General features: G+C 64.6%; 114 protein-coding genes and 4 tRNA genes (1 of these 118 only partly in view). 73 read left to right on the forward strand and 45 right to left on the reverse strand.

Annotated features, from left to right (window positions below):
• The coding region (locus MH112_RS14965; protein ID WP_365786865.1) for a MarR family transcriptional regulator at window positions 1–449 on the reverse strand (449 nt) is incomplete at its 3' end.
• Between the two features lie 152 nt (window positions 450–601).
• Between MH112_RS14965 and MH112_RS09035 the strand changes: the two genes are divergently transcribed.
• Both MH112_RS09035 and mtnP read left to right on the forward strand, forming a co-directional pair.
• Window positions 602–955, forward strand: coding sequence for a DUF1428 domain-containing protein (locus MH112_RS09035; RefSeq protein ID WP_296566773.1), 354 nt, complete (start codon window positions 602–604; stop codon window positions 953–955).
• A gap of 122 nt (window positions 956–1,077) precedes the next feature.
• Window positions 1,078–1,959 carry an S-methyl-5'-thioadenosine phosphorylase gene (mtnP, locus tag MH112_RS09040; protein WP_296566776.1) on the forward strand — a complete coding sequence of 294 codons (882 nt, stop codon included), beginning with the start codon at window positions 1,078–1,080 and terminating at the stop codon, window positions 1,957–1,959.
• Here mtnP and MH112_RS09045 read toward each other — a convergent pair.
• From MH112_RS09045 to MH112_RS09055, 3 genes are read right to left on the reverse strand one after another with little or no spacing between them, the layout of a single operon-like run.
• Window positions 1,937–2,539 (reverse strand): TIGR04282 family arsenosugar biosynthesis glycosyltransferase, encoded by a 603-nt coding sequence (locus MH112_RS09045; protein ID WP_296566778.1) that lies wholly within the window; start codon window positions 2,537–2,539, stop codon window positions 1,937–1,939. The two genes, mtnP and MH112_RS09045, sit on opposite strands and share 23 nt — an antisense overlap.
• Window positions 2,529–3,209: a TIGR04283 family arsenosugar biosynthesis glycosyltransferase gene (locus MH112_RS09050; RefSeq protein ID WP_296567173.1), complete on the reverse strand. Its 681-nt coding sequence runs from the start codon at window positions 3,207–3,209 to the stop codon at window positions 2,529–2,531. The genes MH112_RS09045 and MH112_RS09050 overlap by 11 nt, the downstream gene beginning before the upstream one ends.
• Window positions 3,206–4,174: a radical SAM protein gene (locus tag MH112_RS09055; protein ID WP_296566780.1), complete on the reverse strand. Its 969-nt coding sequence runs from the start codon at window positions 4,172–4,174 to the stop codon at window positions 3,206–3,208. Before MH112_RS09055 ends, MH112_RS09050 begins: the two co-directional genes overlap by 4 nt.
• Window positions 4,175–4,366: 192 nt before the next feature.
• Between MH112_RS09055 and MH112_RS09060 the strand changes: the two genes are divergently transcribed.
• Both MH112_RS09060 and MH112_RS09065 read left to right on the forward strand, forming a co-directional pair.
• Complete coding sequence (locus MH112_RS09060; RefSeq protein WP_296566783.1) at window positions 4,367–5,179, forward strand: DUF1499 domain-containing protein; 813 nt, start codon at window positions 4,367–4,369, stop codon at window positions 5,177–5,179.
• A gap of 22 nt (window positions 5,180–5,201) precedes the next feature.
• The gene (locus MH112_RS09065; protein ID WP_296566786.1) at window positions 5,202–6,317 is read left to right on the forward strand and encodes an FAD-dependent oxidoreductase; all 1,116 of its coding nucleotides are present in this window, start codon (window positions 5,202–5,204) and stop codon (window positions 6,315–6,317) included.
• Here the strand turns inward: MH112_RS09065 and MH112_RS09070 are convergent.
• The 3 genes from MH112_RS09070 to MH112_RS09080 all read right to left on the reverse strand — a co-directional run bounded on the left by MH112_RS09070 (window position 6,301) and on the right by MH112_RS09080 (window position 11,431).
• Complete coding sequence (locus MH112_RS09070) at window positions 6,301–7,722, reverse strand: FAD-dependent oxidoreductase (RefSeq protein WP_296566788.1); 1,422 nt, start codon at window positions 7,720–7,722, stop codon at window positions 6,301–6,303. The two genes, MH112_RS09065 and MH112_RS09070, sit on opposite strands and share 17 nt — an antisense overlap.
• Window positions 7,719–8,435: a TVP38/TMEM64 family protein gene (locus tag MH112_RS09075; protein ID WP_296566791.1), complete on the reverse strand. Its 717-nt coding sequence runs from the start codon at window positions 8,433–8,435 to the stop codon at window positions 7,719–7,721. The genes MH112_RS09070 and MH112_RS09075 overlap by 4 nt, the downstream gene beginning before the upstream one ends.
• A 173-nt stretch (window positions 8,436–8,608) precedes the next feature.
• The gene (locus tag MH112_RS09080) at window positions 8,609–11,431 is read right to left on the reverse strand and encodes a TonB-dependent receptor (protein WP_296566793.1); all 2,823 of its coding nucleotides are present in this window, start codon (window positions 11,429–11,431) and stop codon (window positions 8,609–8,611) included.
• Window positions 11,432–11,977: 546 nt separating this feature from the next.
• Here MH112_RS09080 and MH112_RS09085 point away from each other — a divergent pair.
• Window positions 11,978–12,481, forward strand: coding sequence for an Lrp/AsnC family transcriptional regulator (locus tag MH112_RS09085; protein ID WP_296566795.1), 504 nt, complete (start codon window positions 11,978–11,980; stop codon window positions 12,479–12,481).
• A gap of 124 nt (window positions 12,482–12,605) precedes the next feature.
• Here the strand turns inward: MH112_RS09085 and MH112_RS09090 are convergent, their stop codons facing one another.
• Window positions 12,606–14,201, reverse strand: coding sequence for an amidohydrolase (locus MH112_RS09090; RefSeq protein ID WP_296566798.1), 1,596 nt, complete (start codon window positions 14,199–14,201; stop codon window positions 12,606–12,608).
• A gap of 305 nt (window positions 14,202–14,506) precedes the next feature.
• Here MH112_RS09090 and MH112_RS09095 point away from each other — a divergent pair, with 305 nt between their 5' ends.
• From MH112_RS09095 to der, 7 genes are all read left to right on the forward strand, one after another.
• On the forward strand, window positions 14,507–15,049 hold the full coding sequence (locus MH112_RS09095) for a DUF6249 domain-containing protein (protein WP_296566799.1): 543 nt from the start codon (window positions 14,507–14,509) through the stop codon (window positions 15,047–15,049).
• Between the two features lie 21 nt (window positions 15,050–15,070).
• Complete coding sequence (locus tag MH112_RS09100; RefSeq protein WP_296566802.1) at window positions 15,071–15,649, forward strand: RNA polymerase sigma factor; 579 nt, start codon at window positions 15,071–15,073, stop codon at window positions 15,647–15,649.
• Window positions 15,636–16,022: a hypothetical protein gene (locus MH112_RS09105; RefSeq protein ID WP_296566806.1), complete on the forward strand. Its 387-nt coding sequence runs from the start codon at window positions 15,636–15,638 to the stop codon at window positions 16,020–16,022. The genes MH112_RS09100 and MH112_RS09105 overlap by 14 nt, the downstream gene beginning before the upstream one ends.
• A 2-nt stretch (window positions 16,023–16,024) precedes the next feature.
• Entirely contained in the window at window positions 16,025–16,852 is an 828-nt protein-coding gene (gene panB / locus MH112_RS09110; protein WP_296567175.1) for a 3-methyl-2-oxobutanoate hydroxymethyltransferase, read from the forward strand.
• A gap of 113 nt (window positions 16,853–16,965) precedes the next feature.
• Entirely contained in the window at window positions 16,966–17,718 is a 753-nt protein-coding gene (locus MH112_RS09115) for a tetratricopeptide repeat protein (protein WP_296566809.1), read from the forward strand.
• The gene (locus tag MH112_RS09120) at window positions 17,715–19,100 is read left to right on the forward strand and encodes a PQQ-binding-like beta-propeller repeat protein (RefSeq protein WP_296566811.1); all 1,386 of its coding nucleotides are present in this window, start codon (window positions 17,715–17,717) and stop codon (window positions 19,098–19,100) included. Before MH112_RS09115 ends, MH112_RS09120 begins: the two co-directional genes overlap by 4 nt.
• Before the next feature lie 239 nt (window positions 19,101–19,339).
• Window positions 19,340–20,914, forward strand: coding sequence for a ribosome biogenesis GTPase Der (gene der, locus MH112_RS09125; protein ID WP_365786774.1), 1,575 nt, complete (start codon window positions 19,340–19,342; stop codon window positions 20,912–20,914).
• Here der and MH112_RS09130 read toward each other — a convergent pair.
• The 10 genes from MH112_RS09130 to rpsF form a co-directional block, all read right to left on the reverse strand.
• The gene (locus tag MH112_RS09130) at window positions 20,868–21,623 is read right to left on the reverse strand and encodes an SDR family NAD(P)-dependent oxidoreductase (RefSeq protein ID WP_296566814.1); all 756 of its coding nucleotides are present in this window, start codon (window positions 21,621–21,623) and stop codon (window positions 20,868–20,870) included. The genes der and MH112_RS09130 overlap by 47 nt on opposite strands.
• Before the next feature lie 9 nt (window positions 21,624–21,632).
• Entirely contained in the window at window positions 21,633–22,631 is a 999-nt protein-coding gene (locus MH112_RS09135; RefSeq protein WP_365786778.1) for a bile acid:sodium symporter family protein, read from the reverse strand.
• On the reverse strand, window positions 22,628–24,118 hold the full coding sequence (gene purF, locus MH112_RS09140) for an amidophosphoribosyltransferase (RefSeq protein ID WP_296566817.1): 1,491 nt from the start codon (window positions 24,116–24,118) through the stop codon (window positions 22,628–22,630). The genes MH112_RS09135 and purF overlap by 4 nt, the downstream gene beginning before the upstream one ends.
• Window positions 24,115–24,723, reverse strand: a complete 609-nt coding sequence (locus MH112_RS09145; protein WP_296566819.1) for a CvpA family protein — start codon at window positions 24,721–24,723, stop codon at window positions 24,115–24,117. The genes purF and MH112_RS09145 overlap by 4 nt, the downstream gene beginning before the upstream one ends.
• Entirely contained in the window at window positions 24,720–26,099 is a 1,380-nt protein-coding gene (radA, locus tag MH112_RS09150; RefSeq protein WP_296566842.1) for a DNA repair protein RadA, read from the reverse strand. The genes MH112_RS09145 and radA overlap by 4 nt, the downstream gene beginning before the upstream one ends.
• Before the next feature lie 79 nt (window positions 26,100–26,178).
• Window positions 26,179–27,261 (reverse strand): alanine racemase, encoded by a 1,083-nt coding sequence (alr, locus tag MH112_RS09155; RefSeq protein WP_296566846.1) that lies wholly within the window; start codon window positions 27,259–27,261, stop codon window positions 26,179–26,181.
• Window positions 27,262–27,307: 46 nt separating this feature from the next.
• Complete coding sequence (locus MH112_RS09160) at window positions 27,308–28,798, reverse strand: replicative DNA helicase (RefSeq protein ID WP_296566847.1); 1,491 nt, start codon at window positions 28,796–28,798, stop codon at window positions 27,308–27,310.
• A gap of 235 nt (window positions 28,799–29,033) precedes the next feature.
• Window positions 29,034–29,618, reverse strand: coding sequence for a 50S ribosomal protein L9 (rplI, locus tag MH112_RS09165; protein ID WP_296566851.1), 585 nt, complete (start codon window positions 29,616–29,618; stop codon window positions 29,034–29,036).
• 13 nt (window positions 29,619–29,631) lie between these two features.
• Entirely contained in the window at window positions 29,632–29,901 is a 270-nt protein-coding gene (gene rpsR, locus MH112_RS09170) for a 30S ribosomal protein S18 (protein ID WP_296566853.1), read from the reverse strand.
• A gap of 17 nt (window positions 29,902–29,918) precedes the next feature.
• The gene (rpsF, locus tag MH112_RS09175; protein WP_296566856.1) at window positions 29,919–30,329 is read right to left on the reverse strand and encodes a 30S ribosomal protein S6; all 411 of its coding nucleotides are present in this window, start codon (window positions 30,327–30,329) and stop codon (window positions 29,919–29,921) included.
• A gap of 358 nt (window positions 30,330–30,687) precedes the next feature.
• Between rpsF and MH112_RS09180 the strand changes: the two genes are divergently transcribed.
• On the forward strand, window positions 30,688–31,089 hold the full coding sequence (locus tag MH112_RS09180; protein ID WP_296566858.1) for a hypothetical protein: 402 nt from the start codon (window positions 30,688–30,690) through the stop codon (window positions 31,087–31,089).
• 25 nt (window positions 31,090–31,114) lie between these two features.
• Here MH112_RS09180 and MH112_RS09185 read toward each other — a convergent pair whose 3' ends face one another.
• Complete coding sequence (locus MH112_RS09185) at window positions 31,115–31,759, reverse strand: DsbA family protein (protein ID WP_296566860.1); 645 nt, start codon at window positions 31,757–31,759, stop codon at window positions 31,115–31,117.
• Window positions 31,760–31,960: 201 nt separating this feature from the next.
• Here MH112_RS09185 and fabD point away from each other — a divergent pair, with 201 nt between their 5' ends.
• The 7 genes from fabD (at window position 31,961) to gmk (ending at window position 38,222) form a co-directional block, all read left to right on the forward strand.
• The gene (gene fabD, locus MH112_RS09190) at window positions 31,961–32,905 is read left to right on the forward strand and encodes an ACP S-malonyltransferase (protein ID WP_296566863.1); all 945 of its coding nucleotides are present in this window, start codon (window positions 31,961–31,963) and stop codon (window positions 32,903–32,905) included.
• 27 nt (window positions 32,906–32,932) lie between these two features.
• Window positions 32,933–33,673, forward strand: a complete 741-nt coding sequence (fabG, locus tag MH112_RS09195; protein WP_296566866.1) for a 3-oxoacyl-[acyl-carrier-protein] reductase — start codon at window positions 32,933–32,935, stop codon at window positions 33,671–33,673.
• 174 nt (window positions 33,674–33,847) lie between these two features.
• The gene (locus tag MH112_RS09200) at window positions 33,848–34,087 is read left to right on the forward strand and encodes an acyl carrier protein (RefSeq protein WP_293318447.1); all 240 of its coding nucleotides are present in this window, start codon (window positions 33,848–33,850) and stop codon (window positions 34,085–34,087) included.
• Window positions 34,088–34,201: 114 nt separating this feature from the next.
• A complete protein-coding gene (fabF, locus tag MH112_RS09205) occupies window positions 34,202–35,497 on the forward strand; it encodes a beta-ketoacyl-ACP synthase II (protein WP_296566870.1) in 1,296 nt (431 codons plus the stop codon).
• Window positions 35,498–35,566: 69 nt separating this feature from the next.
• Entirely contained in the window at window positions 35,567–36,592 is a 1,026-nt protein-coding gene (gene mltG / locus MH112_RS09210; RefSeq protein ID WP_296566874.1) for an endolytic transglycosylase MltG, read from the forward strand.
• Window positions 36,593–36,656: 64 nt separating this feature from the next.
• Window positions 36,657–37,541, forward strand: a complete 885-nt coding sequence (locus MH112_RS09215; protein ID WP_296566876.1) for a YicC/YloC family endoribonuclease — start codon at window positions 36,657–36,659, stop codon at window positions 37,539–37,541.
• 39 nt (window positions 37,542–37,580) lie between these two features.
• Window positions 37,581–38,222 (forward strand): guanylate kinase, encoded by a 642-nt coding sequence (gene gmk / locus MH112_RS09220; RefSeq protein ID WP_296566878.1) that lies wholly within the window; start codon window positions 37,581–37,583, stop codon window positions 38,220–38,222.
• A 2-nt stretch (window positions 38,223–38,224) separates the two neighbouring features.
• Here gmk and MH112_RS09225 read toward each other — a convergent pair whose 3' ends face one another.
• From MH112_RS09225 to lptF, 7 genes are all read right to left on the reverse strand, one after another.
• Window positions 38,225–39,490: a mechanosensitive ion channel family protein gene (locus tag MH112_RS09225; RefSeq protein ID WP_296566880.1), complete on the reverse strand. Its 1,266-nt coding sequence runs from the start codon at window positions 39,488–39,490 to the stop codon at window positions 38,225–38,227.
• A 104-nt stretch (window positions 39,491–39,594) separates the two neighbouring features.
• Window positions 39,595–40,434 (reverse strand): 16S rRNA (adenine(1518)-N(6)/adenine(1519)-N(6))-dimethyltransferase RsmA, encoded by an 840-nt coding sequence (gene rsmA / locus MH112_RS09230; RefSeq protein ID WP_296566885.1) that lies wholly within the window; start codon window positions 40,432–40,434, stop codon window positions 39,595–39,597.
• A complete protein-coding gene (gene pdxA, locus MH112_RS09235) occupies window positions 40,431–41,435 on the reverse strand; it encodes a 4-hydroxythreonine-4-phosphate dehydrogenase PdxA (protein WP_296566889.1) in 1,005 nt (334 codons plus the stop codon). The genes rsmA and pdxA overlap by 4 nt, the downstream gene beginning before the upstream one ends.
• Complete coding sequence (locus tag MH112_RS09240; protein WP_296566892.1) at window positions 41,432–42,757, reverse strand: peptidylprolyl isomerase; 1,326 nt, start codon at window positions 42,755–42,757, stop codon at window positions 41,432–41,434. The genes pdxA and MH112_RS09240 overlap by 4 nt, the downstream gene beginning before the upstream one ends.
• Window positions 42,758–42,800: 43 nt before the next feature.
• Window positions 42,801–45,095 carry an LPS assembly protein LptD gene (gene lptD, locus MH112_RS09245; protein WP_296566895.1) on the reverse strand — a complete coding sequence of 765 codons (2,295 nt, stop codon included), beginning with the start codon at window positions 45,093–45,095 and terminating at the stop codon, window positions 42,801–42,803.
• A 58-nt stretch (window positions 45,096–45,153) separates the two neighbouring features.
• A complete protein-coding gene (gene lptG, locus MH112_RS09250; RefSeq protein WP_296566898.1) occupies window positions 45,154–46,254 on the reverse strand; it encodes an LPS export ABC transporter permease LptG in 1,101 nt (366 codons plus the stop codon).
• A complete protein-coding gene (lptF, locus tag MH112_RS09255) occupies window positions 46,251–47,393 on the reverse strand; it encodes an LPS export ABC transporter permease LptF (protein WP_296566900.1) in 1,143 nt (380 codons plus the stop codon). The genes lptG and lptF overlap by 4 nt, the downstream gene beginning before the upstream one ends.
• Window positions 47,394–47,546: 153 nt before the next feature.
• Between lptF and MH112_RS09260 the strand changes: the two genes are divergently transcribed.
• The 4 genes from MH112_RS09260 to MH112_RS09275 are packed head-to-tail and all read left to right on the forward strand — an operon-like array spanning window position 47,547 to window position 50,530.
• Window positions 47,547–49,031 carry a leucyl aminopeptidase gene (locus MH112_RS09260; RefSeq protein WP_296566904.1) on the forward strand — a complete coding sequence of 495 codons (1,485 nt, stop codon included), beginning with the start codon at window positions 47,547–47,549 and terminating at the stop codon, window positions 49,029–49,031.
• A 29-nt stretch (window positions 49,032–49,060) separates the two neighbouring features.
• A complete protein-coding gene (locus MH112_RS09265) occupies window positions 49,061–49,762 on the forward strand; it encodes a hypothetical protein (protein ID WP_296566907.1) in 702 nt (233 codons plus the stop codon).
• Window positions 49,755–50,213: a DNA polymerase III subunit chi gene (locus MH112_RS09270; protein ID WP_296566909.1), complete on the forward strand. Its 459-nt coding sequence runs from the start codon at window positions 49,755–49,757 to the stop codon at window positions 50,211–50,213. The genes MH112_RS09265 and MH112_RS09270 overlap by 8 nt, the downstream gene beginning before the upstream one ends.
• Window positions 50,210–50,530, forward strand: a complete 321-nt coding sequence (locus tag MH112_RS09275) for a peptidase inhibitor I78 (RefSeq protein ID WP_296566911.1) — start codon at window positions 50,210–50,212, stop codon at window positions 50,528–50,530. Before MH112_RS09270 ends, MH112_RS09275 begins: the two co-directional genes overlap by 4 nt.
• Window positions 50,531–50,679: 149 nt before the next feature.
• Here MH112_RS09275 and MH112_RS09280 read toward each other — a convergent pair whose 3' ends face one another.
• On the reverse strand, window positions 50,680–53,043 hold the full coding sequence (locus MH112_RS09280; RefSeq protein WP_296566913.1) for an ATP-binding protein: 2,364 nt from the start codon (window positions 53,041–53,043) through the stop codon (window positions 50,680–50,682).
• Between the two features lie 90 nt (window positions 53,044–53,133).
• Window positions 53,134–55,017 carry an ABC-F family ATP-binding cassette domain-containing protein gene (locus MH112_RS09285; RefSeq protein WP_296566916.1) on the reverse strand — a complete coding sequence of 628 codons (1,884 nt, stop codon included), beginning with the start codon at window positions 55,015–55,017 and terminating at the stop codon, window positions 53,134–53,136.
• A 266-nt stretch (window positions 55,018–55,283) separates the two neighbouring features.
• Between MH112_RS09285 and ndk the strand changes: the two genes are divergently transcribed.
• Window positions 55,284–55,703, forward strand: a complete 420-nt coding sequence (gene ndk / locus MH112_RS09290; RefSeq protein WP_293318429.1) for a nucleoside-diphosphate kinase — start codon at window positions 55,284–55,286, stop codon at window positions 55,701–55,703.
• A gap of 80 nt (window positions 55,704–55,783) precedes the next feature.
• Here ndk and purM read toward each other — a convergent pair whose 3' ends face one another.
• A complete protein-coding gene (gene purM, locus MH112_RS09295; RefSeq protein WP_296566920.1) occupies window positions 55,784–56,809 on the reverse strand; it encodes a phosphoribosylformylglycinamidine cyclo-ligase in 1,026 nt (341 codons plus the stop codon).
• A 95-nt stretch (window positions 56,810–56,904) separates the two neighbouring features.
• On the opposite strand from purM, the gene rnd reads away from it, so the two are divergent.
• Window positions 56,905–58,077, forward strand: coding sequence for a ribonuclease D (gene rnd, locus MH112_RS09300; RefSeq protein ID WP_296566922.1), 1,173 nt, complete (start codon window positions 56,905–56,907; stop codon window positions 58,075–58,077).
• Between the two features lie 3 nt (window positions 58,078–58,080).
• Here the strand turns inward: rnd and MH112_RS09305 are convergent, their stop codons facing one another.
• The 3 genes from MH112_RS09305 to MH112_RS09315 are packed head-to-tail and all read right to left on the reverse strand — an operon-like array spanning window position 58,081 to window position 62,491.
• The gene (locus MH112_RS09305) at window positions 58,081–59,577 is read right to left on the reverse strand and encodes a Ppx/GppA phosphatase family protein (protein ID WP_296566924.1); all 1,497 of its coding nucleotides are present in this window, start codon (window positions 59,575–59,577) and stop codon (window positions 58,081–58,083) included.
• A complete protein-coding gene (locus MH112_RS09310) occupies window positions 59,558–61,771 on the reverse strand; it encodes an RNA degradosome polyphosphate kinase (protein WP_296566927.1) in 2,214 nt (737 codons plus the stop codon). The genes MH112_RS09305 and MH112_RS09310 overlap by 20 nt, the downstream gene beginning before the upstream one ends.
• A gap of 54 nt (window positions 61,772–61,825) precedes the next feature.
• Window positions 61,826–62,491 (reverse strand): chromosomal replication initiator DnaA, encoded by a 666-nt coding sequence (locus tag MH112_RS09315; RefSeq protein ID WP_296566929.1) that lies wholly within the window; start codon window positions 62,489–62,491, stop codon window positions 61,826–61,828.
• A gap of 183 nt (window positions 62,492–62,674) precedes the next feature.
• On the opposite strand from MH112_RS09315, the gene MH112_RS09320 reads away from it, so the two are divergent.
• Window positions 62,675–62,893, forward strand: coding sequence for a dodecin (locus MH112_RS09320; RefSeq protein WP_296566930.1), 219 nt, complete (start codon window positions 62,675–62,677; stop codon window positions 62,891–62,893).
• Window positions 62,894–62,902: 9 nt separating this feature from the next.
• Here the strand turns inward: MH112_RS09320 and MH112_RS09325 are convergent, their stop codons facing one another.
• Both MH112_RS09325 and MH112_RS09330 read right to left on the reverse strand, forming a co-directional pair.
• On the reverse strand, window positions 62,903–63,667 hold the full coding sequence (locus MH112_RS09325) for an arginyltransferase (protein ID WP_296566931.1): 765 nt from the start codon (window positions 63,665–63,667) through the stop codon (window positions 62,903–62,905).
• A gap of 117 nt (window positions 63,668–63,784) precedes the next feature.
• Window positions 63,785–64,690 carry a flagellar motor protein MotB gene (locus tag MH112_RS09330; RefSeq protein WP_296566935.1) on the reverse strand — a complete coding sequence of 302 codons (906 nt, stop codon included), beginning with the start codon at window positions 64,688–64,690 and terminating at the stop codon, window positions 63,785–63,787.
• A gap of 89 nt (window positions 64,691–64,779) precedes the next feature.
• Between MH112_RS09330 and MH112_RS09335 the strand changes: the two genes are divergently transcribed.
• Together MH112_RS09335 and MH112_RS09340 are read left to right on the forward strand one after the other, a co-directional pair.
• Window positions 64,780–65,646: an NAD(P)-dependent oxidoreductase gene (locus tag MH112_RS09335; RefSeq protein ID WP_296566937.1), complete on the forward strand. Its 867-nt coding sequence runs from the start codon at window positions 64,780–64,782 to the stop codon at window positions 65,644–65,646.
• Complete coding sequence (locus tag MH112_RS09340) at window positions 65,643–66,506, forward strand: alpha/beta hydrolase (RefSeq protein WP_296566939.1); 864 nt, start codon at window positions 65,643–65,645, stop codon at window positions 66,504–66,506. The genes MH112_RS09335 and MH112_RS09340 overlap by 4 nt, the downstream gene beginning before the upstream one ends.
• On the opposite strand, the gene hemB is transcribed toward MH112_RS09340, so the two are convergent.
• Both hemB and MH112_RS09350 read right to left on the reverse strand, forming a co-directional pair.
• The gene (gene hemB, locus MH112_RS09345) at window positions 66,503–67,519 is read right to left on the reverse strand and encodes a porphobilinogen synthase (RefSeq protein ID WP_296566942.1); all 1,017 of its coding nucleotides are present in this window, start codon (window positions 67,517–67,519) and stop codon (window positions 66,503–66,505) included. The two genes, MH112_RS09340 and hemB, sit on opposite strands and share 4 nt — an antisense overlap.
• On the reverse strand, window positions 67,516–67,995 hold the full coding sequence (locus tag MH112_RS09350) for a hypothetical protein (protein ID WP_296566944.1): 480 nt from the start codon (window positions 67,993–67,995) through the stop codon (window positions 67,516–67,518). Before MH112_RS09350 ends, hemB begins: the two co-directional genes overlap by 4 nt.
• Window positions 67,996–68,066: 71 nt before the next feature.
• Here MH112_RS09350 and MH112_RS09355 point away from each other — a divergent pair, with 71 nt between their 5' ends.
• The 4 genes from MH112_RS09355 to hemA all read left to right on the forward strand — a co-directional run bounded on the left by MH112_RS09355 (window position 68,067) and on the right by hemA (window position 72,606).
• Window positions 68,067–69,203 (forward strand): acyl-CoA dehydrogenase family protein, encoded by a 1,137-nt coding sequence (locus MH112_RS09355; RefSeq protein ID WP_296566947.1) that lies wholly within the window; start codon window positions 68,067–68,069, stop codon window positions 69,201–69,203.
• Complete coding sequence (locus tag MH112_RS09360) at window positions 69,200–70,258, forward strand: enoyl-CoA hydratase/isomerase family protein (RefSeq protein WP_296566949.1); 1,059 nt, start codon at window positions 69,200–69,202, stop codon at window positions 70,256–70,258. The genes MH112_RS09355 and MH112_RS09360 overlap by 4 nt, the downstream gene beginning before the upstream one ends.
• Complete coding sequence (mmsB, locus tag MH112_RS09365) at window positions 70,234–71,220, forward strand: 3-hydroxyisobutyrate dehydrogenase (protein WP_296567180.1); 987 nt, start codon at window positions 70,234–70,236, stop codon at window positions 71,218–71,220. Before MH112_RS09360 ends, mmsB begins: the two co-directional genes overlap by 25 nt.
• A gap of 156 nt (window positions 71,221–71,376) precedes the next feature.
• Complete coding sequence (gene hemA / locus MH112_RS09370; protein WP_296566951.1) at window positions 71,377–72,606, forward strand: 5-aminolevulinate synthase; 1,230 nt, start codon at window positions 71,377–71,379, stop codon at window positions 72,604–72,606.
• Window positions 72,607–72,615: 9 nt separating this feature from the next.
• Here hemA and MH112_RS09375 read toward each other — a convergent pair whose 3' ends face one another.
• Window positions 72,616–73,044: a MucR family transcriptional regulator gene (locus MH112_RS09375; protein ID WP_296566954.1), complete on the reverse strand. Its 429-nt coding sequence runs from the start codon at window positions 73,042–73,044 to the stop codon at window positions 72,616–72,618.
• A gap of 179 nt (window positions 73,045–73,223) precedes the next feature.
• Here MH112_RS09375 and glyA point away from each other — a divergent pair, with 179 nt between their 5' ends.
• From glyA to MH112_RS09420, 9 genes are all read left to right on the forward strand, one after another.
• Window positions 73,224–74,519: a serine hydroxymethyltransferase gene (gene glyA, locus MH112_RS09380; RefSeq protein ID WP_296566956.1), complete on the forward strand. Its 1,296-nt coding sequence runs from the start codon at window positions 73,224–73,226 to the stop codon at window positions 74,517–74,519.
• Window positions 74,520–74,552: 33 nt separating this feature from the next.
• On the forward strand, window positions 74,553–75,026 hold the full coding sequence (gene nrdR / locus MH112_RS09385; RefSeq protein ID WP_296566958.1) for a transcriptional regulator NrdR: 474 nt from the start codon (window positions 74,553–74,555) through the stop codon (window positions 75,024–75,026).
• Between the two features lie 29 nt (window positions 75,027–75,055).
• Window positions 75,056–75,697 (forward strand): RibD family protein, encoded by a 642-nt coding sequence (locus tag MH112_RS09390; RefSeq protein ID WP_296566962.1) that lies wholly within the window; start codon window positions 75,056–75,058, stop codon window positions 75,695–75,697.
• The gene (locus tag MH112_RS09395) at window positions 75,698–76,288 is read left to right on the forward strand and encodes a riboflavin synthase (protein ID WP_296566963.1); all 591 of its coding nucleotides are present in this window, start codon (window positions 75,698–75,700) and stop codon (window positions 76,286–76,288) included.
• Between the two features lie 42 nt (window positions 76,289–76,330).
• Window positions 76,331–76,792 carry a 6,7-dimethyl-8-ribityllumazine synthase gene (locus MH112_RS09400; RefSeq protein ID WP_296566966.1) on the forward strand — a complete coding sequence of 154 codons (462 nt, stop codon included), beginning with the start codon at window positions 76,331–76,333 and terminating at the stop codon, window positions 76,790–76,792.
• Complete coding sequence (nusB, locus tag MH112_RS09405; protein WP_296566969.1) at window positions 76,789–77,259, forward strand: transcription antitermination factor NusB; 471 nt, start codon at window positions 76,789–76,791, stop codon at window positions 77,257–77,259. Before MH112_RS09400 ends, nusB begins: the two co-directional genes overlap by 4 nt.
• Window positions 77,246–78,214, forward strand: coding sequence for a thiamine-phosphate kinase (gene thiL / locus MH112_RS09410; protein ID WP_296566972.1), 969 nt, complete (start codon window positions 77,246–77,248; stop codon window positions 78,212–78,214). The genes nusB and thiL overlap by 14 nt, the downstream gene beginning before the upstream one ends.
• A 41-nt stretch (window positions 78,215–78,255) precedes the next feature.
• Window positions 78,256–78,687: a hypothetical protein gene (locus MH112_RS09415; RefSeq protein WP_296566974.1), complete on the forward strand. Its 432-nt coding sequence runs from the start codon at window positions 78,256–78,258 to the stop codon at window positions 78,685–78,687.
• Between the two features lie 189 nt (window positions 78,688–78,876).
• A complete protein-coding gene (locus MH112_RS09420) occupies window positions 78,877–81,003 on the forward strand; it encodes a sodium-translocating pyrophosphatase (RefSeq protein ID WP_296566977.1) in 2,127 nt (708 codons plus the stop codon).
• Window positions 81,004–81,095: 92 nt separating this feature from the next.
• Here the strand turns inward: MH112_RS09420 and bamE are convergent, their stop codons facing one another.
• Window positions 81,096–81,581, reverse strand: coding sequence for an outer membrane protein assembly factor BamE (bamE, locus tag MH112_RS09425; RefSeq protein WP_296566980.1), 486 nt, complete (start codon window positions 81,579–81,581; stop codon window positions 81,096–81,098).
• Between the two features lie 106 nt (window positions 81,582–81,687).
• Between bamE and MH112_RS09430 the strand changes: the two genes are divergently transcribed.
• From MH112_RS09430 to MH112_RS09460, 7 genes are all read left to right on the forward strand, one after another.
• Complete coding sequence (locus MH112_RS09430; RefSeq protein WP_296566983.1) at window positions 81,688–82,218, forward strand: ubiquinol-cytochrome C chaperone family protein; 531 nt, start codon at window positions 81,688–81,690, stop codon at window positions 82,216–82,218.
• Window positions 82,215–82,739 (forward strand): DUF177 domain-containing protein, encoded by a 525-nt coding sequence (locus MH112_RS09435; RefSeq protein WP_296566986.1) that lies wholly within the window; start codon window positions 82,215–82,217, stop codon window positions 82,737–82,739. The genes MH112_RS09430 and MH112_RS09435 overlap by 4 nt, the downstream gene beginning before the upstream one ends.
• 63 nt (window positions 82,740–82,802) lie before the next feature.
• Window positions 82,803–83,858, forward strand: coding sequence for a phosphate acyltransferase PlsX (plsX, locus tag MH112_RS09440; protein WP_296566988.1), 1,056 nt, complete (start codon window positions 82,803–82,805; stop codon window positions 83,856–83,858).
• Between the two features lies 1 nt (window position 83,859).
• A complete protein-coding gene (locus tag MH112_RS09445; RefSeq protein WP_296566991.1) occupies window positions 83,860–84,840 on the forward strand; it encodes a beta-ketoacyl-ACP synthase III in 981 nt (326 codons plus the stop codon).
• Between the two features lie 90 nt (window positions 84,841–84,930).
• Window positions 84,931–85,239, forward strand: coding sequence for an integration host factor subunit alpha (locus MH112_RS09450; protein WP_296566993.1), 309 nt, complete (start codon window positions 84,931–84,933; stop codon window positions 85,237–85,239).
• Between the two features lie 3 nt (window positions 85,240–85,242).
• Window positions 85,243–85,650 carry a MerR family transcriptional regulator gene (locus MH112_RS09455; protein WP_296566995.1) on the forward strand — a complete coding sequence of 136 codons (408 nt, stop codon included), beginning with the start codon at window positions 85,243–85,245 and terminating at the stop codon, window positions 85,648–85,650.
• 59 nt (window positions 85,651–85,709) lie between these two features.
• Window positions 85,710–85,786, forward strand: a tRNA-Pro gene (locus MH112_RS09460).
• Window positions 85,787–85,847: 61 nt separating this feature from the next.
• Here MH112_RS09460 and MH112_RS09465 read toward each other — a convergent pair.
• Both MH112_RS09465 and MH112_RS09470 read right to left on the reverse strand, forming a co-directional pair.
• The gene (locus tag MH112_RS09465; RefSeq protein ID WP_296566997.1) at window positions 85,848–86,045 is read right to left on the reverse strand and encodes a DUF2842 domain-containing protein; all 198 of its coding nucleotides are present in this window, start codon (window positions 86,043–86,045) and stop codon (window positions 85,848–85,850) included.
• Window positions 86,046–86,111: 66 nt separating this feature from the next.
• A complete protein-coding gene (locus tag MH112_RS09470) occupies window positions 86,112–86,360 on the reverse strand; it encodes a GlsB/YeaQ/YmgE family stress response membrane protein (protein ID WP_296566999.1) in 249 nt (82 codons plus the stop codon).
• Window positions 86,361–86,526: 166 nt separating this feature from the next.
• Between MH112_RS09470 and MH112_RS09475 the strand changes: the two genes are divergently transcribed.
• Window positions 86,527–87,558 carry a COX15/CtaA family protein gene (locus MH112_RS09475; RefSeq protein ID WP_296567001.1) on the forward strand — a complete coding sequence of 344 codons (1,032 nt, stop codon included), beginning with the start codon at window positions 86,527–86,529 and terminating at the stop codon, window positions 87,556–87,558.
• 23 nt (window positions 87,559–87,581) lie between these two features.
• Here MH112_RS09475 and MH112_RS09480 read toward each other — a convergent pair whose 3' ends face one another.
• Window positions 87,582–88,991: an alkaline phosphatase PhoX gene (locus tag MH112_RS09480; RefSeq protein WP_296567002.1), complete on the reverse strand. Its 1,410-nt coding sequence runs from the start codon at window positions 88,989–88,991 to the stop codon at window positions 87,582–87,584.
• 162 nt (window positions 88,992–89,153) lie between these two features.
• Here MH112_RS09480 and MH112_RS09485 point away from each other — a divergent pair, with 162 nt between their 5' ends.
• From MH112_RS09485 to MH112_RS09520, 8 genes are all read left to right on the forward strand, one after another.
• The gene (locus tag MH112_RS09485) at window positions 89,154–89,810 is read left to right on the forward strand and encodes a DsbA family protein (protein WP_296567004.1); all 657 of its coding nucleotides are present in this window, start codon (window positions 89,154–89,156) and stop codon (window positions 89,808–89,810) included.
• A 108-nt stretch (window positions 89,811–89,918) separates the two neighbouring features.
• Window positions 89,919–90,632: a GTP cyclohydrolase I gene (gene folE, locus MH112_RS09490; RefSeq protein ID WP_296567005.1), complete on the forward strand. Its 714-nt coding sequence runs from the start codon at window positions 89,919–89,921 to the stop codon at window positions 90,630–90,632.
• A gap of 10 nt (window positions 90,633–90,642) precedes the next feature.
• Window positions 90,643–91,071 carry a BLUF domain-containing protein gene (locus MH112_RS09495; protein ID WP_296567007.1) on the forward strand — a complete coding sequence of 143 codons (429 nt, stop codon included), beginning with the start codon at window positions 90,643–90,645 and terminating at the stop codon, window positions 91,069–91,071.
• A 153-nt stretch (window positions 91,072–91,224) separates the two neighbouring features.
• Window positions 91,225–91,698, forward strand: a complete 474-nt coding sequence (gene rplM / locus MH112_RS09500) for a 50S ribosomal protein L13 (RefSeq protein WP_296567009.1) — start codon at window positions 91,225–91,227, stop codon at window positions 91,696–91,698.
• A gap of 5 nt (window positions 91,699–91,703) precedes the next feature.
• Window positions 91,704–92,174 carry a 30S ribosomal protein S9 gene (gene rpsI / locus MH112_RS09505; protein WP_296567010.1) on the forward strand — a complete coding sequence of 157 codons (471 nt, stop codon included), beginning with the start codon at window positions 91,704–91,706 and terminating at the stop codon, window positions 92,172–92,174.
• A 105-nt stretch (window positions 92,175–92,279) separates the two neighbouring features.
• Window positions 92,280–93,269, forward strand: a complete 990-nt coding sequence (gene argC, locus MH112_RS09510) for an N-acetyl-gamma-glutamyl-phosphate reductase (RefSeq protein ID WP_296567012.1) — start codon at window positions 92,280–92,282, stop codon at window positions 93,267–93,269.
• Between the two features lie 84 nt (window positions 93,270–93,353).
• Window positions 93,354–93,851, forward strand: a complete 498-nt coding sequence (gene msrB / locus MH112_RS09515; protein WP_296567015.1) for a peptide-methionine (R)-S-oxide reductase MsrB — start codon at window positions 93,354–93,356, stop codon at window positions 93,849–93,851.
• A gap of 88 nt (window positions 93,852–93,939) precedes the next feature.
• Window positions 93,940–95,196 (forward strand): serine hydrolase domain-containing protein, encoded by a 1,257-nt coding sequence (locus tag MH112_RS09520; RefSeq protein ID WP_296567016.1) that lies wholly within the window; start codon window positions 93,940–93,942, stop codon window positions 95,194–95,196.
• Window positions 95,197–95,217: 21 nt separating this feature from the next.
• Here MH112_RS09520 and MH112_RS09525 read toward each other — a convergent pair whose 3' ends face one another.
• Complete coding sequence (locus MH112_RS09525; RefSeq protein ID WP_296567018.1) at window positions 95,218–95,916, reverse strand: hypothetical protein; 699 nt, start codon at window positions 95,914–95,916, stop codon at window positions 95,218–95,220.
• A gap of 62 nt (window positions 95,917–95,978) precedes the next feature.
• Window positions 95,979–98,009: a class I poly(R)-hydroxyalkanoic acid synthase gene (gene phaC / locus MH112_RS09530; RefSeq protein WP_296567019.1), complete on the reverse strand. Its 2,031-nt coding sequence runs from the start codon at window positions 98,007–98,009 to the stop codon at window positions 95,979–95,981.
• A 156-nt stretch (window positions 98,010–98,165) separates the two neighbouring features.
• Between phaC and MH112_RS09535 the strand changes: the two genes are divergently transcribed.
• The 14 genes from MH112_RS09535 (at window position 98,166) to MH112_RS09600 (ending at window position 108,383) form a co-directional block, all read left to right on the forward strand.
• On the forward strand, window positions 98,166–98,543 hold the full coding sequence (locus tag MH112_RS09535; RefSeq protein WP_296567021.1) for a hypothetical protein: 378 nt from the start codon (window positions 98,166–98,168) through the stop codon (window positions 98,541–98,543).
• A gap of 112 nt (window positions 98,544–98,655) precedes the next feature.
• Window positions 98,656–99,873, forward strand: a complete 1,218-nt coding sequence (locus tag MH112_RS09540) for an LL-diaminopimelate aminotransferase (protein ID WP_296567181.1) — start codon at window positions 98,656–98,658, stop codon at window positions 99,871–99,873.
• Window positions 99,873–101,162, forward strand: coding sequence for a homoserine dehydrogenase (locus MH112_RS09545; protein WP_296567023.1), 1,290 nt, complete (start codon window positions 99,873–99,875; stop codon window positions 101,160–101,162). The genes MH112_RS09540 and MH112_RS09545 overlap by 1 nt, the downstream gene beginning before the upstream one ends.
• A 47-nt stretch (window positions 101,163–101,209) precedes the next feature.
• A complete protein-coding gene (gene glpX, locus MH112_RS09550) occupies window positions 101,210–102,160 on the forward strand; it encodes a class II fructose-bisphosphatase (protein WP_296567026.1) in 951 nt (316 codons plus the stop codon).
• Window positions 102,161–102,162: 2 nt separating this feature from the next.
• Window positions 102,163–103,965 carry a single-stranded-DNA-specific exonuclease RecJ gene (recJ, locus tag MH112_RS09555; RefSeq protein WP_296567183.1) on the forward strand — a complete coding sequence of 601 codons (1,803 nt, stop codon included), beginning with the start codon at window positions 102,163–102,165 and terminating at the stop codon, window positions 103,963–103,965.
• Between the two features lie 56 nt (window positions 103,966–104,021).
• A tRNA-Glu gene (locus tag MH112_RS09560) sits at window positions 104,022–104,096 on the forward strand.
• 351 nt (window positions 104,097–104,447) lie between these two features.
• The gene (locus MH112_RS09565) at window positions 104,448–105,050 is read left to right on the forward strand and encodes a cold-shock protein (RefSeq protein WP_296567027.1); all 603 of its coding nucleotides are present in this window, start codon (window positions 104,448–104,450) and stop codon (window positions 105,048–105,050) included.
• Window positions 105,051–105,125: 75 nt separating this feature from the next.
• Window positions 105,126–105,596: a DUF192 domain-containing protein gene (locus MH112_RS09570; protein WP_296567029.1), complete on the forward strand. Its 471-nt coding sequence runs from the start codon at window positions 105,126–105,128 to the stop codon at window positions 105,594–105,596.
• Window positions 105,589–106,020 carry a PaaI family thioesterase gene (locus MH112_RS09575; protein WP_296567032.1) on the forward strand — a complete coding sequence of 144 codons (432 nt, stop codon included), beginning with the start codon at window positions 105,589–105,591 and terminating at the stop codon, window positions 106,018–106,020. Before MH112_RS09570 ends, MH112_RS09575 begins: the two co-directional genes overlap by 8 nt.
• A gap of 67 nt (window positions 106,021–106,087) precedes the next feature.
• Window positions 106,088–106,164 (forward strand) — tRNA-Pro (locus tag MH112_RS09580).
• A 142-nt stretch (window positions 106,165–106,306) separates the two neighbouring features.
• Window positions 106,307–106,612, forward strand: coding sequence for an ETC complex I subunit (locus MH112_RS09585; RefSeq protein ID WP_296567033.1), 306 nt, complete (start codon window positions 106,307–106,309; stop codon window positions 106,610–106,612).
• A 31-nt stretch (window positions 106,613–106,643) separates the two neighbouring features.
• Window positions 106,644–106,720 (forward strand) — tRNA-Arg (locus MH112_RS09590).
• A gap of 135 nt (window positions 106,721–106,855) precedes the next feature.
• Window positions 106,856–107,488 carry a YdeI/OmpD-associated family protein gene (locus tag MH112_RS09595; protein ID WP_296567035.1) on the forward strand — a complete coding sequence of 211 codons (633 nt, stop codon included), beginning with the start codon at window positions 106,856–106,858 and terminating at the stop codon, window positions 107,486–107,488.
• A gap of 175 nt (window positions 107,489–107,663) precedes the next feature.
• Window positions 107,664–108,383, forward strand: coding sequence for a class I SAM-dependent methyltransferase (locus tag MH112_RS09600; protein WP_296567037.1), 720 nt, complete (start codon window positions 107,664–107,666; stop codon window positions 108,381–108,383).
• A 49-nt stretch (window positions 108,384–108,432) separates the two neighbouring features.
• On the opposite strand, the gene MH112_RS09605 is transcribed toward MH112_RS09600, so the two are convergent.
• Both MH112_RS09605 and metC read right to left on the reverse strand, forming a co-directional pair.
• Entirely contained in the window at window positions 108,433–109,320 is an 888-nt protein-coding gene (locus MH112_RS09605) for a kinase (protein WP_296567039.1), read from the reverse strand.
• The gene (gene metC, locus MH112_RS09610; protein ID WP_296567040.1) at window positions 109,321–110,481 is read right to left on the reverse strand and encodes a cystathionine beta-lyase; all 1,161 of its coding nucleotides are present in this window, start codon (window positions 110,479–110,481) and stop codon (window positions 109,321–109,323) included.
• An 81-nt stretch (window positions 110,482–110,562) separates the two neighbouring features.
• On the opposite strand from metC, the gene MH112_RS09615 reads away from it, so the two are divergent.
• Window positions 110,563–110,928 carry the start of an amino acid ABC transporter substrate-binding protein gene (locus MH112_RS09615; RefSeq protein WP_296567042.1) on the forward strand. The gene runs 732 nt beyond the window's last position, so the window shows 366 of its 1,098 coding nt (coding positions 1–366); the start codon lies at window positions 110,563–110,565; the stop codon falls past the right edge of the window.

Here is a 110,928-nt window from a genome sequence, read left to right on the forward strand (position 1 = left end):
GGCACCCGCCTCAGGTCGGCCCGGAGGCGGGCTGGGACCTCCTGCCCCAAGGCTGCGTCCAGTTGCGCATGGGTTTCGCGCCAGAGGGGCACTGCGGCCTTCAGCAGATTCACACCCTCGACCGTGATCTCGATCTGCCGGCTTCGGCGATCGGTTCTGTCGGTCAGAATTCGCACGAGCCCTCGTCGCTCGAGTGGCTTGAGGGCCGCCGTCAAGGACGTCCGGTCCATGGCGAGAAACGGAGCCAGTTCGCCGATCGAGGGGGGCTGAGGCCGATTGAGCGCCATCAACAGAGAGTACTGACCATTGTTCAGCCCGAGGGGGCGAAGCGCATGGTCGAAAAGGCGCGCCAGGGCACGAGCGGCGCGCTGGGCGTGCAGGCAAAGGCAGGTCTCGGCGACATGGGCGACGGTGGGGGGATCAAGCGTCTTTCGAGTGGACTCGGACATGATAAGTTGATACCAACATAATGGTTTGAGGGCAAGAGTTTGCAATGTCCGACGCGCTGACTTTGGGGCTCAAGGTCCAGGTGCCGGCCGGCCAAAGACCTTTGGCGAAAAGATCGAGATTCAGAATTCAAGCGCGCCCGAGGGAGATGAACATGAGCTATGTTGATGGATTCCTGGCCGCCGTGCCGACCGCCAACAAGGAGGCCTACCGCGAACACGCTCGAGCGGCGGCGGAGATCTTCAAGGAGCACGGCGCCATAAGTCTGGTGGAGTGCTGGGGGGATGATGTGCCGGAGGGCAAAATCAACTCTCTGCATACTGCGGTGCTGCGGAAGCCCGATGAGTCCGTTGTCTTCTCGTGGACGATCTGGCCAGACAAGGCCACCCGCGACGCCGGCTGGCAGAAGATCATGGACGATCCCCGCATGCAGTCGGACGTCAACCCCATGCCCTTCGACGGCAGCCGGATGATCTTCGGCGGGTTTGAGATGATCATGAGTGCGTGAGGGGCCAACGAGGCCGATCTTAGGCGCTCAGGTTGATACCGCCCCGGCAAACGATCAGTCCCCTTCAGGTCCGGCCAGAAGCACTCTAATCCTGGTGCCAGAGTCAGCCAGGGGCGGGGACGATGAAGCAGTGGGTCTTGGGGATCATCGGGGGCTCAGGGCTGTATGAGCTGGACGGTTTGCGGAACCGCCAGACGGTGGCGGTGAACTCCCCGTGGGGGGCGCCGTCCGATGAGCTGATCACCGGGGAGCTGGATGATGTGCGGCTGGTCTTCCTGCCCCGACACGGGCGCGGCCATCGCATCCCCCCCGGTGCCCTGAACGCCCGGGCCAATATCGACGTGCTTAAGCGCGCCGGGTGCACCGATATCCTGTCAGTGTCCGCCGTGGGCTCCCTGCGTGAAGAGCTTCCCCCGGGAACCTTTGTCCTGGTGGATCAGTACATCGATCGAACCGTCTCGCGGCCGGCGTCGTTCTTTGGCGAAGGCCTGGTGGCGCACGTTTCCATGGCCGAGCCGGTCTGTCCGCGCCTGTCTGCTCTGGCAGCGGCGGCGGCCCGGATGGCCGGCGCGCCGACTGTGGAGGGGGGAACCTATCTGGCCATGGAAGGTCCGCAGTTTTCCACCAAGGCCGAGAGCCACCTCTACCGGTCATGGGGGTGCTCGGTAATCGGCATGACCGCCATGCCGGAGGCCCGCCTGGCCCGAGAGGCCGAGTTGCCCTACGCCAATGTCGGCATGGTCACTGACTATGATTGCTGGCGCGAAGCCACCGCCCATGTGGAGGTCTCCAATGTGCTGGAGGTCCTGCAAAGCAATGCCGACACCGCTCGCCAGATGATCGCCGAGCTCGCCAGGGCCCTGCCGCAGGTGCGGGAGGCCTCGCCCATCGATACGGGCCTCGACTATGCCGTGATTACCGATCCGGCCCGATGGGACCCGGTGCTCGCCGCCAAGCTGTCGGGGATCTGCCCGCGCAAGTTCAGCGAAGCTGGCGAGGGGTAAGCGTCCGGCGCAGGGCCGCCCCGTCGTCCACATCCTCGCGGACCTGCAGCAGCGCGGGGGGCGCTTCACCCAGGGCGGCGAGGGTGTCGGCCAGGGTGTGGGCGCTGGACCAGCGGATGTTGTCGAAGGGCAGGATGTCCCAAGGCCTGCGGCGCAGGCCTATCAGCCAATAGCCCCCATCCCGCGCAGGTCCCAGGACGGCGGTCTTGGACCCCAGGGTGGCGAATGCCCTGGCCACATCAGTGCGGGTCACGCCTGGGGTGTCGGCACCGATGATGACGGTGAGGCCGGGGGGCAGCTGTCTGACGACCCGCTTCAGCCGTTGCCCCAGATCGCCAGGCCCCTGCGGCAGGGGCTGCCCTTGCCTCACCCAAGTGGTTGGACGGTCGGGGGAGGTGGCGATCCAGAGGCTCCAGCGCCGGTCGCCCGCCAGCTCCCGCAGCAGGCGGGCCAAGGCCCATCGGGAAAACCGCAGGGCGGCGAGATCGCCCACATCGGCCGCCAGCCGCCGCTTGCCGACCCCGAGTCGGGGCTGGCGGGCGAAAATCACCAGATGTCGGCGGGCGCGATCAGCGGCCATAGAGACGGGCGATCCGTTCTGGGGAAGCGCCCAGGAAATAGAGGGCCAAGCAGCGCAGATTCAGCAGGCTCTGCTGCAGCCAACCGCGCCGGTGCCACCGGGCCGCTGAGGTCAGGGCATGTCCTGGCAGCAGGCGCAGGCGTCGGCGGCCCAGTCGCCGGACCAGGTCCACATCCTCCATCAGGGGCAGGGGGGCAAAGCCGCCGATCTCATCATAGAGCCGGCGATGGATGAGCAGCCCCTGATCCCCATAGGGCAGGGCCAGCAGCGCCACCCGCAGGCGAACCCCGATCTCCAGGAGCCGGGCCTGCCAGGCCCGATCGTCCAGCTTGAAACCGAACACGGCGGCCGTGCCGGTCTGGCCTTCGTCAGCGATGTGAGCCTGCAAGGCGTCCAAGGCGGGGTCATCGAGCCGGGTGTCGGCGTGGAGAAACAGGAGCCAGTTGGCGGTGGCGACGCCAGCGCCAGCCCTAAGCTGGCCGCCGCGTCCAGGGGCCGCCTTCAGGATCTCTACCCCAGCCGCCTTGGCGATCTCCAAGGTCGCGTCGGTGGAGCCGCCGTCTACGACGATAGTCTGCACATCGCTCGGCAAGCCGTTCAGGGTCCCTGAGAGGCCGGCTGCGGCATTGAGCGTCGGAATGATGACCGCCAGGGACGGGAGCGGCGTCACGCGCTGCAACTGGCCCCGCCGAGGACGCAGAACTGGGCGCAGAAGGGGTGGTTGAGGCTGACCGTTCCCAGTGCCTCACCCAGGGTGGCGGCCAGTTCGAACTGCGGGTCATAGGGGGTCAGGGTACAGGCCACGACCGTGGGGCCAGTAGCGCCGCGGCGGCGCACCACCATGCGGCTGGAGGCGCACATCATTTCGTCCGGCGACCGGCTGAGGATTCCCCAGCAAGCCTCAGTGATTTCTGGAACTTCAGCCTGCGGTTCCATCTCGGGGAACAAGACCAGAGTGCCGGGGTCATGGGCGTTCACCGTCAGGTCCCGGGCCTTGAACAGGGCCGCGAAGGCCGCACGGGCCTCGTCTTCGGTCTCCTCGGCCATACGTCGGCCGGCGATGGCGATCTGGGCACCTTGGGCGCGTAGCCAGGCCAGACCTTCCCACGCCTTGTCCCAGGAGCCTGCGCCACGCTCGGCGTCATGAAACTGCTCTGTGTGATGATCGAGGCTAACCCTGAAGGTGAGCTGGGGCCCGGCCTTGCCAATGATCGCCGCCAGCTGGTCCCCCCACCGCAACATCGGTCGCATGGCGTTGGTCAGGACCAGCACCTTGCGGCCACTGGCCAGGGCCTGGTCGAGCATCACCAGCATGTCGGGGTTCATGAAGGGCTCACCGCCGGTGAAGCCGATCTCCCGGGTGGCCAGACCCAGCGCCTTGATCTCAGCCAGATAGGCCGCCACGTCGCCTGCGGTCAGATACACAAGGGCGTCGTTGGTGGGGGAGCTTTCAATGTAGCAGTTGAGGCAGGCGATGTTGCAAAGGCTGCCGGTGTTGAACCAGAGGGTCTCAAGGGCCTTCAGCTCCACCCTGGCTCGGACCGAGCCGTCCGCCGTCATCTTGGGATCAACGAAACGCCCAGGGCTGGCTGGGCCGCGATGTGTGGCGAACGGGGAGAGGGCGGTCTGAGTCATCGGGGCCTTACAACACGGGCAGATGGGGCGAGGTCAACGGCAGGGACGACGGGCGGCCTGCCGGCGGGCTGCAGGACCATCGCTAAGCCTATTCGGCCACCGGCACCGATTGGTTTCAAGCCTGCCCCACTATCCTGACGGACAAGATCGTGAAACGGTCTCGCTTGCTGATATCTGAGGAAGGTTCGCCCCATGCGGCTGCTGCTCGCCCGTTTTGCCTTGGTCTTGTCCCTGTTGCTGCCGGTCTGGTTTATGGCAGCGGCCTTAGGTGTGAAGTTTGATCTCTGGTCCTGGCGCCTGGGTCTTGGGGTGCTGATCATCCAGTGGGGCCCGCGCCTGTTGATCGCGGCCCTGGTGGTGGCGGTGATCGCCCTGGTGGTCACCCTGGTGCGAGCGCCGCGCACAGGTTGGCGGGCGGCCCTGGTGGCCCTGGTGATACCGGCGATGGGCTTTGGGTATCTGGCCTATGTCCGTAGCCAGTCGGCGGAAATCCCGCCGATCCATGATGTGACGACCAATGTCGATGACGCGCCGGTCTATTCGCCGGCCCTGATGGCTTTGCGCGAGGCCGGCGACGCCAATCCGGTGGTGACCTTCTCCACCCCCCTCACCAGCCTGCCAGCCTATCAGGGGGAGCGCTTCGCCGCCCTGGCTGGGCGCACCCTGGGTCAGGTGGGCCAGGGGGCCTATCCCGAGCTGAAGACCCTGACCTCTGGGCGCTCGCCCGCCGAGACGTTTGCGGCGGCTGAGGCCGAGGCACGCGCCCAAGGCTGGACCGTGGTCACGGTCGATGCCGGGACCGGGATCATCGAGGCGACAGCGGAGACCTTCTGGTTTGGCTTCGAAGACGATGTGGTGATCCGCGTGCGTCCGGCGGCACCTGAGGGGGCCAGCGCCATCGATATGCGCTCGACCTCCCGGGTGGGCCTGAGCGACCTTGGGGCCAATGCCGCGCGGATCGAAGCCTATCTGGCGGCCCTGTCGACCCGGCTGGGGGCGGACTGAGCCTTTAGATCGGTCAAAATCCATGAGGCTGGTTCTGGTGGGCGCAGGTCACGCCCATCTGCACCTGCTGGCCCGTGCGCGGTTTCTACGCGCCGCTGGCCTTGACCTGACCCTGATTGCCCCTGAGCGCTTCCACTATTCAGGGCTCGCCACAGGGGTCCTTTCTGGGGCGCTGTCGGTCGAGGCCGCTGAGATTGATGTGGCGGCCCTGGCGGCGGTGAGCGGGGTCCGGCATCTGGCCGCGACGGTGGTTGGCGCCAACCTTCAGGCCCGAGTGCTCCAGCTGAACACAGGGCAGGCCCAGGGCTTCGACCTGTTGTCCCTCAATGTTGGCTCCCAGGTCCGAGACCCGCTGAATCTGGCGTCCGCCCCCGGGGTGTTTCCAGTCAAGCCGCTGGCTGGATTGTTTACGCTCAGGGACCAGCTGGAGGCGGCGATGGCTGAGCCGGGACCTGGCCCACAGGTGGTGGTGGCCGGTGGCGGGCAGACCGGGTTCGAGGTCACCGCCGCCCTGGCCGGGCTCTACACCCGCCACGGTCGCGCGCCCCAGGTGACCCTGGTCGCCGCCCATTCCCCCACTTTTGCGCCGCAAGGGGCCCTGGCGGGCCTGACGGCGCACTTGCAGCGCCGGGGGGTGAGCCTGCTCACGGGGGAGATCGTCGCCCGCCGGGATGGGACCTGCCTGCTCGCCGATGGGCGGGAGCTGCCCTGCGAGAGGCTGGTGCTGGCCACCGGGCTCGTGGCCCCGCCTTGGCTTGGACAGCTGGGCCTGGCCGTGGACGGGGCAGGCCGAGTGCAGTTGACGCCCCAACTCCAGGTCCTGGGCGAGGCGCGGGTCTTTGCCGCCGGCGATTGCGCCGTGATTGCCGAGACCCCGCGACCTGCGGTCGGGGTGTTCGGGGTGCGGGCTGCGCCAGTCCTGCTGAACAATCTGTTGGCCACGGCCACAGGTGCCCAACTGCGATCCTATCGCCCCCAAAGCCATTGGCTATCGATCATGGACCTGGGCGATGAGACCGGTCTGGCCCTCTGGCGAAGCCTCTGGTGGCGCGGCCGTGCAGCGCTTCGGCTCAAGCGGTGGCTTGATCTGTCATTTGTCGCGAAGGCCCGGGGGGGAACGTTCACGCCAAGCGCTTGAGGAGCGACACCACGGCGCGGGTACGCGGTGAGAACAGAGCAGGCGTATACCACTGGCCGGCAAGCCGTTTGCTGATCTCTCCCCGGGTCGGATAGGGCGCGATCATGCCGGTCACCTGGCTGAGCTTGAGCCCGGCCGACAAGACCAGGGCCCAGAGGGCGATGTGATCGCCGGCGTGGCGGCCCACCAGGGTCACCCCCAGCACCTTTCCCTTGGCCGTGGTTACCAGCTTGCCCAGGCCCCGAGTGTCCCCTTCGGCAATGGCTCGATCGTTGCCGGAGAACGGGAAGATCTCCACCCGAACGCCATCGCCGTGACGCTGGCGGGCCTGCGCCTCGCTCAAGCCCACAGCGGCGAGCTCAGGATCGGCATAGGTCACCCTGGGCGTGGCCAGGGCGTCGGCGTTTACTGGCAAGCCAAAGATCGCCCGGCGCACCAGGAGGCTGGCATGGGCCCCGGCCAGATGGGTGAACTGACCCCGTCCGGCGGCGTCGCCCACCGCATAGACTCTGCGGTTGCTGCTGCGCAGGGACTTGTCCGTCACCACGCCGTTTCGATCACGCTCAATGCCACCGACCGGCAGATCGAGCTCGTCCAGGGCGGGCTTGCGACCTACGGCTACCAGCAGGTGTGAGCCCGTGATGCGCCTTTCGCCTGTGGCGTCTTCTACGACCAATGTGGGGCCAGCTTCCACGCGAACGGCCTTGGTGCCGGCCATAAGCTCCACGCCATCGGCCAGCAGCTGATCTACCACCACCTGGGCGGCAGCGGGATCTTCACGCCCCAGGATCTTGTCGGCCTCGACAATCACCACCTCGCTGCCCAGGCGGCGGAAGGCCTGGCCGAGCTCCACGCCGATGGGTCCGCCCCCCAGCACGATCAGCTGCGGGGGGAGTTCAGTCAGCTCAAAGACCGACTCATTGGTCAGGTAAGGGACGCTCTCAAGGCCCGGGATCGGGGGCACCGCAGCCCTTGAGCCCGTGGCAATGACGATCTTGCGGGCACGGACCGTTGTGCTGGCGCTGGCGACGGTGCGTGGGTCAACAAAGCGGGCCGCTTCCCGAATGACCGTGACACCGAGGCCTTCGAACCGCGCCTGGCTGTCATGGGGGGCGATGGCGGCGATGGCACCGTGCACATGGGCCATGACCTTGGCAAAATCGACAGTGACGCCCTCGGCCGCGATGCCCAGGGCTGCCCCGTGCTGCGCCTCATGGGCGGCCGAGGCGGCCGCGATCAGGGCCTTGGACGGGACGCAACCATAGTTCAGGCAGTCCCCCCCCATTTCTCCCTTTTCGAACAGCACCACCTTGAGGCCGAGCTGTGCAGCACCTGCCGCGACCGACAGCCCTCCGGAGCCCGCGCCGATGACCGCCAGATCGGCCTTGATCGCCTTACCGCTCACAGGGTCTCTCCCGTCTTGCCGCGCCGACGCTGATAGAGGGTGACCCCCAGGGACAGCAGCCCCAGGGCCACCAGGGGTCCGAGAATGTTGGGCTGGAAGATGACCCCCAGGTCGGGTGCCTCGTTACGGGCCAGCAGGTCGCCGATACCTGCGCCGATGCCGCTATAGATGAAGGTCGCCGGCATGATGCCGATGAAGGTGGCCAGGGCGTAGGGGCCTAAGGGCGCGTGGGCCAGGGCGGCGGCCACATTGACCAGCCAGAACGGGGCCAGCGGGATGAGTCTGAGGGTCAGGATGTAGCCAAATGCGCCCGCCGCGACTCCGTCAATGATTGCCTTCAGCCGGCCTTGAGAGGCCTCGGCCCGTTGACGGAGCACCGCACCCAGGGAAGTGCGTACGGCATAGAACACCGCGATCGCCCCGAGGGTCGCGCCCACGACGGTGGCGGCACCGCCGACCCAGATTCCGAACAGATAACCCCCGGCTAGCGTCAGGATCACCCCGCCCGGTACGCTGAGCGCCGTCGACAGGGCGTAGACGCCGATAAAGGCGAGCAAGGCCAGGGGCAGGTTGTCGGCGATCAGGCCGCGCAGGGCCGCCTCATGAGTCTGCAATGCCTGCAGATTGAGAAACCGCCCCAGATCACTGGTGAGGACCAGCACCAGGCCAATCCCCAGGACCAGCAGGGGCAGATAGCGTTTGAACTGGGCCATGGGCCTCTCCAAGACAGTCATCAGCGCTTGGACAGGCGCAAGCCTTAGCCCTTCGCCGAACATGCGGTCCTGGTTACAGCCGGGCTAGGGTGCCCGTCCCTCAAAAAAGAGCAAGGGCGCGCCAGTCCTTGGACCGGCGCGCCCTATCCACGGCGCTCTATGGCAGGAGACCTCTAGAAGGCCAGCCGCAGACCCACTCGGAAGGTGCGACCAAGCACGTCATAGAGACTGCGGTTGGTCTGCACATAGCCCACGGTGTTTTCGGCCCCGAGGAGATCAGGGCTTCCGGTCAAGGGCGGGTCGCTGTTGAAGAGGTTCTTGATCGAAACATAGGCCTCGCCGCTGGCGGCGCTTCCCCCAAGTTCAAAAGCGTAGGTCGCTGACATGTCGAAATAGAGCGCCCCATCGATCTGGTTATCGTTGATCGAGTAGAAGGGCGGCCTCAGCGTCGGACAGTTGCTGGTGCACTCGGTATAGGCATTGCTGATCACCCCATCGCTGACCCCCCGCGCGGTAAGATTTAGGGTAATGGGATCAAGGCTGTAGGCTGCGGTCACCCGGTAGGACCAGTCAGGGGTGGAGCTGATATTGGAGCCCGCCAGATCGATGGCGGTAACACCATTGTCAGTGATGTTTTCCAGGTAGTTCGTAGCCATGGCTCGCAGGGTCAGATCGCCCGCCGCGCTGGGGATAAAGGCGTCCAGGGACGTCCGATAGGAGGCCTCAATGTCCAGGCCCTTGGCGCTGAGGCTGTTCAGGTTTTCGAAGAACAGGTCAATAAAGGCGAGCTGGCCGCCCTGGTACCGTAGATTGCTGCAGTAACGCTGGACGTTGTTGAGGAAGCAGAAGTCTGCCGTCTGCTGGGCGGTAACAAAGCTAATCACGCCATCCACTTTGATTTCGTAATAGTCAATGGATGCCGCGAAGCCGGGCAGGAAGCTGGGTTGAAAGACGACACCAATGCCCAGGCCGTCGGCGACCTCTGGCTGCACGTTGATGTTGCCTTGCAGGTTCTGCACAAAGGCGGTGGCGACGCCATTGATGGAGACCGCATTGCTACGGGCGGTGCCCGCGTCAAACAGCTCACTCATGTTAGCTGCTCGGATGTCTCGCGAAGCGGTCGCCCGCAGGGTGAGGTCTGGGATCGGGGTGTAGGTCAGACCCGCCTTCCAGGTGGTGACGCCGCCAGAGGTGCTGTAGCGCGTGTAACGGGCCGCGCCATTGAAATCGAGGCCCTCGATGATTGGGATCAGGGTCTCGATATAGCCTTCGACGACATCGTACTCGCCCTTGGTGACGCGGTAGTTGCCGTATTTCCAGCCAGACTCGTACTGGGCCTCGACCTGGCCCTCCATGGTCTCTTTGCGCCATTCTGCGCCGAAGGCGATGTCGATGGGGCCGGCCCAGCCGGTGAAGTCGGTGGTGAAGTTCACCGCCGCCACGTCCTGGACAAACTCCTGGTTTCGCCGGGGTTGGCCCAGCACGTAGTTGATGGATGCCTGGCTGGCGACGCCGATCCCGAAACGGTTCATGGGCACGCAGCCATTGGTTGGGCTGGTCAGGGTGGATCGACAGAAAATCTGGTTGGTGAGGGGATTGAGCACAGCATCGGTGGCCAGGGCCAGACGGGTATTGTTCCAGGTCGGAGTCAGTTCCTCCAGGGTCTTGGTGACTCCATGCTGGAAATAGGCATCCCAGCCAAAATCACGACCCAGCAGGCTGAAGTCGCCGTCAGCACCGACCACATAGCGGGAGGTCTCTCGGACATTGTTACTGCCTGACCAGGGCAGGTCCGCCGTCCCAGAGCCCATCACGAAAGAGGTGAGGCCCAGGGTCGCCATCTGGGTGCGGACCGAAGCCGGCAGGAAGGCATTGTCCGACCGGATTGTTACCCCGGTGCTGGTGGGCTGGATATAATAGCTCAGGCCCTCATAGCGGGCATATGAAGCCTGGCCGAACACATTGATATTGGGCGTGATTTCGTAGCTGATCCGACCAAAAAAGCTGTCCCGGTCTTCATCAGGCAGTAGGGAGTTGGTGCCATTCAGGCTCGAGGTGTAGCGCCAGTCCCCACCAACCATCCATTGGCCGGACACCTGGCCATAGGCCAGCTGGTTCACTGTCCCATTGACCCCGAAATAGGTGCCCCTGAGAGGGCCGGCGGTGATCAGACCGCCAGGGGTGTAGCTGGAGATGCCGACATTGTCGGTGACCAGGTAGAAGGGCTGACCCGCGGCCGTATTGGGATTTCGGATCGCGAAATGGCCCTTGGTATTCCAGTCCCGGCTCACCCCGTGGATGCCGTCCTGGGCCACGGTCTCAGCGCTGAGCAGGATATGTCCCTTGCCATCCGCAAAGGGCGCACCAGCTGTGAAGTTGTACTTCCAGTTCTCTCCGTCGCCGTAGGTGGTCTCGCCATACTCGGCGGTCATCTTCAGGCCGGTATAGCCCTTGTCGAGGATGAAGTTCACGACCCCGCCAACGGCGTCCGACCCGTAGGCCGACGAGGCCCCCCCGGTCACCACCTCAACTCGGGAGATCAGGGATTGCGGGAAGGTGTTTGTGTCAACCTGACCGGTAGCGGCCGAGACCACCGAGCGCTGTCCATCAAACAGCACCAGGGTGCGGCCAGTGCCCAGGGCGCGAAGGTTCAGGGCGCTGATCCCGGCCTGGCCATTGCTCAAGGAGCCTGAGGAACTGGAGGCCGTCACCGAGCCCGCCACCGAGGGCAGGGTATTGACGAAGTCAGCGATATTGGCCGGCGCCTCGGCGAGGATCTCGGCGGCCCCGAGCACATTAACTGGAGTGGGCGCGTCATAACCGTCGCGGACGATCCGCGAACCGGTGACGACCACCTCCTCGAGGTCTGCGCTGGCGAGCGTCTGGGCAATACCTGGGGTGGCCTGGACCAGCAGTGCCGCGGCGCTGGCCGTCGCCAGGGCGTAACAGCGGAGGCGGCGGGCAGTGCGGGCGGGTGATGGGGACGGAGAGGTCATGAGATTTCTCGACTTTTCTGTAGGTGTCGCCAGGCGCAGGGCGCAGGCGAGCATCCCGCGCGCCCTCCAGAGGCGCGCGCCGGCGAATGGGCCCAAGGGGGCTTGTCTGAACCCCGTCTTGGCGATCTTGCTATTGAGAGGCTGGACGCGGTCGCTGATCGGGGAGGTGATCAACCAGGCGCCAGACTTGGCTCGGCTTTCACAGCCCCTGGCGGTTGCCGCACGGCGACGCGCTGGGCCAAGCGAGTGTGTGTTTAGGGGCTGCCTCGCCAGCTTAGGTCAGGGTCTGCACGACGATGGATGCCGCGCTCAGCAGAATGTAAACACTTGATCAGGTGGACACACATGGAGACTACCCCCGGTTCTATTTGTTCCAATGCGTCAGTTGCTAACGACCCAAGTTGCCTACACCCTCTTGCAACTCATAAGCCGCTAACTCAGCAGGTTCATATTAGGTTGCGGGCGGCAGGGTTCATCTAGATAAACAACAGATATATGCGTAAATCGCCGTTGTGCCGTCGAATTGCGCAATAAAGTAGGAATTGCATGTCGAAAATCGAACAGCCCGGTTTGGATGCGATCGATTTCCAAATTCTACGGGAGCTATCAATTGATGGTCGAGCTTCTGACGTTTGGCTTGGAGAGAAAATAAATCTCTCAAGCACTGCAGTCGCCCGGAGACGAAAGAGTCTTGAGGAGCGACAAGCTGTTGTCGGTTATTCAGCCGATCTCAACATGCCCATGTTGGGTTTTGGAATTGTTGTCTTTGTGGCCATAGAGCTGAGCTCTCAAGCCGAAAAAGCGCTGAATGAGTTTGAGTTGGAGGTCGTGAAGTGTCCGTCGGTATCCTATTGCGGATTTGTATCTGGTGATACGGACTTCCTGATCATGCTCAATGTTGAATCATTTGAGGACTATGATCGTGTGTACCGACGGGAGCTCTCCATGCTTCCCCATGTTTCCCGGATCCGAAGCAGCTTCGTCATCCGGGAGGTCGCGCGCCGATCAACGCCGCCGATTGTTTTCCAGGACCGAACCGAGGGACGATAGGTCGGTCTTCGAGCCGCCTCATTCCGATCGCTTGGAGCCAGGATGACTTTCCTGGCCTATGTGCGATTGCTCAGGTCGTGCGGCGTCCCGTGCCAAGGGGATAACGCGGGACGCCGCCTTGGGACTACTTCTTCGCCGGCAGATTGGGGTAGGCGATCCCAAGTTGTTCCAGATAGGTGTCGTACTTGCTGGGGTCGTAATAGAACGGCTCCATCTTCGGGCGCATCTGCGCCATGATGTTCTCGTTCAGGTGAATGGCGGGCATGTCCGTCGGGGCCAGAACCGGATCGTACTTTTGATCTCTCAACTGAACGTTCTGGAAGTAGTCCTTGGCTTCGGCGACCAGGCTCGGCGTGGTGACAAGATCCAGAATGGTCATGGCCACTGCCTTGGCTCCGACTACGACACCCTTGTGCGCGATTGGCGTGGCCATGCCGATGGCGGCCGTCACGTGGTGACCGATCGTGTTGGGGATGTTCGAGGGGTAGCGGATCGTGATCGTCGGCACGGTCCACATGATGTCGCCAATATCGTCTGACCCACCGCCCATGGACGTGCCGCGGCCATCCGGTGTCGACAGGTCGGCGACAGTGGTGGCCAGGGGTTCCACCTTCAGGTGATTGACCTCCTGAGTTGCGCGGGCGAAGGCCTGGTCGGCTTCGCTCCACTCGGGCATGCCCACAGCCTTGATGTTGGCATAGGCGACTTCTGCCAGGGGCTTATTGCCATAGTTGGGGGCGGCATAGCCGAGCACCCGGCGCTCAACGCGGGTGTCGGTTGCCATCGCGGCCGCCTCTGAGATCTTGTTACCGATCTCGTAGAGCCCTCGGATGGTCTCAAAGTTCTGCTCGCGGAAATAGTACCAGACGCTGGCCTCGCCAGGGACGATGTTCGGCTGCCCGCCACCGTTGGTGATGACGTAATGGGAGCGCTGGGTCACCGGAAGGTGCTCGCGCCGCATGTTCCATGCCGTATTCATCAGTTCCACGCCGTCCAGGGCGCTACGGCCAGCCCAGGGCGCGCCGGCGGCATGGGAGGTCTTGCCGTGGAAGGTGTATTCCACTGAGACCATGCCGTTGTTTCCGGCGGGCCCCCAAGAGGTCGAGAAGTCACGGCTGACGTGGCTGAAGATATTGACATCCACATCGTCGAACAGTCCGGCCCGGACATAGAAGGCCTTGGTCGCCAGCAGTTCTTCTGCAACCCCTGGCCAGATCATCAAGGTGCCGGGCAGGTTGTTGGCCTCCATGATGTCCTTGGCGGCCAGGGCGGCCACCACCATCATCGGCAAGCCGGAGTTATGCCCTTCCCCGTGACCGGGAGCCCCGGGCACTTGGGGTTTCAGTTCGGGGGAACCTGGCACCTGAGACAGGGCCAGAAGGGCATCAATATCGCTGCCAAGGCCGATTTTCGGCCCACCTGAGCCCCAGGTTGCGGTCCAGGCCGTAGGGATACCGGCGACGCCATGCTCGATCTTAAAGCCGTTGTCCTCGAGGATTTTGGTCAGGTAGGCCGAGGTGCGGAACTCCTGGAAACCCGGTTCCGCAAAGCTGTAGACGGAATCGACCATTTCCTGGGCCAGTTTGGCGCGGGATTGAACCCCCTCGGCCGCCGCTGACTTCATCTCTGGAGGAGCTGCCGCCTGGGCTGCCGCCCCTGGCAGGCCCATCGCAGTGGCGAGCAGGAATGCGGTCAAGGATCTGGTGCGGCGTGCAGTCATGTGGTCTTCCCCCAAAATCTGTTCTGGGGCGCGGCGCCGAAAAATGCCGCCCGATCCCCAAAGCATGAACCTACCGTCTGCCTTTCAGTCAGCTACCCAGGATTGATATTCTAGCTACACCTGTGGTGGCTGCGCAGGATATCGAACCAAAGTATCATAATATCGTTGAAAAGCAGCGTCACGAGCTAGGTCGACATAGATATTTAGCGATGTAAACGCTCCGGTTGATCGGGGGAGGGGGAATCTCCCTTGGGCGCAGCTGATGATCATTTTCTGTGCTCAGGGTGTCATTGGTCGCGCAAATCATGGCGATCGATGATCATTCGGCAGCCGCAAACATGACCAAGATTTCATGGCCGAGCCTGCATCTGTGGGCGACGTTGGCGGCCTCTTGTGCTGTGAACGGGTCAGAAGCGCCCGCTTTCGCACAGTCAAGGAAAACGCCCATGGAAGAGGCCATCGCCGGTATCACCAGCATCATCATTACGGGGATCGTATTCAGCGCCATTGTGGCGATCATCGTTGCGCCCCGGGCGATGAAGACCAAGGAGCGTACAGAGCTCCACAAGACCATTCAGGCCGCCTACGAGAAGGGTCAGCAACTGCCGCCGGAGTTGATCCAGGCGCTCACTCAGGACGTAAAGATCAAGCCCAAGGCGTCGCCGCAGCGGGACCTGAGGACCGGGATCATCTGGGTCGGCGTTGCGGTCGGTCTGGCGGCTTTCGGCTATGCCTTGGGGTTTGAAGAGCCTGACGCCACCTATATTTTCTTTGGCATTGCAGCCTTCCCCGGCTTCATTGGTCTGGCCTTCATCCTGATGTCCTTTATTGGTCGGGACAGGTCCTGATCGACGCGGCGGAGAAGCGCCATGTCGCGGGCCGAACGACACCGACTCTCAAGTCTGCATGACGTTGAGCTGGCCAGCCTGGCCGCCGCTGGCGACCGCCAGGCTTTTGGCGAGCTGGTGCGTCGCCATGGATCAGCCGTCCGCGCCCTGCTGCGGCGCATGGGCGTTACGACAAGTGAAGCTGACGACCTGGCGCAGGACGCCTTCATCCTGGCCTTTGAATCCATCGCCGAGTTCCGGGGCGAGGGGACCTTTGGCGCGTGGGTCAAGAAAATCGCCGCCCGCGCCTGTATTCGGCGAGTGCAACGGGATAAGCGGCTTAGGGCCCGGCTGGAGGCCAATGACCCTGTCCGCGATAACGGTGCCCCTGACCACGGACGCCGTATGGACCTGGACGAGGCGTTGAAGGGTTTGGGCGAGGCCGAGCGGCTTTGTATCAGCCTCTGTTATGGTGCAGGCCTGTCTCACGCCGAAGCAGCCGAGGCCTTGAACCTGCCACTCGGAACAGTCAAATCCCACGTCAAGCGTGGGTTGGACAAGCTCAGGGTTCGTCTGGCGCCTGAGGGCGACGCATTGGAGGGACGCCGTGGCGGCAGCTGAAATTGAGGTCGAACGCACCCTGGAGCGATTGTTCGCCCGGGCACCGGAGGCTGCCGATGCGGACGCCTTCATGGAGCGGGTGCTCCGGCGACTGAACCGCAGCTGGGCGGCGAGGCGGATTCTGATCGGAACGGCGGGTCTGGTGGGGGGCGTCATTGGCGCCAGCCAGTTGATCATGTCCAACCTGTTTTCCCGGGCTGAGGCGGCATCCAGTGACTCTGCGCGCGCCTTGACCAATGGCGTCCGCCAGATCGCGCCCCAGGCCGACTGGCTGCTCAATGGACCCGCTGGCATAGAAGCCATCTGGCTGGTGGCCGGATTGGCGGTCGTCGCCATGGCTCTGGTCCTCACCCGCATCATTGAGGAGATCTGATCCTGTCCGCCCAACGCCAGGAGACGGTGCGACGCCTAGCGGCACCCGACATCACCGACCGAAAGGGCAAGACCCCGATTGTCTGCCTGACCGCCTATACCGCGCCCATGGCGGCCCTGCTGGACGAGGCCTGCGACCTGCTGCTGGTCGGAGATTCCGTGGGCATGGTGATCCATGGCTTGCCCAACACGGTGGGGGTCACCATGGAGATGATGATCCTGCATGGCCAGGCCGTCATGCGGGGGTCGCGCCGCGCCATGGTGGTGGTCGACATGCCCTTCGGCTCCTATGAGGGCTCAGCCCAGGAAGCCTATGCCAATGCCGCGCGCCTGATGAAGGAGACGGGGGCCCAGGCTGTGAAGGTCGAGTCTGGCCCCACCGTGGCTGAAACCATCGACTACATGGTCAAGCGGGGTATCCCGGTCATGGGGCATGTGGGCCTGCGTCCCCAGGCCGTGCTTGTGGACGGCGGCTTCCGCGCCAAGGGGCGGGGCGAAGCCGAGCGGACGAGAATTCTGGACGAGGCTCGGGCGACTGCGCAGGCCGGTGCCTTTGCCGTGGTGATCGAAGGCGTGGCTGAGGGCCTTGCTCGGGAAATCACCGAGGCTGTCAATGTGCCGACGATCGGCATCGGCGCCTCGGCCGGCTGCGATGGCCAGATTCTGGTCACCGACGACATGCTGGGTCTGTTCGACTGGACCCCGAAGTTTGTCCGCCGCTATGCCGATCTGCGCGGAGAGATCCTGCGGGCGGTGGAGACCTACGCCGCCGATGTCCAGGCCCGGCGGTTCCCGGGACCTGCGGAAATCTACTTCCCCAAGGCGGGCTAGCTGCCAATCGTTACCGATTGCGTCGCAGCGGCCCGGCGGCGTTGCGGCGCGCCCGCTTGCACTATAGGTTCGCCGCCTCTGTTTTCGTCGCCTGAGCGCGGGGTTTCCAATTCGTGACTGACGTTTTTGAAGAGGTCGAGGAGCAACTCCGCGCCGACCGCTACAAGACGCTTGCCCTTCGCGCCCTGCCTTGGGCACTGGGCGGGCTTGCTGCCATTCTCGTGGTCGCCCTGGGCGTCTGGGGGTGGGGCGCTTGGCAAACGCGCACCATGGCCGAGGCCTCTCAGGCCTATGCCGAAGGGGTGGAAGCCTTTGGCGCGGGCGATATGAACAAGGCCGAGCAGCGCTTTGCCGAAGTTGCTGAGAGCGGTCCAGATGGCTATGCCGCCCTGGCATTGATGCAGCAGGCGGGCCTGCGCGTGAATGATGGCGACATTCCTGGTGCCGTGAAGCTGTTCGATGCCGCGGCTGAAAAGGCACCCGACCCGATCATGGCCGATGCCGCCCGCCTCAAATCCGCCTTCGCCTTGCTCGACACTGCCCCCCTGTCTGAACTGAAGACCCGGCTGGAGCCGCTGACCGAGGAGGGGCGCCCCTATCGCGCCCTGGCTCTCGAAGCTCTGGCTTTTGCGAGGCTCATGGGGGGTGAAATGGACGAGGCGCGTGAGGACTTTGGCGTCTTGACCCTCATGCCGGGGGCTTCAGATGTGGCCCGCCAGCGTGCCCAGGCCGCCCGCGCGATGATCGATTCTGGTACCGCCAAGGCCCTGCCTGCGGCGGTCAAGGCTTCGCTTGCGGTGCCTGCCTCAACTGACGATGCGGCCGCCGCCCAGGTGCCCCAGCAGCAAGGTTCTGCTTCGCAATGATTTTGTCCCGCCCTTCGATGGTCGCCGTGCTGCTGGCCAGCGCCGTTGCGATGTCCGGTTGCTCGACCATCAATCAGCTCAACCCCTTCAGTGGTGACGACGAGCCGCAGGAGATCGCCAGCGGCGGAGAGCGGATCTCAGTCCTGGCCTTTGACGATACGATCGTGCCGTCTGAGACCCTGAGCGGAACGGATTTCTTCCTGCCGACCCCCTACACCCGAACGGCATGGCCGGTTCCGGGGGGCGTGATGGAGCAGTCGCCAGAGCACATTGAGGCCCCGGTCAGTTTCGACATCGCTTGGCGTCGAGATTTCGGCGAAGGCTCCGATCGCGGCCATCATGTCACCTCTCCGCCCGTGGCTGCCGATGGGCGCATCTATGTGATGGATGGCTCCGCCCAGGTTTCGGCGATCGACCTCAAGACGGGTCGGACGGTCTGGAGCGTCGATCTTGGCCCATCCAGGCGGGATGAGCGCGAGGGCTTTGGCGGCGGTATCGCTTTTGCCGACGGCAAACTCTACGTCACGTCGGGCTATCGTTTCGTCACCCGGCTGGACGCCGCCACGGGCGCTGCGGAATGGCGCCGGGCTACAGATCAGCCTATCCACGCGGCCCCTACGGTGACGGCCGGGCGGGTCATGGCCGTGGCGGTAGATAATACGCTGCTGACCTTCGAGACCGCGACGGGGGTCCCCAGTTGGACCTATCAGGCGCTGAGCGAACCAGCGCGTATCCTCGGGGCCTCAAGCCCAGCTGTGTCGGGCGAGACCGTGGTTGTGGCCTTCAGCTCTGGCGAACTGGTCGCCCTGCGGAGTGGAAATGGCAACGACCTTTGGAACGAAGGCCTGTCCCGCAGCAGCCGCACCAACGCCTTGTCGGAAATCCGCGACATTGCCGGACGGCCAGCCATTTATCGCGGCGATGTCTATGCCGTCAGCCACTCGGGGGCTTTTGCCGCCATTGACCTTCGGACCGGCGCGCCGCGGTGGACGCTGCCGGTGACCGCCACCACCACCCCCTGGCCTGCCGGGGACGTGGTCTATGTGGTCTCCAAGGCCGGCGAGGTGATCTGTGTCTCCCGTGAGACCGGTCAAGTCTATTGGATCCGCGATCTCAACGCCGGCGTGACGCCCAAGAAAGTTGGCGGCGTGCTGGGGGTTGGGGCGCAACCTGGAGCCAAGCCGATCTGGACGGGGCCGCTGCTGGCGTCGAACAAGCTGATCGTCGCCTCCACCACGGGCGAGCTTGCGGTGTTGAACCCCAAGACGGGGGTGGTCGATCGCAAGATGAACCTGGGCTCACCGGTGCTGCTTGAGCCCATTGCTGTGGACGGCATGGTCTATGTGGTGACCGACGAGGCACAGCTGATCGCCCTGCGCTAGGACAAGGGTGCCCGTTACTCCCCCCACTTTGCGGGGATGAATTGGGCCCGATTTCCGACGTTTGGAGCATTTCCTGACCCGATAACTGTTTCACACTTGTCGGGAAATGCACTAGACGGCGGGGCCTCGCCCGCCTGCGGGCCGTTCCAGCCTTGGACCGCGCAGGCGGTTTTGCACTAATTTAGGCGGAGTCTGGTCTATGGAGGCCAGGGTCTGTTCCAGCGCGCCAGGGGGCGCCAATGCCGCTCAAAATCGCCATCGTCGGCCGTCCGAATGTGGGTAAATCCACCCTGTTCAACCGGCTGGCCGGGCGGAAGCTCGCTATCGTGGACGACCTTCCCGGTGTGACCCGCGACCGCAAGTTCGCGTCGGGCCGGCTCGGCGACGTTGACCTGGAACTGATCGACACCGCCGGCTTCGAGGACGTTTCCGATGAGAGCCTCGAAGCGCGGATGCGTCAGCAAACCGAGCTGGCGGTCGAAGAGGCGGACTTGATTCTGTTCGTCATGGACTCCCGTGAGGGGGTCGCGCCGATGGACGAGGTGTTCGGCGAACTGCTGCGCAAGTCGAGCAAGCCTGTGATCCTGCTGGCCAATAAGGCCGAGGGCCGACGGGGCGATGACGGCACCCTGGACGCCTTCCGCCTGGGGTTTGGAGAGCCCATCCCGGTGTCGGCCGAGCATGGCGAGGGCATGGCAGATCTGTATGCCGAGGTCGTCCGTCGGTTTCCCGAGGGCGGTGAAGATGAAGACGACGGCGGCGTCAAACCCGTACAACTGGCCATTGTCGGGCGCCCAAATGCCGGCAAGTCGACCCTGGTCAACCGGCTGATCGGCGAAGATCGGCTGCTGACGGGACCTGAGGCGGGCATCACCCGGGACTCGATCCCTGTGGATTGGACCTGGGATGACCGGGCTATTCGGCTCGTGGACACTGCCGGGCTCCGACGCAAGGCCAAGGTTCAGGAAAAGCTGGAGCGGCTGTCCACACAGGACACCATCCGGGCCATCACCTTCGCCGAGGTGGTGCTGCTGGTGATGGATGCCACCCACCCCCTGGAAATTCAGGACCTGCAGATTGCGGACCTGGTGGAGCGCGAAGGCCGTGCCCTGGTCTTTGTGCTGGCTAAGTGGGATCTGGTGGAAGACCCCCAAATCCGCCTGAAGGAGCTTGAGGAAGAGGTCTCCCGCAAGCTGCCACAGGTCCGTGGCGCGCCGATGATCGCCCTGTCAGCAGAAACTGGGCGGAATCTCGATCGGTTGATGCCAGCCGTCTTCAAGGCCCACGATGACTGGTCGACCAAGGTCAAGACCCGCGACCTTAATGACTGGCTGGCCATGGCCGTGCAGCGCCATCCCCCGCCGGCGGTGAACGGCCGCCGCGTTCGCCCTAAATACATCACCCAGACCAAGGCCCGGCCGCCGACCTTCGTGCTGTTTGCCAGTCGCGCCAGCACCTTGCCCGACAGCTATCGCCGCTACCTGATCCACTCGATCCGCGAGAGCTTTGATCTGCCTGGCGTGCCGGTACGACTGACCGTGAAGTCCGGCGCCAACCCCTATGCTGAAGGTGAGGCCCGCTCGCCAGGCCCATCAAGGACCGCCCCCCGTAAGGCCAAGGCGTCCTCTGGCAAGGCCGGGACAAAGAAACCCGCTGGTGCAAAAGCGGCCCGCGTCGTCAAGGGCACCAAAGCCGGCAAGCCCGCTCGCCCCACCAAGGCCTCGGGCTTCGGCGGGGCCAAGGCGCGTCCGACCCGGGCGCGCCCGGTTAGTGGCCGGAAGACGCCTTCGAAGCCTTCCACTCGGAAAAGCTGACCGGCGCATGGGGCTGGCCCAGGTCAGCGCCGGCCAGTTCAACGATCATCGGTCCGATCTCGGCGGGATCAGGAAGATCCTCGGGATCTTCGCCCGGCATGGCCTCGGCGCGCATCTTGGTGCGCATGGCACCTGGATCGATCAGGGCGGCCCGTACGCGGGTGTTCTCAAGCTCATCGGCCCAGGTACGCACCAGATGCTCAGTGGCGGCCTTGGTGGCCCCATAGGCCCCCCAGAAGGCCTTGGGGCGGGCAACCCGGCTGCTGGTTAAGACGAGGGCCCGTCCGGCCGGGGCGGCCTTCAGCAGGCGCTCTGTGCTCCGCAGCAGACGGAAGGTAGCCGTCAGGTTGATCGCCACCGCCTTGTCCCAGGCCGATGGGTCAATATGCGATACAGGGGAAAGCCCCCCCAGAATGGCTGCGGCATGAACCAGGATATCCAGCTGGCCATGGCGTTCATGAATGGCGAAGCCCAGCTGGTCGATCCCGTCTCCATGGGCCAGGTCCAGGGGCACCAGTGTGGCCGGCCGGCCAGACACCGCACGGACCTTGTCATCCAGCACTTCCAGGCCGCCTTGAGTCCGGGCGACGGCCACCACATGGGCACCAGCCTGGGCCAGGGCGATGGCGCACTCGCGTCCAATGCCTCGGCTGGCACCGGTGACCAGGGCGATGCGGCCGGCAAGGGGCTGGGAAGAGGTATCCGTCATGGGACCTGTCTAGCTGATCTCTAAGGGGGGCTCGGCCCGTTTGGCATAATGTCCGGCGATGGCCGCGCAGGCCATCAGCTGGAACTGGTGATAAAGCATGATCGGCAGCAGGATGAAGCCCACTGTGGCGGCTGGGAACAGCACGGCTGCCATGGGGGCGCCTGCTGCGAGGCTCTTGTTGGAGCCCCCGAACAAGATCGTGGCTTCGTCCTCTACAGGGAACTTCAGCCGGCGGCTGATCCATACCGTCCAGCCAACCGAGCCTGCCAGGAGCACCAGGCAGATCAGTGACAGGCGGATGAGGTCGCCCATGGAGACCTGGCTCCAGATCCCCACGGCCACGGCACCTGAAAAGGCGTTGTAGACCACCAATAGAATGGAGCCGCGATCCACCAGGCTGGTTTGCTTGGCATGGCGTTGGATAAATCCGCCAATCCAGCGACGCATCAGTTGGCCGGCAATGAACGGGACCAGCAATTGCAGCAGGATGGCTTCGAAGGCGCCCCAGGACAGGCCGCCACCCTGGGCGCTGAGCAGCAGTCCCACCAGCAGCGGCGTTATCGCTACGCCCAGCAGGTTCGAGGCCGAGGCCCCACAGACGGCAGCCGCCACATTGCCCCGTGCGACGGCGGTAAAGCCTACGGCCGATTGAATGGTGGAGGGCAGACAGGCCAGATAGATGAGCCCCGGTGCCACGGCAGCCGGCACAATCCAGCTGGGCAGGCTAGAGAACAGCAGTCCAGCCACTGGAAACAGGGCAAAGGTGGTCAGCAGAACCACCAGATGCAGTCGCCAATGGGCGATCCCGGCAACCACAGCCTGGGGCGAGAGCTTGGCACCGTGCAGGAAGAACACGAGGGCGACGCCGATCTTTGTCGCCATGGCCACGACATCGGCGGCCTCGCCCCGAGCTGGGACAAGCGAGGCAAAAACCACCGTGGCCAGAATGGCCAGGATGTAGGGGTCGATCCGGAGTCGGGCGAGTGCGCCGCGAACGGCCTCGATCACGCGTCGACCAGGAAGGTCAGCTGGCGCTCATCTGCGGCGTTACGTCCCTCGGCGATCTCACGATCGAGCAGCCGGGTCGGATAGTCGCCGGTAAAATAGTGATCGGTGAATTGTGGGGCCGCCGGGTCGCGGGGATCGGATTCCATGGCCCAGTAGAGCCCGTCTACCGAAAGGAAGCCGAGGCTGTCGACCTCAAGCAGCTTGGCCATTTCCTCGAGGCTCTTATTGGCGGCCAGCAGCTGTTCGCGCTCGGGCATGTCGATGCCGTAGAAATCAGGCCATTTGATCGGCGGCGAGCCCGAACGGAGATGGACCTCCTTGGCACCAGCCTCGCGCACCATACGCACCACCCGCAGCGAATTGGTGCCGCGCACGATGGAATCATCGATCAGCATGACGCGCTTGCCGGCCAGTACGGCGCGGTTGGGGGACAGCTTCATGCGCACCCCCAGTTCGCGGGCGCCTTGGGTCGGCTGGATGAAGGTGCGCCCGACATAGTGGTTGCGCATGATGCCCATTTCGTAGGGCACGCCGGTTTCCTGTGCATAGCCCAGGGCGGCGGGGACGCCGGAGTCAGGGACGGGGACCACAACATCGCAGGGCGGGGCGCTTTCCTGAGCCAGGCGCCGGCCCATGCGTTTGCGTACCTCGTAGACCGAGCGGCCGTTCACCACCGAGTCCGGCCGTGCGAAATAGACGTATTCGAAGATGCAAGGCCGCGCCCGGGCAGCCGGGAAGGGGCGCAGGCTCTCCACCCCATTCTCGTCGATCACCACCATTTCGCCGTGTTCGATATCGCGGACAAAGCGGGCCCCGATCATGTCCAGGGCGCAGGTTTCCGAGGCCAGGACATAGGTCGTGTCGAGCATGCCCAGAACCAGGGGACGAATGCCCAGGGGATCACGCACGCCGATCAGTTTCTTGTTGGTCAGGGCGACCAGCGCGTAGCCGCCCTCGATCATCGACAGGGCGTCAATGAAGCGGTCGGTCATGCGCCCTTTTCGAGACCGGGCGACCAGATGCAGGATCACTTCGGAATCTGAGGTCGACTGGAAGATCGCTCCCTCTGCCACGAGGTTCTGTCGCAGGGTCAGGAAGTTGGTCAGGTTGCCATTGTGGGCCAGGGCGATGCCGCCGCTCTCCAGATCGGCGAACATGGGCTGGACGTTACGGATAAAGCTGCCGCCGGCTGTGGAGTACCTCGTATGGCCTATGGCAGCCCCGCCGGGCAGACGCTGGGCAAGGTCCGCATCGCCGAAGGCCTCTCCGACACGGCCCATATGCCGTTCAGTGTGGAACCGTTGCCCATCGAAACTGGCGATCCCGCAGGCTTCCTGACCGCGATGCTGCAGAGCGTGCAGGCCAAGGGCGGTCAGACCTGCAGCCTGGGCCGCGCCATAGATGCCAAAGACCCCGCATTCCAGGCGCAGGCTGTCGTCATCGGGATCCCGAACGGGGGCCGATCGGGTGGCGGTAGCAGGGCTCATCGGGATTTCTCCACCAGATCGTCGATGTCGTCGCGGGCGCGCTCGTCATAGCCGTCTTCCGAGGGCTGATCACCTGCGCCGTCTCGAACCGCGCCCGTGATGGCTGGGCGCAGCCTTTGGGCCACATCCAAACCCTTGGGCGCGATGGCTTTCAGCACCTCGCCGGCCGCCTTGGTCAAGGGATAAAGCGCCGCACCGGCAATCCACTGCGGGATTCGCTCTGCCGGGGTCGCCGCGTGGAAGGCGAGGCTGAAGGCCCCCAGCACCGCCAGAGAGCGCACAAGGCCGAATCCGGCCCCAATCGTTCGGTCTAGAAAGCCCAGGACCTGGGTGGCCTGGACCTGGTTGGCCATCTGGCCGCCTATCAGCCTCAGAACGCCATAAATCACCACGAAGACCACAAGAACGGCGGCAACATTGGCGGCCCAGGCAGGATCAACGAATTCCCGGAAGATGGGGCCAGAAACGCGCAGACCCCACAGGGCTGCAGCGCCCGCCACCAGGAGGGCCAGCACCGTCGCCATTTCGCGGACTGCGCCACGAAAGAAGCCGACACCCCCGGAGATCAGCAGGAGACCGAGGGCGATCATGTCGAACAGGGTCAAGAGCGACCTTTCCAATCCTGCTCGCCAATTCGCTTGATGGCGTCAGCGAGCCGGGCCACCGCATTGACGTTCATGCCGGTTGCGCCTTCAGCTTCCACGGGGCCCAGGGCCTGGCCAAACCCCAACTTGGCGGCTTCCTTCAGTCGACCGTCCATCCGGCTAACCTGGCGGATATCCCCCGAGAGACTGATCTCGCCAAACACGACGCAGTCCTGCGGGAGGGCGACATCGAGGGCCGATGAGGCCAGGGCCGCCGCCGCCGCCAGATCGGCGGCCGGTTCTGTGACTCTCAGGCCGCCGGCCACATTGAGATAGACGTCCTTGTCGCCAAACCCCAGTCCGCAGCGGGCCTCCAGCACCGCCAGAACCATGGCCAGTCGGCCTGAATCCCAGCCCACGACCGCGCGCCTCGGCGTGCCATAGGCGCTGGGCGCCACCAGGGCCTGAATTTCCACCAGGACCGGGCGCGAGCCCTCGATTCCGGCGAAGACCGCCGCGCCAGCCGCGCGTTCGCCCGCAGTGTTCAGGAACAGGGCCGAGGGATTGACCACCTCCATCAGGCCGGCGTCGGCCATCTCGAACACCCCGATTTCATCGGTGGCGCCGAACCGGTTCTTCACCCCGCGCAGGATCCGGAAGGGATAGCCCCGCTCGCCTTCGAACGTCAGCACCGCGTCGACCATGTGCTCAATGACCCGGGGACCGGCGATGGCCCCTTCCTTGGTCACGTGGCCCACCAGAATGACGGCCACCCCGCGCTTCTTGGCAATACGGACCAGTTCGCCAGCCGCGGCGCGAACCTGGGTCACCGACCCTGGGGCGGCCTCGTGGGCGTCGCTCCACATGGTCTGGATGGAGTCGATCACCACCAGGTCGAAGGCGTCGCGTTTCAGGCCGTCGAGGATGATCCGCAGCGACGTCTCTGCCGCCAATTGCACCGGTGCCTGAGCCAGGCCCATACGGTGGGCTCGGGCCCGGACCTGCTCTACGGCTTCTTCACCGGAGATGTAGGCGCAGCGGGCCCCGCGTAAGGCGGCCTGGCCGACCACCTGCATCAGAAGAGTAGACTTGCCCACACCAGGATCGCCCCCCACCAGCAGGGCGGAACCCGGGACGACGCCGCCGCCGCAAACCCGGTCGAACTCGGCCACGCCGGTGAGGATCCGCAGGGGAGCCGGGGTCTCGGTCTCCAGGGTTTCGAACACAAGCCCCCGTTGGCCCCGCCCGGTCTTGACGGGGGCGAGAGCGCCTGGCGGCCGTGACTGAGCCTCCTCGACCATGGTGTTCCAGGCCCCGCAGGCGGGACACTGGCCCGCCCACTTGCCATGCACCCCGCCGCAGGACTGGCAGACATAGACCGCGCCGTCTCTGGCCAAGCCAAACTCCTGATTCGGTGTTGCGACAGTCTAACGTCTCGGGGCGGGGTTTGATTGTCCCGGGCGGGTTATTGGTGGCCTAGCCCAGATAGACCCGCTGAGCACGGGATGACAGGCGCACCAGGCATTCGTGGGCGATGCTGCCGGCCGCCCGGGCTTGGTCATCCAGAAGGACATGGGGGCCCAGCAGCTCTACCATGTCCCCTGGCCTAGCCTCGGCGGTGCCCAGATCGATGACCGTGAGGTCCATGTCGACGATGTACAGCCGTCGGCGGGCTCCCGCTGCCCAGGCACTACCCCCTTTCCGGGTGGCGCGGATCACGCCATCGGCATAGCCCACACCCAGCAACGCGACCCGGGTCGTGGCCTCCGCCCGAATGGTCACGCCGTAGCCGATCAACTCGCCAGCTGCCACAGAGCGAATGTCGAGGATCGGGGCCTCAAGGCAGGCCACCGCCTTCAGCCGGGGGTCGGGTGTTTCCTGAGGGCCGCCGCCGAACAGACTGATTCCGGGGCGCACCATGTCAAACCGGTAGTCTGGCCCCAGGAAGGCCCCCGCTGAAGCCGCAAGGCTGGCCCGGGCATCGGGAAAAAGGCCCCGAACCTCTGCAAAGGCGCTGAGCTGCGCTGGGTTGCGGGGGTGGCCAGGGTCGGCACCAGAACCCAGATGGCTCATGACCAGGCCAATCTGCAGGCCTGCCAGCTGGTCGGTCGCCACAAGATGGCGGACCTCGATGCCCGCAAGCCCCTGGCGGTTCATGCCCGTGTCGACCTGCAGGGCGCAGGCCACGGGGCCAGGCTGAGTGTCGGCAAAGGCCCTGGCTGCAGACACTTGCGCGGTGCTGTTGAGCACAGGGGTCAGGCGGCTGGCACTCAGACGGGGGCCCGAGCCACCGGTGAACCCGTCCAGGACGAGGATATCGGCGGCAGCTTCGGCCAGATCCCTGCGCAGAGCCTCGCCCTCTTCCAGGCGGGCGACGAAGAAGGTTTTTGCGCCCTCCGCCCTGAGGCGCCGGGCAATAGGTCCAGCCCCCAGGCCGTAGCCGTCGGCCTTGACCACCGGCGCAACCTCCGCGCCGTTGGCCTCTTGGGCGATCACACGATAGTTGTGAGCCAGGGCGTCGAGGTCGATACTCAGCCTGGCGCGGGAGGAGGGGGCCATCTGCTCCCCTTGAACCGCAGTGCGCCGTCGCGCAAGTGCGCCGGCGTCAGTGGGGATCGTAGCGACCGTCCCGGGCCAGATTTCCGAACTTGGTCAGGTCCTCATGGAAGGAGAGTTTCACGGTGCCGATGGGACCGTGACGCTGCTTGCCGATGACGATTTCCGCCAGACCCCGCACCTGGTCCATCTGTTCCTGCCACTTGAAGTGCTCCTCAGTGCCTTCCCGGGGCTCGGTACGGCTGAGGTAATAGCTCTCGCGGTAGATGAACATGACCATGTCGGCGTCCTGTTCGATGGACCCAGACTCGCGAAGGTCCGAGAGCTGCGGGCGCTTATCCTCACGGTTCTCAACCTGACGTGAGAGCTGCGACAAGGCGATCACCGGCACCGAAAGTTCCTTGGCCAGGGCCTTGAGCCCCTGTGTGATGGCGCTGACCTCCTGCACCCGGTTGTCGCTGGAGCCTGACCCCACCGTCACCAGCTGAAGATAGTCGACCATGACGAGATCAAGGCCGGTGGTCCGCTTCAGGCGTCGGGCCCGGGCGGTGAGCTTGGCCAGGCTGAGGCCACCGGTCGCGTCGATATAGAGCGGGGCTTCCTGGATCTCGAGGGCGGCATCGCGGACCCGGCCAAACTCCATGGCATCGATCTCGCCCTTGCGCAGGCGGTCCCCGGAGACGCCAGAAGCTTCGGCAAGCAGGCGCATGGCCAGCTGCTCGGCGGACATTTCCAGGGAAAAGAAGGCCACGACGCCGCCGCTGACGGTCTTGCGGGTGCCGTCTGGTCGAGGCTCCCAGGCATAGTTGCGGGCCACATCGAAGGCGATGTTGCAGGCCAGCGAGGTCTTCCCCATGGACGGGCGGGCGGCGAGGATCACAAGGTCAGAAGGATGCAGGCCGCCGATTTTCTGGTCGAGATCGATCAGGCCGGTGGAGAGGCCTGCCAGACCACCATCCCGCGCATGGGCCTCAGCGGCCATGGCCACAGCCCCATGCAGGGCGTCGGCAAAGGGGATGAAGCCCTGACTGACCGATCCGGTCTCAGCCAGGGCGTAAAGCTGCTGCTCGGCCGACTCGATCTGGTCCCGGGCCGAGGTTTCCCCGTCTGCGGTCTGGGCACCCGCGGCGATGTCCTGTCCGATGCGGATCAGATCCCGGCGCAGGGCCAGGTCATAGACCGCGCGGGCATAGTCAGGGGCGTGGGTGGACGGTGGGGCCCGGTCCACCAGATTGGCCAGGTAGCGCAGGCCACCCAGTTCTTCGAAGGCGGGGTCGCGGGCGAACTGTTCGGCGATCAAGATCGGCTCGGCCAGCTGACCCTTGCGGATCGAGGTCTCGATGGCACCATAGAGGCGGCCATGGAACGGCTCAAAGAAATGCCGCGCCTGCAGATTGTCCCCCAGGCGCTCAAAGATGGCATTGTCATAGAGCAGCGCCCCGAGCAGGGCTTGCTCAGCCTCGATATTGGCCGGGGCATGGGCCAGTTGGGGCAGATCGTCCTGCGGCAGGCGCAGATCAAGGGCGGGAACGAGAGCCATAGGTTGCTGATAGCTTAACACCGCCTCGGCGCCCCGCAGGGATCTTTCCTGGTGCACAGGAAAACCGGGCCCCTGTGGACAGCTTGAGGCGCTCGACCCAGTACTGATGACGCGCCACCAGGGGGCGATGAGCAAGGCTCATGAAAAACGGCCCGAAGCCTGGGCTCCGGACCGTTGATCGTCATCGTCTCAATCCCAATCCGAAGCTAAACCTTGGACCGGAAGGTCGCTGGGGTCAGGACTCGACGTAGTCGCCTTCGATCTGACCTGCGCCGCCTTCCAGGAGATCGGCAGCAGCTTCTTCGGCGGCGGCACGGTCTTCCTCGAACTGCGAGGTGATGATGTTCTCGCCACGGGCCTGACGATCGGCTTCGTCCTGGCTGCGGGCGATGTTCAGGTGAACCGTCACGACCACTTCGGCGTGCAGGCGAACCTTTACTGCATGCATGCCCAGGGTCTTGATCGGCTTGTCGAGCACGACCATCGGGCGGTCGATATTTCCGCCTTCGGCGTTAACGGCGTCAGCCACATCACGTCCGGAAACCGAACCGTAGAGCTGACCGCTCTCGCCGGCCTGACGGATCAGCACGTAGCTGGTCCCGTCCAGACCTTCGCCGGTCTTGGCGGCCTCGGCGCGAGCCTCGGCATTGCGGGCTTCGATCGTCGCACGCTGGGCCTCGAAGACCTTCATGTTCGCGGTGGTGGCGCGAAGGGCCTTGCGGCGCGGCAGGAGATAGTTGCGGGCGTAGCCGTCCTTGACGGTTACAACTTCGCCGAGGGCACCACGGCCGTCGACACGTTCAAGCAGGATGACCTTCATAGCTTCTGGTCCCTCACTTCACGACATAGGGAAGAAGGGCGAGGAAGCGGGCGCGCTTGATCGCACGGGCCAGTTCACGCTGCTTCTTGGCCGAAACGGCGGTGATCCGCGACGGCACGATCTTGCCGCGTTCTGAGACGTAGCGCTGCAGCAGCTTCACGTCCTTATAGTCGATCTTCGGGGCACCGGCACCCGAGAAGGGGCAAACCTTGCGGCGACGGAAGAACGGACGGCGGGGCGAGGCGGCGGCGGGTGCGCCGGCGGTATCGTTGGTGTCAGTCATGGTTCCAGATCCTCCCCTTAGACGTCGTCGCGGCGCGGTTCGCCGTCACGGCGGGACTCGCCATCACGACGGGGACCGTCCTCGCGGCGCGGTTCGCGCTCGCGGTCACGGCGGGCCAGCACCGGCGACAGCTCCAGGTCGAGCTCATCAACGCGGACGGTCATGTAGCGCAGGACGTCTTCGTTCAGAGAGAGCAGGCGCTCCATCTCCTTGACGGCCTCGGGCTTGGCATCGATCGACAGCAGGGAGTAGTGGCCCTTGCGGTTCTTCTTGATGCGATAGGTGAGGTTGCGGAGGCCCCAGTACTCGATCTTGGCCACGGCACCGCCGCTTTCCTCGATCATCGACTTGAGCTGGTCATTGAGGGCTTCGGCCTGTTGCGGCGAGATGTCCTGCCGCGAAATGACCACGTGTTCGTAGAGCGCCATTTTTCCTCTTCCGTTGTGGAGGGCGGCGTGATCGACGGCGGAAGTCCGTCGGCCACGATGGATCTCTGGCGCGGCGGTCGAGCGAGCCCCGACCTGTTCGCGTTCCGGCAAGAGACCGCCTTCCGTGAAGAGGCGGGCTAGTACGCCAAAATCCCAGTCAGGGCAAGCTCAGCTCGCGCCGCCGGGCGGCGGGGTTTGGTCGGTCAGAACAGCTGCGCCTCCTGAGACCGGGTCTGGAGGCTTGGCTCAAGACCTCGGTTGGGCGCTGATCCAGGGCGCTGGGGGCGGAAAAGCTCTGTTAATCCAATGTGAGTAGGGTGGCGTCTCGGAGTCCCATTGCTCCGCAAAGGAGGAAGAAATGTCTTCCGGAAGAAGTTCGTCCTACCGCCGGGTGGTATCGGACCATTTCGAGCCCCAGGACGAGAGTGATCCGGCCGCCCATCGTCGCCTGCGCGGGCTGCTGGAGCAGATTGACTACACGGCCTTTGCGTCAAACCGCGAGGTCGTGGCGCAAATGATCGGTCCGGTCGATGTGGCCAAGTTTCAGCGCCTGGCCCTGGCGGCCGCACATGCCCGAGCCGCTTGGGTAGGGGAGGGCCTTGCCCTCGCCGGGGGATCGCACCTGATGACCCCTGAACAGACATCTCGCTTGGCTCAACTGCGCGCCACCTTCGAAGAGTTGGCGGAGGTCTATGAGGCCATGCGCCGAATGATCGAGCGCGGCTATCTGCAATGCGGGCCAGCCGTCAGCCCGCGCTGACCACAGTCAAGGCGGATTGTGCGCCTCAATGAACCGGTCGACCAATCCAGTCGACCAGGACGGGGAGCACCTGCTCGGGTGGCGCATAGCCTCGGGTCACAATCCCGTAGTGGCCGGCCTCATCTGGGCCGCCGACCAGGGTGGGAAAGCCGGTGACCCCTGATTTCTGTGACACGGCGTAGTCTGCCCAGGTCTCGTTCTCAGCGTCCTCGCTGCGCCAGTTGACGCGGAACGCGTCCAGATCCGCGCCGGGCACCACCTTGCCCAGGATGTCGCTGAGCACGTCCTCCTTTGTGATATCTCGTCCCTGGCCGTAAAACGCGTGTTGAATGGCCCCCAGATAGTCGAGGGCGAGGTCTGGCCGTTCCCGGCGGATTACGACCACGGCGCGGGCTGCCGGATCGGTGTCGTATATAAAGCCTTCGCCGGCCATCGCCGCGTCGCTGAAAGGCTGCCCTGAGGCTGCGGCCACATCCCCCCAGTGGCCGCGTAGCTTGAGCTTGGCCTCCTCGGTCATGGCCTCGGTGGTCCCAGGCCGCAGACCGCCCATCACCAGCCGTACCGGCAGGGTGTCGCCAAAGGCGGCACGCACCGTGCTGATCACCGGCCAGAACCCGTAGCACCACGAGCACATGGGATCGGCGAAGTAGATCAGGTGTCGGTCGCTCACGGCGGGCTCCGGCGAAATGGGGACCCCACGTGAGTCCCTTCGGCATCTAAAGTCTGAACCATCCCCTGAGGTCCGTCACCCCGGCGGCGGCTGGAATGGCGCCTAAGCTTGCCGGGTTCTGCCTAATCCCCTAACCCTCGCGGCTTCGGAATCGAATGCGTGCGCCGGGCTCCGGACGCCGCCAGCCAGGGAGCCCATGCCATGAGCCTCGCCTTTCTCTTTCCCGGCCAGGGCAGCCAGGCCGTCGGTATGGGCGTCGACCTGGCCGAAACCTTCTCGGCCGCCCGGGAGGTTTTCCAGGAGGTGGATGACGCCCTGGGACAAAAGCTGTTCGCCCTGATGCGAGACGGTCCGGAAGCGGACCTGACGCTCACTGAAAACGCTCAGCCAGCGTTGATGGCCGTCAGCCTCGCCGTCAGCCGGGTGCTGGAGAAGGAGTTTGGCGTTGGGGTTGACCGCGCCGCCTTCGTCGCAGGCCACAGTCTCGGGGAGTACTCTGCCCTGGCCGCTGCCGGGGCGATCAGTCTGGCCGACACGGCCAGGCTTTTGAAGCTGCGCGGCCAGGCCATGCAGCGGGCCGTGCCAGTGGGGGAGGGGGCCATGGCCTCCCTGATCGGGCCCAAGACCGATGTCGCCCTGGCCGAGGCCGCTGCGGCTGCGGGCGCTGCGGTTGGGATATGCGTCGTGGCCAACGATAACAACCAGGGCAATGTGGTGATCTCTGGGGCCAAGGCCGCGGTGGACCGCGCCATTGAGAAGGCCAAGGAACTGGGCGCTCGTGCCATTCCCTTGAATGTGTCCGCCCCTTTCCACTGTCCACTGATGCAGCCCGCGGCTGACGAGATGGCCGTGGCTTTGGCCAGCGCGACCATCATTTCGCCCCGCGCGCCCCTGGTGGCCAATGTCACGGCGAGGCCGGTGCATGACCCCGAGGAGATTCGACGCCTGTTGATCGAACAGGTGACCGGGCGGGTTCGCTGGCGCGAGAGCGTTACCTGGCTGGTGGAAACCGGCGGCGTGACCCGGTTCGCCGAGGCTGGCGCGGGCAAGGTTCTGTCAGGGATGGCCAAGCGGATTGCCCCGGATGCCGAAGCGACCCCGCTGAATTCGCCGGCTGACCTCGAAGCCTTCGCCAAGTCCCTCTAAGTTCCAGCTGCCTCGGGAGACGCTGAGATGTTTGATCTATCGGGAAAGACCGCCCTGGTCACCGGCGCCACCGGCGGTATCGGCGCTGCCCTGGCCCGGGCGCTCCATGCCCAGGGGGCCCACGTCGTGCTCTCGGGCACACGGCAGGCGGTGCTCGACGAGATGGCTGGCGGGTTGCAGGCCCGCGTCAGCGTGGCGGCGGCCAACCTGTCTGATCCCGACTCGGTGGACGGACTGGTCGCAGCCGCGGAGGCAGCTGCAGGGGCTCCCCTGGATATCCTGGTGGCCAATGCAGGCATTACCCGCGATGGGCTGTTGATGCGGATGAAGGATGAGGACTGGGACGCGGTCATCCGCGTCAATCTGGAATCCTATTTCCGCCTGAGCCGGGCGGCCATGAAGGGGATGATGAAGCGCCGCTATGGCCGAATCATCGGCATCACCTCTGTGGTCGGGGTGATGGGTAATCCCGGCCAAACCAACTATGCGGCGTCTAAGGCGGGCATGATTGGGTTCTCCAAAGCCTTGGCCCAGGAGGTCGGCAGCCGGGGAATCACCGTCAACTGCATCGCGCCTGGCTTCATCGAGAGCCCGATGACCGACGCGCTCAACGAGGCGCAAAAGACCCAGATTCTCTCCACCATTCCCACGGGTCGTCTGGGGACTGGGGATGAGATTGCCGCCGCTTGCGTCTATCTGGCCAGCCCCGAAGCCGCCTATGTCACGGGCCAAACCCTTCACGTCAACGGCGGGATGGCGATGATCTGACCAAGCCTGCTGGCGGCTGGCCTCGCCGGAAGGAACATGCTACGGCGCTCGCCGATTAAACTGGCCTGGACTGCCTGGGACCGCTTCGGAGGTCTCAAACCCAACACCGCCGAAGGTTGACAAGGCGTCTTCCGTCGCGGATGCATCAGTTGAATTTAGAGGGACTAAAAGCGAATGTCCGACATTCTGGAACGCGTGCGCAAGATCGTCATCGAGCACCTCGACGCCGATCCCGAGAAGGTCACCGAGAAGGCCAGCTTCATTGACGATCTGGGCGCTGACAGCCTCGACAACGTCGAACTGGTCATGGCCTTCGAAGAAGAATTCGATATCGAAATCCCCGACGACGCCGCTGAGCATATCCAGACGGTTGGCGACGCCGTGAAGTTCATCCAGGAACGTCTGGGCGCCTGACGCCTGGGCGTCTTTGCCTGACGTCCTGACACATGACCGCCGCGTCCCTTAGGCCCCAGCGCCGGAGAGGCGCGGCGGTTTTGTTTTGGGGCCGGCCCTGGGAGTAGAAACGCCATGTCCACCGCCAACACCCGCCGCGTCGTCGTCACTGGCCTTGGTCTGGTCACCCCGCTCGGCGCGGGTGTCGAGGTCACCTGGAAAGCGATCCTGGCCGGCAAGTCCGGGGCTGGGAACATCACCACTTTCGACGCCTCGGCCTATGCCTGCAATGTGGCCTGCGAAGTGCCTCGGGTGGATGGCCGCGGCGGTGGCGGTGCCGATGTCGAGGGTGCCTTTGATCCCGACAGCGTGATGTCCCAGAAGGACCAGCGCCGGATCGACGACTTCATCCTCTACGCCATCGCCGCCGCCGACGAGGCCGTGAAGGACTCCGGATGGGCACCGCAGGACGACGAGGGCCGCGAGCGGACCGGTGTCATTATCGGCTCGGGCATTGGTGGTCTGGCGACGATTGAAAAGACCAGCATCGAACTGCACGAAAAGGGCCCGCGCCGGGTCTCTCCGTTCTTCATTCCTTCGGCGCTGATCAACCTGGCTTCGGGTCAGGTTTCCATCCGACATGGCTTCAAGGGCCCGAACCACTCGGTGGTCACCGCCTGCGCCACCGGGGCCCATGCGGTCGGCGATGCGGCCCGCATGATCAAGTATGGCGACGCCGATGTCATGGTCGCCGGCGGTGCTGAAGCCGCCATCTGTCCCGTCGGTATTGCAGGTTTCATCGCTTGCCGCGCCATGTCCACCGGCTTCAACGACGATCCGACCAAGGCGAGCCGGCCCTATGACAAGGGCCGGGACGGCTTCGTCATGGGCGAGGGCGCTGGGGTTCTGGTGCTTGAGGAGTACGAGCACGCCAAGGCGCGCGGCGCCAAGATCTATGCCGAGGTGGCTGGCTACGGCCTGGCGGGCGACGCCTACCACATCACCGCGCCGTCTGAGGACGGTGATGGCGGGTTCCGGGCCATGCAGGCGGCGATCAAGGATGCGGGCATTACGCCTGCAGACATCGACTACATCAATGCGCACGGCACCTCGACGCCCCTGGGCGACGAGATCGAACTGGGGGCTGTCGAGCGCCTGCTGGGCAATTCGGCGTCCCGCGTGACCATGTCGTCGACCAAGTCGGCGACGGGGCATCTGCTGGGGGCGGCCGGGGCGATCGAGGCGGCGTTCACCTGCCTGGCGATCCGCGATCAGATCGCGCCGCCCACGATCAATTTGGATGATCCTTCGGTGCAGACCCCGATCGACCTGGCGGCCAATAAGGCCCAGCCTCGGGAGATCAAGGTCGCGCTTTCCAACAGCTTCGGCTTCGGGGGCACCAACGCCTCCGTGGTTTTCAAACAAGTCTGATCCATGCCCAGAACGCCCCGCGCCCGCCCGACCAGATCGGACGCCGGCGTTTCCCCTCTTCGCCGATTGATGGTGACTCTGGTCAGCGCCGCAGTGACCTTCGCCTTGGTTCTGACCCTGGCTGGGGTCTGGGCCCTATGGATGTTCCAGGGGCCTGGTCCAGCCGCAGAGACAGACACCACCACTGTGATCCTGCGTCGCGGCGCAGGGTTGCCAGAGATCGCCTCGACGCTTGAGGGGGCCGGCGTGATCTCGTCGGCACCGATCTTCCTGGCCGCCGCCCAGGCGACAGGCGCTGCCCGCAGCCTCAAGGCCGGGGAGTATGAGTTTCCCGCCCGGCGGCCTATGGCCGGGGTTTTGGATGACATCCGCGCGGGACGGGTGGTGCGCCACTTCGTGACGATACCTGAGGGGATTACCTCGGAGATGGTGGTGGAGATCCTGGCGGAAAATCCCCTGCTCACCGGTGTGGCCCCCTCGCCGCCCGAGGGGGCCTTGCTGCCGGAAACCTATCAGATCGAGCGGGGTGAGGACCGGGCCGCCGTCCTGAAGCGGATGATGGACGCCCACGATGAAGTGCTGGCTCTGCTGTGGTCCAGGCGTCAGCCGGGGCTGCCCATCAACAGCCCGCAAGAGGCCGTGATCCTGGCCTCGGTGGTGGAAAAAGAGACGGCATTGGGATCTGAGCGCCCGCAGGTGGCATCAGTCTTCGTCAACCGCCTGCGCCGGGGTATGCGCCTGGAGAGTGACCCGACCATCATCTACGGGCTGACCAAGGGTCGGCCCTTGGGGCGAGGGATCCGTCAGTCGGAGCTGGACCGCCAGACCCCCTACAACACCTATCAGATCGATGGCCTGCCGCCGACGCCGATCTGCAATCCTGGCCGCGCCGCCTTGGCCGCTGTGCTGGACCCGCCGCAGACCGACTATCTGTTCTTCGTCGCGGACGGCAGCGGGGGGCACGCCTTCTCGGCCACCTATGACGAACACCGTCGCTATGTGGAACGGTGGCGCAGGATCGAACGGGCTCGGGCCGCGCCGGCCACCTCTGCCCCTGCAGCGCCCCTGGATGCTCCGGTGACAGCGGCACCATGAGGCCCAGACCTGTGACGAAGATCATCGGCCCACTGCAGTCGCGCTCCCCCAGGGAAGGCTGAACATGGCCTTTTCAGGCATGACCGGTTTTGGCCGCGTGGAAGGCGTAGCCGGAGACTGGACCTGGGCAGCAGAGGCCCGGTCGGTCAACGGCCGCAATCTCGACGTTCGGTTTCGTGGCCCGCCCGGGTTCGAGAGCCTGGAACGTATCGCCCGGGATGGGGCCCAGGCGCGGTTTCAGCGGGGCCAGATCACCGTGGGCCTGCAGGCCAAGCGCACCGAGAGCCAGGCCCAGGTCCGTATCAATCTCGACCAGGTCGAGCGCTATCTGGCCGTTACCGCGGCTCTGGTGGCTGATGGGCGTGCCAGCCCGCCGAGCCTCGATGGTCTGCTCGCCCTGCGGGGGGTGATCGAAGTGGCCGAGACCGACGCCGATCCCGAGGCCCTGGCCCAAGTCGAGGCGGCGATGGCGGTGTCGATTTCGGGCGCTCTGGAGGCCTTGAAGACCGCCCGTGACGGCGAGGGCGTGGCGCTGTCAGGCGTCCTCATGGGACTCACAGACAAGATAGCCGACCTCACGCGTCAGGCAGAGGACTTGGCCACGGGCCAGCCGGAGGTGCTCAAGGCGCGCTTTGAGCGGCGGATGCGCGAACTCATCGGCGATCCCGCCGGCCTGGACGAGCGTATTGTTCAGGAGGCCGCCGCCATGGCCGTCAAGGTCGACGTCCGCGAGGAACTGGACCGCCTGGCGGGCCATGTGGACTCTGCCCGCGCCATGCTGAGCGGCGACGGTCCGGTGGGCCGGCGGCTGGACTTTCTGACCCAGGAATTCATGCGCGAAGCCAACACCCTCTGCTCGAAATCGGCACTCTCGGCCCTGACGGCTGTGGGGCTCGAGCTCAAGGCTGTCATCGAGCAGCTGCGTGAGCAGGTGCAGAATGTGGAATAGACACCCGGCAAGCGTCCGCCCCGAGCAGATCTGAGTCTGATGATCCAGAGTTCCATTCCCCGCCGCGGCCTCATGCTGCTGATCTCGAGTCCCTCAGGCGCGGGCAAGACCTCGCTGTCGCGCCGGCTGGTGGCTGATCATGCTGATCTGGAGCTCTCGATTTCGGCCACCACCCGCGACCCCCGTCCAGGCGAGGTGAACGGTCGTGAGTATCACTTTGTGGACCGGCCCGCCTTTGACCAGATGGTGGCGGACGACGCCTTCCTTGAATGGGCCAATGTGCATGAACATCGCTATGGCAGCCCGCAGCGGCCAGTGATGGACGCCCTGGGGACCGGACACGATGTGCTGTTCGATATTGACTGGCAGGGGGCGGCTCAGATCTCCAAGCGGGCACCCGGAGATGTGGTGCGGGTGTTTATCCTGCCCCCCACCATGGCCGAGTTGTCCCGGCGTCTGCATGCCCGGGCCCAAGACCGGGAAGATGTGATTCAGCGCCGTCTGGGCCGGGCCTATGGGGAGATCGAGCGGGCGATCGACTACGACTATGTGATCGTCAATGATGACTACGACCGCGCCTATGCCGACCTGGCTCATATCTATCACGCGGAGCGTCTTAAGCGGGTCCGCAACCCAGGCCTTGCCGATTTTGTCCAAGGGCTGCTCGACGAACGGCTCTAGGGCTACGGCGTCTGTCGGTCTTCGCTGGATGTCGTCTGCAAGCCTCCTGTGAGGCCCCGCATGTCTCGCCCGGTGGGTGCCTGGAACAACCGCAGGTCAAACTCCGGAAGGATCGACAGAATGTGGTCAAAGATGTCGCTTTGGATGGCCTCATAGGCCTCCCACTGGATGGTGTTGGCAAAGGCATAGATCTCTAGCGGCAGCCCCTGTGGGGTGGGATCGAGCTGGCGCACCAGCAGGGTCTTCTCCTTGGCGATGCCGGGGTGGACCTTGAGATAGGCCAGCACATAGGCCCGAAAGGTACCGACATTCGTCAGCCGCCGCGTGTTCACCGGGTCGCGGCCAGACTTCACCAGGGACTCGTTCCAGGCTTCGAGATCCCTGGTCTTGCTCGCCAGATAAAGGTCGAGCAGGGCAAATCGGCTGAGGTTCTCCCGCTCCTCGGGGGTAAGGAACCGGATGGTGGTCTGATCCAGCAGGACAGCACGCATGATCCGGCGCCCACCGGACTCCTGCATGCCACGCCAGTTGACGAACGACTCGTTGATCAGCCGCCAGGTGGGAATGGTGGTGATCGTCTTGTCGAAGTTCTGAATCTTCACCGTATGCAAGGCGATATCGATCACGTCGCCATTGGCGTTGAGCTGTGGCATCTCGATCCAGTCACCGACCCTGATCATGTCGTTGCTGGTCAGCTGAACCGAAGCCACCAGGGACAGGATCGTGTCCCGGAACACCAGCAGCAGAACTGCAGCCATGGCGCCGAGGCCGGAGATCAGCAGCAGGGGTGAGCGGTCCAGTAGCGTGGCCACCACCAGGATGGCTGCGGCGACATAAAGGATGATCTTGCCGACCTGAACATAGCCCTTGATGGGCCGCTGCCGCGCCCCAGGGCGCCTGGCATAGAGCGCATTGACCAGATTCAGCCCGCCGGTGATCGCCAGGATCACCGTCAGGATCATGAAGGCTGCGGCCACATTGCGAACAACGCTCTCGGCCGCCAGGGGGAGGTGGGGCACCAGCAGCACCGCCTGATAAACCACCACGGCAGGCGCCACATTGGCCAGTCGGGCGATCACCTCCCGGAAAAAGGTCTCGGTGTCATCCTTCAGGGTGAGGCCCAACGCCCGCCGCATGATCCGCAACAGCACGTGTTGGGTCAGCCAGTTGACGATGGTCGCCAGGGCCCCCAGCAGGGCGAGACCGATAAGGGTTTGAAGATGGGGGTAGTCGCTGAGGCCCGCGAGGGCCTGATCCAGGTCCAACATCGGTTGGTCCTAGAGCCTTTTGCCGCCGATGGGAATCAGGCTGGCCAAAACGAGGGGCAGATTCGCCTCTGATGCTCGCTCCCGGCGAAGGGGCCAGTCAGCGGTTAAGCGGTAGTTTCAGCCTTCAAAAGTGCACTGGCCAAAGCCATGAATTCCTCCAGCGCCAGGGTCTCTGCCCTGCGAGATGGGTCAATCCCGGCGGACTCGCAGAGGTCGGCCCCGCCCACCACCTTCAGGCTGGATCTCAGCATTTTCCGCCGCTGCCCAAAGGCGGCTTGGCTCACCCGTTCCAAGGCTGAAATCAGGGGTTCGGGGGGCCGATCGGGCAGGGGATCGAGCCGCACGACGGCGGAGTCGACCTTGGGCGGCGGGGTGAAGGCCCTGGCGGGGGCCTCCATCACGATCTTGGCCTGCGCTGTGGCCTGGGCGATCAGGGCGAGGCGACCATAGGCATCATCCCCGGGGCGAGCGACAATGCGCTGTGCCACCTCCTTCTGGAACATCAGGGTCATGGAGGCCGGTCTATAGGACCCCGTCAGCCACTTGATCAGCAGGGCTGTGCCGATGTTGTAGGGCAGATTCGAGACGATGGTGACCGGCGCTCCCCCGGTCAGGTCGGTCTCATTGACCTTCAAGGCGTCGGCCATCTCAATCTTCAAGCGATCCTCAGAAATCGCAGATAAGTCCTTCAGAAGAGGTAGAAATCTCTGATCTTTCTCAATGACCGTGACATGCGCCCCTGCCTCCAGGAGGGCGCGGGTCAGGCCTCCAGGGCCTGGGCCGATCTCAAGGACTTGTCGCCCCTCCAAGGGCCCCGCAAGCCGGGCGATCTTGCGGGTGATATTGAGGTCCAGCAGGAAGTGCTGCCCAAGGCCCTTATCGGCCATCAGCCCATGGGCTTCGAGGCTTTCGCGCAAGGGCGGCAGATCGCTCAGGGCGCTCATGGCCGGCGCTCTGAGATCGCCATGGCCATGCGGATCGCCGCAATCATGCTGTCAGGTCTCGCAAGCCCCCGCCCGGCGATGTCGAAAGCTGTGCCGTGATCTGGGGAGGTTCGAACAATGGGTAGGCCCAGGGTGATGTTCACCCCGCCCCAGAAGTCCAGCATCTTCACAGGGATCAGGGCCTGATCGTGATAAAGGCAAAGTACCGCGTCGTAGGTCGCCCGCGCGGCCTCATGGAACAGACTGTCAGCAGGGCTTGGTCCGCTGGCATTGACCCCCAGGTCACGCAGGGCGCGAACTGCCGGTCCGACGATCTGAAGCTCTTCTCGGCCGATGGTCCCGCCTTCGCCGGCATGGGGATTGAGTCCGGCCACCGCCAGCCTGGGCGCCTCGATGCCGAAGTCACGCCGTAGGGCCTGGGCGGTCACCAGGCCGGCATTGACGATTTTCTCCACCGAAAGGCTCGCCGAGACCTCAGCAAGGGGGGTGTGCACGGTCACAAGGGAGACCCGCAAGCCTGGGGCCGCCAGCATCATGACCGGACCCCGGGCACCGTCAAAGCGGTGATCCAGCGTCAGTTCGCCCAGAAACTCCGTGTGGCCGGGAAAAGGAAACCCGGCTCCATACAGGGTCTGCTTGGCGATAGGTGCGGTGACCACCCCACCCACGGCACCGGAAAGGGCCAGGCCCACGGCGGTCTCAATCCATGAGATCACGGCCTTGGCGGCCCGCGGAGAGGGCGCTCCGGCCACCACCGGCTCGAGCAGTGGAATATCGATTACCGGCAGGGCGTCGGCAAAGACCTGGCTGGCGTCTTCCACCGAGCTGATCGGCCTGACGACACCGCTGGTGCCGCCGGTCGCAGAGGCCACCTGATTCAGGTCGCCGACCACCACAAAGGTTGGCCCCGTGTGGCGGAGGGCACTCCAGGCCTTGAAGACAATCTCTGGCCCGATCCCGGCGGGATCACCGAGACTGATCGCCAGGGGACGGTTTTTCACCGGGTCTCGATAGTGGCGGCGTTCCGAAGATCGCGCATGTAACGCCGGGCAATGAGGCCAAGCTGGTCAAAGAACAACCGACGCTCCACCAGCTGGGGCGAGAGGTCGGCGGCACCGGAGGATCGCTTGCCGCAAACCGCGACGATGTGCATGCCGGCTTCGGTCCGGATGGGCTCTGACAACTGGCCAACCTCAAGGGTCTCGGCCGCCGCCCGGAACGCTGGGGCCAGATCCCCGATCTCGGCCTCGCCCAGGTCGCCTGCGACGATGCCGGCTTCCTGCCCGGCCACAGCCTCAAGGTCTTCGCAGCCTGTGATGCGGCTGCGCAGGGCCATCAAGCGGCTCCGTGCCGCCTCAACCTGGGTCGCCGAAGCGTCTGCGGCGACGCCGACAGCCGCCTGTTTCAGATTGACCACCGTAGCGCCCGCACCGGAGCGCTTGTCGCGGAGATAGACGATGTAAACCCCATCAGACACGGGGATGGGACGTGACAGCTGACCCGGTCGCATCTGCTCCAGGGCCTGCTCGACCTCAGTCGGCACTTCCCCAGTGCTGACCCAGCCGGCGTCTCCACCGGCGGCGGCTGTGGGTGCGGCAGAGAACTGCCGGGCCACGGCCTGGAACGGTGCACCCTGCTGCATCTGGCTGACCAGCTGTTCGGCACCCCGCAAGGCCACATCCATGCCGCCGACCCGAACGCTGTCGATGAAGACCTCGCTCATCTGATATTGCGTGCGGGAAGCCTGGGCCTGCTGCTGTTCCAGCACGGCGCGGACCTGGTCATCGCCGATACGAAGGCGCGAGCCGAAGCGCCCCTGAACCCAGCGCTGCCAACTGGTCTGGGCCCGGACTTGCTCTCGCAGAGAGCCAAGAACGCCCTGGGAGCGCAGCATGCTGCTGAACTGCTCAGGGGTCATGTTGTTGCCTTGGGCGAGCTCGGCAAGTTCCTCGTCCACATCCCCGTCGCTGGCGATGATGCTGAACTTCTGCTCCACCTCCACCCGACGAAGCTCCTGCATCTGCAAGGCCTCGTCCACTAGCGCGATGAGGGCTTCCTGCTGGATCTGCGGCAGGTTCTGCTCGGTGGGTTGAACACCCGTTGTAGCAATCAGCAGACGCATCCGCTGCGCCAGGTCATAGGTCGAGATAATCTCGTCATTGACCACGGCGGCGGCATATTCGGAGAGGCCAGCCGCCGGCGCAGGGCGATCCGGGGCCACATCCTGGGCCTTGGCCGAGGTGGACAGGGCAGCGGAGGCCAGAAGCGCCACGAGGGCCACGCCGCAGGCCGCTCGGCCGCGGACTGAACGCGCAGACAACATTGCTTGGGTCATTCCTTCGTGGCGGCCGGAAGCGCCGCTGATCCTAATTCGCATAGATAGGTTCGCCCAATGTGGCGAGGGTTAGGCGCACAGCCACAGACTCGCTGGGGCCCAGGCGTCCCACAACCGTGTCCTCGCGCCGATAGATGACTTCGATCCGTGTACACTCATCCCGATAGACCACCCCGATGTCTCGCACCACCCAGCCCTTCTGGACCATGTCGCGGTTGCCATAGGCGGTGACGCCCCAGTTTTGGGTGAGGAAGAGCTCCCCCCCGAGGTCCAGGTTCTCGCGCTTGACCCCATTGATGTCGAGGTCATCCCAAAGATAGCGGAAAAAGCCCGACCCGCGAGCCAGGGCAAGGTTCGCCCCGGCCTCGGCGCGGCGGACCTCCAGGCTGTCGCCATCCAGTCTGGCGCGGCCAAAAGCTGAGACGCCCCGAATTGGCTGGGCTTGGGCCGCGACGATCCAATCTGATGCGGTGTCCCGCAGACCCGTGCGTTCTGGAAAGGCGAGCTCTTCCTGGTCGCGGAAACTGCGCCCCACCAGGACCGTCGCTCGACGTCCATCGTCCCAAAGCAGGCTGCCGCGCGCCGCCACATTGGCCCGCATGCCGCCCTCCATCAGGTCGAACCCGGGGAAGCGATTGGCCATGAGCAGATTGGTCTCATCGAACTCGAAGGCAAGGCTGTCTTCATTCAGATAGACGGGCTCTCCAGCGGGATTGAATCCCGTCCGGATCTGGTCAGGCTGCGGGGAGGCCATAACCTGAAGCAGAGGTTCAATAACTGCCGTCATCTTGTTGAAACGACGATAGAATGGCCAGCTAACATCAGCGCCCAAAGTGCCCATCAGGCGCGTTTCGTTACGCCCCCCAAAGCCTTCCAGAGGCACATCGCCAAGGCTGTAGGCGTCGGCTCGCAGATTTGCGAAGGGCTCCAGCCGGATCCCCCCTGGGGTGGTGAAACCTCTTCGCCAGTCGGCCTGGGCGACCACCCTGCGACTATCCAGGCCCGGCACATAGATGGCCGAGGTGCTGCTGGGGGACAGGTCCCGCTCAAGGGCCACGGCATTGGCCCTCAGGCGCAGACGCCCCCCAGCCACGCGGACATCTGGGCTCCAGCGACCTTCGACCAGCGGTGCTACCGTCGGGAAGGTCCGATCATCATCGTCAGGACGAAGACCCTGGATATCGAACGCGGCCACGGACAGGTAGCTGTCGTCATCTTGGCGGACGGCATAGAGCTGCGAAATCAGCCGGCGATCGTCGGCGATATAGGGGCCGCGGGACTGATAGACCTCGCCGATCTCATACTTGTCGAACAGCAGGTCGTCGGAGGATCGCTCGGCGGTAAAGCCCCAGTCCCAGTCCTCATTGATGGCGAATGCGCCCCTGGCGAGGATGTAACTGCGCGAGGTGGTGTCGCCGAACCGGCCTGTGGCGTCGAAATCCTGCGCGTAGGTATATCCCCCGCGGACGTCGATCTCGCCGGAATAGAAGCGCTTGCGATAGCGGGCGTTCAAGAAGGGCTCGACCTTGGCATTGATCTGAGGGCTCAAGGTCAGGTCGGAATAGTCTGACAACACGAAGAGATAGGGCTGTTCATAGGACAGCCCGCGCCGGTCAGAAGCCGAGATCGCCGGCGTCAGCAGGCCCGAGGTCCGTTCAGCCTGAGGATCGGGATGCCAGAACAGTGGCAGGTAGAAGACCGGAGCTCCAAACAGACGGAAGACGGCGTGCCGATAGTGGACCAGTTGCCGTTCGCCGTCCTGAACCACTTTTTCCGCCTGGATTGACCAGGTCGGCGTCTTGTTCTCGCTGTCCGCGCAAATGTCGCAGGGGGTGTAGATCACCCGGTTCAGCTCATTGATCGTCTCGCTGCGCCGAACGGCACTGGCGGCGGCGATCTTTACGTTCTGGGGCAGTCGGGCGGAGAAACCCCTCGCCACCCCGGCGCGCAGCTCATCATCCATGACCAGTTCACGGGCGAACTCCACACTGCCATCGGGATTGAAAATCTCGACATTGGAGGCTTCCAGGACCCCCTTGGCCTCGTCATAGACCAGGGTGTCGGCTCGCAGGTTGCGCCCGTCATAGCGGGCCTCGACCTCGCCAGATGCTGAGGTTTTTGGCACAGCATCCTCGCGCAGCACCTGGTCTGCCTCGAGATAGATGGCGCCCGGACTCAGGCCGTCAGTGCCCGGTGAGGTGACGGTCGCGGGCCCAGGCGCAGACTGCGCCCAGGCGCTGCCGACGCAAAGGCTCGCCACCGCAACCCCCGTCAGGAGGCTGCGCTTGACCGGGGCGAGCGAGGTGCGCCGAGGTGACGTCTTCAAGCGTGAATCCCTTCTTGCCGCGCCGTCTGCTGACGCAATAGCGACGTGGCGGCGGCTTTCAACCGTCTTCGGTGTAACAGAGCAGGGTGAGGCCCGACAGCAGGGCGATCAGGGGCGGAGCCCAGGCCGCCGCCACCAGCGGGATGATATCGGCATTGGCCAGAGCCCCAGCGAACTCGTTGAGGAAGAAGAACACAAAACCCAGCGCCACCCCACCGCCGGCCAAACCCGCCAGCCCCCCCAGCCGGGCCAGGCGCAGGGAAAAGGCTGCAGCCAGGATGGTCATGGCGGCAAACAGCAGCGGCGTCGCCAGAAGCTGATGAAACCGCAACTGGTATCGACTGGCACTGAAGCCGGCCTGTTCTGTGGTCCGTATTGCGGCGGGCAAGCGCCAGAAGGCGATCGCTTGGGGGGAGGCGAAGCGCTCGAGCGCCGACTCACTGTCGAGGCTAGAGCGCAGCGACAGGCTCTCAGAGCGCACCGAATTTTCACCGGCGGCGGCTTCGCGGACATCTGTGAGCCGCCAGAAGCCCGGCAACAAGCGGGCTTCGGCGGCCTCAAGCCGGCGGCGGAACTCCGGGGTTCCGGCCTCATTCTTCTGATAGATGAACAGGGAGACCCCGCGGAGCAGCACCGTCCCGTCGACGATCTCCCGATCCTTGGCATGAATCACGATCTGGCTGCGTTCGTCGCCTTGCCGAAGCCAGATGTCTTCGGGGGCATCCACCAGATAGTTGTCCATGATCCGGGCCCGCTCCAGGCCAAACTGAGCGTTGGCCGCTGCCGCGAGGGGGTTGAGCAAGGTGACCGAGAGCGCGCCGATCACCGCGGCTGCCGCCGCGGTCGGCAGGATGAACCGCCAGGCTGAGACGCCGGCCGCGCGCATCGCCACCAACTCGCTGCGCCGGTTCAAGCTGACATAGGCCGCCATGCAGCCGAACAGGAAGATGAAGGGTAACAGAACCAGGACGAGGCTAGGGGCACCTAAGGCTGTCAGCCCAAACAGCTCGGCGACGCTGACCTCTGCACGCACCCCGACCGATCTCGACAGCTCGACGAACTGCACCAGAATGATGACCGCAGTGATCACCGCCAGGGCGACGCCAACGCTGAACAGGTTGCGCGACAGGACATAAGCCTCGATCCGACCAAATCTCATGCTGCACGGCTCCCCCGGGCGATCCGCACCGGGCGTTTACGCATGTCGATGAACCGGGACACCCGCTGGCGAAACACGCCGCGCAGGGCCAGAGCGATGGTCAGCAGAGGAACAGCGTACTGCAGGACATTCAGCCAGGCACCGGACTCCGATGCGGCCTGGACGACGAAGCCAAGGAGCCGGGTCACCGCCGCTGCTCCGCTCGCCCAGGCGATCCGGCGCCCATAGCCCATCCGGTCGTAGCCGCCCCCCAGTATGGCGGCCAGGGCCAGGGCCATGAAGGCGATGTTGTACAGGGGCGTCGCCAGCCGGGCGTGACCCTCGGCCAGCATTTCCAGACGGTTTCGGCGCTCCCAGTCCTGTTCCAGGTCAGGAAAGAACAGCTCGTGAAGATAGCGATCGGAGGGTTTGTAGTGGACCAGCTCGTCGGACACGACCAGCGGGCCAAGGTCAAAGATGTACTCGTCGAAGGTCAGGTAGTTCAGCACCCCATCGGCGCTGAATTCCTGCGTTGAGCCGCGCGCCATCACCAGCACCGGTGCCCCAGCCCGGGTGGCGATGCGGCCCTCATCGGCGGTATAGGTGGTGGCTGAACCGTCGCTTTCTGCCACGTGGATGAACAGATTGCCGAGCCGCCCTCGACTGTCGATGCTCTGGGTATAGACCGTCAGGCCTGGCGCCGGCTCGGTGAACTCCCCCTCGCGGACCAGGGTGGCGGCAAGATCGGTGCGAACGTCAAACAGGGTATCACGCAGTTCGCGATACGAGGCCGGCTGGATGAACAGATTCAGCACCAGGGCCAACAGAGCGGTGATGACGGCCAGCCGCATGGGCGGGGCGATCACCCGCCAGCGACTCATCCCGCCAGCGAAACACACCACGAGCTCTTGCTCGCTCTGGAGACGGTTCAGCGCCACCAGGGCGGCGACGAAGAGGGCCAAGGGCAGGACCATGTTGATCAGCTGCGGCATGGCCAGCAGGGTGATCTTCAGGAAAATCCCGGCGCTCTGACGCTGGTTGATGATGACATCAAGCGCTGAGAGGCTCTGGCTCAAGAGGGCCACGGCCGTCAGGGCGAGCGCCGCCAGCAGGGTCGGGCCCAGCAACTGTCGAAGCAGATATCGGTCGATCAGGCGCATGGAAAAAAGGCGTCGCCGGGCTGATTTGGCGCGCCCTGGGCGCGAAGCTGTTCTAAACCATGCGTCGCCGCGCCACACAACCGCCGCAGGTGACGCCAGACCGGGCGCCCTGTCGGTGGAGGGCCTCCCGCTTTGCTTTGGTTGAGATATCGCATGGACATTCAATTCGTCACGGCCACCTCGGATATCGCCCCCACTTCCGCCCTGGCCATCGTTGTCTTTGAGGGCGAGGTGCTGTCAGGTGCCGCTGCGGAGGCCGATGCGCTAAGCGCTGGTGTCGTGGCTCGAACCCTTGGGCAAGGCCGCTTCACCGGTGCCAAGGGCCAGATTCTCGATCTTGCCGCCCCGGCCGGGCACCCTGCGGGTCGCCTGTTGCTGGTGGGGGCTGGCAAGCGCGAGGGGTTTGACGCCGTGGGGGCCGAGCATGCCGCGGCCAGTGCCTTCAGTGCCGTCAAGCTCTCGGGCCTGACCACCCTGCGGGTAGCCTTCGCCGATGCGGCCGCCGCCCAGCCGGAGCGGGCGGCCTTGGGGGTGAGCCTGGCGGCCTACCGATTTGACCGCTACCGGACCAAAGAGCCTGCGGAAAAGAAGCCTTCGGTCGTCAAGGCAGAGATCGTCTGCGCTGACCCCGACGCCGCCCGCGCAGCTTATGCCGATCAGGCCGCCCTGGCCGAGGCCATCAGTTTTGCCCGCGATCTGGTGTCAGAGCCCCCGAACGTCCTTTACCCGGTGGAGTTTGCCCGGCGGGTGAAGGCCCTGGAGAGCCTTGGGCTGGAAGTCGAAATCCTTGGAGAGGCCGAGATGAAGGCCCTGGGCATGGGGTCGCTTCTGGGCGTGGGGCAGGGCAGCGCCAAGGATAGCCAGTTGGCCATCATGCGCTGGAACGGTGCGGCTGATCCGGCGGCGCAGCCCGTGGCCTTTGTGGGCAAGGGCGTCTGCTTTGACACCGGCGGCATCTCGATCAAGCCCGCCGATGGCATGGAAGATATGAAGTGGGACATGGGCGGTGCCGCTGCGGTGGCCGGCCTCATGCACGTGCTGGCCGGTCGCAAGGCCAAGGTCAATGCGGTCGGCATCCTCGGCCTGGTGGAGAACATGCCTGACGGTGACGCCCAGCGTCCCGGAGACGTGGTCACCAGCATGTCGGGCCAGACCATCGAAATCATCAACACCGACGCCGAGGGCCGCCTCGTCCTGGCGGATGCTCTTTGGTATTGCCAGGAGCGCTTCAAGCCGAAGTTCATGGTCGACCTGGCCACCTTGACCGGCGCGATCATCATCAGCCTCGGCAATGACTATGCCGGCGTCTTCTCCAACAATGACGAGTTGGCCGACAATCTGCTGGCGGCCTCCAAGGCTGAGGCTGAGCCCCTTTGGCGCATGCCCCTGCCGCCAGCCTACGACAAGCAGATCGACAGCATGATCGCTGACATGAAGAACACCGGTGGACGTCCTGGCGGCTCCATCACTGCAGCCCTGTTCCTGCAGCGGTTCGTCAATGGCTTGCCTTGGGCGCACATGGACATTGCCTCGACCGCTTGGAAGAAGCCGTCCTCTGTGCCGACCATTCCTGAAGGCGCTACCGGCTATGGGGTCCGACTGCTCAACCGCATGGTCGCCGACAAGTACGAGGGCTGATCGCGGTCGGCGGGGTCGGAGGAAAGCCGGTGCGGTTTGTCTTGCTGCACAGCCCTTTGCTCGGGCCGCTGACCTGGCGGGCCGTGGCTGAGGATCTGCTCGGTCGTGGGGTTGCCGCTGAGGTGCCCGCCTGGCGTCCATTGACTGAGATTCAGGGTGACTTCTACCGAACCCTCGCCACCGATCAGGCGCGGACGATCGACGCTGCGGGGGCTGCGCCTGTGACCCTTGTGGCACACAGCGGGGCAGGTGCCCTTGTCCCGGCCCTTGCGGCGGCCCTGTCTGCGCCAGTGGCAGGCACGATACTGGTGGACGCCATATTGCCCCATCCTGGCATCTGCTGGCTCGACACAGCACCTGAAGGCCTGCGTCAGGACCTGACCCTGGGATCTCAAGGGGGCGAGCTCCCCTCCTGGGATGGTTGGTGGCCCCCAGGGGCCCTGGAGCGGCTCGTCCCAGACGCGCGCCTACGGCGCGATCTTCTGGCCGAGCTTGGCCCCCTGCCACTGGCCTATTTCGAGGAAGTCGCGCCGCCGGGGGGGCTGACGGGGCCTGGTGCCTATCTCCAACTGAGCGGTGCCTATGAGGATCAGGCGCAAGGGGCACGGACCCTTGGGTGGCGGGCCCGCCGCCTGCAGCTCAATCACCTCTCGCCCTTGACCGCCCCGCGGGAGGTTTCGGCGTCTGTGTTTGCCCTCGGTCAGGCCCTGTCGGAGCCGCCCGATGGCTGAGGGCCCCTGCGAGGTCTGGTTCTACCACATGGAGCGCTCAAGCCTCGATCAGGTGCTGCCTGAACTGCTGGAGCGCACCCTGGGGCGAAGCTGGAAGGCCCTGGTGCGCTCACGCCTCCCTGAGCGACTGGAACAACTGGATACTCACCTCTGGACCTACCGGGACGATAGCTTCCTCGCCCACGGGCGGGTCGATGAGCCCCATGCCGCCCAGCAGCCTGTGCTGCTGACCATGGGCATGGAGAACGCCAACAAGGCCGATGTGCTGTTTCTGCTGGATGGTGCGGATGCGGGGTCCCTTGACGATTATGTCCGATGCATCGTCCTCTTCGACGGTCGTGACGAGGCCGTGCTCGCCACAGCGCGGGCGCAATGGCGTGTCATCAAGGCGACCGGGCTGCCGGTGAGTTACTGGAAGCAAATGGCCCGGGGATGGGAGAAACAGGCATGAAGAGCAAGCTCACCCTGGCTTTGGGGGCCGGTCTGTTGTTTCTCAGTGCCTGCGCCAGTGAGCCCCCGCCGCCGCCGCCGCCTGCTCCTCAGGACCCGGCCCCTCGGCCAGCGCCAGCGCCGGTGGACCAGTGTGGCGCAAGCCAGGCTCAGGGTCTTGTTGGCCGTCATCGCAGCGAGATTCCGGTGCCGGTGAACCCGGGGCTGCAGAGGGTGGCCTGTACCACCTGCCCGGTGACGATGGATTTTCACCCCCGTCGCTTGAACTTTTTCTATGACGCTGAGACGGGCCTGATCAAAGAGGTCCGTTGCGGTTAGGGCGGCCTCGCGTCTCAGTCCCGAGGCGGGCGCTTGATCCAGCGCACAATTATGGCGATGGCGGCGGGCCCCACCAGGACAGCCGCCATCAACAGATAGATCAGTTGGGCCCATTCAGGCATTGGCCGGCGGCTCCGTACTTCCCCCGGTCAGGATGGGGCGCCGGTCAGCACCATGTCTAGGGCCCCAAGGAGGCGTTCAAGCTCGATGGGCTTGGGGGTCAAGGCGTCCATGCCCGCGCTCAGATACTCACGCTCATGATGCGACATTGCATTGGCGGTCAGGGCGATGATCGGGGTCCTCGGGCGCCCCTCAGCTTCCTCGCGGGCGCGGATCAGCCGGGTGGCGGTGGGGCCGTCCATGCCGGGCATCTGGATGTCCATCAGGATGGCGTCCCAATGGCTGTCCGCCCACGCCGCCACGGCCTCTTCGCCGTCATTGACCACATGAAGATCAATCATCAGGGGCTCAAGCAGGGTCTTCAGAACCAGCTGGTTCATCAGATTGTCCTCCGCCGCCAGGATCCGTAGCGGGCTCTCCAGAAGTTGTGGCTGGCCACCGCCAGCCTCATCGTGAAGGCAGTCGAATTCGGGGGCTTCGGCGGCAGGCAACGGCAGCCTGACGGTGAAGCTCGACCCCTGATCGACGACGCTCTTGACCTCAATGGCGCCGCCCATGAGGCCACTGAGCTCCCGGCAGATGGCAAGGCCCAGTCCTGAGCCGCCAAACTTCCGGGTCGTGGAGGCGTCCGCCTGGACGAACTTCTCGAACAGCACACCCAGCCGCTCTGGCGCGATGCCCAGGCCGGTATCAGTGACCATCATCACCAGGTCTCCAGAGGTTCCAGTGACGGAAACCTGCACTGAACCTCGCGGGGTGAACTTCACGGCGTTCGAGACAAGGTTATACAAAATCTGGCGCACCCGGGTGGGGTCTCCGCGCCAGAATGCCGGGGCCTCAGGATCGATCACCAGTTCGAAGGACAGATCTTTCTCGGCCGCCAGGGTTGTGAATGTGGACTGGGCGCCGGCCGCGATGCGGGCGATGTCAATCAACCCGTCCTCAAGCTCCAGGCGACCAGCCTCGATGCGCGACAGATCCAGCAGGTCATTCAACAGCACCAGCAGGGTCTCCCCAGCCTGCCGGATCACCCCCAGCCGCTCCTGTTGCGGCGGCGGCAGGTCCTCCCGCGCCATGGCCTGAGCCATCCCCAGAACCCCGTTCAGCGGTGTGCGGATTTCGTGGCTCATGGTGGCCAGGAAGGCGCTCTTCGCCAGATTGGCGGCGTCGGCCTGGTCGCGGGCGCGTTTAAGATTTTCATTCAGATCCCGCAGCCGCCGCTCCGAGCGCTTAAGGTCGGCGATGGACTGGGTGAACATCACCACGCGGACGGGACCGTCGCCGACAAAGCGCGACGCGCTCATACGGTACCATTCGCCTCGCCGTGTTTCGTAGGCGCGGGTAAAGGTCTCGCGCTCGCCGGCCAGGACTTGGCGAACACCCCGCTCAAGGGCGCGTCCATGCCCATTGGGGAGCCGGCGGAAGACATCGAACATGCTTGGACGCGGGCTGGCTTCGGCCGACGCCAGGATCGTGCTGCCCTCATTTCGGAAACTACGGTTGGCCTCCAGGAGGCGTCCTTCCGCGTCGATCACGGCCACCATGGCAGCGATCCCATCGATGACGCCCCGGGCGAATCCTTCAGACTCCTGCAAATCTTCAAGTGTCTGGCGCATGGTGCTGATGTCTTGACTGGCACCGCGGATCGCCACGCAGACCCCGTCGATCACCTCGGCCACCCCCATGACCCGAAGCCAGCGGCGGCCCCCGCTCCCAAGCAAGACCTCTGCCTCGAAGTCCATCCGCGCCCCATTCTGGACGGTATCTCGGGTGGCGGCCGCGACGGCTGACCGATACTCTGGGGCATAGATCTTGAGGGCTGTGCTCAGAGGGGCTGCAGCTTCGTTCAGTCCTAACATCGCGCGCAGTTCAGGACTGTAGCGCGCCTGGTCTTCTCGGAAGTCTAGTTCCCAGCCGGCTAGGCCAGCCAGGCGTGCGGCGTCGCGCAGGGCCGCGGAGGCGGCCTCCGACTGCCGTTGCTTACGTCGGATATCAGTGATGTCGGTAAGGGTGAGAACATACCCCTCAAGTTCCCCCTCACCGTTTTTCACCGGGCGTATGTCTGCATCGACCCAATAGGTCTCGCCGGTCTTGCGTTGAGCGGAGGCCTCGGCCCTGTGTCCAATCCGGGCAAGATCCCTGCGGGCCTCCCGGCTCTCCTGGCTCCAGTCGCTGGGGCTGAGCAGGGTGTCGATGATCGAGTGGCCGATGGCGTCCTCGGCGGTGTAGCCGGTCACAGCGGTGAAGCCGTCATTGGTCCAGGTGATGCGGCCGGTCAGATCAATCAGCGCCATGCCGTGTGAAACAGCCGCAAGCGCACGGGCTAGGCGACCATCCTGCTGGATCGCCGCGGTCTGGTCCTGCTGTGTTGTTGTCCGGACTTCGGGCCGCATTGCATGGCCAGTTTTAGGGGTAGGTCGTGAACAAACGCAAAATATTCACCGAAAGTTGACAGTGTAAACTAGTGGGGTCGACTGCTTCAATCACCCAGGGGTTGATTTCAAAAGCTCATAGGCCTCTACGGCGGCCAGCCATTCGGCTTCTATGGCGTCCAGATCTCGCTGAGCACTGGCTCTTTGTCGACCCAGGGCTGCAGCCTTTTCGGGGCCTTGTTCAAAGACGGCCGGATCGCTGAGTTGCGCGTCAATTCGGGCCACAGCCTCCGTTGCCCTGGCCAGCGCGGCCTCGGCGGCTTCCGCCCGTCTCCGGGCATTGCCGGTAGGCGCCTTGCGGACCGGCGCGGGTGTCGGTGGCGGCGGTGGCGGAGCGTCCTCACGCACCTGGGTGGGTGCCCGGACCCGCGCCTTGGCCCGCTCGATCACATAGCGGGAATAGTCCTCCAGATCCCCGTCGAAGGGGACGATGGTTCCGTCCGCGGCCAGCCATAGCCGGTCGGCCACCATCTCCATCAGCGACCGGTCGTGGGTGATCAGGATGACGGCACCGGCAAACTCGTTCAGCGCCTCCAGCAAGGCGCGGCGGGAGTCGATGTCCAGGTGGTTGGTCGGCTCATCCAGGATCAGCAGGTGGGGTGCCTCAGCTGCCACCATGTTCAACAGCAGCCGCGCCCGCTCACCCCCTGAGAGATCTGCAACCGTGGTTTCGACCTTGTCCCGGTTGAAGCCATACTGGGCCAGACGAGATCGCCTGGACGCCTCGGACGCCTCAGGCATGGCCCGTCGAATGATATCCAGCGGGGTGTCCGTAGGGTCCATCGCCTCGATCTGATGCTGATGGAACCAGCCCACTCGCATGCGGCGGTCCCGGTGCATATGGCCATGCTCGATGGCCAGGGCCTCGGCCACCATCTTGGCAAAGGTCGACTTGCCGGCGCCATTGACGCCCAAGAGGCCAATCCGGTCATCCACATCCAGGCGCAGGTTCAGGTCCCGCAGGATCGGGGGGCCACCGTAGCCCACACTGACGCCCTCCAGACGGATCAGCGGCGGAGCCAGGGGCCGCTCCGGGGAGGGCAGGGTGAAGGGTGCCACATGCTCGCTGCCCACGGCGTCGATCACCGGCAGCTTGGCCAGGGCCTTGAGGCGGGACTGAGCCTGGGTCGCCTTGCTCGCCTTAGCGCGGAAGCGGTCGACGAAGGCCTGCATGTGGGCCCGCTTGGCCTCAATCTTCGAGCGCATGGCCTCCTGAAGCCGCGCCTTTTCGGCCCTCTGGGTCTCGAAGGCGTCATAGCCGCCGGCATAGAGGGTGAGCTTGCCGTCTGCCAGGTGCAGAGTGTGGTCGATGGAGTTGTTCAGGAGCTCCCGATCATGGCTGATGACCAGGGCGTTGTAGGGATAGGTGCGCAGCCGGGCCTCCAGCCAGAGCGCGCCTTCCAGGTCGAGATAGTTGGTCGGTTCGTCGAGCAGCAGCATGTCTGGCTCAGAGAACAGGGCGGCGGCCAGGGCCACCCGCATCCGCCAGCCGCCGGAGAACTCCGACATCGGCCGTTCCAGGTCCTCGGTGGAAAAGCCCAGGCCGGCAAGAATTTCGGCGGCCCGTGAAGGCGCCCGATCGGCGTCGATCTCTATGAGACGGGCATAGATCTCGCCCATCTGTTCAGGTTCCGCGGTCTCAAGATCGGCGAGCAGCCCATGGCGGACCTCGTCTGCGGCCAGGACCGTATCAATCAGGGAGACCGGCGTGGCCGGATGCTCCTGGTCGACCGACCCTAATCTTGCCCCTTTGGGCAGGGTGATCTCGCCTGAACCCAGCACCAGTTCGCCCTTGATCAACTTGAACAGGGTGGACTTGCCAATGCCGTTACGGCCGACCAACCCGACCTTGGCGTTCCGGGGCAGGGTAACGCTGGCACCGTCAAAGAAACGGCGACCCCAGGCGTCGAAAACGAGTTCTTGAATCAGCAGCATGGTCAGTCAGGGCACAACACTTGAGGGGCAGTCCGCCAATGACGGACGCAGCGACACGATCACGCGCGCCGTGGGAGGGGGAGGGCCGGAAGTTCCGAGATCTGCGCCGCCGCCGTCCCGACCGTGGCGGCGCTCATACCAGAGGTCAGGCCCCTCCGTCAGGGGGTATCGCCCGGCGCGGCTTGGCGTCTGCGGGTCTCAGGGCTATACACGCGCGCCTCTGGGCGAAACCCCGCCCCTAGACCCCATTTCTGAAGAAAAATCCCATGACTGAACGCACCTTCTCGATCATCAAGCCGGACGCCACTGAGCGGAACCTGACCGGCAAGATCAATGCGGTGATCGAAGGCGCTGGCCTTCGCATCGTGGCCCAGCGCCGCATCCGTATGACCGAAGCCCAGGCCAAGACCTTCTACGAGGTCCACAAGGAGCGCCCGTTCTACGGCGAGCTGGTTGGTCAGATGACCTCTGCGCCTGTGGTGGTCCAGGTTCTGGAAGGCGAGAACGCCGTGGCCAAGTATCGTGAGATCATGGGCGCGACGAACCCGGAACAGGCCGCTGAGGGCACCATCCGCAAGCTGTTTGCCAAGAATGTTGGCGAAAACTCGGTGCATGGCTCCGACAGCCAGGACAACGCCAAGCTGGAAATCGCCCAGTTCTTCACCGAAGACCAGATCGTCGGCTGATCGGCCAGATCGGCTGAAATCGGAAAGGGCCGCAGCGGAAGCCGCTGCGGCCCTTTTCATGACGAAGAGAGCAGATCGCGTCAGGCGGTCGCCAATTCCCCGCAGATAAACGCGTCTTCGCCCGCGGCAAGCAGGGCTTCAAGCACGGCTGGGGCCTCTGCGGCACCGACGATCAACACCATGCCCAGACCGCAATTGAAGGTGCGCCGCATCTCCTCCAGGGCCACCCCACCGGTCTCCTGCAGCCAGGTGAAGACCGGCGGCAACGTCCAGGCCTCCCAGTCAAAGCGCGGCGCAAGGCCCTTGGCGATGGCCCGGGGGGGATTTTCGGTCAGGCCGCCGCCGGTGATATGGGCCAGTCCCTTGATCTGACCGGCCTTGATCAGCGGTGTCAGGCTGAGCGCATAGATGCGGGTCGGGATCATCAAAGCCTGAGCCAGGGTCTGGCCCTCGGCAAAGGGGGCCGGGGCGTCCCAGGCCAGGCCTGAGCGCTCGACGATCTTACGGATCAGGGAATAGCCGTTGGAGTGCGGACCAGAGGAGGCCAGGCCAATCAGGAGGTCGCCGGCCTGCTGATCATCAATCCGCGGCAGAACCCGGTTTCGATCGACAGCGCCGACCGAGAAGCCCGCGAGGTCATAATCGTCCCCGGCATACATGCCCGGCATCTCGGCAGTCTCGCCACCCACCAGGGCCGCCCCGGCCAATTTGCAGCCCTCGGCGATACCGGCAATCACACGGGTGGCGACGGCCACGTCGAGCTTGCTGGTGGCCAGATAGTCCAGGAACATCAGGGGCTCAGCCCCCTGGGCCAGGAGATCATTGACGCACATGGCCACCAGGTCGATGCCGACCGTGTCGTGCAGGCCGGTCTCGATGGCGATCTTCAGCTTGGTGCCGACCCCATCGGTGGTGGTGACCAACAGGGGATCGTCGTAGCCGGCGGCCTTCAGGTCAAACAGGGCCCCGAACCCGCCGAGGGAGGCTTCTGCCCCGGCCCGGCGCGTGGCCTTGGCCAGGGGTTTGATGGCTTCCACCAGAGCGTTGCCGGCGTCGATATCCACACCTGCCTGGGCATAGGTCAGCCCGTTTGGCCGTTCGGTCATTTGAAAGCCCTCGCCCCAGGGGGACGTAAATAAAGTGATGCGCCCTTGCATCGGGCGCTTGCAGACTCGGTCGCGCGCGAGGCTATAGCTACGGCATGACGCCGATTACAACCACCGCCGAACTCGCGGCGTTCTGCAACAGACTGAAGGGCCAGCCCTTCGTCGCCGTAGACACCGAGTTCATGCGCGAGACCACCTACTGGCCAAAGCTCTGCCTGATCCAGGCGGCGACCGCCTCCGATGAGGCGGTGATCGACCCCATGGCCGAGGGCATGGATCTCGAGCCCTTCCTCGACATCATGCGCGACGAGAGCATCCTCAAGGTGTTCCATGCCGCCCGACAGGATGTGGAGATTTTCAACAATCTGAAGGCCATGCCTCGGCCCCTGTTCGACACCCAGGTGGCTGGAATGGCCGCCGGTTTCGGCGAGCAGATCGCCTATGACGCCCTGGTCCGCCAGATGCTGAAGATCGAGCTCGATAAGTCCAGCCGCTTCACGGATTGGGCCCGCAGGCCCCTGGCCGAGTCGCAGCTGACCTATGCCCTGGCTGACGTGACCCATCTGGCCAAGCTCTATCCCATGCTCCGCGAGCGTCTGGAGAAAGAAGGGCGCCTCGTCTGGGTGACCGACGAGATGCAGGCCCTTACCGATCCGGCCAATTATGACGTGGTGCCGGAGAATGCCTGGAAGCGGCTGAAGCCCAGGCGGCACACGGCGAAGTATCTGGCGGTCTATAAGGCGGTCGCCGCCTGGCGCGAGCGCACCGCCCAACTGCGCGATCAGCCCCGCGGCCGGATTTTGAAGGACGAGGCCATCGATGAAGTGGCCACCCAGGCCCCGACGGATGCCGCTGGCCTGGACCGGTTACGCTCGGTGCCCAAGGGCTTTTCCGGGTCAAAGTTCGGGCCTGATCTGCTGGAAGCCATTGGCGAGGCGTTGAAGAACCCCGAGGCCTATGCCCCCGTGGTCGAACGGGCCAAAACCGTCAGCTCCCCCGCCGCTGGTGCGGTTGTGGAACTGCTCAAGGTGCTCCTGAAGGCCCGCGCGGAGGACACTGGCGTGGCCTCCAAGCTGATCGCCACGGTCTCGGACCTTGAGATGATCGCCAATGACGATGAGGCCGAGAGTCCCGCCCTCAAGGGCTGGCGGCTGGAGGCCTTTGGTGCCGACGCCCTGCGGATCAAGCGGGGTGAACTTGCCCTGGTCCTCGATGGTGCCCGGGTGCGGGTGGTGGAAGTTCGGCGGGCCCCCAAGGCCACTGGCTGAGGTTCAGCTCAAGGCCAGCTTGAGCTTCAGGGCCCCGGCCAGGGTGGCCGCGCGCTTGGCGGTCTGCTCACCGAGCAGAAGATCTGACCATCCTCCGGCGGCGCTCAGCCGCAGAGTGTCGTCCTCGATGGACAGGTCGGCCTTGCCCAACAGACGTCCGTTGCGGCCTGACAGATCGCATCCCAGGCGGAGTGCGGCGCCGAGCGCCCTGGCTCTGGCGCGCCGCTCGGCACTAAGGATGCGGTTCAGGGTGTCGGGTTCTGGCACGGTGCTGGAGGCTGAGTGACGGGCGAAGGTCACCAGGGCCAGGAAGCACCGCTCGGCATGGGACATCCCCGCGATCGGCGCGCGCAAGACCTGAGCGAAGGCCAGTTCAGCCCGATGATCTGGATGCAGGCGTCCCCCCAGATCGGCCAAGCGGCAGGCGGCACCGATCAGCAGGGGATCGCGGTCGCCAAATTGCGGGTCCAGCTTGGAAAAGGCTGGCGCGAGCCAGCGCTCCAGGGCCTGGGGCATGTCTCCGGCTGAGAGGCCACGCATGACACTCATCGCCTCGCAACCCTCAAGCAGAGGATCGCGGCGGCGGACATCGGCGTCCATGCCGTTCCAAAGGAGCCCCTCCCGCAAACCGAAGGCCGACACCACAATGCGCTCCAGGCCGAGTTGCTCGATCAGGGTTTCCAGCACCAGGGCGGCGTAGGGGAGAGTCTCGTAGCGCTTCTTGGACAGTCCGACGATCCGCTCCAGGGACGACCGGGACTGGCGAACGACGAACCTGGTCAGATCCAGGGCTTCGGTCCTGGACATCTCGTACTGATGGGCCACCCGCAAGGGGTAGTCCGTCATGATCATGTGCAGCAGGCCAAGGTTGCGCCAGGCCCCGCCGACGGCATGGAACTCGCGGCTGTCGCTGTCCCGCGGAAGGGTCGACAAACTGGCAATGATCGTCTGCCGTGTCGCATCCACCTCCAGAAGCCGGGGCGCCCCGAGGGCGAAGGGGCCAAGGGGCAGGGTGACGCCGGGGGCAGGCCCCTCGGGGCCGACCTGAATCAGTTCCAGGCTGGACCCCCCCAGGTCGCCCACCAGGCCCTGCGCGCTGGGATGTCCGGCCAGGACGCCTGCGGCGGCATAGTGCGCCTCTTCCTCGCCTGTCAGCACCCTCAGGGGCAGGCCAAGCTCGGTGCGGACAAACTCGGCAAAGGCTGGGCCGTCCTTGGCCTCCCGAACCGCAGCCGTGGCCACGGCGATCACGTCGTCGGGTGCCCAGTCCTGCAGGATGGCACGGAAGCGGCGAAGGGCACCCACGGCCACCTCTATGCCATCGGGCGCCAACCGTCCCGTATCGGCCATGTCGCGGCCAAGGCCAGCCAGGGCCTTCTCGTTATAGACCGTCCAGATGGCGCGGCCTTCGAGGCGATAAATGACCAGACGGACCGAGTTGGACCCGACATCGATGACCGCCGCCTGGCGGCTGTCGGCCCTAAGCTCGGGGCGCGGCATGATCGATCGCGCGCGGCATGTCCTTTACGCGCTGGCCTCGTCCGGAGAGGCTGGGATTGGTCATGAAATACTCGTGCGCGGAAAAGGCGCTGGGATGGTCCCAGTTGGGATCGCGGGTGTAGCCCCCTTGGGGGTCCAGGGTCCAGCTTTGAGCTTCATCCTTGAGGTTGGCGACCATGATCTGATGGAGAACCTGCTGGTGCACTGTCGGGTTTTCCACGGGAACCAGGCTTTCAACCCGCCGGTCGAGGTTGCGGGGCATCCAGTCGGCTGAGGAAATAAACACCCGCGCCTGGCCCGACGGCATGGGATGCCCGTTGGCGAAGGCGACGATTCGGGAGTGTTCGAGGAAACGGCCGACAATGCTCTTGACCCGGATGTTTTCCGAGAGACCCGGCACTCCGGGCCGCAGGCAGCAGATGCCTCGGATGACCAGGTCGATGGACACCCCGTCCTGGCTGGCGGCGTAAAGGGCATCGATGATCACAGGATCAACGAGCGCATTCATCTTGGCCCAGATGGCAGCAGGCTTGCCGGCCCGGGCATTGGCGGCTTCCTGGCCGATCAGGGCGATCAGGTCGCGCTTCATGGTGATCGGCGAGAAGGACAGCCGCTCGAGCTTGGTGGGCTGAGCGTAACCGGTGATGAAGTTGAACACCCGCGAGGAGTCTCTCGCCAGGGCGGGATCGGTGGTGAACAGCGACAGGTCGGTATAAATCCGCGCCGTCACAGGATGATAGTTCCCGGTGCCGTAATGGCAGTAGGTGCGCACCTGGTCACCTTCGCGGCGGACGACCACCGAGAGCTTGGCGTGGGTCTTATACTCCACGAAGCCGAACACCACGTGGACCCCGGCACGCTCCAGGTCCCGGGCCCATTTCAGATTGGCCTCTTCGTCGAACCGCGCCTTGATCTCGATGACGGCAGTGACGTTCTTGCCGTTTTCGGCCGCCTCGATCAGGGCTGCGACAATCGGACTGTCCGATGAGGTCCGGTAAAGGGTCTGTTTGATCGCCAGGACATGGGGGTCCCGGGCCGCCTGCCGGACAAATTGCACCACCACATCGAAGCTCTCGAAGGGATGGTGCACCAGGATGTCCTTCTCCCGGATGGCGGAGAAGCAGTCACCGCCGTGGTCCAGAATCCGCTCCGGGAAACGGGCAGTGAAGGGCTTGAATTTCAGGTCTGGCCGGTCGGACGGGATCAGCTGAGAAAGCTCGTCCAGGCCAAGGAGGCCGTCGACCAGCAGCACGTCATCGGGCTGGGCGCTCAGGTTCTCGCAGATGAAGCCCCGCAGGGACTCCGGCATGGTCTGTTCGATCTCGACCCGGACCACGGAGCCGAGGCGCCGCTGCTTCAGGCGGGCCTCAAACTCGCGAACCAGATCCTCGGCCTCCTCCTCGATCTCCACGTCGGAGTCGCGGATCAGGCGGAAGACCCCGCCAGCCTCCACATCGCAGCCGGGAAACAGGTGGTCGATGAACAGGGCGACCATCCCCTCCAGGGAGATGAACCGGCGCTGGGGCTTGGCGGGCTTTCGGCCCAGTCGGGCGGATTCCAGCTGCCAGAAGCGGGCGACCTGGGCGGGAATAGGCACCAGGGCGTTGAACTTCCGCCCATCGGCGTCCCGCCGCAAGGTCAGAGCCAGGGAGAAGGCGAGGTTGGGGATGAAGGGAAACGGGTGGGCAGGGTCAATCGCCAGAGGCGTCAGGGTAGGAAAAACCAGACTGAGGAAAGCCGCCTCAAGGCTGGAACGCTCGGCGGGCGTCACCTCGTCAGCCTCCACGAGCCTCAGACCTTCCCCGGCCAGCTCCTGGCGCAGGTCTCGCCACCGGGTCTGCTGATCGGTCATCAGCATGGCGGCTTCGGCATTGACCCGTTCCAGCTGCTCGGCGGCGGAAAGGCCATCCTGACTGACGCTGCGGACTTTTTCCCGCACCTGAGCCTTCAGGCCCGCGACGCGGACCATGTAGAATTCGTCGAGATTGTTGGCGGAAATGGCGAGGAAGCGCAGCCGCTCCAGCAGCGGGTGTCGGGGGTTCTTGCTTTCCGAGAGCACCCGCTCATTGAAGGCAAGCCAGGAAAGCTCGCGGTTGAAGAACCTGTCCCCGGACTTTGCCAGCTCTACATCCCGGCTGAGGACCCCACTGGTCTTCCGCCCCCGTTCTGGGGATGTGGATGCAACATCGGACATAGGGACCTCAATGAGCCGGAGTGACCGGAAACCTCGCCGATCATGCCGGTAGGGTCACTCGAAAAGGTCAAGATTCTCCGTTTCCTCTTCCAGTATCTGACGGGCCAGAACACGGGATACAGGCCGATGGGTCTCCCCCGACACTACGTCCAGGCGCTGCACGAGCGCCCAGGCCGCTGTGGCGGACCGCTCCATGCGCTTGACCAGATAGGGGATCACATCATCGTGTGGCGTGATGTTGCAGCGGGTGAATAGGCCCCGCAGCAGTGCCTCCAGAACCTCATCATCGGGGGGCTCGATCTCGGCCACCTGCAGGGCGTTGAGTCGTGACCGGAGGTCGGCCAGTTGAACAGGCCAGGTTGAGGGTAGGCTGCGCGCGGTGAGCAAGAGGCCGCCCCCGTCGCGCCCGGCCATGTTGATCCGGTGAAACAGGAACTCTTCGTCGAACCCCTGGTCGAGATCCTCGATCAGGATAGGCCCCATCTGTGCCAGATCGCCGCCATGAGGGGAAAGCTCATGGGCTGTGACGGTCTCGGCCCATAGCCGCGCGAGGTGAGTCTTGCCGACCCCCGACGGCCCCACCAACACCAGGGTTCCCCCATGCCAGGCCGGCCTGGCCGCCAGGGCCTCCCGCGCTGCGGCATTTGATGGCCCCGGGGCGAAGTCATCCCGTTCGTAGGCAGGAGGACGTCGAAGCTTCAGCCGAAGCTGCCGGGCCATGGTCCCTATCCAAAGAGGTTACGCGATCACGGGCGAACCTAGCAGGCTCGCCCGTGGGGGTCGATGCAGCCTGACCTGTGGCCTGGGGACGAGACGATCTCAACTGTGGGGCAAGCGGGAACGCACCGCGCGATCGGACGCTAACTCAGGGTGTCACCTTGGCACCGCCATAAGGAGTTTTGCATGTCCGATCATGTTTACCGGGTCGTTGAACTGGTAGGGTCGTCCGATCAGAGCATCGACCACGCGATCCGTAACGCCGTGTCCGAGGCGTCGAAGTCCCTTAGGGACATGCGATGGTACGAGGTGACCGCCACACGGGGCGAGATCGTCGAAGGCCAGGTGGGCCACTTTCAGGTCTATCTGAAGGTGGGTTTCACCCTGGAAGGCTCCCGTGACTGAGCGGTCCGATCAACCCCGCGGCGGATTGAGGATTTCGCGGCTGTTGACCCGCGCCCACCCCTCGGGCCGCAGGAGCTCAATGGGAGAAAAGCGGGCCTTGTAGTCCATCTTGTCGCTGCCCCGGACCCAATAGCCCAGATAGACATGTGGCAGTTCCAGGAGGCCCGCCTGCACCACATGGTCGAGGATCATAAATGATCCCAGACTGCGCCGGGCCTGGTCGGGATCGTAAAAGCTGTAGACCATGGAAAGTCCGTCCCCCATCAGGTCGATGAGGGCGCAGGCCACCAGATCGCCTGGGCCGCCATCGGCCGAGCGGACCCGATACTCGACCATATGCGTGCGCACGGCGGTGTCCTCGACCATGGCGACATAGTCGGGCCAGCTCATCTCGGCCATGCCACCGTCCACATGGCGGGTCACCAGGTAACGGCGGAGCAGGTCAAACTGTTCAGCGGTGGCCTCGGCTTCGACGACGGAGCGCTGAATGTCGTCGTTGCGCGCCAGTGTCCGACGCTCTGACCGGGAGAAGGTGTAGTCAGAGACCGGCAGGCGGGCGGAGATGCAGGCCATGCAGGACTCGCAGGCCGGCCTGTAGGCGATGTTCTGGGAGCGGCGGAACCCCATTTGAGTGAGGGAGTCATTGACGCTGGGCCCGTCGGTCAGCGGCAGGTGTGCAAACACCTTTCGCTCGTAGCGGTCAGGCAGGTAGGGGCAAGGCGACGGTGCGGTAAGGAAGAACCTGAGCTGTCGCGTTGGGAAATGCTGCGTCACGGACCGGGTTTCGACCTTAAGCCTCTGTGTCGCCGTGGATTAGGCGGCAAGGAGACCGTTCAGGCAAGCTGCACATTTTGGTGAAGCTGGGCCAATTCACCCATATCCGGGACCTTTTCAGGGCTGGACATCCGGCGGCAGGACCGGAGCCTCACGCAGCAAGACCACGGCGATCCGCCGATTGCCGGGCAGGGTGGGGTCGTCTGGGTAGAGCGGCTCGGAATTGGCCTTGCCTGATACCTGATAAATGCGATCGGCGGCCACCCCGGCCCCTTGCAGAACCCGTCGGGACGAGTCGGCTCGGGTCGCTGAGAGGGCCCAGTCTCCCTCCGAGCGCGCCCCGTTCATATTGACGCTGGTGTGGCCGTAGATGCTCACCCGATTGGGCAACTGGTTGACGATCTTGGCGACGGCCCGGAGCAGAAGACGCGCCCGGTCATTGGGTTGGCCAGAGCCTTCAGCGAACATGGAGCGGCCTTCCTGGTCCACAAGCTGGATGCGCAGGCCCTCGGGGGTCTGGTCGACGATGATGTTCTTCGAAAGCTCGGCCAGCTCAGGCATGTCCTGCAGGGCCTGGCGCAGAGACTGGGCGGCGGACTGGAACGCGGCCTCCTCGCGCTTGTGCAGCGCGTCGCGCAGGGCTTCGGTGCTGGCGTCCTGGAGGCGGCTCTTTGCCGACTGGTCCTGGGTTTCTCCAGCTTCATCAGGGTTGGGAGATTCCGGCGACATCTGTTCGATGATCGACATGGAGCCCGAGGACTTGGCTCCGTCTTCGCCCAGGGCTGTGCCGCCCAGAATGCCCCCGGAGCCCGAGGTGGTGGAGGATATGCTGGCCGGGGCGAAATAATCAGCGATGCCGCGCTTCTGCTCGGGGCTCGTGGTGTTGATCAGCCACATGAGCAGGAAGAAGGCCATCATCGCGGTGACGAAGTCGGCATAGGCGACCTTCCAGGCACCCCCATGGTGCCCATGGGCTGCCTTCTTGATCTTCTTGATGATGATCGGCCGCTCGCCCGACGCCATCGTCCGCACCCCGGTTAACGCTAATTCTGCGTTAGGGTCTCTGGTCGGCGTTAAGATGGCGTTGCGATTTGTGAGTCTGGGGGGCGAACATGAAGCTGGCGTTTGTGGGTCTTGGGGTGATGGGCTTCCCCATGGCCGGGCATCTGGCAGGGGCTGGGCAGGAGGTGACGGTCTTCAATCGCACCCCAGCCAAGGCGGAGCGCTGGACAGAAACCCATCCAGGGCGCTGGGCACCCACGATTGCTGAGGCCGCCGATCAGGCGGAAATGCTGATTCTCTGCGTCGGGCGGGACGATGACGTGCGCCAGGTGGTGGGTGAGGCCCTTGAGGTCCTGGCCCCGGGCGCGGTGATCATCGACCACACCACCACCTCGGCGGTGCTGGCTCGGGAGATGTCGGACCTCGCCGCCCGCAGGGGCTGCAGCTTCATCGACGCTCCGGTTTCCGGGGGCCAGGCGGGCGCAGAGGCTGGCCGGCTGACCATCATGTGCGGCGGGACGCCCGAGGCCTTCGCCCGTGCCGAACCCGTGATGGGGGCCTACGCTCAGGCGATCAGACTCATGGGTCCCGCCGGTGCCGGCCAGCTGACCAAGATGGTCAACCAGATCTGCATCGCCGGCCTTGTCCAGGGGCTGGCCGAGGGCATGCACTTTGCCAAGCGCGCGGGCCTTGATCCGCAAGAGGTGCTGGCGGCCATCTCCAGGGGCGCGGCGCAGTCGTGGCAGATGGACAACCGCTGGCCTACCATGGCCCAGGGGCTGTTCGACTTCGGCTTTGCCGTCGACTGGATGCGCAAGGACCTGGGGCTGGTGCTGGATGAGGCTCAGAGCAATGGTGCCAGGCTGGATGTGACTCGGCTGGTGGACGGCTTCTATGGTGAAGTTCAAGCCATGGGCGGCGCGCGCTGGGATACCTCGAGCCTTGTGGCGCGGCTGGAGGCTTTGGAGGGGTCATGACCATCACCACGCGCACGGTCGAGGCGAATGGGTTCACCTTCGCCGTCGACGAGGCCGGTGAGGGCGACCGCTTGGCCCTATGCCTGCACGGCTTTCCTGAGAGCCGGTTCTCCTGGCGGGCCCAGATGCCGGTGTTGGCGGACCTGGGCTACCGCGTATGGGCTCCGGACCTGCGAGGCTATGGGGAGACCGAGCCCAAGCCGCAGAATGTGGATAGCTACCGGATGGAGCGGCTGCTGGAGGATGTGGCCGCTCTGATCGACGCCGCAGGTGCCCGGGAGGTCATGCTGGTGGCCCACGACTGGGGTGCGGCCGTCGCCTGGACCTTTGCTGCCCGTCAGGTCCGGCCCCTGTCGCGCCTTGTGATCATGAACGTGCCCCATCCTGCGGTGTTCGCCCAGGTCCTGCGCCGTTCGCCCAAGCAGATGCTGCGCTCCTGGTACATGGCCTTCTTCCAGATCCGCGGGCTGCCGGAGCGGATGTTGCTGGCCAATGACGCCCGGGCCATCCGGCGGGCGTTTGCAGGTATGGCCAAGGACAAGAGCCGGTTCCCCAAGGCGGTACTGGATCGCTATGCCCTGGATGCCCAGCGGCCCGGTGCCATCACGGGCATGATCAACTGGTACCGGGCTGCGGCCCGCCATTCTGAGTTCATGCGCGAGCCCTGGGCGAAGATCGAGATCCCCACCCTCATCGTCTGGGGCGAGGCCGATGCGGCGCTGGGCCTGGAGACCCTGGAAGGGACCGAGGCCTATGTCACAGACCTGCAGATCAAGCGACTGCCCGGCGTCTCCCACTGGGTCCAGCAGGAGGCACCTGAGGCGGTCAATGCGATCCTGGTGGATTGGCTGAGGGCCTAGGCTCCCAGGAGGCGCGCCGCGTGGGGGGCGAAATAGGTGATGGTTCCGGCCGCGCCGGCGCGCTTGAAGGCGCCCAGGCTCTCCAGGATCGCCCGGTCTTCATCGATCCAGCCGTTGGCCCCGGCGGCCTTGATCATCGCGTACTCCCCCGAAACCTGGAAGGCGAAGGTCGGCAGGGCGTAGGCCTCCACCAGACGGCGCAGGATGTCGAGATAGGGCAGGCCGGGCTTGACCATGACCATGTCGGCGCCCTCGGCGATATCGAGGGCGACCTCGCGCAGGGCCTCCTCGGTATTGGCCGGGTCCATCTGGTAGGTCTTTTTGTCCCCAGGATTATCCACAGACCCTGTGCCCAGTTTCCCTGAGCCAATGGCGTCGCGGTAGGGGCCATAGAAGGCCGAGGCGTACTTGGCCGCATAGGACATGATCATCACGTCCTGCAGGCCGTCAGCCTCGAGCGCCGTGCGCAGGGCACCGACCCGGCCGTCCATCATGTCGGAGGGGGCGAGGATGTCGCAGCCGGCCCTGGCCTGGACCAGGGCCTGCTCCACCAGCCGCTCTATGGTGGCGTCATTGAGGATGCGGCCATTCTCAATCAAGCCGTCATGGCCATGGTCGGTGAAGGGATCTAGCGCCACGTCGCACATGATCCCGACCTCGGGGGCGGCGTCCTTCATGGCCTTGACCGCCCGGCAGATCAGCCCGTCGGGGTCTGCGGCCAGGGAGCCCATGGAGTCTTTTCGGGCCATGTCGATGTGCGGGAAGACGGCGATGGCTGGAATGCCCAGACGCCGCGCCTCCACGGCTGCCTTGGCGGCCTCAGCCACCGACAGGCGGGCGACGCCGGGCATCGAGGCGACTGGGACCTGGCCCTCGCCCTCGTGCACCACCATCGACCAGATCAGGTCGGATGGGGTCAGGACGGTCTCGCGGACCAGGCGACGGATCCAGTCGGCCTGGCGTAGTCGACGCAGGCGCAGGGCGGGGTAGGCGGCGAGGGGGGGATGGCTCATAGGGGGCGGCTCTTACCGATCCCCTGGTCGGAGGCAAGTCTGATGGCGCCGATCACCGAGGTTCCCACCAGCCAGAGCCCCGACAGAAAGGCCAGGGCGACGGCGCCGATGATCAGAAACAGCAGGGACGCGTCGATCGCCAACTGCCCGATCACCACCTCCATCTTGTCAAACCCGTCCCAGCCCAAGGTGTTGGCCACCCCATAAAGCGAGGCCACCACATGGATCACTGCAGCTAGCCCGCTGATGCCCGCCAGTAAGGCCAGGATGAAGGCGATCCAGAAGCAGCGGATCTGGAAAGTGAAGTGGCTGCGCTCGGGCTCGGGCGCTTGAACCCTCTGGGTATAGGCGATGATCACCGCCACCAGGGCCGGCACGCCGGCGAAGAAAAAGGAGGCGAACAACAGGCCGTAGTTCAGAAGGGCCAGGTTGCGGGCCGGGTCGCGCGCCATCGCGCCGCTGCCGTCAAAGGTCATGCTGTCTCCCCCTGTCGTTGACAGGGTGCGCCGCCCGGGCAAGTTCCTCAAGCCCATGGAGGGGCCAGACCATGGATTTTGAACTTTCAGAGGATCAGCGCGCCCTACAGGCGGCGGCACAGGCCTTCGCAGCGGCCGAAATGGCCCCATTTTCCGCCATTTGGGACCGGGAATCGCACTTTCCGGTGCCGACTTTGCGCAAGGCAGCTGGGCTGGGTTTTGCCGGCCTCTATTTGTCGGAGGACCTTGGGGGGTCTGGCCTGTCGCGCTTGGACGCCGCGCTGATCTTCGAGTCGCTGGCCTATGGCGACGTGGCCAGCACCGCCTATCTGACCATCCACAACATGACGTCCTGGCTGATCGACAGGTTCGGCGATGACGCTCTGCGTCGTCGCTACGTGCCGCGGCTCTGCACAATGGAGCTGATCGCGTCCTATTGCCTGACCGAGCCTGGGGCGGGGTCGGATGCTGCAGCCCTGGCCACCACGGCCCGCCGCGATGGGGAGACCTATGTCCTGAACGGCACCAAGGCCTTCATCTCCGGTGGAGGGATCTCGGACGTCTATGTTGTGATGGCGCGCACAGGCGGGGCCGGGTCGGGCGGCATCTCGGCCTTCGTGGTGGAGAAGGGGACGCCAGGGCTGTCCTTCGGGGCCTTGGAGCGCAAGATGGGCTGGAATGCCCAGCCCACCGCCCAGGTCCATTTCGACAATGTTCGTGTGCCCCTTGGCCAACGAATCGGGGGCGAAGGGGAGGGGTTCCGGTTCGCCATGATGGGGCTGGACGGGGGGCGACTGAACATCGCCGCCTGTTCGCTGGGCGGCGGCGCCCTCGCCCTGGATACAGCCCAGGCCTATCTCGCCGAGCGACGGCAGTTTGGCCGACCCCTGCGGGACTTTCAGGCCTTGCAGTTCAAGCTCGCCGACATGGCCACGGAACTGGAGGCCGCCCGGCTGATGGTGCGCCGGGCCGCCGCCGCCCTGGACGCCGGCCGGCCAGACGCCACCAAGCTCTGCGCCATGGCCAAGCGCTTCGCCACCGATGCCGGGTTCCAGATCGCCAATGAGGCGCTGCAGTTGCACGGCGGCTATGGCTACCTTGCCGACTACCCGCTGGAGCGAATCGTCCGCGACCTGCGCGTCCACCAGATCCTGGAGGGGACGAACGAGATCATGCGGGTGATCATCGCCCGGGAGATGTTCAGATGAGCGACTTATCCGAGGTTCACGCCCGTCTTGAAGGTGCTGTGGGGTGCCTCACCTTGAACCGCCCTGAGGCCCTGCACGCCCTGACCACAGCCATGTGCCGGACTATGATTGACGCCCTGGTCAGCTGGCGCAGCAACCCGGCGGTCGAGTTCGTGCTGATCGATCATTCTGGCGAGCGGGGGTTCTGCGCCGGCGGCGACATCCGGATGTTGGCGGCCAGCGGTGCCCGAGACGGGTTCGAGGCCCGGGAGTTCTTCTTCACCGAGTACCGGTTGAACCACCTGTTGTTTGAGTACCCCAAGCCCGTCATGGCGATCATGGATGGCGTCACCATGGGCGGCGGCGTGGGGCTTGCCTTGCCCGCGCGCTACCGTGTGGCCACCGAACGCACCAGCTTTGCGATGCCAGAGACCGGCATTGGCCTGTTTCCCGACGTTGGGGGCGGCTGGCATCTGCCGCGACTGCCGGGGAAGTCGGGGCTTTGGCTCGCCCTCACGGGTGCCCGGATCAAGGCCGCCGACTGCGAGCTGCTGGGCCTGGCCACCGACTACATCCTCACCAGCCAGCTGGAGGATCTCAAGACGCGCATCTTGGCCGATCCTGCGGCTGTTGAGACCCATCTCACCCTTCTGGAGGCTGACCCCGGCCGCCCGCCGCTCGGGGCGCACCGCGATGAGATGGATCACCTGTTTTCCGGTGACAGCGTCGAGGCCATTTTTGCCGCCCTGGAGGCGGATGGCGGGGACTGGGCTGGCGCGCAGCTGGCCGTGCTGAAGACCAAGTCCCCCCAGACCCTGAAGGTGGCGTTCCGTCAGTTGGCGCTGGGGGCTGAGGCCTCAACTTTCGCCGAGAACATGGAGATGGAGTACCGGATTGGGGCCCGGGTCGTGGGGCTCTATGATTTCATCGAGGGGGTCCGGGCGGTGATCATCGACAAGGACAATGCCCCGCGCTGGAATCCGAACCAGCTGGCCGGGGTCACCGAAGCGATGCTCGACGAAATTTTCGCCCCCTTGCCTTCTGCCCAGACCTGGCGACCGATACCCTTGGACTAAGGCGGCGACGGACCGCCAGTTCATGGGAGTCTCGCGATGCGCCGGCAAGTTCCACGGGGGTGGTCATGACCCGCTACGCCCTCATTGGCCTGGGAAATATGGGCGGCGGCATGGCTGCCGTGCTGGCCCAGGCGGGACATCAGGTGCAGGCCTTCGACCTTTCGCCTAAGGCCCTCGAGCGCGCGGCGGGCTCTGGGGCCAGCCCCAGTGGCTCTGCCGTCGAGGCGGTGCGCGGCACCGAGGTGGTGCTGACCATGCTGCCGGCGGGGACCCATGTGCGGGACGTCTATCAGCAAGCGGTCCTGCCCCATGCCGACCCCAAGGCCCTGCTGATCGACTGCTCGACCATTGATGTAGACACCGCGCGGGATCTGGCCCGGCAGGCCCATTCCGCCGGGTTCGCCGCCGCAGACGCTCCAGTGTCGGGTGGGGTTGCTGCGGCCGCCGCTGGAACGCTGACCTTCATGGTGGGCTGTCCCGAACAGGACTTTTCTCGGGTGAAGACTGCGCTATCGCCCATGGCCCGCACAGTGGCCTGGGCGGGGGAACCCGGCGCAGGCCAAGCGGCCAAGATCTGCAACAACATGTTGCTGGGCGTCTCGATGATCGGGGTTTGCGAAGCCCTGGCCCTGGCCGAACGACTGGAACTGGATCCCGAGCGATTCTTCGAGATCGCCTCGGCGTCATCGGGTCAGTGCTGGTCCCTGACCGCCTATTGTCCCTGGCCAGGACCCGTGGCGACCGCGCCGTCGAACCGGGCTTATGAGGGGGGATTCGCCGTCTCGATGATGCTCAAGGATCTCAAGCTGGCCCAGGGCGCCGCGGCCACAGTTGGCGTCTCAACGCCCCTGGGGTCGCAGGCCGAAGCGCTTTATGCGCTGTTTGATCGGCTAGGCTATGGCGAAAAGGACTTTTCGAGCCTACTTCAGCTCCTGCGGGGGCGGCTCGACCAATTGGCCTGACCGTTCGCGCAGAACTGACGGCCATTGACGTAGATCAAGCGGGCGCGACGCTGCGCCATGTAGACAATTTCCGTACCCGGCGCCAAAAACCGGGGCGGATCATAGGGGAACGGCTGCGGCGTGAGATCGTCGAGCGCACGGCCGGATTTCGTTGCGATGGATTACAGGACCGCTTTCCAGAACGCGCTCGAGCGGATTCACGCCGAGGGTCGCTATCGGGTCTTCGCCGACCTCAAGCGACATCGCGGCGCATTTCCCAGGGCCACCTGGACCAAGCCGGATGGCGGGTCTCAGGACGTGGTGGTCTGGTGCTCCAACGATTATCTTGGCCAGGGCCAGAACCCCGTTGTCCTCGATGCCATGAAGCAGGCCATTGATGAGGCTGGCGCTGGCTCGGGCGGCACCCGCAACATCTCGGGCACCACCCACTATCATGTGGAGCTGGAGCACGAGCTCGCCGATCTGCACGGCAAGGAAGCCGCGCTGCTGTTCACCTCGGGCTATGTGTCGAACGAAGCCTCGCTCTCGACGCTGTACAAGATCCTGCCTGGCTTGATCATGTTCTCCGATGAGCTGAATCATAACTCGATGATCTCTGGCATCCGCGCCGGGGCCCGGGAGCAGCGTCGGGTTTTCCGCCACAACGACCTGGCGCATCTCGAAGAATTGCTGGCCGCGGCACCGGCCGATGCCCCCAAGCTGATCGCCTTTGAGAGCGTCTATTCCATGGACGGCGATATCGCTGACATGCGTGGGATGGTTGCCCTGGCCAAGCGCTATGGCGCCATGACCTATCTTGATGAAGTCCACGCGGTTGGCATGTACGGCCCGCGCGGTGCTGGCGTCGCCGAACGCGACGGGGTCATGGACCAGATCGACATTGTCGAGGGCACCCTTGGCAAGGCCTTTGGGGTGATGGGCGGTTACATCGCCGCCGATGCGGTGATCGTCGATGCGATCCGGTCTTATGCAGACGGCTTTATCTTCACCACCTCGATCCCGCCGGCCCTGGCGGCTGGAGCGGTGGCTTCGATCCGCTACCTCAAGGAGCATGATGAGGTCCGTCAGGCCCACCAGGCGCGGGCGGAGGCCCTGAAGGTTCGGCTGGCCAAGGCCGGGATTCCGGTGATGCCGTCAGAGAGCCATATCGTTCCGGTGCTCGTGGGTGATCCCGTCCATTGCAAGATGATCTCCGACATCCTGCTGAGCGACTATGGGATCTATGTGCAGCCCATCAACTACCCCACGGTGCCGCGGGGGACTGAGCGCCTCCGCTTTACGCCGTCGCCTTCTCATACCGATGAGATGATGGATCATCTGGCGCAGTCGCTTGAGACCCTCTGGGTCCACTGCAACATCCAGCGGGTGGGCGGCGTCGCCGCCTAGGGCCGCAGGTTAGCTGCCCCGCCTGACGCCCCTGCCCAGGCCGATCTGCCGGGCAAATTGCGAGCGCTTTGCCGCATAGGCTGGCGCGACCATTGGATAGTCGGCGGGAAGGCCCCAGCGGCGGCGGTAGTCCTCGGGGCTCAGATTGTATCGGGTGCGAAGGTAGCGCTTGAGCATCTTCAGCTGTTTTCCGTCTTCCAGGCAGACAATGTAGTCTTCCTGGATCGAGCGGTTCACGGGCACTGCAGGCTTTGGGCGCTCAGCAAGGGCGATGGGCTCAGGCTGGTCAAGGCGCGAAAGCGCGGCATGCACGGTTTTGATGAGATCTGGCAAGGCATCCAGGCTCACGGCATTGCGACTGACATAGGCCGTCACAATATCCCCAGCCAGTCGCAGTGCTTCGCGTGCGCGGTCTGCGGCCTCGTCTTCGATACTCATAAACCCAGGTCTCCTGCCGGAACGCAACGCCGTCGTGGCGCTCAACGGGAGCCACGCATTGTCTGAAAACGCACATCTGAGCTGTTCGTTCCGTGCGTTGCGGGCTTTGGTTGGAACCTGAGGGGGATGGGAGTAAAAGGCGCCACCGCCCCCACCAGATTCCGACCCGAGGCCCGCCCTTGACCGCACAAGCCCAAACCACCTCCGCCACCGATGCCTTCTTCAGCCAAGGCGTGGCCGATACCGATCAAGAGATCGCCCATGTCCTGAGCCAGGAGCTGAAGCGCCAGCAGGATCAGATCGAGCTGATCGCCTCGGAAAATATCGTCTCGCGGGCGGTTCTTGAGGTCCAGGGGTCGGTCCTGACCAACAAGTACGCCGAGGGCTATCCGGGCAAGCGCTACTATGGGGGCTGCGAAGAGGTCGATGTGGCCGAAACCCTGGCCATCGAGCGGGCCAAGCGGCTGTTTGGCGCTGAATACGCCAACGTCCAGGCCCATTCCGGCAGCCAGGCCAATCAGGCGGTCTTCATGGCGACCATGAAGCCGGGGGACACCTTCATGGGGATGGATCTGGCGGCCGGTGGCCACCTGACCCATGGCAAGGACGTGAACCAGTCGGGCAAGTGGTTCAATCCTGTGGCCTATACCGTGCGCCAGCAGGACCAGCTGATCGACTATGACCAGGCCGCAGAGATCGCCCTCAGCGCCAAGCCGAAGGTGATCATCGCCGGTGGGTCGGCCTACAGCCGCGAGTTCGACTGGGCGCGGTTCCGGGAAATCGCCGACAGCGTGGGCGCCATCCTGATGGTCGATATGGCCCACTATGCCGGCCTGATCGCCGGCGGCGTATATGCCAACCCCATGCCCTACGCCCACGTGGTGACCTCGACGACCCACAAGACCCTTCGCGGTCCCCGTGGCGGTCTGATCCTGACCAACGATAAGAAGCTGGCCAAGAAAATCGATTCGGCGGTGTTCCCCGGGCTACAGGGCGGCCCCCTGATGCACGTCATCGCCGCCAAGGCCGTGGCCTTCGGCGAGGCCCTGAAGCCGGACTTCAAGCTCTATGCCCGCCAGGTCGTCGACAATGCTCGCGCCATGGCCGACGCCCTTGCAGCCTCGGGTCTGAAGATCGTGTCTGGGGGCACTGACAGCCACCTGATGCTGGTGGACCTTACGCCCAAGGGTGTTACGGGGGCCGACGCAGAGGTCGCCCTGGAACGGGCCAACATCACCTGCAACAAGAACGGCATCCCCTTCGATCCGCTTCCTTTCATGCAGACCTCGGGCCTGCGGTTGGGATCTCCGGCCGGCACGTCGCGGGGCTTTGGTCCTGCGGAGTTCCGCCGGATCGGCCAGCTGATCGCTGAAGTCGTGGATGGGCTTGCCGCCGGCGGTGACAACAGCGCTGTCGAAGCTAAGGTGCGCGCCGAGGTGGAGACCTTGACCCGGCGCTTCCCGATCTACAACTAGGCATAGCGGCAGTGGCCAAAGGGGGCTGAACCGATGCGATGCCCGTTCTGCGGCCACGCCGAAAGCCAAGTGAAGGACAGCCGTCCGTCGGAAGACGGTGCGGCGATCCGCCGTCGGCGGCTGTGCCCGGCCTGTGGCGGCCGCTTCACAACCTTCGAACGGGTGCAGCTGCGTGAGCTGATCATCATCAAGCGGTCGGGACGGCGAACGCCCTTTGACCGCGAGAAACTCATGCGGTCCATCGACATCGCCATTCGCAAGCGGCCTGTCGACCCTGAGCAGGTCGACCGGATGGTCAATGGCATCACCCGTCAGCTGGAAAGCATGGGGGAGACCGATATCCCGTCGCAGGTGGTCGGCGAGCTGGTCATGAAGGCGCTCAAGTCCCTCGATGACGTGGCCTATGTTCGCTATGCCTCGGTCTACCGGGACTTCCGCGAGACCCGTGACTTCGCAGATTTCCTGGGTAGCGAAGGTTTTGGCGACCCCTCCGAGGAGGAGCGCTAGGCCCTGGTGCCTGGCGCCGGCATCCGGCGATGATCACCTTGAAATTGGCCACTTCCCTGGACGGTCGTATTGCCACCGCCCAAGGGGAGAGCCGCTGGATTACGGGGCCAGAGGCCCGCGAACAGGTACACCGGCTCCGCAGTACCCATGACGCCGTGCTGATCGGGGTCGGAACGGCCCTGGCCGATGACCCTGAACTTACTGTGCGCCTGCCGGCCTATGACGGACCACAGCCGGCCCGAATTGTCCTCGACAGTCATCAGAGATTGCCGGTCACCTCGCGCCTTGCCCTGTCGGCAAGGGACATTCCGACTTATCTGGTCAGCCTCGCGCCCCTTGATCCCGCCCTGGCGCGGCTCGGGGTAAGGGGGGTGGGGGTAAGGGCCGACGCCGCCGGGAGGCCTGATCTCACCGCAGCTCTCTCGGCCCTTGGGGAGCTTGGCCTCCATCGACTGTTCGTTGAGGGCGGTGGCGAGACGGCGGCGAGTTTTCTGCGGCGCGGGCGTGTGACCCGTCTCGAATGGTTCCGCGCTCCGATCATTATCGGCGGGGATGGACGGTCAGCCGTCGACGCTCTGTCTCTGGACGCCCTGGCGGATGCGCCCCGCCTGCGCCGAACCGAGGTTCGCGTTCTGGGCGAGGACCTATGGGAAAGCTACGAAAGGATCTGAATGTTCACCGGCATCATCACCGATATCGGCAAGGTGCGCGCCGTACGCGACACCAACCGTGACCGCAGGTTCGAGATCGAAACCCGCTTTGATCTCAGCACCGTGGACATCGGGGCATCTATCGCCCATGCCGGCTGTTGCCTGACCGTGGTGGAGAAGGGGGCGGACTGGTTTGCCGTCGAGGTTTCCGGCGAAACCCTCAACATGACGACCCTTGGTCAGTGGGCTGTGGGCCATCCGGTTAATCTTGAACGGTCAGCCAAGGTTGGTGACGAACTTGGCGGGCACATAGTCTCTGGCCACGTGGATGGAGTTGGGGAGGTCACCTCGGTGCGCTCCGAAGGCGGCTCACACCGGGTGCAGGTGCGGGTTCCCAGACCGCTGCATCGCTACATCGCGCCCAAGGGCTCGATCACGGTCGAAGGGGTGTCGCTCACCGTGAACGAGGTGGAGGATGACATCTTTGGCGTGAACCTGATTCCGCACACCTGGGACGTCACCACCCTGGGCGCGCTGAGGCCGGGTGTCCGGGTCAATCTGGAGATCGACATGCTGGCGCGCTATCTCGCGCGCTGGCGCGAAACCGCCTAAAGGCAGGGAGACGACCGCCTTCTGCGGTCCATGGAATCTACGATGCAAGACGAGAAATTGCGCGTCCTCGTGGTCGAGGCGCGGTTCTATAGCGAGATCGCCGACGCTCTGCTGGCCGGGGCCACGGATGTCCTGAGTGCACATGACGTCGACTTTGACGTGGTGACCGTGCCGGGGGCCCTGGAGATTCCTGGCGCCATCGCCATGGCTGACGCTTCAGGGGCTGGGGCCGGCGTGTCCTATGACGGCTATGTGGCCCTGGGCTGCGTGATCCGCGGTGAGACCTATCATTTCGAAGTGGTGTCCAACGAGTCGGCCCGGGGGCTGATGGACCTGACCCTTGGCCGCAAGCTGTGCATCGGCAACGGCATCCTGACGGTGGATGAAGAGTCCCAGGCCTGGGCCCGCGCCCGGGCCAGCGAGGCCGATAAAGGAGGCGGCGCGGCGCGTGCCTGCCTGGAAATGATTAGCCTGAAAGCCCGGCTGTCTGGGCACGACCAATGACGACGGACGTTCCGCCTGCGCCTCAGCCGGCGCGGCAGGCCCGCTCTGTGGCCCGTCTGGCCGTGGTTCAGGCGCTCTACCAGATGGAGGTGTCCGGGGCCGGGGTCGAGGCTGTGATCCGGGAGTTTGCAGATCACCGTTTCGAGCGGGATCTGGAGGGCTTTGCCCTCACTGGTGCCGATGAGGTGTTCTTCGCCGAACTGCTGCGCGGCGTGGTTGAACATCAGTCCAAGGTGGACCGCGCTGTCGTCCGCCGTCTGGCCCAGGGTTGGCGGCTGGAACGTCTGGACGCCACCGTCCGGGCGATCTTGCGCTCAGGGGCTTACGAGCTTGCGGAGCGCCCTGATGTCCCCACCGAGGTGGTGATCGATGAGTATGTGGAACTGGCCAAGTCGTTCTTCGAGGGCCCAGAACCTGGCTTTGTGAATGGCGCCCTGGACGGGGTAGCCCAGGATGTCCGGACCTGACGACCCCGGCCAGCCGCCGGGAGAGTTTGAACAGATCGCCCGGCTCTACCGGCCCCTGACCCGGGGCGCGCCTGAGGCCCTGGGCCTGTTGGATGATGCTGCGGTGATCCCTTCGAGGCCCGGCTTCGACCTGGTGGTCACCAAGGACGCCATCGTCGCCGGCGTCCACGTTCCGCTCGGCGAAGCTCCTGACCTCATTGCGCGCAAGCTCTTGCGCACCAATCTCTCTGATCTCGCCGCCAAGGGTGCTGAACCCTATGGCTACTTCCTGGCCGTGGCGTGGCCCCAGGGGACTGATTTTGCCACGCGTCAGGCCTTTGCACGGGGTCTTGAGGTGGATGGTGCAGCATTCAACCTCAATCTTCTAGGTGGCGACACCGTCTCTACGTCGGGACCCCTGGTGGCCAGCCTGACCCTGCTGGGTTGGGTCCCGCAGGGCCGGGCGGTGTTGCGCTCGGGTGCCGAACCTGGCGACCTGGTTATGGTCAGCGGGCCGATCGGGGACGGGGGGCTTGGCCTGGCCGCCGTGCAAGGTCGCTGGCCAGACCCCAGTGGCTATCTGACAGAAAGATACCAGCTACCGGCCCCGAGGCTTGATCTGCGGGAAGGTTTGCGCCGATGGGCGTCGGCCTGTGCGGACATTTCCGACGGGTTGATCGCTGATGCGGCCCATGTCGCCCAGGCCAGCGGGGTCAGTCTGAGGCTCGATCTGGCCAATATGCCGGTGTCCTCGGCCGCCGAGACCTGGATTGTCGCGCAATCGGACGCCGCCGCCGCCCGGTCGGCGCTGGCCGGCTTCGGCGACGACTATGAGCTGCTGATCACCGCGCCCCCTGACGCCGCATCAGCCCTGGGCCTTCCGATCATCGGTGTGGTGGAGGCGGGCTCGGGGGTGAGCGTCACCCTGGACGGCGTGCCGCTGGTCCTCGGCAAAACCGGCTGGACACATCCCTGATCGTAAGAATGCAGAAACCCTGTTTCGCCTAGGGTTCAAGCATGCGTCGCAGAAGCCTCATAGCTGCCCTTCCGGTCCTTCTGTTTGCCCGCCAAGCCTCTGCGGCCGGCAAGCCTGCGGGTAAGGAAGCAAGCGCTCAACACCTGGATATTTCACCCTTGGCCCTGCCCGTGGTGCTCGGTAGCCGGGTGGTGAATTACATCTTCGTCAATGTGCGCCTGAATCTCTCCCCCATGGCCAATATCCAGAAGTTGCAGGCAAGGGAGCCCTTCTTCCGCGATGCTCTGGTGCGGGCGGGCCATCGCGCGCCTTTCACGGGCAAGAAGGACTTTGTCTCCCTTGATGAGGCTCGCCTCAAGGCTGTGATGTTGAAGGAGGCCGTCCGGTTGGGCGGCAAGGACGTTCAAGGCGTGACCGTGATGTCCCAGACCGCCAAGCGGCAGAGTGGCTTGCCCAAGCATCCGGGCGCCTGAGCCCATAGGGTCTGAGTGCCACAATCCGTTGCGCCCCTATCGCAACCTTGGCACAGTCGCGCCGCGACCAAGAAAATAGAGGCGCCGCATTGAAGGCGTCTCAACCCAGAGGAAACGTTGCGACCCGTTCTCTCCACCGTTGCGGCGGGGAGGCGTGGTTTCGCGCCATTGAATAGGGGCGTCTGAACTATGAGTCTCGAGCTTATGCTGGTGATAGTCGCCGGCTTGCTGGCGGTGCTTTACGGCATCGTCCAGTCCGCATCTTTGATGCGGGCCTCCCCCGGCAACCCCCGCATGCAGGAAATCGCCGCAGCCATCCAGGAAGGCGCCCAGGCCTATCTGCGGCGCCAGTACACCACCATCGCCATGGTGGGTGTGGTCATCCTCATCGGTGTGGGCGTCCTGCTGGGGGTTCTCCCGGCCATCGGCTTCCTGATCGGTGCCGTCCTGTCGGGCGCGGCTGGTTTCGCCGGCATGTGGATTTCCGTCCGGGCCAATGTCCGCACGGCCCAGGCCGCCTCTGAAAGCCTGGAAAAGGGTCTTTCGCTGGCGTTCCGCTCGGGCGCTGTTACCGGCATGCTGGTGGCGGGCTTCGCCCTCGTGGGCGTGGCTGGCTATTTCTTCGTGCTGACCGGTCCCCTTGGCTATGAACTGACCAGCCGTGAAGTGGTCGACTCGCTGGTGGCCCTGGGCTTCGGTGCCTCGCTGATCTCCATCTTCGCCCGTCTGGGCGGCGGCATCTTCACCAAGGGTGCCGACGTGGGCGGCGACATGGTGGGCAAGGTCGAGGCTGGCATCCCTGAGGATGATCCGCGCAACGCCGCCACCATTGCCGACAACGTCGGTGACAATGTCGGTGACTGCGCCGGCATGGCGGCCGATCTGTTCGAGACCTACGCCGTGACCACGGTAGCGACCATGGTCCTGGCCGCCATCTTCTTCCGGGGCACGCCCCTGGTCGAGACCATGATGATGCTGCCGCTGGCCATCTGCGGCGTCTGTATCATCACCTCGATCATCGGCACCTTCTTTGTCCGTCTCGGCAAGTCCCGGAACATTATGGGCGCGCTCTATCGCGGCCTGATTGTCACCGGTCTGCTGTCCGTCGGCGCCATCTGGTGGGTCACCACCCGCATGGTCCCGGACATGGTCACCCTGGGGACCCGCAGCTTCGATGGCCTTTCGCTGTTCTATTGCGGCGTGGTCGGCCTCGCCGTCACCGCGGCCATCGTGGTCATCACCGAGTACTACACCAGCACGGTCTTCCGTCCGGTGAAGTCGGTGGCCAAGGCCAGCGTCTCGGGCCATGGCACCAACGTCATCCAGGGCCTTGCGGTCAGCCTTGAGTCCACGGCCCTTCCGGCCCTGGTTATCATCGCCGGCATCATTGTGGCCAATGGTCTGGCGGGCCTGTTCGGCATCGCCATCGCCACCACCGCCATGCTGTCCCTGGCCGGCTTCATCGTCGCCCTCGACGCCTTTGGCCCGGTGACGGACAATGCCGGCGGCATTGCCGAGATGGCCGGTCTGCCTGCCGATGTCCGCGTGTCCACGGACGCCCTGGACGCGGTCGGCAACACCACCAAGGCTGTCACCAAGGGCTATGCCATCGGTTCGGCTGGCCTCGGTGCCCTGGTGCTGTTTGGTGCCTATACCGAGGATCTGAAGTACTTCTCAGCCACCGCCGCGCCGGGGTCCTTCTTCGAGGGCATGGGCGTGGTCGCCTTTGATCTGTCCAACCCCTACGTGGTGGTCGGCCTGCTGTTCGGGGGGCTGCTGCCCTTCCTGTTCGGTGGCATGTCGATGACCGCCGTGGGTCGCGCAGCTGAGGCCGTCGTGGTCGAGGTTCGCCGGCAGTTCAAGGAAAACCCTGGCATCATGACGGGCGAAGTTAAGCCCGAATATGGTCGCGCCGTGGATATCCTCACCAAGGCCGCCATCCGCGAGATGATCGTGCCGAGCCTTCTGCCTGTGGTCTCTCCGGTGGTGCTGTTCTTCGTGATCATGGCCATTGCCGGCAAGGCTGACGCCTTCTCGGCCCTGGGTGCCATGCTCATGGGGGTCATTGTGACCGGTCTGTTCGTGGCGATCTCGATGACCTCGGGTGGCGGCGCCTGGGACAACGCTAAGAAGCTCATCGAGGAAGGCCACCACGGGGGCAAGGGGTCGGAGGCTCACAAGGCCGCCGTCACCGGCGACACCGTCGGCGACCCCTACAAAGATACGGCCGGTCCGGCTGTGAACCCGATGATCAAGATCACCAACATTGTGGCTCTGCTGCTGCTGGCGATCCTGGCTCATGGTGTGGGCGGCTAAGCCCGCTCAAGCCGGAGCCAGAACGACGAACGCCCCGGAGAGTGATCTCCGGGGCGTTTTCGTTGGGCGCCCTCAGAGGCCGCGCTGGGTGTTTAGCGTTGGTCACCGGGGCGGCTGCCGGGAACACCCTCGTCGTCCCGCGGCAGCATGCCGCCACGGCCCACATTGCCCAGAAGCTGCTCCAGAACCGTCAGCTCCCGGCCACGGGTCGGGGTTTCCCGGTCATTGAAGGCGACGACCTTGCCGTCCTGCAGCGCGTAGCGATCCACCGACTCCACGATTTCGCTATCGGCGTTGAACCGGATGGCCACCACCTCGCGCTCCACCACCTGCGGCTTCCTGAAGGCCACCTGTTCCTTCACCTGAGAGATGTAGAACCAGATATCGTCCTCAAAGGTGGAGGTCGTTGAGGGGGACCCGAGCCGCCCGCGTACGACGGATTTGGTGTCTTCGCCCACCTTCACATCGGCGGGATTGGCGTCGATGGCCTGGAATCCGGAATAGCTGGTGATCGGCGCGCAGGCGCTGGTGGCCAGCAGTCCGACCGACAAGACGGCGAAGGCGACACGGGCAAACATGTGGGAACCGGACCTGTTCAAGATTTCAAGACTTTGACCTATCGCCCGCGGGGCCTTAGTTCAATGCCCGCCGTTACCCCCCTGTGGCGGCGAAATCGAGGCCAAGATGATCCTGGAGCGTCTCTTTCGTCCCAAGCCCGCGAAAATCGCCGGGCAGAAACTCTATGCCGGGGTGGTTTCCCAAGCCCGCCGGCCCGACTTCTACAGCCAGTATGGCTGCCCTGACACGGTGGAGGGGCGCTTCGAGCTCTATTCCCTGCACGTGGTTCTGCTGCTTGACCGATTGAAGCAACAGGGCGCGGGGGCCGGCACCACAGCCCAGGCGCTGTTTGACGCCTATGTCTCTGCCCTCGACGACGCACTCCGCGAGATGGGGGTCGGCGACCTGTCGGTCGGCAAGAAGATGCGAAAACTCGGTGAGGCTTTCTATGGTCGGGTCAAGTCCTACGAAACCGCCCTGGAGAGCTTGCCTGATGAGTCGCCCCTGACGGGCCTGATTGTCAGGACCGTCTATGCCGAGGCCGAGGGGGCTCAGGCCGACCCCTTGGTGGCCTATGTCCTGCGCCAGCGTCAATTCCTGGCTGATCAGCCGCTGGATTCGATTCTGGCTGGAGATGTTGACTGGTTGGCCCCATGAGTGAGCTCCCAATCTGGTCGCACAGGTTCCGCCTGGCCGATCTGGCGCGCGGCCCGGTGGTGCTGAACCTGGAAGCCGACGAGGCGACCCGGCGCGCCTTAGCCAAGCATCTGGGCGTGAGGGTTCTCAAGTCCCTGAACGCAGAGGTTCGCCTGCGAACCTGGCTGGACGGTGTGGAGATCGGTGGTCGGTTCAAGGCCCTGGTGGAACAGGAATCCGGCCTCTCTCTGGACCTGTTCGATCAGTGGGTCGAAGGCCCCTTGGAGGTTCGCCTGGTCCCCGCCGGCAGCCCGAACGCGCCTGATCCTGAAATTGAGATCGACCTGGACCCTGAAGCGCCTGATCCGCCGGAAATTCTTGAAGGCGACGTCGTCGATGTGGCGGCCTATGTGGTGGAACATCTGGCTGTGGAGATTGATCCCTTCCCCAGGCGGCCGGGGGAAACCTTCACGTATGCGCCGCCACAGGATGACGACTCGCCCTTCGCCGTGCTTAAGCGGTTGAAAGACGATAATGGGTGATCATCCGCGGGAGATCGTCATGACGATCTTCGCCGGGAGGCGAGATAGGGCTGTAACCACGCTGTGAGCCAAACCTTCACCATCTCCATTGACGCCATGGGGGGCGACCATGGCCCCGGGGTCACCATCCCGGCCCTGGCCCAGGCGGTTCGCCGGCTGGGGGGCGGGGTCCGCTTTCTGGCCCATGGGGATGGTGCCCGGATCGAGGCTGAACTTGCCCGGTGGCCGGAGCTGGCGGGCAAGGTTGAGGTGCGACATACCGACAAGACCGTCGCCAGCGATGAGAAGCCTGCGACCGCTCTGCGTCGTGGCAAGGGCTCGAGCATGTGGAACGCGGTCGAGGCGGTGAAGCAAGGGGAGGCGGGCGGCGCCGTCTCGGCCGGAAACACCGGCGCGCTGATGGCTATTTCCAAGTTGATCCTGCGGATGATCTCCGATCTTGACCGACCTTGCCTGACGGCCAGCTGGCCCACCGTAAAGGGGTTCACCACGGTTCTGGATGTGGGTGCCAATGTGGATTGCGATGCGGCACGACTGGTGGAGTTTGCTGTCCTTGGTGAAGCCTTTCACCGGGCCGCCCATGGGGTGCAGCGCCCAACCATCGGCCTGCTGAACGTGGGCTCGGAGGACATCAAGGGGCACGAGGAGGTCCGCGAGGCGCACCGGATTTTGCGGGAGGGCGGCACGGGCCTGAACTATTACGGCTTTGTGGAGGGCGACGACCTGACCCGCGGGGTCGTGGACGTGGTCGTCACGGATGGCTTTACCGGCAATGTGGCGCTGAAGACCGCCGAGGGGGTGGCCAAGTTCATTTCCGGGGAATTGCGCACCGCCCTAACCTCGACCCTGCTGTCCAAGCTGGGGGCTGTGCTGGCTCGCAAGGCTTTGCTGGCGTTCCGGGAGCGTCTGAATCCGCCCGCCGCGGCGCCTCTGCTCGGTCTCAATGGCGTGGTGGTGAAAAGCCACGGGGGCGCAGAGATCCGTGAGTTTGCGGACGCCATCCAGGTGGCTGTGGATCTGGCGCGGAGCGACTTCGCCGCTGAGATCACGCGTAGCCTGTCTGAGTTGGGCTTGGCAGCCCGTCCATTGACCGCCGTGGCGGGCCAGGGAGGCGAGTAGTTTGAGTTCTGTGCGTCGAAGCGCCGTCACCGGCGTGGGGGGCTATCTCCCGGAGGACATCGTCACCAATGACGACCTCGCCAAGTTTGTCGACACCAGTGATGAATGGATCCGGGAGCGAACCGGTATCCAGATGCGCCGAAGGGCGGGTGCAGATCAGGCGGTCTCCGACCTTGCTGTGATTGCCGCCCAGCGGGCCCTGGCGGCGGCCGGGCGTACGGCTGCCGAGGTGGACCTGATCATTGTTGCCACCACAACCCCGGACCTGACCTTCCCGGCGACAGCCGCCATCGTGCAGCGCAAGCTGGGCTGTCCTGTGGGGATCGCCTTTGACATCCAGGCGGTGTGCTCGGGCTTCGTCTATGCGCTCTCGGTGGCCGATGGCTTTGTGGCCGCCGGGCGCAGCCGCTGCGCCCTGGTCATCGGGGCGGAGATGATGACCCGCCTCATGGACTGGACAGACCGGGGGACCTGCGTCCTGTTCGGGGACGGGGCCGGCGCTGTCGTGCTGGAGCCAGCTATGGGTCAGGGGACGACAAAAGACCGTGGCCTGCTGGGTTTTGCCTTACGGGCTGATGGGACCAAGCAGGACCTGCTCTATGTGGATGGCGGCCCCTCGACCAATGGCGAGGTGGGCAAGCTGCGGATGCAGGGCAACCAGGTCTTCCGCCATGCGGTGGTGAACATCTCTGAGGCGGTGGTCGCGGCCGCCGCTGACGCGAATGTCGAGGTGGCCGAGGTGGACTGGTTTATCCCGCACCAGGCCAACCTGCGTATTCTGGAGGGGGTCGCCAAACGGCTGGGGATCGCCGAGTCCAAGGTGATCACCACGGTGGCCGAGCATGCCAACACCTCGGCAGCGTCAATTCCGCTGGCCATGTGGGTGGCCGTCGAGGATGGGCGGATCAAGCCGGGTGACCTGCTTCTGCTCGAAGCCATGGGCGGCGGTCTGACCTGGGGCGCCTGTGTGCTGCGCTTCTAATCGCCAGCGCAGAAGCCGTCTGGAACCCTTTGACCTTGTGCGACAATCACGGCATGAGGAATGGACACGGTTGTGTGTGGTGGGGGGCGTATGAAGGGCTCGACATTAACGCGGGCTGATCTTTGCGAGGCGGTCCACGATGAGGTTGGACTGTCGCGTCAGGACAGCGCCACCCTGGTGGAACGCACCCTTGAGCTGATGATCCAGGCTCTGGAGGCCGGGGAACAGGTCAAGCTGTCTGGCTTCGGGGTGTTCCAGGTCCGCGCCAAGCGCGCTCGCATGGGCCGCAACCCCAAGACTGGCGAGCCAGCCGCCATTGAGCCTCGCCGGGTCATCGGTTTCCGCGCGTCCCAGGTCATGAAGGCGAGGGTCGACAAGGCGCTCGCAGGGGACGACTAGGCCATGGCCAAGGGCCCCGAAGCCTTCCGGACAATTTCGGAAGCCGCTGAGGAGCTGGACGTGCCTCAGCATGTTCTCCGGTTTTGGGAGACCAAGTTCTCCTTTATCCGCCCTATGAAGCGCGCCGGAGGGCGGCGGTTCTATCGACCTCAGGACATTGCCGTCCTGCAGAGTGTGCGGCGCCTGCTACACGACGAGGGCTACACCATCAAGGGCGTCCAGAAGCTGCACAAGGAGCAGGGGGTCCGGCGGCTTATGGACGACTCGCCTCGGGAGGCCGACGCGCAGACGGCCTTCCTGCAGCCCCTGGATACCGCTGAGCGAGAGAGGCTCTGGGCTATTCTGGACGAGCTTCAAGCCGCCAAAGATCTGCTCGATGAAGGTCTTGGGGACACCGGCCCGCGGGGCTGACTTTGCGGGTTGCCCGGCGCGGGGCGCCCGCCTATAAGACGCGACCTCGCCGCTGGCGACGGAGCGTAGCGCAGCCTGGTAGCGCACTTGACTGGGGGTCAAGGGGTCGTGGGTTCGAATCCCGCCGCTCCGACCATCGTCCCTAGGGGCGGGGTCGAACTCGGGGCCGCCGGCAGGCAGCCCCCGTTCTGATGGGGTCAGTGGCCCCGGTTCATCCAGCTGATCAGCGGCAGGATGGGAATACCCCACGCCAGCCCCGCCACGGCAAAATAGGCAGTTTGGACCCAGAGGCTGTCTGGAAGGCGCTCTCCGATGGCGATGGCGACTACGGCATAAAGCGCCACGAAGGCGACGATCCCGAACAGGCCAATCAATTTACGCAAACGGGCACTCATCAGATCCTCGTGAGGGTCTCGCGCCGGCTTGGCGCAACCCCATATAGGGTGCGCCCCTGTCCAATGTCACTTGCGGCGGATGAGGCCCAGGATCGCCAGCAGCAGGATGGCCCCGACTGTGGAAACGATGAGACTCCCGACAAAGCCGTTGAAGGGGAAGTCGATGGCATTGGCGATAAAACCGCCAATGAGCGCGCCAATGAGGCCCACCACGAGGTTTGTGAACAGCCCGTGGTCTCGCTTCATGATTTTTTCGGCGATCCAGCCTGCTACGATCCCGATCAGGATCGCGCCCAGGAGTCCCACACCATTCATGCTCTGCTCTTTCCTAAGTCGGGTCTCTTCGACCGCACACGGTGATCGGGGGCGAGCTTGGGGGGTTCCAATGGCCCTGGCAAGCAACACCGGCCATGGACGCCAACCCCCATGTGCTTTAGCCCATGGCCGCAATTAAACCCCAATGGAGCGCGATCCCGCCGAAATGACCTCGTTCCTGCGTTCGGACCGGTCGACACCGGTCGCAATCTGGCTCGCCATCGTCGCAGCTTTGGTGCTGCTCATGGTGGTCGTTGGTGGGGCGACCCGTCTCACGGACTCTGGCCTGTCGATCACTGAATGGCGACCGGTGACGGGCACCTTGCCGCCGCTATCAGACGCCCAGTGGAATGCAGAGTTCGACAAATACCGCCAGATTCCCCAGTACCAGCTGGTGAACCGCGGCATGTCCATGGACGAGTTCAAGGTGATCTACTGGTGGGAGTGGGGTCACCGTTTCCTCGGTCGCCTGGTGGGGCTCGCCTATGCCCTGCCACTGGCCTATTTCCTGATTCGCAAGCAGATCCCCAAGCGCCTCATCCTGCGATGTGCGGGCCTGTTCGCCCTGGGCGGCCTGCAGGGTGCCATTGGCTGGTGGATGGTCTCCAGCGGGCTTTCAGACCGCGTGTCGGTGGCGCCTGAGCGGCTGATGGTTCACCTGGGGTTGGCCTTTATCCTGTTTTCAGCCCTGATCTGGACGGCGCTCGACGCCTGGCGCGGGGAGGCTCGCCAGTCCTTGCCCAGCCCGTGGAGCGCCCTGGCGCTGGGGCTGATGGGGCTGATTTTCCTGCAGATCTTGCTGGGCGCCTTGGTGGCCGGCAATGACGCGGGTCGGGTCTATAACGATTGGCCGTTGATGAATGGCACCCTGTTCCCACGCGATTATGCCGGCGATGGCCTGTGGGGAACTCTGGCTCACAGCCAAGGGGCGGTGCAGCTGCACCATCGTCTCGTGGGCTATCTGCTCACCGGCGTGGTGATCTGGATGGCGATCAGTGCCCGGCGGACCAACTATGTGCCGCCAACGGCCAAGCGGCTGATGATGGCCACGACCCACGCCACTTTGCTGCAGGTGGTGCTTGGGATCGCCACCCTGATGCTGGCGGCGCCGTTCTGGCTCAGCCTGATCCATCAGCTGCTGGCCGCCCTGGTCCTTGGCCTGGCGACCGCCTTCGCATGGCGGGTTCGCCGGGTCTGAGGAAGAGCGGGCGGCTTAGTGCGTCAGGCCTTGAAGCTGTTCCAGGGGCCAGTGATGGCCACAGTCAGGCCCGGCCAATAGATGTTGACGAAGCAGGTTGACCCGTCCGGCGAGAAGCAGGCACCTGCCAGCTCGGCGTTCCCCTCGAACATGTTCCGAGCGATCGTATAGACCTTCCCATCCGGGGTGATCCCCTTGAGGTGATTGCGCAGGGTCTCTGAGTAGCGGTCTTCGCAGGCGAACATGTGTCCCCAGGGGGAGATGGCAAGATTGTCGGCGAAGTCCATCACCCGGTTGTCCGACGGCTCAACGAACAGCTCCAGCAGCCCGGGCGCATCGGCCTCGCCCACCTCTCCCTCATGCAGACTGGGAATATACCGCAGCACCTGACCATGGCCGGCCGGGCCGCTAGAGGTGCAGGTGAAATAGACCCCCTGCGGGCTCCAGAAGACGCCTTCCCCCCGACCGATGAACGCAGCCCCCGCCTTCTGCATGCGGAACCGCAGGTCCTCGTGGGGATTGTCTGCACCCTCCACATCGATCCAGACGCAGGCTTTGCGATCGCCAATCCTCCAGCTCGGCTCAGAGCCTTTCATATTGCGGGCATCGCCGCCTTCCGGGGCATCCTTGAAGCCCAGGGCCTGTAGCCGTCCGCCCTTGGCGGGGTTGCGCCGGTCATTGGGCAGGAAGCGGTAGAACAACCCCTTGGAGTCAAGGGAGTCCTCGGTCTGGTAGATGATCCCATTTGAGGGATCGACGGCTGCAGCCTCATGCTGGAAACGGCCCATGGCCCGCAGGGGCTGAGGATCGACGAGTCCCTTGGCGCGGGCCGGCACTTCGAAGACCCAGCCGTGATCCTTGCCGAGCCCAGCCTTTGGCGACAGGGTGGTCTCCTCGCAGCTCAGCCAGGAGCCCCAGGGCGTGACGCCGCCGGCGCAGTTGACCAGGGTGCCGGTCAGGCTGAGGTGCTGGCGTTCCACCTGTTGGCGCTTCATGTCGTAGATCAGGGTGGTCACGCCACCGCCCAGGGGATAGCCGTCGGCACCGAGGTCATAGGCCTGTTCCGGCTTCAGTCGACTTGCTAGCTGGCGGCCATGACCAAGGGGGCCGTAGTTCAGGTCCCGGGGGCTGAGCTCATGGTTTCGCAACAGGGCGATCTTGGAGCCGCCCAGGGGAACGACCCCCATGCCATCGGCCTTGTATGGGACAAAGAAGCCGTCATCCATGGTCTGACCCGCATGGGAGATGACCCGGTAGGAGAAACCCTCGGGCAGGTCGAGGATCTTGTAGGGATCAGGTTTCAGGGGGCCATAGCCATAAACCTCATTGAGGTAGGTCTCGGGCTTTGATTGGGCCTGGGCCCTGAGGGCATAGCCGGAAAAGGCCGCGCCGGCCGCGGCGGCACCCAGCAGGGCGCGACGATCAAGGGACATGGAACACCACGGGTCAGGACTGGATTCTGGGGCAGTTTACCCCAAACCTGCGGCGAGGCGATGACGCGGGTCAAATCTCGGTTGGATCGCATCGATATGACAGTTATCGTGTCAATACCTGCGGGCGGGGGTTCCGCCTGAGCGATCTGTGGAGGCCTGCCCTTGACCCTGACCTATGACCTCTATTGGTCCTTCCGCTCGCCCTATTCCTACATGATCACCTCGCGGCTGATGGCACTGGAGGCGGCCTATGATGTGACGGGGGTCATCCGTCCGGTCTATCCGCTGGCTGTGCGTACGCCGGAGTTCTTCGAGTCCCGCGATCCGCTCTGGTTCAGCTATTTCCTGACCGACATCCACCGGGAGGCGGCCTTCCTCGGTCTGCCCTTCGGCTGGCCGCGCCCTGATCCGGTCTATATGGACTTCGCCACCAGGACCTACCCGAAGGAACAGCCCCACATCCATCGGCTGACCCAGATGGGGGTTGCTGCCGCTGAGCGAGGCAAGGGCCTGGCCTATCTGACCGAAGTCAGCCGTGTGATCTGGAGCGGTGAGGTGGAGAACTGGCATCTCGGCGACCATCTGGCCCAGGCGGCCGAACGGGCTGGCCTTGATCCGGTCGAGCTTGCCGCAGCTGTAGATGCTGAGGCGGCCAGGCTAGACGCCGTGGTGGAAGCCAATCAGCTGGCCCAGCGGCAGGCCGGGCACTATGGCGTTCCGATGATCGCTTTCAACGGCGAGCCCTTCTTCGGACAGGACCGGTTTGATCAATTCAAATGGCGGCTTGAGCAGCAGGGTTTGAAGCCGCGGGTCAATTAAAGGGCATAAGCGGGTAGGCGGGGGGGCTGGACCTGATACAGTCATCCTGGGAGGCGCACCTATTGGACCTCTCGGCCCTCCGGGGTCTCACATTTCGACAGATGGTTCATGAGCGATTCCAAACCGCCCTCCGGCGCGCCGGAGCAATCAGCCGTATCGGCCCGGATTCGGGCGCGGCTGAAGTCTTCCAACAAACGCTTTTTCGCCAACGACAACATCTCCGCCTTTCTGGAACCCGGTGATCTCGACGGCCTGCTGGATGAGGTCGAGCTCAAGTTTCGCTCGGTGCTCGATAGCCTGGTGATCGACACCGACAGCGATCACAACACCCAGGACACGGCCCGGCGCGTGGCCAAGATGTATCTCACCGAGGTATTCCGGGGTCGGTATTCCGAAGCGCCGCCGGTGACGGAGTTTCCCAACGCCTCGGCCCTGAACGAGCTGATGATCGTCGGCCCGATCACGGTGCGCAGCGCCTGCAGTCACCACTTCTGTCCGATCATGGGGCGGCTCTGGGTGGGCTTGATGCCCAATGAGCATTCCAATCTGATTGGCCTGTCCAAATACTCCCGTCTGGCGGAGTGGGTCATGTCGCGGCCCCAGATCCAGGAGGAAGCCATCACCCAGATGGCTGAGCTGCTGATGGAGAAGGTTCGTCCCGATGGACTGGCCGTGGTGATGGAGGCCGATCACTTCTGTATGCACTGGCGGGGAGTGAAGGATACCGAGACCAAAATGATCAACAGCGTGATGCGCGGATCATTCCTGAAAGACCACAACTTGCGCAGCGAGTTCCTCTCGCTGATCAAGTCCAGCAAGTAGGTAAGGCGTTATGCTCGTCCGTTGTCTTTACGCCAGCCGTCCCTCGTCAGCCCTTGAGGGCCCAGAGCTCGACCGCATTCTCCATCAGTCCCGCAAGAACAACCCTGCCCTGGGGATCACCGGCCTGCTCTGTGTCTCTGACAACCTGTTCGTTCAGGTCATCGAAGGTGGGCGTGACGAGGTCTGTGAGCTTTACAACGCCATCGTCCGGGACGATCGCCATCAGAACGTGCGGATGCTCTCCTACGAGGAAATCACTCAGCGCCAGTTCGGAAACTGGACCATGGGGCAGGTGAGCATCAAGAAGCTCAATCCCTCCCTGGTGCTGAAGTACTTCCGCCGGCTGGAGTTTGATCCCTTCGAATGCTCCGGCGCAGCCACCCTGTCCCTGTTGAATGATCTCGTGGCCACGGCCGCCATCGTCAACCGCGGGGAATAGCCAGGCTTGCGGTAATATAATACCGAGCGCCAATGGGCCGTGATTCATAAGGGTTTTGCGGCACTCTGAGTTGACAACCTGACGGATGGCACGTACATGCCGCGCCTCACGTCGCCGGCGCTATGCCGCCGTCGCAACTAACGGATCGTCCCCATGATGAAGACCACGGCTTCTTTGAAGCCTGCCGAGGTCGAGAAGAAGTGGATCGTGATCGATGCTGAGAACGCCGTGGTCGGCCGCCTCGCCTCGTTCATCGCCATGCGTCTTCGCGGCAAGCACCGGCCCGACTACACCCCCCACGTGGATTGCGGCGACTATGTCGTCGTGGTCAACGCCGACAAGGTGAAGTTCACCGGTAAGAAGCTGACCGACAAGATCTACTACTGGCACACCGGCCATCCGGGCGGCATCAAGGAACGCACTGCGGGGAAGATCCTCGGCGGCAAGTTCCCCGAGCGCATTCTGGAGAAGGCCGTGGAGCGGATGCTCCCCAAGGAAAGCCCTCTGGCTCGCAAGCAGATGACTCACCTGCGCATCTATACCAGCGCTGAGCACCCGCATGCTGCCCAGAACCCCGAGACCATCGCGTTCGCCGATATGAACGCCAAGAACGTGCGGAGCGCCTGAGGCCCATGTCCGAGACCCAAGGTTTCGAGGCCCTGCAAAGCCTCTCGTCCAACCCCGAGTCGGCCCCCCGTGAGCCGGTCATCGACCAGTACGGCCGCTCCTACGCCACCGGCAAGCGCAAGAACGCCGTGGCCCGGGTGTGGATCAAGCCCGGCAAGGGCAAGATCACCATCAACGGCCGCGACCAGGAGATCTATTTTGCGCGCCCTGTGCTGCGCATGATGATCGCCCAGCCGCTGCAGATCGCTGACCGTCAAGGCCAGTTCGATGTCATCGTCACCGTCAAGGGTTCGGGCCTGTCGGGCCAGGCCGGTGCGGTCCGTCATGGCATCGCCAAGGCGTTGACCTATTACGAGCCGGGCCTGCGTCCGGTCCTGAAGCCGCACGGCTTCCTGACCCGCGACTCCCGCGTCGTCGAGCGGAAGAAGTACGGCAAGGCCAAGGCCCGCCGCAGCTTCCAGTTCTCGAAGCGCTAGTCGCGCGCGAACACCGCGTATGCGAATTGGGGCGCTTCGGGACACCGGAGCGCCCTTTTTCTTGGTCCTCGTTCAAACCAATCCTGTCTCAATGGGGAGACCGCCATGGCCCATAAGATTTTCATCGACGGCGAAGCCGGCACCACTGGCCTGCAGATCCGCCAACGCCTGGCTGACCGGCGAGACCTGGAGCTCGTGTCGATTGATCCGGCGCGGCGAAAGGACGCTGCGGCCCGGGCCGAGCTGCTCAACAGCGTCGATGTGGCCATTCTCTGCCTGCCGGACGAGGGGGCCCGTGAGGCCGTGGCGATGATCGTCAACCCAGAGGTCCGGGTTATCGACCCCTCCACCGCCCACCGGACCTCAGAGGGCTGGGCCTTCGGCTTTCCTGAGCTGAGCCCCGGTCACCGAGAAACGATTGCGGCGTCCAAGCGCGTCACCAACCCCGGATGCTGGTCCACGGGCTTCATCGCCTTGGCCGCCCCCCTGGTCCGCGCCGGTCTTATTCCCGCCGAGACTCCTTTGAGCGCCCATGGGGTTTCTGGCTATTCCGGTGGAGGCAAGGGCCTGATCGCCGAGTTTGAGGATCAGCCGGCGCCGGCAAATTCGGCCGACGCCTTCCGACCCTACGGCCTGACTCTGGCCCATAAGCACCTGCCGGAGATGGTTGCCCGAACAGGTCTGGCCCATCCGCCGATCTTCTCCCCGGCCGTGGGGCGGTATGCCCAGGGGATGATTGTTGAGATCCCGCTGGCGCTATGGGCCTTGCCGGGGCAGCCGAAGGTCAGCGACCTGAGCGCGGCCTTGTCTGAGGCCTATGCCGGCGAAGCCTTCGTGACCGTCGCCACCGACCTGGAGATCGCAAGTCTTAGTCAGGCGCGGGCCGGAGCCGGCGGCTATGTCCAGGCTCTTGATCCCGAGGCGCTGAACGGTACCAACTCTCTGAAGCTCTATGTGTTCGGTGACGAGCCTAAGGGGCAGGCCAGGCTGGTGGCTGTGCTAGACAATCTCGGCAAGGGCGCGTCAGGCGCGGCGGTACAGAACCTCAACCTGATGCTTGGCCTTGAGGAGAGCGCGGGCCTCACCCGCGCCTAGGGTAGGGGTCTTGGCTGGCGTTCCTGGGCTCAGGTAATTTCTCAGCTGATGTATCCAAAGGCGGACGCGACCCGTATCTGAACCATGAACCTGCTGAACGCCATTCATCGTCGGGCCCTCCTGCTGGGGGCCACCGCGCTCGCCGCCTGTTCGGGCGCGCCACAGGCCAGGCCCCAGGATCCCTATGCCGAGTCTCCCTGGCGGCGGCTCACCGACGCCCAGTGGAAGGCGAGGCTGTCGCCGGCCGCCTATCAGGTGCTCCGCAAGGAGGGCACCGAGCGGCCTTGGAGCAGCCCCCTGGACAAGGAGACCCGCCGGGGAACCTATGTGTGCGCAGGCTGCGACCTGCCCCTGTTCCGCTCAGACTGGAAGTATGACAGCCGCACCGGTTGGCCGAGCTTCTATCGCCCGATTGAGGGTGCCCTGGGCGAAAAGATCGATTTCAAGATCGGATTTCCCCGCACTGAATATCATTGCCTCCGCTGCCTGGGCCATCAGGGGCATGTGTTCAAGGACGGACCTCGTCCTACCGGCCTGCGGTACTGCAACAACGGCGTGGCGCTGAAGTTCATCCCAGCCTGATCGAGCCTGCGCGGAAAGGCCGCTGGGCTGGGCTCAGCTGGTGCCCTAAAAGCTCCTGTAACAAGGGATGACACCTTAGGGAGAACCGATGCGCCACCTTCATGCTTGCCGCCTGGCTGCGGTGACGTCGATCGCCGCCCTTCTGGCCCTTACGAGCGGCCCAGCCCTAGCGGAAGTCGCTCTGTCGCCGGCCCCGGAGGCCGGATTCTCGGTTGCCGGCGTCGATGCCCTAAGGGCCGACATGCAACACCTCGTCGACCAGAAGAAGCTGGCCGGGGCGGTCACCTTGCTGGCGCGCAAGGGCAAGGTGGTCCATTTCGAAGCCTATGGCGTCCAGGATGTGGCGACGGGACAGCCGACCGGGCGCGACACCATCTATCGCATTGCCTCAATGACCAAGCCCGTGACCGGCGTGGCCATGATGATGCTCTGGGAGGAGGGGCGCTGGAGCCTTGATGATCCGGTAGCCAAGCACATCCCGGAGTTCGCCGATCTGAGGGTCGCCACGCCGGCTGGCGAAACCGTGCCGCAGTCTCACCCCATGACCATGCGCGAGCTCATGAGCCATACGGCGGGGTTCGATGTGAGTGCAGGCTACGAGGCCGCTGGCCTCCAGGATGGTGATCTCCAGGCCATGATCGATAAACTCGCCGCGATGCCCCTGGCCGTTCAGCCTGGCAGCGATTGGCGCTATGGCCCGAGCGTCAACATTCAGGGTTATCTGGTGGAGAAGTTGTCAGGCCTGACCCTGGACCAGTTTTTCAGGACTCGGCTGTTTGAGCCCCTGAAGATGATCGACACTGGGTTCCATGTGGATGCGGAAAAGCTCGGCCGGGTATCGGCGATCCACACCTATGGGTCTGATGGCTTGATTGCGCCGGCCGGACAGGTGCGCTCCGTCCCGGCGGCGCCCCCCGTCTTTCTGTCAGGCAGCGGGGGGCTGTTCTCCACTGCCGAGGACTATTGGCGTTTCGCCCAGATGCTGGCCAATGGCGGTGAGCTGGACGGCGTGCGAGTTCTGAAGCCCGAGACCGTTGAGCTCATGCGCACCAACGTCCTGGCGGAGGGGGTCACTGTGGATCTCTATGGGCCCAGCCAGACGGGCGTCGGGTTTGGTCTGGATTTCGCGGTGATCACCGATCCCGCGGCGGCGGGCACACCCCAGGGTCTCAATTCCTTCTATTGGGGCGGGGCGTTCGGGACCTGGTTCTGGATCGATCCCACCCACGACCTGGTGTTTGTCGGCATGATTCAGAATCTCCGCGGCAGCATTCCGGGGGCGGGCACCCCGCCTTTGCGGGATATCTCGCCACGGCGGGTCTATGAGGCCCTCACCCTGCCATAGGGGCGCTCAAGGCGGTCTGTCCTAGTTGGACTGATTGGCGGGGTCGGCGAAAAACAGGATGGAAAGCGCCGCCAAGGTGGCGATGTCGCGGTCCGGCGAGCCGGGATGCGGAAGATAAATGGCCGGTGCCATGATCCTGTTGAAATCGATCCCGCCGATCTCCTGTCCATCCTTGAGGAAAACATAGCCCGCGATGCGCCCGGTCGGCAGGGCGAGGCCGCCGATTCGTTGGGTCTGAACACGGATGGTCTGACCGCCATAGGTCATTTCCCCGGCCCGTTGGGGCTGTGACATCCGCGCCAGCAGGCCTGCCTTCTGAAGGGCCAGGTCGAACACCATCCCCTCAACAACCTGTCCCTCCCGGCTAAACGTGCAGGAATAGCTCAGATCTTCCCGCTCAAAAGCAATCCACCCGAGTTGGGTTCGACGCTGGCCCCCGGCACAATCGGCCTCGACTTCAGGTATCGAGGGGCTTGTGACCGTGTAACGGGTTCGCGCACTGTCTCGGGAGATCGCATTGCCCAGGGCGCGGAAACTGGTGCTTCGGGTGGCGGTTTCACCCTTGTATTCGGCCAAATCGAAGCCGTAGCCCATTAGGCCTGGCACCCGCCGAGGCTTGAGCTCGAGTTGCTGAGTGGACTGGGTCATGGGCGTCTGCGCCCAGGCTTGAGTTGTCAGCAACAGGCCCGCGAACAGGCCAATGAACGGTCTCTGTAGCATTGCCGCTGTTCCTTGGTTCCTGGCCGGTGACGTCATCTGACGAGGCCCGAGCGCTATGGGCCTCAGGACTTGACCTTCACATAGCTTCCCGGCGCGTCCTCGATCGGCTTCAGGGGCCCCTTGGCCGGGTCGCGGGCGGGAACCAGCGGTCCGGAGTGACCCTTGAGCCAGGTCGCCCAGTGGGGCCACCAAGAGCCGGGGGTTTCTACCGCGCCGGCCTGCCATTCCGGCAGCGTGGCGGGCAGCTGGTCAAAGGTCCAGTGCTGGTACTTCTGGGCGGCTGGTGGATTGACCACGCCTGCAATATGCCCGGAACCCGACAGGGTGAAGGTGACGGGCCCACCGAACAGGCGTGCCCCGCGATAGACCGACACGGCCGGAGCGATGTGGTCTTCCCGTGAAGACTGTACATAGATCGGGGTCTGCACGGTCCCGAGGTCGAGCTGGACGCCGTCCAACATCAGTTCGCCCTTGGCCAAGGCGTTCTGGCCATAGAACTGGCGCAGATAGAACATGTGCAGCGCCTTGGGCATGCGGGTCTGGTCGGAATTCCAGAACAGCAGATCGAAGGGGCGCGGCTCCTTGCCCATCAGATAGTTGTTCACGAAGAACGACCAGATCAGGTCGTTGGAGCGCAGGATGTTGAAGGTGTCGGCCATGGCTTGTCCCGACAGGACCCCGCCCTCGGCGTCCATCTTCTGTTCCAGGTCCTTCAACCAGGACTCGTCTGTAAACAGGAGGAGGTCGCCGGCTTCGGAAAAGTCCTGTTGGGCCGCGAAGAACGTGGCCGAGGCGATCCGGCGGTCACCCTTTGCGGCCATATGCGCCAGGGCGGACGACAGGAGGGTGCCGCCGATGCAGTAGCCGACGGCATTGACCCGATCCACGCTCGCCTGGGTCATGGCGGCGTCAGTGGCCTCATAGATCCCCTGTCGCAGGTAGTCTTCAAAGGTCTTCCCGGCCAGGCTCTGATCTGGGTTGACCCATGAGGCGACGAAGACGGTGATCCCTTGGGCGGAAAGCCATCGGATCATCGAATTGTCCGGCCGCAGGTCGAGAATGTAGAACTTGTTGATCCAGGGTGGGAAAATCACCAGCGGGATCTGGTGGGTTTGTTCGGTCGTGGGATCAAACTGCAGCAGCTGCAGAAGTTCATTCTGGAACACCACCTTGCCCGGGGCGGTGGCGACGTTCTCGCCGATCTTGAACTGCTCGTAGTCGGTCTGGCTGATGGAAAGCTGTCCGCCACCCCTCGCAAGGTCTGCCGCGAAGTTCTCCATACCGCGCACAAGGCTCTCGCCGCCGGTGGCCATGATCTCTCGCAGCGCAGTGGGATTGCTTGCGAGGAAGTTTGTCGGGGCAAAGGCGTCGGTGAGCAGCTTCATGAAGAACTCGACCCGGCGACGGGCCATGGGATCGACGCCCTCTACCCCGCTCACCAGGGTGTTCAACCAGTCGGCCGTGACCAGATAGGACTGCTTCATCACGTCGAAGACGGGGTTTTCGGTCCAGTCGGGATCCAGGAACCGCTTGTCCCCCTTGGTGGGCGCGGCGATAGGAGCGGGGACTTCGCCAGCCATCCGCCGGGCGGTGGACTGCCAGAGGTCCATATACCGTGACAGCAGATCAGCCTGTGCCCGGACCAGCCTGTCGGGCTGACTGGCCAGCTTGCCCATGACCTCGGTCATGGCAGGGGCAATGTGGAAGGGATCGGTGGACAGGGCTGCGGGCCGGTCGGCGTTGCGAAGCGCGGCTTCTGCGATCGCGCTCTGGGCGGTCATGGCGGCCCGGGCGAGGTTGGTTGAGAGGGTTTCCAGCAGAAGCTGCTGATCAACGGTGAGTTCGGGCGGGGCGGCAGCGGTGGGCGAGGGTGCCTGCCGAGGGGGTGGGGTCGGCTCTGGCGCGGGGGGCACCGGCGACGCGGAGACTTTTGGGGCCTTGGCTGGCTTGGGCTTTGTCTTCGGCGGCGGGCTATCAGGCTTTGCCGCCTTCTGGGCCTTGGGCTTTGTCTCTATGGTCGCCGTGCTCTTTTCCTTGGGGACGGCTGGGGAGGTCTTGGGTGCCTTGCGGGTCTTCGGACTCTTTTCGCTCATGACAGACCGTCCTCCAGGTCGTTGGGCCCATTGCAGCCCTTCCGCTGGACCGCATCATGTCATAAGACCGAGGCGGAAATGAATGTATCAGCCGGACTTTTTCAAAACTCCAGAAGCGTCCACGTTCGGCGCGGTGCGGCCGTGTGCCTTGGGGCGATGATGGTGGTCGGCTGTGCTGGTGGTAGCCCGTTTGCCGAGGCACCTGTCGATCCTCAGTCTCCAGCGGGTGCGGCCATTCTAGAAGCTGCTAAGGCCGACCGGTCCTACCCCCGCTTCAGCGACATTCCGCCTGCGCCAACGGACATGCGTCCGGCCCGTGCCTGGGCGGTAGCGGTCAAGGATGTCGAGGCCGCCCGGTCCAGCCTCTATGCTGAGACTGCGCCGGAGACCTGGACGCTCAGCGATACCGAGGCCTTCGCGGCCCAAGCCCTGTCCCAAGTTGAACCCCCGCCGATCGCTGGCGCACCGGCCAATACCGAAGGTTTTGCACGGGACGCCCGGGAGCGAGCTACACCGCCTCCGTCGTCCCGTTGACGGGACCTGCGGAGGCGAAAAGTTCCTCAAACCTGCTTGGCGGACCCCCATCCGGGGTCTATCCATGCGCGACTTTCAGCTCCCAGAGGCCGCCAAAGCGGCAGAGCTTACAATGACCCCGGAATTCCATCGTATCCGCCGCCTCCCGCCCTACGTCCTCGAGGAGGTCAACCGCATCAAGGCGCGTCTTCGCGCCGAGGGCACAGACATCATCGACTTCGGGATGGGCAATCCCGACATGCCGACGCCCAAGCATATCGTCGAGAAGATGATCGAGACCGCCCGCGATCCCAAGGCGGGGCGTTACTCCGCCTCCAAGGGGATTGTCGGTCTGCGCCGCGCCATGGCCGGCTACTACAAGCGGCGCTTTGACGTCGACCTCAATCCCGACACCGAGGTGATCGCAACCCTGGGGTCCAAGGAGGGTTTTGCCAATCTGGCCCAGGCCGTAACCGCGCCCGGCGATGTGATCATCTGCCCGAACCCCGCCTATCCGATCCATGCCTATGGGTTCATCATGGCGGGCGGTGTGATCCGTCATGTGCCAGCTCACTCGCCAGAGGAGTATCTGGCCGGGGTATCCCGGGCGGTGAAGCATTCGGCACCCCCGCCCACCGTGCTGATCCTGTCCTATCCCTCCAACCCGACCGCCCAGTGCGTCGACCTGGAGTTCTACAAGGACGCCATCGCCCTGGCGCGGAAGCATGATCTGCTTGTGATTTCCGACATCGCCTATTCGGAGATCTATTTCGACGACAATCCGCCGCCCTCGGTTCTGCAGGTTGAAGGTGCCAAAGAGATCGCTGTCGAGGTCAACTCCCTATCCAAGACCTATGCCATGGCCGGTTGGCGGGTCGGGATGGTGGTGGGCAATGCGCGGATCTGCAGCGCCTTGGCCCGGGTCAAATCCTATCTCGATTACGGGGCCTACACGCCGATCCAGGTGGCCGCGGCGACGGCCTTGAACGGCCCGCAGGACTGCGTGGCGGAGATCCGCGCCATCTATAAGTCCCGCCGTGATGTGCTTGTGGACTCCATGAAGAGGGCAGGCTGGGATATTCCCTCGCCAGACGCCTCGATGTTCGCCTGGGCACCGGTGCCCGACAAGTTCAAGGAGGTTGGTGCCCTGGTCTTCTCCAAGCTGCTTATCGAGGAGGCTGGCGTCGCTGTCGCCCCGGGCGTGGGCTTTGGAGAATATGGCGAGGGCTTTGTTCGGGTCGGGCTGGTGGAGAATGAACATCGCATTCGCCAGGCCGCCCGTAATGTGAAGAAGTTCCTGGGGAATGCCGACGAGATCCTCGCACGGGCCCATAACTCGGTGGGCGGCTGATGGGGTCTCGCAACTGGCGCGTCGGCGTCGCAGGCCTGGGTACCGTCGGGGCCGGACTACTGAGCTTTCTCAGCGCCCGTCCGGATTTCGCACCGGCGGGCGGGCTGGTCACCGTCACCGGCGTTTCGGCCCGCTCGCGCAGCCGACCGCGTCCTTTTGATATCTCCAGCCTGAACTGGTTCGACGACCCGGTGGCGCTGGCGCAGTCGCCGGACGTGGACCTGTTCGTTGAGCTGATCGGCGGGTCAGACGGCCCGGCCAAGGCGGCGGTCGAGGCGGCACTCAAGGCGGGTAAGCCTGTGGTGACCGCCAATAAGGCGCTGATCGCAGAGCATGGGGCAGAACTGGCTCTGCTGGCCGAGACGGCGGGGGTTCCGCTGTTGTTCGAGGCGGCGGTCATGGGGGGCACGCCGGCGGTAAAGGTGGTCCGCGAGGCCATGGTCGGCGATGACATCGGCAGCATCTCCGGCATCTTGAATGGCACCTGCAACTTCATCCTGACCGAGATGGAGCAAGGCGGGCGGGCCTTTGCCGAAGTGCTCGCCGAAGCCCAACGCCTGGGCTACGCGGAGGCTGATCCGACCATGGATGTGGGCGGCTTTGATGCGGCCCACAAGATCACCATCCTGGCGGCCCTGGCCTTCAACTGCGCCCCGGATTTCGCCGCCTGTGAAGTGAGCGGCGTTGACCAGGTGGAACTGCTCGATATCCGGATGGCCAAGGATCTCGGATATCGCATCAAGCTGATCGCTTCGGCCGATCGCAGCGATGAGGGGGTTTCTGTTCGGGTGCATCCGTCTTTGGTGCCCCTGTCTCATCCCCTGGCCCAGGCCGGCGGGGCGCTTAATGCCCTGTTCATCGAGGGCCAGCGGCTGGGTCGTATCTTTATTCAGGGCGCTGGCGCTGGCTCCGGTCCCACCGCAGCAGCCGTGGCCGCCGACATTGCCGATGTCATGACCCAGGCCGTTCGTCCGGTGTTCCAGCGTCCGGCTCAGAATCTCGTCCCTTGTCCCGCGGTGGACCGCGGGCGCAACGTCGTGCGCGCCTATCTGCGCCTTCTGGTCAAGGACGAGCCTGGCGTCATCGCTGCCGTGTCCGAGACCCTGGCCGAGGCGGGGGTTTCTATCGAGAGCTTCCTGCAGAAGCCGGTGGAAGACACCGAGGGGGTGCCCATCGTGCTCACCACCCACGCCGTGCCTGAGGCCGTGCTGTCAAAGGCGGTAGAACGGATCGGACGCCACCCCGCCGTGATCCAGGCACCGCGACTGCTGCGAATCGCCCGGATATGAGACTTCCTGGAGACTGATGGCCCCGCGGGGCCAGGACGGAGACCGACATGAGCGCTGAGACCCTCGACCGCGGATTGGTGCTGGACTCGGTGCGGGTGACGGAGATCGCCGCGATCGCCGCCTGGAGCCTGGTGGGGCGAGGTGATGAACGGGCCGCCGACCAGGCGGCGGTAGACGCCATGCGCACCGCGCTCAATGACCTTGAGATCGACGGCGAGATCGTGATCGGGGAGGGCGAGCGCGACGAGGCCCCCATGCTCTATATCGGCGAAAAAGTGGGGCGGGGCGGTCCAGCCATGGACATCGCTCTGGACCCGCTGGAGGGGACCACCCTGACCGCCAAGGCGATGCCCAACGCCTTGACCGTCATGGCCTGGGCACCCAAGGGCAGTCTGTTGAACGCCCCCGACACCTATATGGATAAGATCGCCTGTGGGCCGGGCTATCCGCCGGGCCTGATCGATCTGGACGCCAGCCCCGCTGAAAACGTAAAGGCCCTGGCTCGGGTTCGCGGCGTTGACGCCAGTCAGATCACTGTCTGTGTGCTGGACCGACCGCGACATGGCGAGATCATTGCCAGCCTGCGCGAAGCTGGCGCGCGGGTGCACTTGATTACCGACGGGGACGTGGCGGGTGTGATCAACACCGCCGATTCTGAAACCGGCATTGATCTTTATCTGGGGCAAGGGGGCGCCCCTGAGGGCGTGCTGGCCTGTGCGGCGCTCAAATGCGTGGGCGGGCAGTTCCAGGGCCGGCTGGTGTTTCGAAATTCTGATGAGCGGATGCGGGCCGAACGCTGTGGCATCACTGAGCTCGACAAGAAGTACGACCTCCATGAGATGGTCCGGGCCGACGCCATCTTCGCTGCGACCGGTGTCACCAAGGGCGTGATGCTGGACGGCGTAAGGCTGAAGAACGGCTTTGTGCACACCCATTCGATGGTCATGAATTCATTCACCCGCACTGTTCGGGAAGTGCGGATGAAGCGACCGGTGTGACCATGGCCGATGGTGCCGGCGTGTTGGGCTATCTGGATGTTGACCGCTCGTTGAGCGGTAGGCTTTGGCGGGCGCGGCCAGCCGACCCCGCCCTTGTCCGGGCCCATCAGCTGACCCTGGGGCTGGATGAGCCCATGGCGCGTGCCCTGGCGGCCCGGGGTATCACGGCTGAAGCTGCCGGTGCCTATCTGCAGCCAACCTTGAAGGCGTTGTTTCCCGATCCGTCGGCTTTTGCCGACATGGACAAGGCCGCGAGGATCCTGGTGGACGCCCTTCTGGCGGACAGGGCCGTCGTGGTGTTCGCCGACTATGACGTGGACGGCGCGTCCAGCGCGGCGCTCCTGGTCCGTTGGTTCGCCGCCATGGGCAAGGTCCTGAGTATCTATGTCCCCGACCGGGTTGCCGAGGGCTATGGCCCGTCGCCGGCCGCCTTCCGTCGATTGCGGGATGAGGGCGCAGACCTGGTGGTCACCGTGGACTGTGGCGCGGCGGCGGTCGATGCGATCGCCTGCGCGGCTGAGATCGGCCTCGACGTGGTGGTGGTGGACCATCACCTGATGCGCGACGAGGTTCCGGTCTGCGCGGCCCTGGTCAATCCCAACCGTCCCGACTGTACCTCAGGCCAGGGGGTGCTGGCGGCTGCCGGTGTGACCTTTGTCCTGCTAGCGGCGCTGAACCGGGAGGCGCGTTCGCGGGGCTTGTTTACCGCGCAGGCCGAGCCTGACCTGCGGCAGTGGCTTGACCTGGCGGCCATGGGGGCGGTCTGCGACGTCACACAGCTGGTTGGCTTCAACCGAGCGCTCACCGCCCAGGGGCTTAAGGTGATGTCGAGCTGGGGTAATCCCGGGCTGAAGGCGCTTTTGGAGACCGCTGGGGCCAAGGGACCTGCGACGACATTCCACGCAGGTTTCGTGCTTGGGCCGCGGATCAATGCTGGGGGCCGGATCGGTCGCTCGGATCTTGGGGCGCGGCTGCTCTCGACAGATGATCCAGATGAGGCGCGAAAGATTGCCCTGGAATTGGACGCTCTGAATGCGTCGCGGCGGGAAGTTGAGGCCGAAGTCCTTGAAGCCGCCGTACGGATTGTCGAGCGGGAGAGCAACTTTGCAGACCAGCCGCTGTTGTTGGTCGCCGCCGACGACTGGCACCCCGGGGTGATTGGGATCGTCGCCGGGCGGCTGCGGGAGCGCTATCGCAAGCCGACCCTGGTGATCGGCATCGACCGCGCTGCCGATGTGGGCAAGGGGTCAGGTCGCTCGCAGCCGGGGGTCAATCTCGGGCGGGCGGTTCAGGGGGCCTTTGAGGCGGGCCTGCTGCTGGCGGGCGGCGGCCATGCCATGGCGGCTGGCCTGTCAGTGCGCCCAGGACTGTTGCCGGAATTGCGAGATTTTCTTTGCGCCCAGCTCGAGGTGGAGGCTGAGGCCGCCAGCGAGGCCGACGCCCTGGATATTGACGCCCTGATCACGGCGGCAGGAGCTGATCGGGGTCTGCTGGAGTCTTTTCAACGCCTGGCACCTTTTGGGCCGGGAAATCCCGAGCCCCTGTTTGCCCTGGCTGAGGTCCGTGTGGAGCGTCCAATAATGCTGCGGGGTGGTCACGTCCGCTGCACGCTCACAGACCGCTCTGGGGGGCGCCTGAAGGCCGTGGCGTGGCGGGCGGAAGAGACCGAGCTGGGCCGTCGGCTGATGGGCGGTGGCGGGGCGCTTCACGTTGTCGGCCGTCTGAAGGCGGATGATTGGAATGGACGCCAGGGGGTGGAGCTGGAGATCGACGACATCGCTGACCCCCGTCGCAAAAACGTCTAGGCTGCGGGTTGCGTGGGGCAGGGAAGGCAGATATAGAGCCGCCCTCCGCGTCGAGTGGTCCCTTCGTCTATCGGTTAGGACGCCAGGTTTTCAACCTGGAGAGAGGGGTTCGACTCCCCTAGGGACTGCCACGCGGGGCCTTCCATCAAATTTTGGATCTGAGCCGCGTTCCGAGGCGGCGACCTGTCCCGTAGCCTGAGTTTGCGCTCGGTTCCGGTTGTCGGTCGTCACCCCGCATTGCGTGACGGCCCTGACCTTGCTGGTGCCAGATAAGCGGCCTGCCAGCACACCTGTCTCCAGATTGCGGCCTATGTGACTGGGTCTGAGCCCTTCATGCACTGACAGATATGCCTGACAAGTCGGCGTTTTCATCGTGGCCAAGCATGTTCAGCCAAATGGTTATTGACGGCTCTCCTGTTACGAGAACAGTGTTATAACTGGCGCGGTTCTGTGGATCGAGAGTGACCGGGTCAGAGGGGCTCATGTCTGGTTACGATTTTCAGGATGCTGGCGCCGACGAGGCTGTACGCATCAGTGGTCGCGTGAAGTGGTTCGACGCCGGTAAGGGCTATGGTTTCGTCGTTCCCGATGATCCCAGCCAAACCGATCTGAAGGATGTGCTGCTGCACGTCACGTCCCTGCGAGACTCCGGCCATGAGAGCGCCCTGGAGGGGGCTGTCATCGTCTGTGACGCCATTCGCCGGCCCAAGGGCTGGCAGGTGTCTGAGGTGCTCGAGCTTGACGAAAGTGCGGCACCGCCGCCCGAACCCCGTCGCAGCCGCGACGAAGGGCGTCGTGAAGCCCCAGATCGTGGTCATGAACGCAGTGAGTCCTTTCCCCGCCCTCGTCGCCCGGTGCTGGCCGGCGGGCCTCTGGAGCGGGCGAAGGTCAAGTGGTTCAACCGGTCCAAAGGCTATGGCTTTGTGGTCCGAGAGACCCACCCCGGTGACATCTTCGTTCATATCGAAACCCTGCGCCGGGCAGGGCTAGAAGATCTCCAGCCTGGTGACGATGTGCGGGTCCGGTTCGCAGAGGGCCCGAAAGGCCTTGTTGTGGCCGAGATCGAGCCGATAGGTCTGGCCTAAGACCACCTTTATCCCCGATCTTCCGGAGCGGGGCGTCAGGGGCGTCCTAGACCTCAAGTTTGCCGGAGATGTCTCTTGTCCAGTTCCCTCGTCCACCGGCGCGCCATGCTGGCCGGCATCGCCGCCCTGGCCGCCCCTGGCACTTTGCGCGCCAAAACCCCGGTGGCCTTGGAGCCCCTGGAGATCCTCACAGGTCGAGGTCCGGTCCGGTTCCAGGTGGAGATCGCTGATAATGACGCGACCCGTGCCCAGGGCCTGATGTATCGCAAGTCCCTGGCTCCGGACCGGGGGATGCTGTTTGATTTTCACACCCCGCGTCCGGTCGCCTTCTGGATGCGCAACACCTACATCTCCCTGGACATGATTTTCATTCGGGCCGACGGGCGCATCTTGTCCATTGCGCGCAACACCGTGCCCCTCTCGGAAGAAGGTGTGCCGTCTGGTGGCCCCGTCCGAGCGGTTCTTGAGCTGATCGGCGGCCGGGCGGCGCAAATCGGTGCCCTGCCGGGAGACCGCGTGATTCACCGGATCTTCCCCCGTGGATGAGCCGACTGAGTCGATCCCCGCACCGCCCGAGGGATTTGTGCGCTCTGAAGGCCGTGGTGCCTATTCCGGCCACAACGGTCCCTATTTCCACCGCGCCGTGCCGGGCGAGACGACGGAGCAGGCCTTCTTCGCCCTGCCACGCCATGCCAACGGCCTAGGGCTGGTTCATGGAGGGATGCTGACCAGCTTCCTGGATGGCTTGATGGGCGCAGCCGTGTTCCGCGCTGCCCGTCGCCCGGGTGTGACCATCCATCTGTCGGTGGACTTTCTGCACATGGGGCGGGTGGGGGAGTGGGTCATGGGCGAGTCCCAAGTCACCCGGCTCACCAAAGAGGTCGCCTTTGTGGAGGGCCGAGTCTATGTGGGCCGCCGGGACGTGGTGCGGGGGTCGGGTGTCTTTAAACTGATGCATCGCCGGGACTGATCGTAGAGGCTCACATTGCGGCGCAGCGCCTTGCGTGGCATGAGACGGCCGTTGTTGGCGTCCGTCTCGGGGCGTAGCGCAGCCTGGTAGCGCATCTGCTTTGGGAGCAGAGGGTCGCGTGTTCGAATCACGCCGCCCCGACCAGACGCCGACATCGGGCCTGACGCTCTATCCCGGTCATGGGACAGGGGGTGGGTTTGGGTTTCGCCGTTGACGTCCGGCGATCAGGCGCAGGGTCGGTCCCCTGGCCGGATCCGGCGGTCACGATCGCCAAAGGGACAGCCACATGCTTGCGCGCATCCTTCGTCCGGCCAAGAACGCCATGCAGTCTGGCCGGGGCAAGTCCAAGGACTGGGTCCTGGAATTTGAACCCGCCAGCGCCCGTCGCCCGGACGCCCTGATGGGCTGGACTCAGACTGACGATACGCGCGGCCAGCTGCGTCTTTCCTTTGAGACCAAGGAGGAGGCCGTGGCCTATGCCGAGCAGAATGGCATCGCCTTCGAGGTCTATGATCCCAAGCCGGCCAAACGCATCATCAAGGCCTATGCCGATAACTTCGCCTTCGGCCGCAAGGTCCCCTGGACCCACTAGAGCCTGGCCTGAAGGCCTCAAGCCTCCCAAAGCGCCCTTAGCTCAACCGGATAGAGCATCCGCCTTCTAAGCGGACGGTTGCAGGTTCGAGTCCTGCAGGGCGCGCCAAATCCAGTTTATCTTGTTGTGCTGCGCTGGTCAGGGTCGTGAATTGGCCATGCGGTTGCAAGTTGCCATGCCCTCGACGGTGTGGTGGCCAGCATTCACTTTATCCGATAGACTATTCAGGATAATGTTTGCGAAGTGAGGCGCGTCATTATTACGGAAATCGAAGATTACTTTGCAAAGGGATGCGGCCGGTGCGCGCGGTTCGCCACGTCAAATTGCTCGACCCGAAGGTGGACCGCTGGCCTAGTTGAGTTGCGCCGCCTATGTCGTGAGGCGGGCTTAACTGAAGCGGTGAAGTGGGGCCACCCCTGCTATATGCACGCGGGCTGCAACATTGCGATCATCGGTGCCCTACGGGACGATTTTCGCCTTAGCTTTTTCAACGCAGCTTTGATGCATGACCCGCAGGGCGTTCTGGAACGGCAAGGCCCCAACACCCGCATCCCCGACATGTTTCGCTTCACCGATAGTGCGCAAGCGGCGGCCATGGCGGAGACGATTACGGCCTATCTGAAGGAGGCGATGGGCTACGCCGAAGCGGGCCTGCGCCCGCCAAAGGACCACAGCGAAATCGATCTGCCCGATGAACTTCTTGATGCTCTGGGGGCCGATTTGGAACTTGCCGAGGCTTTTCACCAGCTGTCGCCAGGACGCCGGAAGAGCTACGTCATCAACCTTTCTTCGGCGAAGACCTCAGCGACGCGCATTGCGCGGATCACAAAGTTCCGACCCAAAATTCTCGCCGGAAAAGGCGCCAACGAGCAGTAAGGGCGGTCAGCAACCGTTACGCACTACAGAGTGATGGCAAAAGCCACGACATGCCGGTTCCCAGCTTTATCCTCACCGGCGCACCAATTTGAGTTATGTTGTTCTCCGACTCCGGTGCTAGCCGCCACGGGCTCATGCCCTCATTCCATCACCGATGCACATCGCGGAGCCAAGAATGGACTGGGATGCCTTCTTCGCTGTTCATCGCGATCTGCCCCGGGAGGGGCCGGGGCTGGCTGAGGATGTTGCCTGGGTCGGGGGGCTGATCGGGATCTCGCCACAGGGCCAGGTGTGCGACGCCGGCTGCGGTCCTGGCGGCGATCTTGCGGCGCTACGACAACTCGTACCCCAAGGTCGGATAGATGGCTTCGAAACGGTGCCGCACTTCGTCGAAGCGGCGAGGAAGAGGTTCGCTGGCGACCCCTCGGTGCGGATCGTTGGAGAGAGCATGGAGGGCCTCAGCGGTCCCTATGATCTGATCTGGTCGGCTGGTGCGGTCTATTTCCTTGGCGTGGCGGGAGCGCTGAATACCTGGCGCGCAGCGTTGAGCGACCAAGGTGCCGTCGCGTTCAGCCATCCCTGCCTGTTCACCGATACACCGTCCGAAGCGGCGCTGGCCTTCTGGGAAGCAGAGCCAGGCGGCATCGAAACCGAGCAGACCACACGCGATGAGATCGCCGCCGTTGGTTGGCGGGTGCTCGCCGCTCGCCCCCTCTCGGATGCGGCCTGGGCTGCCTATTATGAACCGATGATGGCGCGCTGTGACGCCCTTGAGGCGGCGGGGGTGAGCGAGGCCGTGGCGGCCGCCATCGCCGCAGCCCGCAAGGAAGCGTCCGACTGGCGCGCGGTGGCGCACGAGACCGGCTATATGCTGTACGTCGTTCGCCCAGCCTGACCTTTGTGGCTTGATTTGCGTAAGTCCGGGGACCAGAGCCTGAGCAGATTTATCGTATCAGCCGGTGCATGGTCCGGTCTGTCTCCAGCTCAACCACCAGATCTGCCCCTTCGTGCAGGGTCGCCAGGATGTGGCGGGTGAGCCGTTCATAGAGCTGGATGAAGGCGGTGATCTGATCGGCGTCCATGGTGCGCTCAGGACCTTGACCGGTCGCCTGACGGCGGCGGCGCAGTTTGTCTTCCTGCTCCGTGCGCCAGGTCGCCACCACCTCAAAGCTGGGTGCCCGCAGCAGGGTGAGATGATCGATGCGTCCGAACAGGGTCTGATAAGGACCGGCCAGGGCGGCGTTCACATGGGAACGCCATGCCCCATTTGGATCCTCCTCCGCCTCTAGCCGGTTCACCGGCTTAAGCAACGCATCGGGGGGCTCAGGACTGGCCCCGACGCACCAGCCCTCCAGCAGGATCAGGTCGACAGGCCCCTGGACCTCTGGCCAGAGGTCTAGAGGAACGGGATCGTCCGTGGCCTTATCGAAACGGGGCAGGCGGGTAGGGCCAGGCTTCGACAGAGCCTCCAGCAGGGCCAGCCCCTGGGGGACATCGTGGGTGCCTGGCGGACCCCGGGTGACGAACAGGGGATGGATGTTGGCGGCGAGATCTAGCCTGCGCGCCCGGGGAAGATAGAGATCATCCAGAGAGAGCACGGCCACCCGTAGACCCCGTCGACGGAGCAGGCGCGCCACGACAGCGCACAGGGTGGACTTGCCCGACCCCTGGGCGCCACAGACACCGGCGACTAAGGGCTCCTGGCGGCCGGCGCTCATGGCTTGGAGTTGCAGAGCCAGCGGCTCAGCCACCTCGGAAATCGTAAGTCGGTAGGCCTCGGGCAGGACCTCGTCCTGAAGGAAGTCGGCGATCCAGTCTGGGGCCTGCGGCATCTAGGCTGCCGCGCCCCAGGCGGCAAAGCCTCTGAGAAGGTCAGCGATCAGGTCTTCCGGGTCCTCCAGCCCGACGTGCAGTCGGATCAAGGCACCGCCATAGGCGTCTGGTGCAAGCCTGTTGGCCAGCTGCGGGACACAGTCGATGGCGAGGCTCTCAAACCCGCCCCATGAAAAGCCAAGGCCAAACAGCTCAAGGGCGTCCAGAAAGGCCGCTGTGGCCGGGGGGCTGGCTGACTTCAAGGTGAAGGCGAACAGGCCACAGGCTCCGCTGAAGTCCCGCCGCCAGATCTCGCCACCAGGGGTGCCGGGCAGGGCTGGATGCAGGACGCTTGCGACCTCTGGCCGTTCGCTGAGCCAGGCGGCGATGCGTCGGGCTGACTGATCGTGTCGCGCCATGCGGGTCGGCAAGGTCCGCAGGCCCCGCAACATCTGATAGGCGTCGTCAGGGGAAACGGCCCAGCCGATGTCGAGCACCCCGGCGTCGAGGGCTTCGACGACCTTGGGATCCTTGGCCGCTGCCGACCCCATGAAGACGTCGGAATGGCCCCCGACATATTTGGTCAGGGCCTGAACGCTGATGTCGACCCCATGGTCTAAGGGTTTGAACAGCCATCCGGCGGCCCAGGTGTTGTCGATCAAGGTGAGGATGCCCCGCTGGCAGGCGGCCGCTGCAATGGCCGGAACATCCTGAAACTCCAGGCTGAGCGAGCCCGGCGATTCCAGCAGGATCAGGCGGGTGGACGGCCCGCAGATGGCCATCAGGGCCTCGGCGCCCAGCTGCGGCGGGAAGTAGCGGACCTGGATGCCAAACCGGCGCAGCACCCTGTCGCAGAAGCGCCGGGTAGGCTTGTAGACGCAGTCCACCACAAGGATCTCATCGCCAGCCTTCAAGACGGCCAGCAGGGCACCGGTGAGGGCGGCGAGCCCGGAAGGATAGAGCGTTACGCCCCTGGCATGCTCAAGCTCTGCCAGGGCCGAGATCAGCGCCTGATGCGCGGCCAGACCCTGGCGACCATAGGTGACCTGGGCGTCGTCATCATAAAGCGATGCGGCGTTGGGCAGCAGGACGGTTGAGCCGCGCTGGATTGGCGGCCCCACCGTGCGGGCCAGGGGCGTTTGCGCCAGACCTGAGTGAATCAGGCGGGTTTCTTCGGTCATGCGGGTTGACGTTCATGAGACATCAGGGGCGAAACTCCCTGTACTAGACCTATCCCGTTCTGTCCGATCAAGGAGCCCCCCATGATCCGACGCCTCGTGGCGTCCGCTGTGCTGTCGTTGGCCCTGGCCGGGTGTGGGCGCGAGGCGGAATCCCCCGAGCCGGACCCGGCACCGGCCCTCAAAACGCCGGCCGTCGCGCGGGACTTTGCGCCGACGGCGAGTCCGACCCTGGAGGCCGTACGCCGACGTGGTCATGTGATCTGCGGGGTCCATGAAGGTCTGGCCGGGTTTGCGGTCCGTGACGTGCGCGGCGTCTGGCGAGGCTTTGATGTGGACATCTGTCGCGCCGTCGCGGCGGCGGTGCTGGGGGACGCCAACGCGGTCAGGTTCCGGGCGCTCTCGGCCCAGTCGCGGTTTGCCGAGCTGCAGGATGGATCGGTCGATCTT

The organism is Phenylobacterium sp., assembly GCF_022402485.1.
GTDB lineage: Bacteria > Pseudomonadota > Alphaproteobacteria > Caulobacterales > Caulobacteraceae > Phenylobacterium.

Bases quoted from the DNA above. Each gene is read 5' to 3' on its own strand.
- MH112_RS09035 (WP_296566773.1), top strand. From the start codon at position 602: ATGAGCTATGTTGATGGATTCCTGGCCGCCGTGCCGACCGCCAACAAG.
- mtnP (WP_296566776.1), top strand. From the start codon at position 1,078: ATGAAGCAGTGGGTCTTGGGGATCATCGGGGGCTCAGGGCTGTATGAG.
- MH112_RS09045 (WP_296566778.1), bottom strand. From the start codon at position 2,539: ATGGCCGCTGATCGCGCCCGCCGACATCTGGTGATTTTCGCCCGCCAG.
- MH112_RS09055 (WP_296566780.1), bottom strand. From the start codon at position 4,174: ATGACTCAGACCGCCCTCTCCCCGTTCGCCACACATCGCGGCCCAGCC.
- MH112_RS09060 (WP_296566783.1), top strand. From the start codon at position 4,367: ATGCGGCTGCTGCTCGCCCGTTTTGCCTTGGTCTTGTCCCTGTTGCTG.
- MH112_RS09065 (WP_296566786.1), top strand. From the start codon at position 5,202: ATGAGGCTGGTTCTGGTGGGCGCAGGTCACGCCCATCTGCACCTGCTG.
- MH112_RS09075 (WP_296566791.1), bottom strand. From the start codon at position 8,435: ATGGCCCAGTTCAAACGCTATCTGCCCCTGCTGGTCCTGGGGATTGGC.
- MH112_RS09080 (WP_296566793.1), bottom strand. From the start codon at position 11,431: ATGACCTCTCCGTCCCCATCACCCGCCCGCACTGCCCGCCGCCTCCGC.
- MH112_RS09085 (WP_296566795.1), top strand. From the start codon at position 11,978: ATGTCGAAAATCGAACAGCCCGGTTTGGATGCGATCGATTTCCAAATT.
- MH112_RS09090 (WP_296566798.1), bottom strand. From the start codon at position 14,201: ATGACTGCACGCCGCACCAGATCCTTGACCGCATTCCTGCTCGCCACT.
- MH112_RS09095 (WP_296566799.1), top strand. From the start codon at position 14,507: ATGGCGATCGATGATCATTCGGCAGCCGCAAACATGACCAAGATTTCA.
- MH112_RS09100 (WP_296566802.1), top strand. From the start codon at position 15,071: ATGTCGCGGGCCGAACGACACCGACTCTCAAGTCTGCATGACGTTGAG.
- MH112_RS09120 (WP_296566811.1), top strand. From the start codon at position 17,715: ATGATTTTGTCCCGCCCTTCGATGGTCGCCGTGCTGCTGGCCAGCGCC.
- der (WP_365786774.1), top strand. From the start codon at position 19,340: ATGCCGCTCAAAATCGCCATCGTCGGCCGTCCGAATGTGGGTAAATCC.
- MH112_RS09130 (WP_296566814.1), bottom strand. From the start codon at position 21,623: ATGACGGATACCTCTTCCCAGCCCCTTGCCGGCCGCATCGCCCTGGTC.
- purF (WP_296566817.1), bottom strand. From the start codon at position 24,118: ATGAGCCCTGCTACCGCCACCCGATCGGCCCCCGTTCGGGATCCCGAT.
- alr (WP_296566846.1), bottom strand. From the start codon at position 27,261: ATGGCCCCCTCCTCCCGCGCCAGGCTGAGTATCGACCTCGACGCCCTG.
- MH112_RS09160 (WP_296566847.1), bottom strand. From the start codon at position 28,798: ATGGCTCTCGTTCCCGCCCTTGATCTGCGCCTGCCGCAGGACGATCTG.
- rplI (WP_296566851.1), bottom strand. From the start codon at position 29,618: ATGAAGGTCATCCTGCTTGAACGTGTCGACGGCCGTGGTGCCCTCGGC.
- rpsR (WP_296566853.1), bottom strand. From the start codon at position 29,901: ATGACTGACACCAACGATACCGCCGGCGCACCCGCCGCCGCCTCGCCC.
- rpsF (WP_296566856.1), bottom strand. From the start codon at position 30,329: ATGGCGCTCTACGAACACGTGGTCATTTCGCGGCAGGACATCTCGCCG.
- MH112_RS09180 (WP_296566858.1), top strand. From the start codon at position 30,688: ATGTCTTCCGGAAGAAGTTCGTCCTACCGCCGGGTGGTATCGGACCAT.
- fabD (WP_296566863.1), top strand. From the start codon at position 31,961: ATGAGCCTCGCCTTTCTCTTTCCCGGCCAGGGCAGCCAGGCCGTCGGT.
- fabG (WP_296566866.1), top strand. From the start codon at position 32,933: ATGTTTGATCTATCGGGAAAGACCGCCCTGGTCACCGGCGCCACCGGC.
- MH112_RS09200 (WP_293318447.1), top strand. From the start codon at position 33,848: ATGTCCGACATTCTGGAACGCGTGCGCAAGATCGTCATCGAGCACCTC.
- fabF (WP_296566870.1), top strand. From the start codon at position 34,202: ATGTCCACCGCCAACACCCGCCGCGTCGTCGTCACTGGCCTTGGTCTG.
- mltG (WP_296566874.1), top strand. From the start codon at position 35,567: ATGGTGACTCTGGTCAGCGCCGCAGTGACCTTCGCCTTGGTTCTGACC.
- MH112_RS09215 (WP_296566876.1), top strand. From the start codon at position 36,657: ATGGCCTTTTCAGGCATGACCGGTTTTGGCCGCGTGGAAGGCGTAGCC.
- gmk (WP_296566878.1), top strand. From the start codon at position 37,581: ATGATCCAGAGTTCCATTCCCCGCCGCGGCCTCATGCTGCTGATCTCG.
- MH112_RS09225 (WP_296566880.1), bottom strand. From the start codon at position 39,490: ATGTTGGACCTGGATCAGGCCCTCGCGGGCCTCAGCGACTACCCCCAT.
- rsmA (WP_296566885.1), bottom strand. From the start codon at position 40,434: ATGAGCGCCCTGAGCGATCTGCCGCCCTTGCGCGAAAGCCTCGAAGCC.
- MH112_RS09240 (WP_296566892.1), bottom strand. From the start codon at position 42,757: ATGTTGTCTGCGCGTTCAGTCCGCGGCCGAGCGGCCTGCGGCGTGGCC.
- lptG (WP_296566898.1), bottom strand. From the start codon at position 46,254: ATGAGATTTGGTCGGATCGAGGCTTATGTCCTGTCGCGCAACCTGTTC.
- lptF (WP_296566900.1), bottom strand. From the start codon at position 47,393: ATGCGCCTGATCGACCGATATCTGCTTCGACAGTTGCTGGGCCCGACC.
- MH112_RS09260 (WP_296566904.1), top strand. From the start codon at position 47,547: ATGGACATTCAATTCGTCACGGCCACCTCGGATATCGCCCCCACTTCC.
- MH112_RS09270 (WP_296566909.1), top strand. From the start codon at position 49,755: ATGGCTGAGGGCCCCTGCGAGGTCTGGTTCTACCACATGGAGCGCTCA.
- MH112_RS09275 (WP_296566911.1), top strand. From the start codon at position 50,210: ATGAAGAGCAAGCTCACCCTGGCTTTGGGGGCCGGTCTGTTGTTTCTC.
- MH112_RS09280 (WP_296566913.1), bottom strand. From the start codon at position 53,043: ATGCGGCCCGAAGTCCGGACAACAACACAGCAGGACCAGACCGCGGCG.
- MH112_RS09285 (WP_296566916.1), bottom strand. From the start codon at position 55,017: ATGCTGCTGATTCAAGAACTCGTTTTCGACGCCTGGGGTCGCCGTTTC.
- ndk (WP_293318429.1), top strand. From the start codon at position 55,284: ATGACTGAACGCACCTTCTCGATCATCAAGCCGGACGCCACTGAGCGG.
- purM (WP_296566920.1), bottom strand. From the start codon at position 56,809: ATGACCGAACGGCCAAACGGGCTGACCTATGCCCAGGCAGGTGTGGAT.
- rnd (WP_296566922.1), top strand. From the start codon at position 56,905: ATGACGCCGATTACAACCACCGCCGAACTCGCGGCGTTCTGCAACAGA.
- MH112_RS09305 (WP_296566924.1), bottom strand. From the start codon at position 59,577: ATGCCGCGCCCCGAGCTTAGGGCCGACAGCCGCCAGGCGGCGGTCATC.
- MH112_RS09310 (WP_296566927.1), bottom strand. From the start codon at position 61,771: ATGTCCGATGTTGCATCCACATCCCCAGAACGGGGGCGGAAGACCAGT.
- MH112_RS09315 (WP_296566929.1), bottom strand. From the start codon at position 62,491: ATGGCCCGGCAGCTTCGGCTGAAGCTTCGACGTCCTCCTGCCTACGAA.
- MH112_RS09320 (WP_296566930.1), top strand. From the start codon at position 62,675: ATGTCCGATCATGTTTACCGGGTCGTTGAACTGGTAGGGTCGTCCGAT.
- MH112_RS09330 (WP_296566935.1), bottom strand. From the start codon at position 64,690: ATGGCGTCGGGCGAGCGGCCGATCATCATCAAGAAGATCAAGAAGGCA.
- MH112_RS09335 (WP_296566937.1), top strand. From the start codon at position 64,780: ATGAAGCTGGCGTTTGTGGGTCTTGGGGTGATGGGCTTCCCCATGGCC.
- MH112_RS09340 (WP_296566939.1), top strand. From the start codon at position 65,643: ATGACCATCACCACGCGCACGGTCGAGGCGAATGGGTTCACCTTCGCC.
- hemB (WP_296566942.1), bottom strand. From the start codon at position 67,519: ATGAGCCATCCCCCCCTCGCCGCCTACCCCGCCCTGCGCCTGCGTCGA.
- MH112_RS09350 (WP_296566944.1), bottom strand. From the start codon at position 67,995: ATGACCTTTGACGGCAGCGGCGCGATGGCGCGCGACCCGGCCCGCAAC.
- MH112_RS09355 (WP_296566947.1), top strand. From the start codon at position 68,067: ATGGATTTTGAACTTTCAGAGGATCAGCGCGCCCTACAGGCGGCGGCA.
- MH112_RS09360 (WP_296566949.1), top strand. From the start codon at position 69,200: ATGAGCGACTTATCCGAGGTTCACGCCCGTCTTGAAGGTGCTGTGGGG.
- hemA (WP_296566951.1), top strand. From the start codon at position 71,377: ATGGATTACAGGACCGCTTTCCAGAACGCGCTCGAGCGGATTCACGCC.
- MH112_RS09375 (WP_296566954.1), bottom strand. From the start codon at position 73,044: ATGAGTATCGAAGACGAGGCCGCAGACCGCGCACGCGAAGCACTGCGA.
- nrdR (WP_296566958.1), top strand. From the start codon at position 74,553: ATGCGATGCCCGTTCTGCGGCCACGCCGAAAGCCAAGTGAAGGACAGC.
- MH112_RS09390 (WP_296566962.1), top strand. From the start codon at position 75,056: ATGATCACCTTGAAATTGGCCACTTCCCTGGACGGTCGTATTGCCACC.
- MH112_RS09395 (WP_296566963.1), top strand. From the start codon at position 75,698: ATGTTCACCGGCATCATCACCGATATCGGCAAGGTGCGCGCCGTACGC.
- MH112_RS09400 (WP_296566966.1), top strand. From the start codon at position 76,331: ATGCAAGACGAGAAATTGCGCGTCCTCGTGGTCGAGGCGCGGTTCTAT.
- nusB (WP_296566969.1), top strand. From the start codon at position 76,789: ATGACGACGGACGTTCCGCCTGCGCCTCAGCCGGCGCGGCAGGCCCGC.
- thiL (WP_296566972.1), top strand. From the start codon at position 77,246: ATGTCCGGACCTGACGACCCCGGCCAGCCGCCGGGAGAGTTTGAACAG.
- MH112_RS09415 (WP_296566974.1), top strand. From the start codon at position 78,256: ATGCGTCGCAGAAGCCTCATAGCTGCCCTTCCGGTCCTTCTGTTTGCC.
- MH112_RS09420 (WP_296566977.1), top strand. From the start codon at position 78,877: ATGAGTCTCGAGCTTATGCTGGTGATAGTCGCCGGCTTGCTGGCGGTG.
- bamE (WP_296566980.1), bottom strand. From the start codon at position 81,581: ATGTTTGCCCGTGTCGCCTTCGCCGTCTTGTCGGTCGGACTGCTGGCC.
- MH112_RS09430 (WP_296566983.1), top strand. From the start codon at position 81,688: ATGATCCTGGAGCGTCTCTTTCGTCCCAAGCCCGCGAAAATCGCCGGG.
- MH112_RS09435 (WP_296566986.1), top strand. From the start codon at position 82,215: ATGAGTGAGCTCCCAATCTGGTCGCACAGGTTCCGCCTGGCCGATCTG.
- MH112_RS09450 (WP_296566993.1), top strand. From the start codon at position 84,931: ATGAAGGGCTCGACATTAACGCGGGCTGATCTTTGCGAGGCGGTCCAC.
- MH112_RS09455 (WP_296566995.1), top strand. From the start codon at position 85,243: ATGGCCAAGGGCCCCGAAGCCTTCCGGACAATTTCGGAAGCCGCTGAG.
- MH112_RS09465 (WP_296566997.1), bottom strand. From the start codon at position 86,045: ATGAGTGCCCGTTTGCGTAAATTGATTGGCCTGTTCGGGATCGTCGCC.
- MH112_RS09470 (WP_296566999.1), bottom strand. From the start codon at position 86,360: ATGAATGGTGTGGGACTCCTGGGCGCGATCCTGATCGGGATCGTAGCA.
- MH112_RS09475 (WP_296567001.1), top strand. From the start codon at position 86,527: ATGACCTCGTTCCTGCGTTCGGACCGGTCGACACCGGTCGCAATCTGG.
- MH112_RS09480 (WP_296567002.1), bottom strand. From the start codon at position 88,991: ATGTCCCTTGATCGTCGCGCCCTGCTGGGTGCCGCCGCGGCCGGCGCG.
- folE (WP_296567005.1), top strand. From the start codon at position 89,919: ATGAGCGATTCCAAACCGCCCTCCGGCGCGCCGGAGCAATCAGCCGTA.
- MH112_RS09495 (WP_296567007.1), top strand. From the start codon at position 90,643: ATGCTCGTCCGTTGTCTTTACGCCAGCCGTCCCTCGTCAGCCCTTGAG.
- rplM (WP_296567009.1), top strand. From the start codon at position 91,225: ATGATGAAGACCACGGCTTCTTTGAAGCCTGCCGAGGTCGAGAAGAAG.
- rpsI (WP_296567010.1), top strand. From the start codon at position 91,704: ATGTCCGAGACCCAAGGTTTCGAGGCCCTGCAAAGCCTCTCGTCCAAC.
- argC (WP_296567012.1), top strand. From the start codon at position 92,280: ATGGCCCATAAGATTTTCATCGACGGCGAAGCCGGCACCACTGGCCTG.
- msrB (WP_296567015.1), top strand. From the start codon at position 93,354: ATGAACCTGCTGAACGCCATTCATCGTCGGGCCCTCCTGCTGGGGGCC.
- MH112_RS09520 (WP_296567016.1), top strand. From the start codon at position 93,940: ATGCGCCACCTTCATGCTTGCCGCCTGGCTGCGGTGACGTCGATCGCC.
- MH112_RS09525 (WP_296567018.1), bottom strand. From the start codon at position 95,916: ATGCTACAGAGACCGTTCATTGGCCTGTTCGCGGGCCTGTTGCTGACA.
- phaC (WP_296567019.1), bottom strand. From the start codon at position 98,009: ATGAGCGAAAAGAGTCCGAAGACCCGCAAGGCACCCAAGACCTCCCCA.
- MH112_RS09535 (WP_296567021.1), top strand. From the start codon at position 98,166: ATGATGGTGGTCGGCTGTGCTGGTGGTAGCCCGTTTGCCGAGGCACCT.
- MH112_RS09540 (WP_296567181.1), top strand. From the start codon at position 98,656: ATGACCCCGGAATTCCATCGTATCCGCCGCCTCCCGCCCTACGTCCTC.
- MH112_RS09545 (WP_296567023.1), top strand. From the start codon at position 99,873: ATGGGGTCTCGCAACTGGCGCGTCGGCGTCGCAGGCCTGGGTACCGTC.
- glpX (WP_296567026.1), top strand. From the start codon at position 101,210: ATGAGCGCTGAGACCCTCGACCGCGGATTGGTGCTGGACTCGGTGCGG.
- recJ (WP_296567183.1), top strand. From the start codon at position 102,163: ATGGCCGATGGTGCCGGCGTGTTGGGCTATCTGGATGTTGACCGCTCG.
- MH112_RS09565 (WP_296567027.1), top strand. From the start codon at position 104,448: ATGTCTGGTTACGATTTTCAGGATGCTGGCGCCGACGAGGCTGTACGC.
- MH112_RS09585 (WP_296567033.1), top strand. From the start codon at position 106,307: ATGCTTGCGCGCATCCTTCGTCCGGCCAAGAACGCCATGCAGTCTGGC.
- MH112_RS09600 (WP_296567037.1), top strand. From the start codon at position 107,664: ATGGACTGGGATGCCTTCTTCGCTGTTCATCGCGATCTGCCCCGGGAG.
- MH112_RS09605 (WP_296567039.1), bottom strand. From the start codon at position 109,320: ATGCCGCAGGCCCCAGACTGGATCGCCGACTTCCTTCAGGACGAGGTC.
- metC (WP_296567040.1), bottom strand. From the start codon at position 110,481: ATGACCGAAGAAACCCGCCTGATTCACTCAGGTCTGGCGCAAACGCCC.